Raw genomic sequence first — 82,401 nt, 5'->3', positions numbered from 1 at the left:
GCTTCGCCGGCAACCGCCTGCTGATCCAGGGCGACCGCCACTACACCTACGACGCCTTCGGCAACCTGACCCAGGAACGCCGCGGCAAAGGCCAGCAACTCGTCACCGAATACCGCTATGACAACCAACACCGGCTGATCGAAATCACCCGGCCCAACGGCCAAACCGCCAGCTACCGCTATGACCCGTTTGGCCGACGTATCAGCAAAACCGTCGACGGCCTCACCACCGAATTTTTCTGGCAAGGCGACACACTTATCGCCGAACACCAAGCGGGCCGCCACCGCAGCTACCTCTACGAACCCGACAGCTTCCGGCCGCTAGTCCTACTGGAAGGCTTCGGTCCAGACCACACCCAGCCCTACCACTACCAACTCGACCACCTCGGCACACCCCAGGAACTCACCACCCCCGAGGGCGATATCGCCTGGTCCGCCCACTACCGCGCCTACGGCGAAATCGCCCGCCTCGACGTAGGCAAACTCGACAACCCACTGCGCTTCCAGGGCCAATACTTCGACGAAGAAAGCGGCCTGCACTACAACCGCCATCGCTACTACAATCCGGATATTGGTCGCTACCTGACGCCGGACCCGGTGAAGTTGGCGGGTGGGATCAACTCCTACCAGTACGCTCTAAACCCTACAGGATGGGTAGATCCGTTAGGCTTAAACACCTGCCCCGGGGGAGACGGTTGTAAGCCAGAGGTAGCTGCTAATGAACCGGCCAAAACTGTAAAAGCTGATGAAGGAGATGCTGTATTACCCAAAACAGGAGGAGCTGAGCGATCAGCTAAATACTCAGCGAATTGGAAAACAGCTAGCCTGAGTGAAAACATTGTCAAATTTGCCGGCACCGATCCAACTGTAACCACAACAGACAAAGGCAAAAAAATATATAAGAACCCTCTAAATGGAATTGAAGTTGTAGAGGACATCAATGGAAACTACTTTAGAATCTACGACCCATCATTGCCGGGATCGAGACGATACTTAAGCCTTGAAGGCGTCGTGCCCAACAACAAGACATCTCCTTCAGGAAAGCAAATGGGCAGAACACAAAGTGAATACAATGAAGCAACCCATTTCAATAAGGAACTAAAACAATGAAGATGATTTGTGTCCCACTCACGCTAGAGGCCATGAGGTTATTGGACATAAATGATTGCCCGGACTCTCTGCTTGAAACCATTCACCTCACCGATGAAGATTATAAAAAACTACTGATCTCTGGCGCAGTGGAAACTATAAATAACACCCTGGGAAAAATAATTGACGACTACGAAGATGAGAGTATCAATACCAACGAGGACCTCATCAAGGCGCTAGCGATATTTAAAGACCACCTGACGCCTGAAAACTCATCAGTAATGAAAAAATTGATCCACCTGAACACAATCGCAATCAAGAACCACACAGGGCTATTTTTCTTCTTTTAGCTTGATACATGTACTTGGTAAATGGTCAATTTCTACCATTTCTCCATAGCGCAACTAAAACATTGAGTTTGATGAGCTAATCACTCGCTAATCCAGCTTTTTTCGAAGTGAGATCAACTAACATTTTTCTTTATCCAACAAATATCTGAGCAGAACGTCACCTACGGGCTTGGTATAGAGACACACTCATTCGACTTTGATGTCGGGACGCATCATGGATGACTGCTCCTGAAAAATCGGAGAGTACAGCATCCGTCATTAGATTTCGGCCTAGAAGGTGGACTTTATGGCGTGCTCACGAAAACACCCACCACCAGCCTAGACCCTGAGCCAAATCCGCAGCACAATCGGCTCACCAAATGAGCCGAATAACCCCTTTATTCGGCTCACGCACCCCAGGCATTCCACCATGGCTCATCCGCACTGGATCTGGCAACACGCCGACTGGCCGCACTTCCACTGGCAACCCGGTCGCCTCGCGCCGTTGCTGCGCGATTGCGGACAAGCCCAGGGCAAGTTGCTGGGCATGCTCGGCTCCGTCAGCCAGCCAGTCAGCGCACAGAATGAACTGGATGCGCTGCTGCAAAATATCCTGACGTCCTCGGCGATTGAGGGTGAACAGTTGAATGTCGGCTCGGTGCGCTCGTCCCTGGCAAGGCGGATGGGCCTGGAAGCGATGGAAGACGGTCAGGTAAGCCGCCGCAGCGAAGGCCTCGCCGAGTTGATGATGGATGCCACTCAACAATTCACCCAGCCGTTTACCCTCGCCCGCCTATTGAAATGGCATCACTTATTGTTCCCGGTCCCGGAAGCGGGCTATGCCGCTCGAGCGCTCAATATTGGATCCTTGAGGGGAGATGAGCCAATGCAAGTCGTGTCGGGCCGGCTTGATCGGCCGACCGTGCATTTCGAGGCCCCGCCACGTCTGGGACTGGAGCAGGCACTGGCGGATTTTCTGGAGTGGTTCGAAACCAGCCGCGATCAGCCGGAACTGGACCCATTGGTACGCGCCGGCGTCGCGCACTTCTGGTTTGTCACACTGCATCCTTTCGATGACGGCAATGGTCGCCTGACACGCGCTATCACCGATTTGGCACTGGCCCAGGGTGAACACCAGGCCATCCGTTTCTATGCCATGTCAGCCAGCATCCTCGAAGACCGCACCGGCTACTACAACGCACTGGAATCCCGCCAGAAGGCCTCACTGGATATCACTGACTGGCTGGAGTGGTTCCTTAAAACCCTGTTACGCAGCGTGCAGCAGGCAATGGCGCGGATTGACCGAGTGCTGGGAAAGAGTCGGTTCTGGCAGCAACACTGCGACCTCCCTTTGTCTGCTGAACAGATCAAGGTCCTCAATCGCCTGCTCGACGGTGATGAGAAGGGCTTCGAACACGGCATCAGCGCAGCGCAGTACCAAGCGGTGGCAAAGGTCTCCAAGGCGACAGCGACGCGACACCTGGCTGACCTGCTGGAGAAAAACTGCTTGGTTCGTCTGCCCGGAGGCGGCCGCAGCACGCGTTATCAGGTCAACACAGAAGGCAAGTGAGACCCCGCTCATTTGCCCAGAATCCCCATGTCTGCTAGTGTCGCGCCGGTTTACCGTCTACCGGAATAGCCGCCATGGCCCGCAAAAAAGTTGCACTCGATTTCGAACAATCCCTCGCTGACCTGCAAGCTCTGGTCGAGCGTCTGGAGAACGGCGAGTTGTCGCTGGAGGACTCGCTGACAGCGTTTGAGCAAGGCATCGGCCTGACCCGCGACTGTCAGAGCGCGTTGGCGCAGGCGGAGCAGAAGGTACAGGTGTTGTTGGAGCGTGACGGGGAGTTGGCCGAAGAACCTTTCGACGCGGAACAGCCGGAATGATCGACGCGTATCAGGCCAGTAGCCAAGCCCGGGTGAATGCGGCGCTGGAACCCTTGTTCGTAGCGCCAAGCCCGGAAATGAATCGCCTCTATGAAGCCATGCGTTACAGCGTGATGAATGGCGGCAAGCGCGTGCGTCCTTTGCTGGCGTACGCAGCCTGTGAAGCGCTGGGCGCGCCGGCCGAGCAGGCCAATGGCGCCGCGTGCGCGGTGGAGTTGATTCACGCGTATTCCCTGGTACATGACGATTTGCCGGCCATGGACGACGACGATCTGCGTCGCGGCCAGCCCACCACTCACAAAGCCTTCGATGAAGCCTATGCCATCCTGGCCGGTGATGGCCTGCAAAGCCTGGCGTTCAGCGCATTGCTGGACCCGCGCCTGAGCAGCGTCAACGCCGAGATCCGCCTGCGCATGGTCACCACACTGGCGCAGGCTGCGGGCCCTGCCGGTATGGTCGGCGGGCAGGCCATCGACATGGGCTCGGTCAGTCTCAAGCTGGATCAAAAAGCACTCGAACACATGCATCGCCACAAGACCGGCGCGCTGATAGAGGCCGCCGTGCAGTTGGGCGCGCTGGCCAGCGGCCATGCGCAGCCTGCGCAATTGGCGGCCTTGCAGACCTACTCCCAGGCCATCGGCCTGGCTTTCCAGGTGCAGGACGACATTCTCGACGTGGAAAGTGACACCGCCACCCTGGGCAAACGCCAGGGCGCCGATATCGCCCGGGACAAGCCGACCTATCCTGCGCTGCTCGGGCTCGACGCTGCCAAGGCCTACGCCCTGGAACTGCGTGACCAGGCCCTGGCGGCCCTGCGACCTTTCGACGCGGCGGCCGAACCTCTGCGTAACCTGGCGCGGTATATCGTCGAACGCCGCCACTGATAACCACGGCCATTACGGCCGCATATCGGCCAAGTTCGGCGCTCCGCGTGGGCAGTTTGCGATGCTTGAGGTAAACTGCCGCCTCTTTCTATACCTATAACGATTCGCCTGATGCCCACGACGTTTCAAGAGATTCCCCGCAAGCGCCCGTCCACGCCCCTGCTCGACCGTGCTGCCACGCCGGACGGCCTGCGTCGTCTGGGTGAAGCCGAGCTGGAAACCCTGGCCGATGAATTGCGCCTGGAATTGCTCTACACGGTCGGTCAGACCGGTGGGCATTTCGGTGCCGGCCTGGGCGTCATCGAGCTGACCATCGCCCTGCATTACGTGTTCGACACCCCGGACGACCGGCTGGTGTGGGACGTGGGCCATCAGGCGTATCCGCATAAAATCCTCACCGGCCGTCGCGAGCGCATGAGCACGCTGCGCCAGAAGGACGGCGTCGCCGCCTTCCCGCGTCGTTCGGAGAGCGAGTACGACACCTTTGGCGTCGGCCACTCCAGCACGTCCATCAGTGCGGCACTGGGCATGGCGATTGCCGCCCGCCTGCAAAACAGTGATCGCAAAGCGATTGCCGTGATCGGCGATGGTGCACTGACCGCCGGCATGGCGTTCGAAGCGCTGAACCACGCGCCGGAAGTGGACGCCAACATGCTGGTGATCCTCAACGACAACGACATGTCGATCTCGCGCAATGTCGGCGGCTTGTCCAACTACCTGGCCAAGATCCTTTCCAGCCGTACGTACGCCAGCATGCGCGAAGGCAGCAAAAAGGTACTCTCGCGTCTGCCCGGCGCGTGGGAAATTGCCCGGCGCACCGAAGAATACGCCAAGGGCATGCTGGTGCCCGGCACCTTGTTCGAGGAACTGGGCTGGAACTACATCGGCCCCATCGATGGCCACGACCTGCCGACCCTGATCGCCACGCTGCGCAATATGCGTGACCTCAAGGGCCCGCAGTTCCTGCATATCGTCACCAAAAAAGGCAAAGGCTTCGCCCCGGCGGAAGTCGACCCGATCGGTTATCACGCGATCACCAAGCTCGAACCGCTGGACGCTCCCGCCGCCGCGCCGAAAAAGGCCAGCGGGCCGAAGTATTCCGGGGTGTTCGGCGAGTGGCTGTGCGACATGGCCGCCGCCGACTCGCGCCTGGTGGGCATCACTCCGGCGATGAAGGAAGGCTCGGATCTGGTGGCGTTCAGCGAGCGTTTCCCGCTGCGCTACTTCGACGTGGCGATTGCCGAGCAACACGCGGTGACGTTCGCCGCCGGCATGGCCTGCGAAGGCGCCAAGCCCGTGGTCGCGATCTACTCCACCTTCCTGCAGCGCGGTTACGACCAATTGGTGCATGACGTGGCCGTGCAGAACCTCGACGTGCTGTTCGCCATCGACCGCGCCGGCCTGGTGGGCGAAGACGGCCCGACCCACGCCGGCAGTTTCGACTTGTCCTACCTGCGCTGCATCCCCGGCATGCTGGTGATGACGCCGAGCGACGAAAACGAATTGCGTAAGATGCTCAGTACCGGCCATCTGTACAACGGCCCGGCTGCGGTGCGCTACCCACGCGGCAACGGTCCGAACGCCGTGATCGAAAAAGACCTGGAGCCCATCGAGATCGGTAAGGGCGTAGTGCGTCGCCAGGGCAGCCAGGTGGCGTTCCTGGTATTCGGCGTGCAATTGGCCGAAGCCTTGAAAGTCGCCGAGAAGATCGACGCCACGGTGGTCGACATGCGCTTCGTCAAACCTCTGGATGAAGCGCTGGTGCGCGAGATCGCCGGCAGTCACGAGTTGCTGGTCACGGTGGAAGAAAACGCCATCATGGGCGGCGCCGGTGCAGCGGTCAGCGAGTACCTGGCGCGGGAGAATATCCTCAAGTCGGTGCTGCACCTGGGCTTGCCGGATGTGTACGTCGAACATGCCAAGCCGGCGCAGATGCTGGCCGAATGCGGGCTGGATGAGGCCGGGATTGAAGCCTCTGTGCGCAACCGCATGGCGCTGCTGGGCCTGTAGAAAACGGGACCAAAGGAATGTGGGAGGGGGCAAGCCCCCTTCCACATTTGATTTGTGCCCTCCTCAACGCCATGGACAGCCCATGAAACACCTGTACTTTGCCTTGCTGCTCCTGCCCTCCCCGCAATTGCTCGCCGACACCCGCGACGATGCGCTGAAACTCCCCGATATCGTCATCAGCTCCAACCGCCAGGTCCAGGCGCGCAATGACAGCAGCGCCGCCAACACGGTGTTCACCCGCGACGATATCGACCGCCTGCAACCGACCAGCCTTACCGACCTGCTCAACCGCGTGCCTGGCGTGCAAGTGGCGCCCACCGGCGGGCGTGGCAGTTTGCCGGGGATCTACCTGCGCGGCACCAAGTCCGCTCAAAGCCTGGTGCTGGTGGACGGCCAGCGCATCGCCAATACCACCTCCGGCGATAGCGGCCTGCAATACATCAGTGTCGATCAGATCGAGCGCGTGGAAGTGCTGCGCGGCTCGCGCTCGGTGATCTACGGCAGCGATGCAATTGGCGGGGTAATTCAAGTCTTCACCCGACGCAACGCCGAGCAAGGCTTACAGCCACGTCTGACCTTGGGCTTCGGCAGCCTTCAGACCTGGCAGCGCAGCCTCGGTCTGTCAGGCGGGGATGAACACACGCGGTTCAACCTGGGCGCAAGCCTGGATGAAACCGCTGGCATCAACTCGACCCACGCGTCCTTTCCCACTGACGGCGACCACGATGCTTACCGTAACCAGTCCCTCAGTCTTAACCTCAGCCATTCATTCAGCGAGGCGCTGGAGGCGGGTTTCAACCTGCTCGATAGTCGGGGCAAGTCGGAGTACGACAACAGTTTCGGCCGCTACGACGCCGCCAGCGGCCAGACGCTGGGGCAAAAGCCCTACACCGATTACACCGTCAGCAGTGCCAGCGGTTACCTCGAGGCCATGTTCAACCCGCGCTGGCAGTCACGCCTGGAACTGGGCCACAGCGAGAACCGCGACACCAAGCGTGACACCCTCAGCGACGACTTCAGTGTGTTCAACACCTACCGCGACTCGGTCAACTGGCAGAACGACCTGACCCTGGACGAACACAACAGCCTGATCCTAGGCGGTGACTGGTATGAAGACCGCTTCCACGGCTCCGCCGCGTTCAGTGAAAACAGCCGCTGGAACCGCGCGGCCTTTGTGCAGCATCGGTTTCACAGCGAGTGGTTTTCCACGGAACTGGGCCTGCGCCGTGACCAGAATCAACAGTTCGGCGCGCAGAACAGTTGGAGCGGCACGCTGACCTTGCCGATCAACCCCGACAATGATGTGCTGCTGAGCTACAGCGAAGGCTTTCGCGCCCCCACCTTCAACGACCTGTATTACCCCAAGTACGGCAATCCTAACGTGCAGCCCGAAACTTCCAAGAGCTACGAATTGCAGTGGCGCAGCCAGCTCAGTGACAGCACTCACCTGGAAGCCTCGCTTTACCGTACCGACTTGAGCGACGCAATCATCGTCGATAGCACGGATATGCCGCAGAATGTGGCGGCGGCGCGTATCAACGGCATGGAAGCGGCGCTCAAGCAGGACCTGTTCGGCTGGCAGGGCAATCTGGGGTTGTCGATCATCGACCCGCGCGACCGTAGCACCGGCCATACCCTGGCCCGGCGCGCACGGCGAACGTTGAGCCTGGACCTGGACCGGCAATTCGATCAGCTCGGCCTCGGCGCCAGCTGGCAGGCAATCAGCAGCAGCTATGACGATGCCGACAATGCACAACGCCTGGGCGGTTATGCATTACTTGGGCTACGCAGCCGTTGGGCGATCAATCGAGAAGTGGCGCTGTCGCTGAAGGTCGATAACGTGCTGGACAAGTCCTACACCCGGGCGCGCTATAGCTATAACGATCCGGCGTTTATAAACAATCAGGATTACCGCGAAGAAGGTCGGGTATGGCTGTTCGGTGTGACCTGGACTCCGGAAATCTGAGGCTCCAGTCACAGGTCCGGCGCAATTACCTGGCACAACCGCCCCACCGCCTCCAGCATCTGCCCACTGGGCCGCTCCAGGCCTTTATCGGGCACCTGCCGTACGCGATCGGCCATGGTTGGCCAGGCTTTCCAGGCGTCCATTTGCGCTTGATCGCTGACCAGAATCAGCTCGGGATTGCGCTGCAACACCGACTCGATACTGACTTGCGGCGCCGGCAGTTTGAGGTCGTCGAACACATTGCGTGCGCCGCAGACCGTCAACGCGTCGCTGATGATCTGCCCACCGCCCACGGTGTACAGCGGCGAGTTCCACACCTGGTAAAACACTCGTAAAGGTTCGGCACGTCGGTAGCGCTGACGCAGTTCGGCCAGGCGCTGGCGCAACTGCTCGGCCAATTGCCGGCCGGCGTCGGCACGCCCAAGCCGCTCGGCGATGGCCTGAACCTGGGTGGTGAGTTGTTCGAGATTGTGGGGTTCGGCGACGTACACCGGGATATTCAAACGCTGCAACTGCGCGCGCTGGGCCGGGCCGACGCTGCCGGGCCACAGTAGGATCAGGTCCGGCTTGAGGCTGAGCAGGCGTTCCATGTCCAACTGCCCGTAACGCCCCACGGAAGGCACCTGCGCCAATGCCGCTGGGCGCTCGCCACCGTCGAGCAGGCCCACCAGCAGGTCGGCAGCCCCCAGTTCCATCACGATTTCCGACAGCGACGGCGCCAGGCTGACCACCCGCTCAGCCGCCAGGGCCTGGGCACTCAGCGCCAACACCAGCAGCGCCAGCCAGCGGCGCATCATCCCAACTGACGCGGGATGCGGTAGAGGTAAAACAGCACCATCGTCGACAGCGCCAATAGAAACAACGGCACCGCCTCCAGGCCGACGAACACCGCCAGCGCACCGATCCACGCGGGCAGCGCGGCCACCAGCAGCGCCGTACGGCGACGGGCCGCCAAGGTGATCCAGGCGCCGGGTTCTTCGGCGGTGTCGAGGGCTTTGGAGGTGGCGATCAACGCGTGTTTATAGCCGTTGAAGTAGCGCAGGCTGAGGAACATCGAGGCCACACCCGCGATAAAGAACGGCATGGCCAACACCGGCAGCAAGGATTCAGCCTGGCCAAACACCAGGTTGATCACAAACAAGGGCAACAGCGCCAGGGCCAGATACTGCCACCAGTTGACGGACAGCCGACGCTTGACCTGGCCCCGAGTCACGCGCGGTCTACCTCACCCTGATGCTCGTTGCCCATCATGTGGTCGAGCTTGCTGGCCTTGGTCGCCAGGTAGAGCTTGTTGTGCGGGTTTTGCCCCGTGTGCAGCGGCACGCGCTCGGCCACGGTGATGCCCATGTCGGTCAAGGCCTTGACCTTGCGCGGATTGTTGGTCATCAGGCGCAGGGATTTGACCCCCAGGTGCTCAAGCATCGGCAGGCAGATCGCGTAGTCACGCTGATCGGCCGCGAAACCCAGACGTTCGTTGGCTTCCACAGTATCGGCGCCGCCATCCTGCAATTCGTAGGCGCGGATTTTGTTCAGCAGGCCAATGCCGCGGCCTTCCTGACGCAAATACAGCAACACGCCACGACCTTCCCGGGCGATGGCCTGCAGCGCGGCTTCGAGCTGCGAGCCGCAGTCGCAGCGCTGGCTGAACAACGCATCGCCGGTCAGGCACTCAGAGTGCAGACGGCCAAGCACGGGTTCGCCATCGGCGATGTCGCCCAGGCTGAGCACAACGTGCTCGCGCCCGGTGGCTTCTTCAAGAAAGCCGCTCATGGTGAACGTGGCAAAAGGGGTAGGCAGCTTGGAAGCGGCGACGAAAACGACGGGCACCGTGTGCTCCTGATTTCAGATTTCACAGAGGCGGCATTGTAACAGCAGGTTCTGACAGACGCTTAAGCTGAATGATCGCTGATAAAGATCAATCGGTTCGATTGGCCTTCAACTCGGTTCTATGCAGGTCAGAATGGATAGGGCTGTTTCCAATGCTGGAAAATCGGTTTGAGTTCGCCGCTTTTCACCAGCACATCCATACGCCGATCAAACACGTTCCGCAGGCCCCGCCCCTGCTCGGTATCGGCAAAACCCACGTAAAGCGGTAGTTGGGTCAGATGGGTCAACTGAAAGATCGACGGGTCTTGCGCCTGATTGAGGACTTCCTGTGCCTCGGTAAAGGCATCGATGTAGAAGTCAGCTCGTCCGTGCTGCAGCATCGGCAAAATACCGTCGCGCCGACGTATCTGGTTAAAACGTCGTACATTCGGCAAGTAGGCCTCGTATTTGTAGCCATGCACCCAGGCCAGGCGATACTCCCCCAGCGTGGCCAGGCTCGGCGCCTTGGACGTGGCCAGGCCGAGGGCGTAAATGGGATCGGAATCGTAGTGCCAGCGGGGATACAGCACATCCTCGACTTCGTCACGGTACGAACCGACCCAGCCGTCCACCTCGCCGCGCTGGGCCAAGCCAACCGCTCGGGTGTAGGGCTCGGTGCGGGTTTGAACAGTGAATCCCGCCGGCTCGAATACCTTGCGCATCACGTCCCAAGCCAGGCCGCTGCCGTCGGCATTGGTGTAGCCGTCCCACGCCTCACTGGCCAGCGTAACCTTGGCAGGTGACACGGGAGTCTCCTGCGCCTGCAACAGCGTCGCGGCGGAGCACAGCAGTGTCAGCAACCAGCGGCGTACACCCATGGGGGCGACCTCCTACAGAGCCTTGCATCAGGGATTACGCTATTGAGGGTAGCCCAGGCCGCCGCTTCAGGGTGCATCGCGAAAATGTTGGTAGCCGCGCACGGCGGGTGTGATGTCCTGGCCATTGGCGTCAAGCAGTGTCACGCCCTGGCCTGCCTCGACCCGGCCGATCACATGAATCGGCCAGCCGTCGCCCAGCAACGGCGCCAGCTGCGCGGGCGGCAGGGTAAAGGCCAGCACATAGTCGTCGCCACCGCTCAGGGCGGCCACCCGCGCCTGCTCGTCACCAACGAATGCCAAAAGAGCTTTGGACAATGGCAGCGCCTGCCGCTCAATGACCAGGCTGACAGCCGAGGCTTTGGCGATATGCCCACAATCGGCCAATAGCCCATCGGAAATATCCATCGCCGCTGTGGCCTTGCCGCGCAGCGCCAATCCCAGTGCCAGTTGCGGTTGCGGCGACCAGTAATGGGCCAATAACGGCTCGGCGACGGCCGCCTCGGCGCTGCGCTGGCCTAGCACCAGCGGCAAGGCGCCGGCGGCGTTGCCCAGTTCGCCGCCCACGCATAGCCAATCACCTGGCTGCGCGCCGCTACGGGTCAGGGCCTGCCCCGCCGGGACACGGCCGAACACGGTCATGGTCAGGCTCAGCGGCCCGCGCGTGGTATCGCCCCCCACCAAGCCCACGCCGCAGCGTTGCGCCATGGCGTTCAAACCCTGGGCATAGCGTTGCAGCCAATCGGCGTCGACGCTCGGCGTAGTGAGTGCAAGGGTAAATGCGAGGGGGTGGGCGCCCATGGCGGCCAGATCACTCACCGCCACGGCCAACGAGCGCTGGCCGAGCAGGAACGGATCGCAGGGGTCGGCAAAATGCACGCCGGCCACCAGGGTATCGGTGGAGATTGCCAGTTGCTCCCCTGGGGGCAGCGCCAGCAAGGCGCAGTCGTCGCCGATCCCCAGGGCAATACCTTCACCGCCCTGCGCACAAGGCGCGGCGGCGAAGTATTTGCGGATCAGCTCAAACTCACCCATCGAGAACTCAAGCGCGGATCAGCGCTTGTGTTCCTTCACTTCGGCTTCGCGCAGGCGCGGAGCCAGCTTATCGAGCACGCCGTTGACGAACTTGTGGCCGTCGGTCGAACCGTAGACTTTCGCCAGCTCGATGCCTTCGTTGATCACCACGCGGTACGGTACGTCGACGCGCTTGAGCAGTTCCCAGGTGGACAGGCGCATTACGCACAGTTCTACCGGGTCCAGTTCCTCGATGGTCAGGTCCAGGCAAGGTGCCAGGGCCGTGTCGATCTCGGTCAAGCTGGCGTGAACGCCGTGCAGGATGTCGTGGAAATAGCTTTGATCGGCGAAGGTAAAGTCGTTATCGACGCGAAACTGCGCTTCGATTTCGTTCAGCGAAGCACCTGCCAGATGACGCTGATACAGCGCCTGGGTCGCAAGTTGACGCGCCTTGCGACGCTTCTCGCTCTTGGACGGCTTGCCGGCATCCGCAGGGCGTGGGTCCTGAGGGTTGAACTGATCGCTCTCGTCGGAAATCACTTGGCCTCCAACTGCGACAGCAGGCTGACCATTTCCAGGGCGGACAGGGCAGCTTCGGCACCTTTGTTACCGGCCTTGGTGCCGGAACGCTCGATGGCTTGTTCGATGGAATCCACGGTCAGCACGCCGAACGCAACCGGCACGCCGAACTCCATGGACACCTGGGCCAGGCCCTTGGTGCATTCGCCGGCCACGTATTCGAAGTGCGGCGTGCCGCCCCGAATGACCGCGCCCAGGGCGATGATTGCAGCGTATTCGGCCTGTTGGGCCACTTTTTGCGCAACCAGCGGAATTTCGAAGGCGCCAGGGGCGCGGATGATCGTGATATCGCTCTCGCTCACACCGTGGCGAACCAGGGCGTCCACGGCACCGCTTACCAGGCTTTCAACCACGAAGCTGTTGAAGCGGCCAACCACCAGGGCATAGCGGCCTTTGGGGGCGATGAAGGTACCTTCGATGGTCTTCAGGGTCATTCGACAAATCTCTTAAAGAGCCGGGACGCGAAAAGTGCGTCCCTCAGTGATGATTTAACCGCGAACAAGGGGCAGAAATCGCCGGCCTTTATTCGGAGGGCACGTATTCTACAACTTCCAGATCGAAACCGGATATCGCATTAAATTTCATCGGTGCGCTCATCAGGCGCATTTTGCGCACACCGAGGTCACGCAGGATCTGCGAACCGGCACCGACAATGCTGTAGGTGGTCGGGGTTTTCACCTGGGTCTGCTCGGCGGTTTCACGGATATGCGCGAGCAAAACGTCGCCATCCACCGGGTTGCCCAACAACAGCACCACGCCGCTGCCAGCCTCGGAAACCGCGGCCATGGCGGCGCGCAGGCTCCAGCGGCCGGGTTGCTTGACCATCAGCAGGTCGCGCAGCGGGTCCATGTTATGCACGCGGACCAGCGTCGGTTCATCGGCGCAAATATTGCCCAGTGTCAGGGCCATGTGCACGTCGCCTTCCACCGAATCACGGTAGGTCACCAGGTTGAATTGGCCCAGTTCGCTGTCCAGTGGCTGCTCGGCAATCCGCTGAACGGTACGTTCGTGGATCATCCGATAGTGAATCAGGTCGGCGATGGTGCCGATCTTGATGCCGTGTTCGGCGGCAAACGCTTCGAGTTCGGCGCGACGGGCCATGGTGCCGTCATCGTTCATCACTTCGCAGATCACGCCGCTGGGTTCGAAACCGGCCATGCGCGCCAGGTCGCAGGCGGCTTCGGTGTGGCCGGCACGGGCCAGGGTACCGCCGGGCTGGGCCATCAACGGGAAGATATGGCCGGGGCTGACGATGTCTTCAGCCTTGGCGTCCTTGGCGGCGGCGGCCTGCACGGTGCGCGCGCGGTCGGCGGCGGAGATGCCGGTGGTGACGCCGGTGGTGGCTTCAATCGATACGGTGAACTTGGTGCCGAAACCCGAGCCGTTACGCGGCGCCATCAACGGCAGCTTGAGCAGTTCGCAGCGCTCGCGGCTCATGGGCATACAGATCAGGCCGCGGGCGTGCTTGGCCATGAAGTTGATGTGCTCGGCCTTGCAGGCTTCGGCGGCCATGATGATGTCGCCTTCGTTCTCGCGGTCTTCGTCATCCATCAGGATGACCATCTTGCCTTGGCGGATGTCTTCAACCAGTTCTTCGATGCTATTGAGCGCCACGTGGCACCCCCTTGGTCAGGATTTCAGGTAGCCATTAGCGGCTAGAAAACTTTCGGTGATGTTCCCGGCAGTCGGCTCTGCGGCCTTATCGCCCAGCAACAGGCGCTCCAGGTAACGGGCAAGCAAGTCCACTTCCAGATTCACCCGGCGACCCGGCTGGTACGAGGCCATGATGGTTTCGCTCAGGGTGTGCGGGATGATGGTCAATTCGAATTCGGCGCCGTTGACGGCGTTCACGGTCAGGCTGGTGCCGTCGACGGTGATCGAGCCTTTGTGGGCGATGTACTTGGCCAAGTCTTTTGGCGCACGGATGCGGAATTCCACCGCCCGCGCGTTTTCGCTGCGCGACACCACTTCGCCAACGCCGTCGACGTGGCCGCTGACCAGGTGACCGCCCAGGCGGGTGGTCGGAGTCAGGGCTTTTTCCAGGTTGACCGGGCTGCCGGCCTTGAGATCGTTCATCGCCGTGCAGTCCAGGGTTTCGCGGCTGACGTCGGCGGCAAAGCCATTGCCCGGCAGTTCGATGACTGTCAGGCACACGCCGTTGACGGCGATGCTGTCGCCCAGTTTGACGTCGCCCAGGTCGAGCTTGCCGGTTTCAACCAGCAGGCGAACGTCGCCGCCCTTGGGGGTCATGGCGCGAATGCTGCCGATGGATTCGATAATGCCGGTGAACATGGCCTTCTCCTGGAAAACGGGGCCGCGCGGCGCGCAGGCCGAAAATTATACGCTGGCTGATGGCACAGGGATGGCGGTGACTCGCCAGTCGTCGCCTACAGCGCGCATGTCAGTGATCTTGAGTTGGGGAGCGTCGGCCAGTTTCTCAAGCGGCCAGTCCAGCAAAGGGCGGGCGGCGGAGCCGAGGAACTTGCCGGCGACGAATATCACGTATTCGTCCACCAGGCCCTGCTGCGCAAACGCGCCGGCCAGACTTGGCCCTGCCTCCACCAGCACTTCGTTGACGCCCCTCGCAGCCAGCGCCACCAGCGCCGAACGCAGGTCGACCTGGCCGTCGACGCCCGGTACTACCAGGCATTCAGGGCCACGGGGAAACTGGTTTTCCGGGGTCACGCAGGTGATGACCAGTGCCGGGCCGGCCTTGAAGAACGGCGCATTGAGCGGCACCCGCAGGCGGCCGTCGATCAACACGCGCAACGGCGGGCGCGACATGGCCAAGGCGGTTGTGGCTTCATCGAGGCCCAGTTCGGCGGCACGCACGGTCAGCCGCGCGCCGTCGGCCAGCACCGTGTCGGCACCGGTCAAGACCACACTGGCCTCGGCACGCAGGCGCTGCACAGCGGCACGGGCGGCGGGGCCGGTGATCCATTGGCTTTCGCCGCTGGCCATCGCGGTGCGACCGTCCAGGCTCATCGCCAACTTGACCCGCACAAAAGGCAGACCGTGTTCCATACGCTTGAGAAAGCCGGGGTTCAGCGCTCGCGCCTGGCTCTCCAGCACGCCGCTGCGCACTTCGATCCCAGCCTGGGCCAGACGCTGCATGCCGCGCCCGGCGACTTCCGGATTGGGGTCCTGCATCCCGGCCACCACCCGTGCCACGCCAGCACTCACCAGCGCATCGGCGCATGGCGGCGTGCGGCCATGGTGGCTGCAAGGTTCGAGGGTCACGTACACCGTGGCGCCGCGCGCTTTATCGCCGGCGGCGCGCAGGGCATTGGGCTCTGCGTGGGGCTCGCCGGTGCGCTCATGCCAGCCTTCGCCGACAATCTGCCCATCGCGCACGATCACGCAGCCGACCCGTGGGTTGGGATGGGTGGTGTACACGCCCTTGCGCGCAAGCTCCAGGGCACGGGCCATGTAGTGGGCGTCGAGCACGGCCTGTTCGGCGGAAGGCGGGTTCATTGTTTGGCCGGCTCGCGGGCAAGGCGATCAATCTCTTCGCGGAACTCGTTGAGGTCCTGGAAGCGTCGGTACACCGAGGCGAAACGGATATAGGCGACTTCGTCGAGCTTTTGCAGCTCGCCCATCACCAGCTCGCCCACGACCAGGCTCTTAACCTCGCGCTCGCCGGTGGCACGCAATTTGTGCTTGATATGCGCCAGGGCCGCTTCCAGCCGCTCGACGCTCACCGGGCGTTTTTCCAGGGCACGCTGCATACCGGCGCGCAGTTTTTCTTCGTCGAAGGGTTGGCGGCTGCCGTCGGACTTGATCAGCCGTGGCAACACCAGTTCGGCGGTTTCGAAGGTGGTGAAACGTTCACCGCAGCCAGAGGCCAGGCATTCGCGCCGGCGACGTACTTGATCGCCCTCGGCGACCAGTCGCGAGTCGATGACCTTGGTGTCGTTGGCACCGCAGAAGGGACAGTGCATGGTGGCAGGCAACAAAAAATGGGAGGGCCATGGTAGCGCATCCCCGTGGCAAGACAAGCCATAGCCTTTACGGTATATAGGCTGACAATTATGTTTCTTCTCTTTTAAGCCACGGATTTTGTCCCTTCTGGAGCCGTACATGCAGTTACGACCTGTTGTTTTACTCGCGTTGTTCAGTGTTCTGGTCGCCTGCAGCAGCGAAGCCCCCAAGCCGAGCGCGCCCCAACCGACGCCCGCGCAGGAGAAAAAAGTCCCAGGGGTCGAAGACCTCGGCCCCCTGCCGGCCTACCAGCGTGAAATCAACGGCAGCCTGACCAACGTGCCCGCCGGCGCCGAGGTCGAGATGGCATTGCTGGTGATCGACGACCGCTCGCGCCCGCAACAATTACTGGCCAGCAGTGTGCTGACCGGCAACGGCAAACCCCTGGCCTTCCGCCTGCGATTCAACCCTGAAGCGTTCCCGGCCGGTGCGCGGGTCGAGTTGCGCGGTCGCGCCAGCCAATCCGGCCAGTTGATCCTGCACCTGCCCGCCGTGCGCATTACCCAGGCGATCACCCAGACCACCGGCCCCCTGCAACTCGTCAAAGCACCATGACGCCACCGCTGCACCTGCAGCGCGCCCTGAGTGCGCTGATCGGCGACGCGCACCTGGTGCCCTGCGCGCTGCCGGGCACCGACCTGTGGTTATGGCTGCTGGACGCGGACAACATGGACCGCGCCTTCAGCCAGGAAGAAACCCGGCGCATCCTGCATGAACCGCCCTACTGGAGTTTTTGCTGGGCCAGCGGCCTGGCGTTGGCCCGCTATCTGGCGGCGCACCCTGATTGGGTTGCGGGCAAGCGCGTGCTGGACTTCGGCGCTGGCTCCGGGGTGGCTGGCATCGCCGCCGTCAAAGCTGGCGCCCTGGAAGTGGTGGCCTGCGACCTTGACCCGCTGGCACTCGCGTCTTGTCGGGCGAATGCCGAACTCAACGGCGTCGAACTGGCTTATTCCGCCGATTTTTTCGCCGAAGCCGACCGCTTCGACCTGATCCTGGTGGCCGACGTGCTCTACGACCGCGCCAACCTGCCACTGCTGGATCACTTCCTCAGCCGTGGACGCGAAGCGTTGGTGGCCGATTCGCGCGTGCGGGACTTCCAACACCCCGCCTATCGACGCCTGGACATACTGGATGCCCTGACCCTGCCGGACCTGGCCGAGCCTTGGGAGTTTCGCAAGGTGAGCCTGTACCATTCGAAGCGTTAAACCCGCACGTTACAGATTTTCAGCAATAGATTGGTTAAGACAGCAAAAGCGGGTGCATGGAAAATGCCCTCCTTCGCAAGCGGCCTGGACCATCGATCTGCATGCTTTTCCAAACAGTTTCAATCATTGCTGAGCGCTCAACGCCCTTGCAAAAAATCGGGCGGCTACCTAACCTTTGCAGCAATACACCCGCCATGCCTCTGGTTGCCTTAGCAACCAAGCACAAATTGTGCGGGTTTTTTTTGCCCGGTATTTTTTGAGCATGAGGACATTCAGCAAACCCGCCATTGACGTTCGCGCCCAGCTTGAGCTGCTCAAGCACCGCGGGTTGAATGTTCAGGATGAGGTTCACGCAGAGTCTTTTTTGCAATCGGTCAGCTTCTTTAGGCTCAGCCCCTATATGCGACCGTTTCAGCAACCGGAGGATATCGATCATCGCTTTCGTGATGGCAGCCAGTTTCGTCAGTTAACGCGTCTCTACGACTTTGATCGACGGCTTCGCTTACTGACCATGGATGCCATCGAGAGAGTCGAAATCGCATCTCGTGCAGTCATCAGCAACCATATGGGGCCCGCCCATGGCAGTCATTGGTATATAGACCCACGAATGTTCCATCAGATGTTCGATCATCAGCGGCTGCTTACGACGCTGTCCTTCAAACAATCCACAGCCATGCGTGATTTTCAGCGCGAATGCGAGCGCATCGATAGATCCCGTGCGGACGACAGGAGAAAAGGCCTACTTAAACGCCAAAGAGCTAAAGAAAGCTACGCCCGCCACTACCCCGCCACCTACGCCCACCCACCTCTTATGCCTGGCTGGGCGATGTTGGAGGAACTGACACTGGGCGATTTATCCCATTTATATAAAGGCTTGGCGAAAGACGCGGACAAAAAGGCGATTGCCAGGCGTCTGGGAATTGCGGCTCCCCTGATGCAGTCTTGGCTGCACACCCTGACCACCATTCGAAACATATGCGCCCATCATTCACGGCTGTGGAACCGAGAATTAGGCATTCGTCCCGAACTGCCAAAGAAAGCCAACTTTTTATGGCCCAAACATCTCTTTCAGCCCGGGCCGCACACCCGCATTTTTGCAGCGCTATGCATTTTGAATCATCTGACACATCGAGTGAGCCCCGACAGCCACTGGGATCAACGCTTGCATCAACTGATTTGCGAATTTCCCGACGTTAGCCTTAATGCGATGGGCTTCCCTCTCAATTGGTATCAGGACCCTTTTTGGCATGCGCTTGAAAACTGAGCACCCTGCTGCTTCCGGTAGCTTTCGCCAGCCCTTATAGTTGCCCCCATTCCCGCTTTCTTCGAGACGCCCCATGAGTGAGCCCACCCCGTATATCTTCGACGCCACCACTGCCACCTTCGACCAGGCGGTAATCGAAAACTCATTCCACAAACCTGTACTCGTGGATTTCTGGGCCGAGTGGTGCGCGCCGTGCAAGGCGTTGATGCCGATGCTGGCGCAGATTGCCGAGAGTTATCAGGGCGAGTTGTTGTTGGCCAAGGTCGATTGCGATGCCGAGCAGGATATCGTCGCGCGCTTTGGTATCCGCAGCCTGCCGACCGTTGTGCTGTTCAAGGACGGTCAACCGGTGGACGGGTTTGCCGGGGCGCAGCCGGAATCGGCGGTGCGTGCGATGCTGGAGCCCCATGTGCAGATGCCACCGCCGGCCGCGGCGGACCCGTTGGAGCAGGCCCAGGCGTTGTTTGCCGAAGGGCGTATCAGCGATGCCGAAGCCGTATTGGTGGCGCTGCTGGGCGAGGACAACACCAACGCCGGTGCGCTGATCCTCTACGCGCGCTGCCTGGCCGAACGCGGTGAGTTAGGCGAAGCCCAGACCGTGCTGGATGCGGTGAAAAGCGACGATCACAAAGCCGCCCTCGCCGGCGCCAAGGCGCAAATCACCTTTCTGCGCCAGGCCGCCGACCTGCCGGACGCCGCCGAGCTGAAAAGCCGTCTGGCCCAGAACCCGCAGGATGATGAAGCGGCGTATCAACTGACGATCCAGCAATTGGCCCGCCAGCAATACGAGGCGGCGCTGGAAGGTCTACTCAAATTGTTCATCCGCAACCGCAGCTACAACGAAGGCTTGCCGCACAAGACCTTGCTGCAAGTGTTCGAACTGCTGGGCAACGATCACCCGCTGGTGACGGCGTACCGCCGCAAGCTGTTTGCCGCGCTGTACTAATCGCCGACCCAACGGTACAGCGGCGTATCCCCGCCGCTGGCCACTTTGACCTTGGCGCTGTGGCGCAGGCGCACCAGCAGACGCTTGCCCGCCGCCGCGTCGCCGGCCAGCCCTTCCAACTGATCGAGCAGTTCCAGGCCGCTGAGTTGGCCCGCATTGCGCAATAGGTCCTGGGCGCCCTGCCATAGGTCATCGTTGGGCTTCGCCGCGGCTGCCGGTGCAGCGCTGGCTGGCGCCACTGGCGCGGTCTGAAATTGCGCGCCCAGGCGGGCCCAATCGCCGTCGTCCATCTCTACCGTCAAGTCCACCGGCAGGTCGCCGATGGTTCCACGAATTCGCAACATCGTCCCTACTCCCGCAGTTTTTCCGACCGGCATGCTCCCATGTGGCTTGCACAACGCCAAGCGGGCGGTCAAACTCTTGCCACTATTGTTATAAGATCACATAACAAAACTTTCATCTCCGGGAGCTTTTCCATGCGCCGTCTGTTGCTTGCCCTGCCGTTTGCCCTGCTGCCACTGGCCGTTGCTCAGGCTCATGAGGACCATGACCACGAACACGGTAGCCTCGGCGCCCACGAACACGGCGTCGCTCGTCTCAACGCGGTGCTCGACGGCCAAGCCTTGGAGCTTGAGCTGGACAGCCCGGCGATGAACCTGGTGGGGTTCGAGCACATGGCCAGCAGCGCCGCCGATAAAGCCAAAGTCGCCGCCGCGCGCAAGCAACTGGAAAACCCTGTTGCCCTCTTCAACCTGCCCACGGCCGCCGGTTGCAAAGTCAGCTCCCAGGAACTCAACAGCCCGTTGTTCGGTGACAAGCCCGAAGCCGATCACGACGACGATGATGACGCCACCGACGGCAAAGGCGCAGCCGCCCATGAGCATCATCACGACCACAGCGAAATCCACGCTCACTATCAATTCACCTGCGCCACACCGAGCGCCCTGAGCAATCTGGACCTGACCCAAGTGTTCAAGACCTTTCCCGCCACCCAGAAAATTCAGGTACAACTGATCGGCCCGAGCGGCCAGCAAGGCGTTGATGCGACGGCCACCGCAGCCACTTTGAAGTTCTGAGTGCCCATGACCCACCCATTGATCGAACTGTCCGACCTGGGCTTTAGCTGGCCCGGTCATCCTCAGTTGCTGGATATCCCCGCCTTTCGTCTGGAGCGCGGGGAAACCCTGTTTCTCAAAGGCCCCAGCGGCAGCGGTAAAACCACGTTGCTGGGCTTACTGGGTGGCGTGCAGAAGCCCGGCCGAGGCAGCATCCGCCTGCTCGGCCAGGAACTCACCGCGCTGTCGGCGGGTGCCCGGGATCGCTTCCGTGTTGATCACACTGGCTATATCTTCCAGCAGTTCAACCTGTTGCCGTTCCTGTCGGTGCGCGAGAACGTCGAGCTGCCTTGCCACTTTTCCAAGCTGCGCGCGCAACGCGCGGTCCAGCGTCACGGCAGCGTCGACCAGGCAGCCGCTACTCTGCTCGCGCACTTGGGGTTGAAAGACAAGGATCTGCTGGAGCGCCGCGCCGACTCGCTGTCCATCGGCCAGCAACAACGGGTGGCCGCCGCCCGTGCGCTGATCGGTCAACCGGAACTGGTGATCGCCGACGAACCCACCTCGGCCCTGGACTACGACGCCCGCGAAGCCTTTATCCAACTGCTGTTCGCCGAGTGCCGCGACGCCGGTGCCAGCCTGTTGTTCGTCAGCCATGACCAGAGCCTGGCGCCGCTGTTCGACCGTCATTTGTCGCTGGCCGAACTCAATCGCGCCGCCACGCCCGCAGAGGTTTGAGATGTATCTGTTCCGTCTAGCCATGGCCAGCCTGGCGAACCGCCGCTTCACCGCGATCCTCACCGCCTTCGCCATCGCTTTGTCGGTGTGCCTGTTGTTGGCCGTGGAGCGGGTGCGCGTCGAGGCCCGCAATAGTTTCGCCAGCACCATCAGCGGCACCGACCTGATCGTCGGCGCGCGCTCGGGCTCGGTGAACCTGCTGCTGTACTCGGTGTTCCGCATTGGCAACGCCACCAACAACATCCGCTGGGACAGCTTCGAGCATTTCGCCGCCAGCCCTCAGGTGAAATGGGCGATTCCGATTTCCCTCGGTGACTCCCACCGCGGCTACCGCGTGATGGGCACCAACGCCTCTTACTTCGAGCACTACCAGTACGGCCGCAAGCAGAACCTCGAACTGGCCAGCGGCCGCGCCTTTGCCAGCGACCCGTTCGAAGTGGTGCTCGGCGCCGAAGTGGCCGATGCGCTGCACTATAAACTCGGCGACAAACTGGTGCTGGCCCACGGCGTAGCGGTGGTCAGCCTGGTGAAGCACGATGACAAGCCGTTCACCGTGGTCGGTATTCTTAAGCGCACTGGCACGCCGGTGGACCGTACGCTGCATATCAGCCTCGGCGGCATGGAAGCGATCCACATCGACTGGCACAACGGCGTCCCCGCCCAAGGCAAAGGCCGGATCAGCGCGGACCAGGCGCGCAACATGGACCTTACGCCGCAGGCCATCACCGCTTTTATGCTGGGCCTGAACAACAAGATCTCCACCTTCGCCCTGCAACGGGAGATCAACGAATTTCGCGGCGAGCCGATGCTGGCGATCCTGCCGGGCGTGGCGTTGCAAGAGCTGTGGAGCATGATGGGCACCGCCGAAAAAGCGCTGTTTGTAATCTCGCTGTTCGTGGTGCTGACCGGCCTGATCGGCATGCTCACGGCGATCCTCACCAGCCTCAACGAGCGCCGCCGCGAGATGGCGATTTTGCGCTCGGTGGGTGCGCGACCGTGGCACATCGCGACGCTGCTGATCTTCGAAGCCTTCGCCCTGGCGCTGTCAGGAGTAACCGCGGGCGTTGGTTTGCTCTATGTGTGCATCGCCGCCTCGCGCGGTTACTTGCAGGCCAATTACGGCCTGGACCTGCCGATGTCATGGCCGAGCGAATATGAATGGACCCTGCTCGCCGGTATCCTGGCCGCCGCGCTGTTGATGGGCAGCGTGCCCGCGTGGCGCGCCTATCGACAATCCCTGGCCGACGGCCTGTCCATTCGTTTATGAGGAAGGTTTCGATGCGCCGTGCCCTGTTTGCCCTGTTGCTCGTGCTGGCCGTGCCGACCTGGGCCGATGAGCCGCCCAGGGATCTGTCCTGGCAGGAAATGATTCCGCCGGACGCGCCGCCGGAAGTGCCCAATATGAAGCCGCTGCACGACCTGTCGAAAATGGCCGATGCCTTGTCCGTGGAAGCGGCGCCAGCGGCCAAGCAGGACTTGCCCAATGCGCCGGTGGTCAAGAGCCTAGACGGCCAGCATATTCGTCTGCCGGGTTATATCGTGCCGTTGGAAGTCAGCGAGGAAGGCCGCACCACAGAGTTTCTGCTGGTGCCGTACTTTGGCGCGTGCATCCATGTGCCGCCGCCGCCGTCGAACCAGATCGTGCATGTCAAAAGCGAAATCGGTGTGAAGCTCGATGAGCTGTACCAGCCGTACTGGATCGAGGGCGCGATGCAGGTCAAGCCGTCCACCAGTGAGCTGGCCGACGCCGGTTACCAGATGGACGCCGAGAAAATTTATATGTACGAACTACCCGAATAGCGCTTATTGCCCTTTCATTGAGCTGAGTCAAAAGACCGAACGGAACGATCTTTACCATTGGACCTACAACTTTTTTAACGTCCTTTGGAGCTCCCATGAACAAGTCTCTGCTCGGCGCGTCCCTCTTCGCGCTCGCCCTCGTCGCCCCTGCCGCCCACGCTCACGAAGCTGGTGACATTCTGGTTCGCGCCGGTGCAATCACCGTGAACCCGAAAGCCGACAGCGGCAGCGTCAAGGTTGACCAGGGCCCTCTGGCCGGCGCCAACCTCGGCGGCAAAGCGACCATGAGCAGCGACACTCAACTGGGCTTGAACTTCGCCTACATGGTCACCGACCACGTCGGTATCGAACTGCTGGCTGCTACCCCGTTCGAGCACGATGTGAAGATCAAGAACACCGCCCTCGGCGCCGCGAACGGCAAGCTCGGTACCCTTAAGCACCTGCCGCCGACCCTGAGCGTCGTGTACTACCCGCTGGATAAAAAATCCGCGTTCCAACCGTACGTCGGTGCCGGTATCAACTACACCTGGATCTACGACGAACACGTCGGCAGCCGTGCCGAGAGCGCAGGCTTCAGCAACTTCAAAGCAGAAAACTCCTGGGGCTGGGCCGCGCAGATCGGTGCGGACTACATGATCAACGACAAGTGGATGATCAACGCTCAGGCGCGCTACATCGACATCAGCACCAAAGCCACCGTGGACAACAACGCTGTGGCCGCCGGCACTCGCGCCAAGGTCAATGTGGACGTGGACCCAATGGTCTACATGGTGGGTATCGGCTACAAGTTCTAAGCCTGCTCTAACCAGCACTGCATAACCCATGTGGAAGGGGGCTTGCCCCCGATAGCAAAGTGTCAGTCAACAGGTTCATTGACTGGCCCAGCGCTATCGGGGGCAAGCCCCCTCTCACATTCAGCTGCGGCGGTAGAAACGGTCCAGCAAGGCCGGCAACGCCGCCCGCCATGCCCGTGGCTTGATGCCGAAGGTGTGCAGGATTTTCTTGCAGGCGAGCACGCCGTGCTGCGGTTCTTCGTTGGCGTCCGGCCGGGCGGCGTGGGCCTGGGCGGTGGGTGATTCGATGGCCAGCGGATGATAGCCGCGGGCTTCGGTGAGGATCGCCTGGCCCAGCGCCAACGGCGTGGTCGCCTCCTGGCCGGCATAGTGATAGGTGCCCCACAGCGGCGCGGCGCAATCGAGTTGCTTGAGCACCGAAATGATCACCCGTGCGGCATCGTCCACCGGCGTCGGGTTGCCGCGCCGGTCATCGGCCATCAGCAATGGCTCCGCTCGTTCGGCCCGTTCCAGAAAACGCCCGAGGGTGCCGTCGACGCTGTCATCCAGCAACCAGCCAAACCGCAGCAACACATGTTGCGGGCACGCCGCACGCACACTCTGTTCGATACGCCACAACGCCTGGCCACGTAGGCCCAGAGGCACCGGCTCATCTTTTTCGCTGTAGGCGGTGGCGCGGGAGCCATCGAATACACGGTAGCTGGACGGTTGCAGCAAGGTGATCGAATGGTGCTGGCACAGTTCGGCCAGGCGTTCGATGGCGAACTCCTGGGCGGCCAGGCGCGTTTCGCTGACCGCTTCGGCCTGGAACCAGTCGAAATAGTAGGCGAGGTTGATCAACGCATCGGGACGGGTGTCGTCGAGCAGTTGGGTGAGGCTCGCGGCATCCCAGCCGTCTTGGGGCGGTTTGGGGGCGAGGAAACCGATATCTTCCTCCGCACCGAGGCGAATCAGCGCCTGCCCGAGGGCATTCCCGCCGCCCAGTAACATAAGGCGCATTCGCATAGATTGAGCAGGCCCGGTCTGTTTGGAACGATGGTGGTTGTCGACAAGGCTGTGGGCCGTGCCGTGGATAGTTGCCAGAATCGTTGCATTTTGCGGGTTTGTAGCGCAACCGTCACGGATAAAGTACGGGTTTGCAACTTGTTGGAACTGCCAGTATCAATCACTCCATGAACGTATCTGATTCAACCGACACGGTCCTGAACGGTTTCCACCCCGCCGTCAGCGCTTGGTTCCGCAGCAGCTTCCCCTCGGTGACCGCTGCCCAGGCCCAGGCGTGGCCGCTGATCGGCCAGCGCCGCTCGACGTTGATCGCCGCGCCCACCGGTTCGGGCAAGACCCTGACGGCGTTTCTGGCGGTGCTCGATGACTTGGTCCACCAGGGGCTGGCCAACGGCGGCGAACTGCCGGATGAAACCCTGGTGGTGTATGTGTCGCCCCTCAAGGCGCTGTCCAACGACATCCAGATCAACCTGCAAACCCCGCTGGCGGGCATCACCCACCATTTGCAGCAACAGGGCTTGCCACCGCTGGCGATCCGCACCGCCGTGCGCACCGGCGACACGCCGCAAAAAGACCGCGCGCAGATGCGCAAACGCCCGCCGCATATCCTGGTGACCACCCCGGAATCACTCTACGTGCTGCTGGGCTCGGACTCCGGCCGGCAGATGCTCGCCACCACGCGCACGGTGATCGTCGATGAAATCCACGCCATCGCCGCCGGCAAGCGCGGCAGCCACCTGGCCTTGAGCCTGGAGCGTCTGCAAGGCTTGTGCGGCGAACCGCTGATGCGCATCGGCTTGTCGGCCACGCAAAAGCCCATCGAGGCGGTGTCGCGCTTTTTGGTGGGCACGGGCCGGCCCTGCGCCATTGTCGACATCGGCCACGCGCGCCCCCGCGACCTGGACATCGAAGTGCCGCCGGTGCCGCTGTCAGCGGTGATGGCCAACGATGTCTGGGAGCTGGTCTACAACCGCCTCGCCGATCTAGCGCGCGAGCACCGCACCACGCTGATCTTCGTCAACACCCGGCGTCTGGCCGAGCGCCTGGCCCGGCATCTGAGCGAGCGCCTGGGCAAAACCGCAGTGGCCGCCCACCACGGCAGCCTGGCCAAGGAGATGCGCCTGGACGCCGAGCAACGCCTCAAGGCCGGCGAGCTGCAAGTGCTGATCGCCACCGCCTCCCTGGAGCTGGGAATCGATATCGGCGACGTCGACCTGGTGTGCCAGATCGGCTCGCCCGGGTCCATCAACGGGTTTCTGCAACGGGTCGGGCGCTCCGGCCACCACGTGGGTGGCACACCCAAAGGCCGTTTGTTCGCACTCACCCGCGATGATTTGATTGAGTGCGCCGCCCTGCTCGACTGCGTGCGCCGAGGTGAGCTGGACACGCTGCACATCCCCGTTGCACCGCTGGATGTGCTGGCGCAACAGATCATCGCCGAGGTCAGCGCCCAGGAGTGGTCGGAACACGCCTTGCTGGCGCTGATCCACCGCGCCGCGCCTTATGCCGAGCTGGATGAGCGTCACTACCAGGCGCTGCTGCACATGCTCGCCGACGGCTATAACGGGAGCCAGGGCATCCGCAGCGCCTACCTGCACCGCGATGCCGTGACCCACACCCTGCGCGGCCGACGTGGCGCACGGCTGACCGCTGTGACCAGCGGCGGCACGATCCCGGATAACGCCGACTACAGCGTCTTGCTCGAACCCCAGGGCTTGAACATTGGCAGCGTCAACGAGGATTTCGCGGTGGAAAGCATCGCCGGGGATATCTTCCAACTGGGCAATACCTCCTACCGAATTCTGCGGGTCGACGCCGGCAAGGTGCGGGTGGAAGACGCCCACGGCCAACCGCCGACCATTCCGTTCTGGCTGGGCGAAGCGCCGGGGCGCAGCCATGAGTTGTCGGCCGCTGTGGCGCGTTTGCAGGGGCATTTGGACAGCCTGCTCGGCGCCACTCCCGGCGACTTGAGCACGGCCTCGACCTGGCTCACCCAGACCTTGGGCCTGAACCGCGCCAGCGCCGAGCAGATCCTCGATTACCTGGCCCGCGCGCGCCAGGCCCTGAGCGCGCTACCGTCCCAGGACACGCTGATCATGGAGCGGTTTTTCGACGCCTCCGGCGGCACCCAATTGATCATCCACACGCCCTTCGGCAGCCGCATCAACCGCGCCTGGGGCTTGGCCCTGCGCAAACGCTTTTGCCGCACGTTCAACTTCGAATTGCAGGCGGCGGCCAGTGAAAATGCGATCGTGCTGTCGCTGTCCACCAGCCACAGTTTCCCGCTAGACGAAGTATGGCGTTACCTCAACAGCCAGACTGCCGAACACCTGCTGATCCAGGCCGTGCTCGACGCGCCGCTGTTCGGCGTGCGCTGGCGCTGGAACGCCGGCGTGGCCCTGGCGTTACCGCGCTACACCGGCGGGCGCAAGGTGGCGCCGCAGATCCAGCGCATGAAAAGCGAAGACCTGATCGCCAGCGTGTTCCCCGACCAGATCGCCTGCCTGGAAAACCTCGCCGGCGAGCGTGAAGTGCCGGAACACCCGCTGGTGGAACAAACCCTCGATGATTGCCTGCACGACGCCATGGACAGCGCCGGTTGGCTTGCCCTGTTGCGGCGTATGGAAAGCGGCCAAGTGCGCTTGATCAGCCGCGATCTGCCGGCGCCTTCGCCCATGGCCGCTGAAATTCTCAGCGCACGCCCCTACACCTTTCTGGATGACGCGCCGCTGGAGGAGCGACGTACCCAAGCCGTGCTGAACCGCCGCTGGAGCGATCCGCAGAGCACCGACGACCTGGGTGCTCTGGATGCAGAAGCCATCGCTGGCGTACGCGAAGAAGCCTGGCCGGCGCCTCAAGGCATGGATGAGATGCACGAAGCGCTGATGAGCCTGGGCGGCATCGCCCCCAGCGAAATCACACCAGCCTGGGCCACGTGGCTGCAAGCACTGGCCAAAACCGGGCGCGCCCATTGTTTGCCCAACGGCCTGTGGGTGGCGGTGGAGCGCCTGAATATCTGGCAGGCGATCATTCCCCACCACCTGGCGCTGCTGCCCGGTTTCGATGAGCCCTGGATTCATGAGGACGCCCTCGCGGAAATACTGCGCGCACGGCTCAGTGGGTTCGGCCCGCAGACCCTGGCCGAGATCGCCGCGCCCCTGGCCTTGCCGGCCACCGACATCGCTCAGGCCCTGGCTCGGCTGGAACAGGAAGGCTACGTGCTGCGCGGCCACTTCAGCCCCGGGGCCGACGGCGAACAATGGTGCGAACGGCACCTGCTGGCGCGCATCCATCGCTACACCGTCAAGCGTCTGCGCCGGGAAATCGAACCGGTGGCGCTGCAAGACTTCATGCGGTTTCTGTTCGATTGGCAGCACTTGTCCGATGAAACCCGTGGCCAAGGCAGCGCCATGCTGGCGCAGATCGTCGGGCAATTCGAAGGCTATGCCGCCGCCGCGTCAGCGTGGGACAGCGATCTACTCAGCGTTCGACTCAAGGATTACTCGCCGACTTGGCTCGATGAGCTATGCCGCAGCGGCAAATGGGTCTGGATGCGCCTGACCGACAAACACAGCGCCAGCGCCCAACGCAGCACGCCGGTGGTGGTACTGCCGCGCAGCCAGGTGGGCATGTGGAGCGGCCTGACCGATGCGGCCGACAGCAGCACGCTGTCGCCCAAGGCGCAGAAAGTCCACGGAGTGTTGCGTGAACACGGCGCGCTGTTTTTCGACGAGCTCGTCCACGAAGCCCATCTATTGCGCAGCGAGCTGGAAACCGCGCTGCTGGAGCTGGTCGGTGCCGGTTTGGTGAATGCCGACAGTTTTGCCGGCCTGCGCGCACTGACCACCCCCGCCAGCAAACGCCAGGCGCGCAGCAGCCGACGCGGACGCGGGGCGTTTATCGGCGGCATGGACGATGCGGGGCGCTGGGCGCTGATCCGTCGCCCTCCGAGCGCCGCCGGCCCGCACTCGGCCGAAACCCTGGAGCATGTGGCAATGACCCTGCTGCGTCGCTACGGCGTGGTGTTCTGGCGTTTGCTGGAACGCGAGGCCGATTGGCTGCCAAGCTGGCGCGAACTGCTGCGCACCTTCCACCGCCTGGAGGCCCGAGGGGAGATTCGCGGCGGACGGTTTGTCAGCGGTCTGGCAGGTGAACAATTTGCCTTGCCGGAAGCCATCCCATTACTGCGCGAAGTGCGGCGTCGGCCCCATGATGGGCGCCTGGTGGCCGTGTGCGGTGCGGACCCGTTGAACCTGGTGGGGACGTTATTGCCGGGCAATAAAGTGCCGGCGGTGAGTGGCAATCGCATCGTGTATCGCGACGGGCTGCCGGCAGCGGTGAGGGTCGGCAGCAAGCAGCAATTGCTGGTGGAGGAAGATCAGCTGGCGGTGCAGGAGAAGTTGATCAGGCTGTGAGTGTTAGGGCCCTATCGGGGGCAAGCCCCCTCCCACATTTTGGCCGCCATTGTGGGAGGGGCTTGCCCCTGATGAGGGCCCTAACACACACCATCAAGCAACCGGCGCCTCAGCATCTGGTTCATCCAACAAACAACCGGCGCCTCAGCATCCAGCGCATCCAGTGAGGGGCGGCAGCAAGCAGCAATTGCTGGTGGAGGAAGATCAGCTGGCGGTGCAGGAGAAGTTGATCAGGCTGTGAGTGTTAGGGCCCTATCGGGGGCAAGCCCCCTCCCACAGTGGCGGCCAAAATGTGGGAGGGGGCTTGCCCCCGATGAGGCCCTAACAAACACCATCAAACAACCGGCGCCTCAGCATCCGGCGCATCCAGTTGCACCCTACGATTGGGCAGCAACACCTGCTGTGGATAAGTCTGCGCAAAGTGCACCTCATCACAGTTATCCACAAGCTTTTTCAAGCGCTGGTTGAACGCGCGGCTCACCGCATACTGCCCGCCCGAGACGGTGCGAAATTGCGCGGTCAGCACCACGCCGTTGAGGTCCATTTTGTCGACACCGAATACTTCCAGCGGGCCTTGCAGGTTGTATTTTAGGAACACGTCGTCGCGGATCGACTGCCCCGCCTCGCGGATCAGCTCCACGGCCTTGTCCACATCGGTGTCGTAGGTGAACTGCACCGAGAAAAACGCATAGGCAAATTGCCGCGATTGGTTGGTCACCGCCTTGATCTGCCCGAACGGCACCGAATGCACAAAGCCCTTGCCGTCGCGCAGGCGCAGGGTGCGGATGGTCAGGCCCTCGACGGTGCCGGCATGGCCGGAGTCGAGCACCACCCAATCGCCGATCGACAGCGTGTCTTCGATGATGATGAACAGGCCGGTGATCACATCCTGCACCAACTGCTGGGAACCAAAACCAATCGCCAGACCGACCACACCGGCACCCGCCAGCAGCGGCGCGACGTTGATGCCAAGGTTGGCCATAGTGGTGATCGCGCAGATCACCACCAGGATGATCTTCACCGCATTGCGCAGCAGCGGCAGGATGGTTTTCACCCGTGTGCTGGGTTGGCGGCTGGAGCGTTTGTTTACCGGCGGCTTGAGCGCTTCCTGGATCGCCGTGTCGAGCACCACCCAAAACAGCCATGTCACCAGCAGGATCAGGCCGATGCTGCTTAGGGAGTCACTGATCGCCCGGCCCACCGAATTGCGTTGGGCGAATTCAAACAGCGACACGCCCCAGATGCGCCCAAGAATCTCGATAAAGGCAATCGCCATGACGATGCGCAGGACCGCGTGCAGCAGGCTGAGGAAACGCTCCTTGTAGGCGCTGCTGCGCTGGATTGCCACCTGGCTGCGGGACTTGAACAGGTGTTGCAGCACCGTGCTGAGAAACACCGTGCCGATCAACAAAATGGTGGTGAACAGCGCGCACCGCAGGGCTTTCTGGTTATCGTCGCCGGCACCGATCAGGTTGATCGCCGAGACCAACACCATCAACAGGATTGGCCAGTACCACAACCCGGAAAACACCCGCAGCGACTGCTGCAACGCCGGATGCTTGAGGCGCTGGGCCAGCGGCCGATTCCGGATTAAATGCGCCACTGGCCGACGCAGGCGCACCACCAGCACGCCAAAAATCACCGCCGCGAACAGGCCGGTGAACACCGCGATACTGCTGGTGATATTGCCGCCGAACTGCCGTGCGATCTGTGGGCTGGTCAGTGCATCGCTGAGCGCGGCGAGAAAACCGATCAGGAACAGCGGCTTTGGGCAGTACTCGCGAATAATCCGCACCGCGCGCCGTTTATGCCCGAGGTTGAACATGACAATCACGCACAGCAGCACCGAGGTAGAGAAGATGCCGCTGCTGGTCGCGTAGGCAAAACACAGCGCCAGCGCGCGACCAATAGACGGGGAAAGAAAATGGCTGACGTAGAGGGTCAGCGGCAGACAGATCAGTGCCGGAATCGTATAGGGCACGACATAACTGAGCACGCCCAACAGGCGCTCACGCCGCTCGAAGAAAGAACGCTGGCCAAGACGCCGCACGATCAGCCGACCGAGTAAGGTCAACAGGGTAAAGGCGCCGATCCACACACCGGACAGCAGCAGAAAGTCCCCGGCGACGCTCCACGGCGAACGTTGCGCGGTCTGGTTGACCAGGCGCCCGACTTCATCGGCAGCGCGGTCCGCGCGCAAGCGCCAGGCATCGATAAGGTTCTGATTGAGATCGAGCTTGTCCTGCACCTCATCGAGGCTGGAGCTGATCGCGCCGAGAAGGCCGCCCTCCACCAGCAATTCCGGCTTGGCCGGGGCTTCGGGTTCAGGCGCGGTAGCCGCGGCGTGCAATGCGCCGCTGCCACACAACAGCAGCGCACCAAGCAGTAATGCAGTCTTTGAATTCAGCAAAACACCGGGCTCCTTCGCGTAGGTCTGTAAGGAACTGACGGGTTTGCTTCCTGATCGTTCCCGAGAATGTGCCGTCTGTAGGAATCGCGAAACTTTCCGCCAAATCCGGCAGTCATCCAACAACGCAGGCAAACCGGCCTGGCATTGACAGGAGCAACCATGGCGGCGATTCACATCGGCATATCCGGCTGGCGCTATACGCCCTGGCGCGGGGACTTCTACCCCGAAGGGCTGCCCCAGAAACGCGAATTGCAATTTGCGTCACGCGCCGTCAACAGCATCGAGATCAACGGCTCGTTCTATGCGCTGCAAACGCCCAAGCGCTATGCCGAGTGGTACGCCGATACGCCTGAAGGTTTTATGTTCAGCGTCAAGGCCCCGCGCTACATCACCCACATCCTGCGCTTGCGGGATGTGCATAAGCCAATGGCGAATTTTTTTGCCTCCGGGGTACTGGAGCTGAAAGAAAAACTCGGTCCGGTGCTCTGGCAGTTTCCACCCAGTTTCAAGTTCGATGCGCCGCTGTTCGAGGTGTTTCTAAAGGAGCTGCCCACCGACACCCAGCAAGCCGCCACCCTCGCCCGCCAGCATGAGGCGCGCCTGAACGGCAAGGCGAGCATGCAGGCCCACGGCAAGCGTGCGCTGCGCCATGCGGTGGAGATCCGGCATAAAAGCTTTGTCACCCCCGAGTTTGTAAAGCTGCTGGCACAGCACAACGTAGCGCTGGTGGTGGCCGACACCGCCGGCAAGTGGCCGTATGCCGAGGACGTGACTGCCGACTTTGTGTACCTGCGCCTGCACGGCGACAAGCAGTTGTACGCCAGCGGTTATACCGATGCAGCACTCAAACGCTGGGGCGAGCGCATCGACTGCTGGCGCCACGGCAAACAGTCTGCCGATGCTCACCTGATCGACCCGCACCACACGCCACCGGCACGTAAGCAACGCGACGTGTTCTGTTTTTTCGACAATGACATCAAGGTGCGCGCGCCTTTCGATGCCCGCCAGTTGCTACAGCGTTTCGCGCTGGACAAGCACTTGGCCACCGCACCCGGACAACTGCCGGAACCGGGAGTGTTGCCATGACCCACCCTGAATTGATCCCCATCACCCCCACGGCGCCGATCACGCGCTTTACCGTGCTGACGGTGAATATCCACAAGGGCTTCACCGCACTCAACCGCCGCTTCATCCTGCCCGAGCTGCGCGAAGCGGTGCGCAGCATCGGCGCCGACATGGTGTTTTTGCAGGAGATCCACGGTACCCACGAGCAACACCCGCAGCGCTACAGCAACTGGCCGAACATGCCGCAGTACGAGTTCCTCGCCGACAGCATCTGGCCGCAGTTCGCCTATGGGCGTAACGCGGTCTACCCCCACGGCGACCACGGCAATGCGCTGCTGTCGAAATTCCAGATCGTGCGCTACGACAACCTCGACATCTCCCAGAGCGGCCACGAAAACCGTGGCCTGCTGCATTGCGTGCTGCGCTTGCAGGGCACGGGCCAGGAGGTGCACGCGATCTGCATCCATCTGGGCCTGCGTGAGGTGCATCGTCAGCAGCAATTGCGCCTGCTGGAGCAACGCATCGCGGAAATTCCGGCGGATGCACCGTTGCTGGTGGCGGGGGATTTCAACGATTGGCGGCAAAAAGCCGACTTGAGCCGCAGCGGTCTGACCGAAGTGTTCGTTGGCGCCCACGGCAAACCGGCGCGGACCTTCCCAGCGCGCCTGCCGTTGTTGGCGCTGGACCGCATCTACGTGCGCAACCTCACCGCCCATAACCCCCGGGTGCTGACTACACGGCCCTGGTCCCATCTGTCAGATCATGTGCCGCTGTCGGTGGAGATCGAACTATGAACATTGCGGTAGAACACATTTCCACCGATCAGCCGCCGGACGAAGCCAAGGCCCGCGACCTCGATTACGGCTGGCAGAGCGGCAACCAAGTCGAGCTGCTGGAGAATGGCGAAACGTACTTCCCCAGGGTGTTCGAGGCCATGCGCCAAGCCCAGCGCGAGATCCTGCTGGAGACCTTCATTCTGTTCGAAGACAAGGTGGGCAATGAGCTGCAGAGTATTTTGATCGAGGCGGCGCAACGGGGCGTCAAGGTGGTCGCCAGCCTCGACGGTTTTGGCAGCGGCGAGTTGAGCCCGGCGTTCCTCGGTGCGTTGGCGGATGCGGGCGTGGCGGTGCAGATGTTCGACCCGGCGTCCAAGACGTTGGGCATTCGCACCAACTGGTTTCGCCGTCTGCACCGCAAGATCGTGGTGGTGGACGCTACCGTGGGGTTTATCGGCGGGATCAATTTTTCCGCCGACCACCTCGGCGATTTCGGCCCGGAAGCCAAACAGGATTACGCGGTGCAAATCACCGGCCCGGCGGTTGCCGACCTGCATCATTTCGCATTAGCGCAAAGCGGCCGCCAAGTGCGCACCCGACGTGGCTGGCGGCGGCGCCAGCAACGGCCCTCGGTATGGCCGACCGAGCAAGGTGACGGTCAGGTGCGCCTGATTTACCGCGACAACCTGCAACACCGAGACGACATCGAAGAGGCGTATATCCATGCGTTGAGCAAGGCGCAAAAACGTGCGGTGATCGCCAACGCTTATTTCTTCCCCGGTTACCGGCTACTGCGTGAGATCCGCAACGCCGCGCGGCGCGGGGTGCATGTGCAATTGATCATGCAGGGCCAACCCGATGTGCTGCTGGCCAAGCTGGCGGCGCGCATGCTCTACGACTACCTGCTCAAGGACGGCGTGGTGATCCACGAATACTGCCAGCGCCCACTGCACGGCAAAGTGGCGCTGGTGGATGACGAATGGAGCACCGTCGGTTCGAGCAACCTGGACCCGCTGAGTCTGGCGCTCAACCTGGAAGCCAACGTGCTGATCCGTGATCGTGCGTTCAACCAGCAGTTGTACGAACGTTTGGAGGCACTGGCGAACAACCACTGCAAGACCATGCCGGAGAACCGCAAGCCACGCCTGTGGCTGTGGCGCCTGACCGTGGGTTTCCTGGTGTTCCATGTGATGCGCCATTTCCCCGTGCTGACGGGTTGGCTGCCGGCCCATAAACCGCGTTTGAAACCTTTCGAGAGCCAGGCCCATGACCACTGAAACCGGCGGTTCACGCTTCAAGCGCTGGAAAAAACCGCTGACCATCGCGTTCTTCCTGCTGCTGATCGTGCTGTTCACGATGCTCGCGCGCCGCATCGACTGGAGCGAAGTGGTGCAGACCTTGGGCGACTTCAAGCTGCGCACCCTGCTGATCGCCAGCGCGTTGACCCTATGCAGTTTCATCGTCTACGCCTGCTTCGACCTGATCGGCCGCACCTACATCCGCCAGCCGTTGCGCTGGAAACAGATTTTGCCGGTGGGCATTATCAGCTACGCGTTCAACCTCAACCTCAGTGCGTGGGTGGGCGGTATCGCCATGCGCTATAGGCTGTATTCGCGGCTGGGGGTGAGCACCAGCAATATCGCCAAGATCCTTGGTCTGAGCCTGGCCACCAACTGGTTCGGTTACATGGCCCTGGCCGGCGTGGTGTTCAGTAGCGGTCTGGTGACTCTGCCGCCGGGCTGGAAGTTGAGCAGCGGCGCCTTGCAGGGTGTGGGGGTGTTGCTGGTATTGGCGAGCCTGGGCTACCTGGCGGCCTGCCGGTTCTCGAAGAAGCGCGCGTGGTCGATCCGCGGTATCGAAATCAACCTGCCGTCGCTGCGCATGGCGTGCCTGCAATTGGCATTGGGTGCACTGAACTGGTCGTTGATGGCGGCGGTGATTTTCACCCTGTTGCCGGGCAAGCTGGACTACCCGCTGGTGCTCGGCGTGCTGCTGATCAGCGCGATTGCCGGGGTGGTTACGCATATCCCGGCCGGGCTCGGGGTGCTGGAGGCGGTGTTTATCGCGCTGCTGCAACACGAGGCATCGCGCGGCAGCCTGCTGGCCGGGCTGATTGCGTACCGGGCGATCTATTTTATCTGCCCGTTGCTGATTGCCTTGGTCATGTACTTGGGCGTTGAAGCCAAGGCCAAGGCGCTGCGGGTGAAGAAAACACCCGCATAGGCTTAGCGCGACTGGATGATGCTTAAGCGCTCGCCCACCACCATCTCGGTGATCCAGTCCACCAGGATCGAGGTATAAGCCTGCTGGGACACCGGATCGCTGAGGGAATGGTCGGCACCGTCGATGATGCGGTGGGTCAGCGAGTGAGTATGCCGGCATGCCGCGCGGTAACTCATGATGGTGGCATGGGGCACGTGGTCGTCGGTTTCCGATTCGACGATCAATACATCCCCGGTAAACACCGAGCACGCGTGCAGGGCACGATTGGTCTCGGCCTGCACCAGGGTGCTGCGGTAATCCATCAAATCAGCCTTATCCAGGTCGCGCTTGGGCTTGAGCCACTCCTGATCGCGGTACAGCGCCGGTACCCGCAACGCCAGCCAACGCACCGGGCGTAACGAGGTGAGGATTGCCGCCAAGTAACCGCCGTAGCTGGTGCCTACCACCGCCACCGCCGAGGTGTCGATGGCCGGGTGCGCGATCAGCCGGTCGTAGGCGGCCAGCAGGTCGCGCAGGTTGTCTTCGCGCGTCACCCGCGACAGCGGAATACCGGTGCCGGCGTGACCTCGCAGGTCGAAGGTCAGGCACACACAACCCAGCCCCGCAATACCTTTGGCCCGCTCCAGGTCACGCTCCTGACTGCCGCCCCAGCCGTGCACAAACAACACGCCGGGCACTTTGGATTTGGGGCTCAGGAACGTGCCGCTCATTTGTTCGTCGTCGATATCGATCGCAATGCTTTCGCTTCTAGCCGTCATAAGAATTGACCGTTACGTACTTGAGAAGAAATTCGCTGTGTTCCGCCGGGCCTCGGTACACCTCGATGGCATCCGCCGGCAGCGCTTGGTCCTCGTAAGTCTCCACCGAGGACACGTAAATAGCCTTCAGGCCCGGATGGTTGATAAAGCTCTGTAGCGCGGCGACTTCCGCGCTGCTGGCACCGCCCATGCGCCAGGACTGTTCGAGTACGCCGCTGCGGCGCTGGCCCTGGCTATCCAGGCCTTGGGCGATATCGTAGTTGCGCCGCGAGGCGTAGAACCCTGGGTAACATTGGTCGGCGGCGGCGTCGAATACCCTGGCCTGCTCGACCGCCAGGCGCACGTCGTCGGGCAGCGCCAGTGCAAGCAGGTCGGCATAATCCCCAGGTACCACGAGCAGGTTAGAGCCCCCGTAGACCTCTTCGCCCTGCCCGTCCCGCGTCAGGTATTGCTGGCCGCAGTAACTGAGCACGTAATCGCCGATAAAGCTCTGGCCCACGCTGTGGGTGACGACGTCGTGCAGGTCCTGCTCCAGCACCACGCCGTTGTTGAACATTACCGCTGCTTCCGGGCGCGCCAGCACGGTATCCAGTTCGTCGAGGCTGCGGATCACTTGTTGACCGCGCCCTGCGCAGGCATGCACGGGTTTCAGGCGGATCGGCCCGCTGTACAGCAGGCGCGTGGCAGCCTCCCGCGCATCGCCTAAGGCAAATACGCTGAGGCCGTCGAGCACCACATCGCGCACTTGCTCGCAGAACTGCGGCGACCAGCCCTCCGGTGCCTTGGCATCCGGGCCGAGCAAGCCATGGCTGATGGCTTTGGTGCAGATGAAAGCGTGATCCACATATCCGCCCCACAGATCGTCCGGACCTTGGATATTCAAAGCGCGAGCCTGTTCTTGGCCGACAATGGTTTGCGTGGGCAATAAGTAGAGATCGCGCTCCGCATGCTGCTGCGGGTCATAGCTGCCAGCGAACTTGAGCCCGAGGATTTGCGCCAGCCAACGGGCCAGGGCGCGATTGGTGTCGACTTCATGCTGGGGCGCGCCATCGCGCGTGGAATGCGCCGCCACAGATTTCTTGCGTTGAATCGGGGTCATGCGTCCCCCCTTGGCCATCCTGCCATGTGTGTAGAAGGACAGTTGCAGGGATCAGGCCAACCCCAAGTTGAGGGGCAGTGCTGGCAAATCAGTCAGTTACGCTCAGAGCGATAGCCATTGGCCTGTTTGATTCTGCACGACCTCTTCTAGCGCCTCCGGCGTTCTGCACGATTCAAACGCCAAAACGACTACGGTAGTCGCTCGGCGCCAAGCCGGTGATCTTCTTGAAGGTGGCGCGAAAGGCACTGGGGTCTTGATAACCCACGGTCCAGGCGATGTGGTCGATGGTGCCATTGGTGAATTCCAGCATTTGCCGCGCCTTGCCAACCCGCAGGTGCTGGCAGTATTCAGTGGGCTTGAGCCCGGTGGCATTGCGAAAACGGCGAAGGAACGTGCGTTCTTCCAGTCCCGCCTGCTGTGCCATGGCTGCAACGGACACATCCACCGCGCCGCTGGCCTGCAACCAATGCTGGACCTTGAGAATCGCCCCATCGCCATGGCTGAGGATCGGCGCAAAGTTGCTGCCGCACTGGCTGGCGCTGTCGCTGTGCTCGATCACCAGGAAACGCGCTGTGTCGGCGGCGATACTCGGCCCCATCAGGCGGTCGACCAGGCGCAAGCCCAATTCGGACCAGACCATCAGCCCGGCGGTGGTGATGAGGTCGCCGTCGTCCACAATCGGCTTATCCGCCTCCAACCGCACCGACGGGTACAGCGCGGCAAACGACTCGGCGGATGACCAATGGGTGGTGGCGCTGCGCCCGTCCAGCAGGCCGCTGCGCGCCAGCATGATCGAACCGATGCACACGCCACCGAGCACCGTACCGTCGGCATGCCTTTTACGCAGCCACGCCAGTAGAGTCGGCGGCGCCTGGTCGTCAGTGAAGCCACAAATCGAGGGCGGCACCAACACAGCCATCAGCGGCAGTTCCGGGCCGGGCTGGCTGTCGAATACCCGCACAGGTTCACCCTCGGCCTGCACTTGCCAATGGCTGATGCGCAGCAACGGTAGCTGGGTGGACGCATGCTCGGCAGCAATGCGATTGGCCACGCCGAACAGATCGGTCAAACCATGCACCGCGGCCAATTGCGCGCCCTGGTAGATCAGCACTCCCAGCTCAACAGTGGAGCGTTCCACGGCCATTGTCAGTTTTCCCCCTGTTATTGTCGGTGCTGCCAATCCTCGGGCGCGACGCCAGCTAAGATACTGGGCCCATCAACCCATCACGAGGCAACCTCCATGGCCAAGCAGGCGCTCATCCTAATCGATATCCAGAACGACTACTTCCCCCAGGGAAAGTGGCCGCTCGACGGCGTGCAAGCCGCTGCCGACAAGGCGGCGCAGGTACTGCAAGCCTTTCGCCAGGCCGGCGATGCGGTGATTCATGTGCGTCATGAGTTTACATCCGAGGATGCACCGTTCTTCACTCCCGGCTCCGAAGGCGCACACCTGCACAGCCAGGTGCTCAATCAAGGCGATGAGCCAGTGGTGCTCAAGCATTTCGTGAACGCGTTTCGCGAAACCAACCTGCGCGCGTTGCTCGAACAACGCAGCATCACCGAACTGGTGGTAGTCGGCAGCATGAGCCATATGTGCATCGACGGCGTGGTGCGGGCTGCGGCAGACATGGGCTACACCGTCACCGTGATCCATGACGCGTGCGCCACCCGCGACCTGGAGTTCAACGGCCAGGTGATTCCCGCAGCGCAGGTGCATGGCGCCTATATGGCGTCACTGGCATTCGGTTATGCGGGCGTGGTGTCGGCGGATGAGTTTCTGACAGCGCAAACGGCGACGGCCTGACCGTCACCGTCAAGGGGCGCTTTAGCGCGTGGCGATGATGAACAGACGTGGAAACGGCAACAGCACGGTGCCGTCAGCCAGAGCCGGATAACCTTGGGTGATCCGCGCCTGGTATTCCTGTAGGAAAGCGACTCTTTCTTCGTCGGTCAACGGCGCAAGAAAAGGTCGCAGCCCTGTGCCCTTGAACCACTCCACCACGGCCCCATGATCGGCCAACGGATGTTGGTAGGTGGTGCGCCATACGTCGACCGTGCTGCAGTGCTTGCTCAGCAGTTCGTAGTAGTAGCCAGGCGCATGCCGCTCGTTGTGTTTGAAGCCACCAATCTTCGCCGCCCACGGGCCATCGGCAGCGACTTCGCGGGCGAGCCGGTGGGCAGGTTCATCAAGGTTGTCCGGCGTCTGCACGGCCAAGGTGCCGCCGGGCGTCAGTTGCTGGATCAGGTGCGGGTACAACGTAGCGTGGTCGGGCAGCCATTGCAGCGAGGCGTTGGCCAGAATCACATCGAAAGACTGGGACGGCTGCCACGCGCCAATATCCGCCAGTTCGAAACTCAAGGCAGGCAAACGCTTACGGGCGTCGATCAACATATCGCCGGAGCTGTCGATGCCAGTGATGTGCGCCTGCGGGAAACGCGCCGCCAATACTTCGGTGGAGTTGCCCGGGCCGCACCCCAGATCAACGGCCGTGCGCACCTCGACGGTGGGGATGGCGGCAACCAGATCACGCACCGGGCGGGTACGTTGCTGTTCGAACATCGTGTATTGCTTGGCTGACCAGGTCATCGCGGCTTTCCTTCGTTTGAGAGGATGGCCACAGCCTAAATCGTGTTAGCTATGAGAACAAACCTAGGATTATTGGCCCTCCCTGCGTGGTAAGGGGGTTGGTACATCAGAAACCCAACGGGGGTTTTCCATCGTGTCGCCCGAGAAACCGATCTAAACTCAGTTCTGCCCCGTGCAGAATCGGCATCAGGGAGGCATTAGTAAAAACTGCCAGCGCAGTGTCCACGGACGATTTTTCTGGCCATCACCGCCAAATTAATCCGCATATCCATGGAGCTATGCCATGTCCTATCTAAAAACTCGCGAAGGCAATGATCTTTATTACAAAGACTGGGGCAGCGGTCAGCCCGTTGTGTTCTGTCATGGGTGGCCACTGAACAGCGACAGTTGGGAATCGCAGATGCTGCATTTCGCTAACAATGGTTTTCGCGCCATTGCACATGACCGCCGGGGGCATGGTCGTTCAAGCCAGCCCTGGGATGGCAATGACATGGACCATTACGCCGATGATTTGGCGGAGCTGATAGAACATCTGGATCTGAAAGAGGTAATTCTTTTCGGGTTTTCTACCGGCGGCGGCGAAGTCGCACGCTACATCGCTCGCCACGGCGTTGCGCGCGTAGCGAAGGCGGGTTTGATTTGCGCGGTCACGCCATTGATGCTTAAAACCGCCAGCAACCCACAAGGAACACCAATCGAAGTTTTCGACGGATTACGTGCCGACTCCATCGCCAATCGCTCGCAGCTTTATCTTGATCTGGCCAGCGGCCCATTTTTTGGATTCAACCGGGCGGGCGTCACACCCTCTCAAGGTTTAATTAATTCATTCTGGGCGCAGGGTGTGATGGGGGGGCATAAAAATACTTTTGATAGCATCAAAGCATTTTCGGAAACCGACTTCCGAGAGGACTTGAAACACTTCAGCATACCCACACTCATCATCCACGGCAGTGACGATCAAATAGTGCCGATACAGGCCTCTGCGTTGCAGACTAACTTCTTGATCCCGCACTCCGAGTTGCTGATCTACTCACGCGCGCCTCATGGTTTGACGGACACTCATAAGCAGCGGGTCAACACAGACATGCTGGCATTCGCCCTGCGTTAGGCGCAGTCCATACAAAAAAACCGCGCGGCTTTGTCAGCGGCGCGGTTTTTTTCAGCTTGCAGTGTTTGCCTTCAAGACGTCCTAGAACGGAATGTCATCATCAAAGCTGTCGAAATCCGCCGCCGGCTGAGGTGCCGCCTGCTGTGGCGCTGGACGCGACTCACGCTGTGGCTGCTGACTTGGCTGTGGGCGCGACTGCTGTGGACGCGGTGCCGAGTTGGACATGCCGCCCTGGCCCTGTTGGTCGCTCTGTGGACGGCCGCCCAGCAGTTGCATGGTGCCTTGCATGTCGACCACGATTTCAGTGGTGTAGCGCTTGATGCCGTCTTTTTCCCACTCGCGGGTCTGCAATTTGCCTTCGATGTAGACCTGCGAACCTTTGCGCAGGTATTCGCCGGCGATTTCCGCGACCTTGCCGAACATCGACACGCGGTGCCATTCGGTCTTCTCGACCTTCTGGCCGGTCTGCTTGTCGGTCCACTGTTCGCTGGTCGCCAGACTCAGGTTGGTCACGGCATTACCGTTAGGCAAGTAGCGAACTTCGGGATCCTGGCCGCATGTACCGACCAATATGACTTTGTTAACCCCACGGGCCATAACGTTCTCCTAAGCTGGGCGCGCTGTCGGCACTGGGTTGACCAGTTGCTCGAGCGTCGCGCGATCCAATAATTCGGTGTCCAATTTGATGTAGATCGCGGCTTCTTCCGCAACCACTACTGCGTCCGTTACTCCAACGACGGCCTTGAGGCGCTCGACCAAGCCAGCCTCGCGCATCGCTTCAGGCGATAACGGCAGGCGCAGGCTCGTCACATACGGAGGTTCGCGCATGGTAACAGCAAAGGCCAGCCAGAGGGCAGCCAGACCTGCGCACCCAAGGAACACAACCGACAAACCGCCATGCTGGAACATCCAGCCACCCATGATGCCGCCCAATGCGGAGCCCAGGAACTGGCTGGTGGAATACACCCCCATCGCCGTGCCCTTGCCGCCGGCCGGTGAAACTTTACTGATCAGCGAAGGCAGCGAAGCCTCCAACAGGTTGAACGCGGTGAAGAACACCACCGTGCCGATTACCAGCGCCCTCAGGCTATCGCCGAACTGCCAGAAGAATAGTTCAGTGAGCATCAATGTCGCGACGGCGCCCAGCAAAACACGTTTCATTTTGCGTCGCTTCTCGCCATAGATGATGAACGGGATCATGGCGAAGAATGAAATCAGCAACGCGGTCAGGTACACCCACCAGTGCTGCTCCTTGGGCAGACCGGCTTTTTGTACCAGGGCCAGGGGCAAGGCGACGAAGCTGCACATCAGCATGGCGTGTAATACGAAGATACCTAAATCCAGGCGCAGTAAGTCCGGGTGCTTGAGCGTCGGCAACAGCGCCTTGCGCGCAACGCCCGACTCGCGATGCTGCAGCGTGCCGGTGGAGCGCGGCACCATGAACGCCACGATCACGATACCGAACAATGCCATACCACCAGTGGCCAGAAACAAACCATGCAGACCAAAAGCGCGCGTCAGCAGCGGACCCACCACCATGGCCACGGCAAACGACAGGCCGATGGTCATGCCGATCATGGCCATGGCCTTGGTTCGATGCTGTTCGCGGGTCAGGTCCGATAGCAACGCCATCACCGCCGCCGAAATCGCCCCGGCGCCCTGTAGGATGCGGCCAGCGATCACGCCCCATATCGAATCGGATTGCGCTGCGAGTACGCTGCCAAGGGCAAATACGACCAGCCCGAGATAAATCACCGGACGACGACCAATGCGGTCGGAAATGATCCCGAACGGAATCTGAAAAATCGCCTGGGTCAGGCCGTAGGCACCAATGGCCAGACCAATCAAAGCGGGGGTCGCGCCTGCGAGATCCATCCCGTAGGTCGCCAGTACCGGCAATACCATGAACATGCCAAGCATACGGAAGGCGAACACCAGGGCCAGACCGCTTGCCGCGCGGGTCTCGCCGCTACTCATGCGTTCGCTGTGGGGATCGTGCATGGAAAAACCTCGTGTGAACCGGCGGCGATTCTACCAGTCCCATCGATTGAGAGGGTATATGCGGCGGTTTGCCGCGCAGCTTTCATGTAAGGCTGCAAGCGGCCTTTTGACAGTGTATATTCATCCAGTCTTTAGCCGTATACTCCGGCATTATTTACGCCCGCCGTGCGAGGCCATCTTGGACAAGATCCTGATTCGTGGGGCTAGAACCCACAACCTGAAGAACATCGACCTGACCCTGCCACGGGACAAACTGATCGTGATCACCGGCCTGTCCGGGTCCGGCAAATCGTCTCTGGCCTTCGATACGCTGTATGCCGAAGGTCAGCGTCGTTATGTGGAGTCGCTGTCGGCCTACGCCCGCCAGTTCCTGTCGATGATGGAAAAGCCTGACGTCGATACCATCGAAGGTCTGTCGCCAGCCATTTCCATCGAACAGAAGTCGACGTCCCATAACCCCCGTTCCACCGTGGGCACCATTACCGAAATCTATGACTATCTGCGCCTGCTGTATGCGCGGGTAGGTATCCCCCGCTGCCCGGACCACGACATTCCTCTGGAAGCCCAGACCGTCAGCCAGATGGTCGACCTGGTGTTGGCGCAGCCCGAAGGGGCTAAGCTGATGCTGCTGGCGCCGGTGATCCGCGAGCGCAAGGGCGAACATCTGTCCGTATTCGAAGAGCTGCGCGCCCAGGGTTTCGTGCGAGCTCGCATCAACGGCAAGCTCTATGAACTCGATGAAGCACCGAAGCTCGACAAGCAGAAGAAGCATTCTATCGATGTTGTAGTCGATCGCTTCAAAGTGCGGGCGGACCTGCAGCAACGCCTGGCTGAATCGTTTGAAACAGCGCTGAAACTGGCGGACGGTATTGCCCTGGTCGCACCAATGGATGACGAACCGGGCGAAGAAATCATCTTCTCCGCACGCTTTGCCTGCCCGATTTGTGGCCACGCCATCAGCGAGCTGGAACCCAAGCTGTTCTCTTTCAACAACCCGGCCGGCGCCTGCCCGACCTGCGATGGTCTGGGGGTCAAGCAATTCTTCGACATCAAGCGCCTGGTCAATGGTGAGTTGACCCTTGCCGAAGGCGCGATACGCGGCTGGGATAGGCGTAACGTCTATTACTTCCAGATGCTCGGTTCGCTGGCCTCCCACTATAAGTTCAGCCTGGAAGTGCCGTTCAACCAACTGCCAGCGGACCAGCAAAAGGTCATCCTAAATGGCAGCGGCTCGCAGAATGTCGACTTCAAGTACTTGAACGACCGAGGCGATATCGTCAAGCGTTCTCACCCGTTTGAAGGCATCGTGCCGAATCTGGAGCGCCGCTATCGCGAGACCGAATCGGCGAGCGTGCGCGAAGAATTGGCGAAGTTCCTCAGCACCCAGCCGTGCCCGGATTGCCGGGGTACGCGCCTGCGACGCGAGGCGCGTCATGTGTGGGTTGGTGAAAAAACCCTGCCGGCGGTGACCAATCTGCCGATTGGCGATGCCTGTGAGTACTTTGGTGAGCTCAAGCTCACCGGGCGTCGCGGGGAAATTGCCGACAAGATTCTCAAAGAGATTCGTGAACGTTTGCAGTTCCTGGTCAACGTCGGCCTGGACTACCTTTCGCTCGATCGCAGCGCGGACACGCTGTCCGGCGGTGAAGCCCAACGGATTCGCCTGGCCAGTCAGATCGGCGCAGGCCTCGTGGGTGTCCTTTATATCCTCGATGAACCTTCGATTGGTTTGCACCAGCGCGACAACGACAGGTTGCTGGGCACCTTGAAACACCTGCGCGATATCGGTAACACGGTGATTGTGGTCGAGCACGATGAAGATGCGATTCGCTTGGCGGATTATGTGGTCGACATCGGGCCGGGTGCAGGTGTGCATGGCGGGCATATTGTCGCCGAGGGCACGCCGGCCGAAGTCATGGCTCACCCGGATTCGCTGACCGGTAAGTACCTCTCGGGTCGAGTGAAGATCGAAGTCCCGGCCAAACGCACACCGCGCAACAAGAAGATGGCCCTGCACCTCAAGGGCGCGCGTGGCAATAACTTGCGCAATGTAGACCTGGAGATTCCACTGGGCCTGCTTACCTGCGTGACGGGTGTTTCCGGGTCAGGCAAGTCGACGCTGATCAACAACACGCTATTCCCTTTGAGTGCCACCGCCTTGAACGGCGCGACCACTCTGGAAGCGGCGGCACACGACAGCATCAAAGGCCTGGAACATCTGGATAAAGTGGTCGATATCGACCAGAGCCCTATTGGTCGCACGCCGCGCTCTAACCCTGCGACTTACACCGGGCTGTTTACCCCGATTCGCGAACTGTTCGCTGGGGTTCCGGAGTCGCGCTCCCGCGGCTACGGGCCGGGCCGGTTCTCGTTCAACGTCAAGGGTGGCCGCTGCGAAGCCTGCCAGGGCGATGGCTTGATCAAGGTAGAAATGCACTTCCTGCCGGACATCTACGTGCCCTGCGATGTATGCAAGAGCAAGCGCTATAACCGCGAGACCCTGGAGATCAAATACAAGGGCAAGAGCATCCACGAAACCCTCGAAATGACGATCGAGGAAGCGCGGGAGTTCTTCGATGCAGTTCCGGCACTGGCGCGCAAGCTGCAGACTTTGATGGATGTAGGCTTGTCGTATATCAAGCTCGGACAGTCGGCTACTACCCTGTCCGGCGGTGAGGCGCAACGGGTGAAGTTGTCTCGTGAACTATCCAAGCGCGATACCGGCAAGACTTTGTACATCCTGGACGAGCCGACCACCGGCCTGCACTTCGCCGATATCCAGCAACTGCTGGATGTGCTGCACCGACTCCGTGACCATGGCAATACCGTGGTAGTGATCGAGCATAACTTGGATGTGATCAAAACGGCCGACTGGCTGGTGGACCTCGGGCCGGAAGGTGGCTCCAAGGGTGGCCAGATCATCGCAGTGGGCACGCCGGAGCAGGTCTCCGAGATGCCCCAATCCCACACGGGTTACTACTTGAAACCTTTGCTGGCACGCGATCGGGCCTGATTTATCCGGCGCAATAAAAAGCCCCTGTCACCTTATTGGGTGACAGGGGCTTTTTCGTACCGGAAATCAGAACTGCGATTGCAGGTAGTTTTCCAGACCAATCAGCTTGATCAGACCCAGCTGTTTTTCCAACCAGTAGGTGTGATCTTCTTCAGTGTCGTTCAACTGCACACGCAGAATTTCGCGGGTGACGTAGTCGTTATGCTGTTCGCATAACTCAATGCCCTTGCAGAGCGCAGCACGAACTTTGTACTCAAGGCGAAGGTCGGCGGCGAGCATGTCAGGTACCGTCGTGCCCACATCCAGATCATCAGGGCGCATACGTGGCGTCCCCTCGAGCATCAAGATGCGGCGCATCAGCGCATCGGCGTGCTGTGCCTCTTCTTCCATTTCATGGTTGATACGCTCGTAGAGCTCGGTAAAGCCCCAGTCTTCGTACATGCGCGAATGGATGAAATATTGGTCACGAGCTGCCAGTTCGCCCGTCAGCAACGTGTTGAGGTAATCGATTACGTCGGGGTGACCTTGCATCGCCCTACATCTCCCTGCTTTAAAGTCTGTAGTTTGAACCATGATGACCTGGAGGTCACGAGACCAACGGCAGAAAAGTGAAGATTTATCGTAAAAAGTAGCTGAAATAACGCAAAAACCGCCCTAATGAGGGCGGTTCTGCTTCTCGTTTAGAGTCAGTTAAGCGATACACCCAGCGCCTTTGCGATTGCTTCTCCGTAAGCTGGGTCTGCTTTGTAGAAGTGTCGCAACTGACGCTCAACGACATCACTCGAAACCCCAGACATCGCACCGGCAATGTTGTTGGTGAGCAGAGCTTTCTGCTCATCGCTCATCAGCCGGAAAAGCGCACCTGCGTGGCTGTAGTAGTCGGTGTCTTCGCGATGATCGTAGCGGTCCGCCGCACCGCTCAATGCCAATGCGGGTTCAGCATATTGAGGCGCTTGTTTCGGCGCGTCGGAATAGCTATTCGGTTCGTAGTTGGGAGCCGCCCCGCCATTACTACCGAATGCCATGGAGCCGTCACGCTGGTAGCTATTCACCGGGCTGCGTGGCGCATTCACTGGCAGCTGCTGGTGGTTGGTACCGACACGGTAGCGGTGCGCATCTGCATAAGCGAATACGCGACCTTGCAGCATACGGTCGGGAGACAACCCTACACCCGGAACCATGTTGCTTGGGCCGAACGCAGCCTGCTCTACTTCAGCGAAGTAGTTTTGCGGGTTACGGTTAAGCTCCAGCTCGCCAACTTCGATCAGCGGGAATTCCTTTTGCGACCATGTTTTGGTCACGTCGAAAGGATTTTCGTAATGAGCATTGGCCTGCGCCTCAGTCATGATCTGGATGCACACCCGCCATTTAGGGAATTCACCGCGCTCAATTGCCCTGAACAGGTCGCGCTGCGCGTAATCGGGATCTGTTCCCGCGAGGCGCGCGGCTTCTTCCGGCGCGAGGTTCTTGATGCCTTGCTTGGTCTTGTAGTGCCACTTGACCCAACGCCGCTCGCCTTGCGCGTTGATCAGGCTGTAGGTGTGGCTACCGAAGCCGTGCATATGACGGTAGCCATCAGGGATACCGCGGTCAGAGAACAAAATCGTGACCTGATGCAGCGCTTCGGGAGAATGCGACCAAAAATCCCACATCATTTGCGCGCTTTTCAGGTTGCTTTGCGGCAGGCGCTTTTGAGTGTGGATAAAGTCAGGGAATTTCAACGGATCGCGAATGAAGAATACCGGTGTGTTGTTACCCACGATGTCCCAGTTACCCTCTTCGGTATAGAACTTCAAAGCGAAACCGCGGGGATCGCGCTCAGTGTCAGCCGAACCACGCTCACCACCGACCGTAGAAAATCGCAAAAAGGTAGGCGTCTGCTTGCCAACCGCTTCGAAAAGCTTAGCACTGGTGTATTGGGTGATGTCGCGGGTCACGGTAAACGTGCCGTATGCGCCCGAGCCTTTGGCGTGTACGCGGCGCTCAGGAATGTTTTCACGGTTGAAGTGAGCAAGCTTCTCGATCAGATGAAAATCATCAAGAAGCAGAGGACCACGCGGGCCGGCCGAACGAGAGTTCTGGTTATCCGCAACGGGAGCACCGCTCGCGGTGGTAAGGATTTTATCCTGGCTCATGTTCAATTTTCCTCAGGTCAGATGTGGCACTGCCGGCTAATCGGCTTGAAGGAAGTATTGATCATCAACATGAAACTGACAAATTCATTAAATCGTCAGCATCAATAGAAAATATCTACCAACAATTCCTATTCCCATGGTGCCAACTGCAATTTGAGGAAGCTTGTACCCATCGCGCTTTTCTTATGCGCACAAAAAACCGGGCACTAGGCCCGGTTTTTCGTTACAGACTGTCGTCTTACTCGGCGCTTACAGCTTCGCCAGCAGTAGCACGATCAACCAACTCGACGTACGCCATTGGCGCGTTGTCGCCAGCGCGGAAACCGCACTTGAGGATGCGCAGGTAGCCACCCTCACGGGTAGCGTAGCGCTTACCCAGGTCGTTGAAGAGCTTACCAACGATAGCTTTCGAACGAGTACGGTCGAAAGCCAGACGGCGGTTAGCCAGGCTGTCTGTCTTAGCCAAAGTAATCAGCGGCTCAGCAACGCGACGCAGTTCTTTAGCTTTCGGCAGTGTAGTTTTGATCAGCTCGTGCTCGAACAGCGACACCGCCATGTTTTGGAACATGGCCTTGCGGTGCGAGCTGGTACGGCTCAGGTGACGACCACTTTTACGATGACGCATGGTTCATTCCTTACCAAACTCACGTTCGGTGATTACGACGATCAGGCAGTCGCCTTGTCGTCCTTCTTAAGACTTGCAGGCGGCCAGTTGTCGAGGCGCATGCCGAGGGACAGACCGCGGGAGGCCAGAACGTCCTTGATTTCGGTCAAGGATTTCTTGCCCAGGTTCGGAGTCTTCAACAGTTCTACTTCGGTACGCTGAATCAGGTCGCCGATGTAGTAAATGTTTTCCGCCTTAAGGCAGTTAGCCGAACGTACAGTCAGTTCCAGATCGTCAACCGGGCGAAGCAGGATCGGATCGATCTCGTCTTCCTGCTCGATTACCACTGGTTCGCTGTCACCTTTGAGGTCCACAAACGCAGCCAACTGCTGTTGCAGAATGGTTGCAGCGCGGCGGATAGCCTCTTCAGGATCCAGGGTACCGTTGGTTTCCAGATCAATAACCAGCTTGTCCAGGTTAGTACGCTGTTCGACACGGGCGTTTTCCACCACGTATGCGATACGGCGAACCGGGCTGAACGAAGAGTCAAGCTGCAAGCGACCAATGCTGCGGCTTTCGTCTTCATCGCTCTGACGCGAGTCGGCCGGTTCATAACCACGACCACGAGCTACGGTGAGCTTCATGTTCAGGGCGCCGTTAGACGCCAGGTTAGCGATTACGTGATCGGGGTTAACGATCTCGACATCATGATCCAGCTGAATATCGGCAGCGGTAACCACCCCCGAACCCTTCTTCGACAAGGTCAGCGTAACTTCGTCACGGCCGTGCAGCTTGATAGCCAGACCTTTAAGGTTCAACAGGATTTCAATTACGTCTTCCTGTACACCTTCGATGGCGCTGTACTCGTGGAGCACACCGTCAATCTCGGCCTCGACTACTGCACAGCCGGGCATTGAGGACAACAGGATGCGGCGCAGCGCGTTGCCCAGGGTGTGGCCAAAACCACGCTCGAGAGGCTCGAGAGTGATCTTAGCGCGGGTTGGACTGACAACCTGCACATCAATGTGGCGGGGTGTCAGGAACTCATTTACCGAAATCTGCATGGATGCACCTATTTTCTAGCCCTTACTTGGAGTAGAGCTCGACAATCAGGCTTTCGTTGATGTCGGCGGACAGATCACTGCGAGCTGGAACGTTCTTGAAAACGCCCGACTTCTTCTCAGTGTCTACTTCTACCCATTCTACGCGGCCACGTTGGGCACACAGATCGAGAGCTTGGACAATGCGAAGTTGGTTTTTAGCTTTCTCGCGAACTGCGACCACGTCACCAGCACGAACCTGGTAAGACGGAACGTTTACGGTCTGACCGTTAACGCTGATCGACTTGTGCGATACCAGCTGACGGGATTCGGCACGAGTCGAACCAAAGCCCATACGGTATACAACGTTGTCCAGACGGCATTCGAGCAGTTGCAGCAGGTTTTCACCGGTTGCACCTTTCTTGCCAGCAGCTTCTTTGTAGTAGCCGCTGAACTGACGCTCGAGAACGCCGTAGATACGACGGACCTTCTGCTTTTCACGCAGTTGGGTGCCGTAATCGGACTGGCGACCGCGGCGTTGGCCGTGGATACCAGGTGCTGCTTCGATGTTGCACTTCGATTCGATCGCGCGCACGCCGCTCTTCAGGAAGAGATCGGTGCCTTCGCGACGAGCGAGTTTGCATTTTGGACCAATGTAACGAGCCATTCTTTACAATCTCCTGGATTACACGCGGCGCTTCTTCGGCGGACGGCACCCGTTGTGCGGGATTGGCGTCACGTCGGTGATGCTGGCGATCTTATAGCCACAGCCGTTCAAAGCACGGACAGCAGACTCACGACCTGGACCTGGACCCTTGACGTTAACGTCGAGGTTTTTCAGGCCGTATTCCAGCGCAGCTTGACCAGCACGCTCAGCAGCTACTTGAGCAGCGAACGGGGTGGACTTGCGGGAACCGCGGAAACCCGAACCACCGGAGGTAGCCCAAGAAAGCGCGTTACCTTGACGGTCGGTGATGGTCACGATGGTGTTGTTAAAAGATGCATGGATGTGGGCGATGCCATCAACCACTGTCTTTTTAACTTTTTTACGAGGACGAGCAGCAGGTTTTGCCATGATAATTTTCCTGTCGATTCGCGGGGGCGATTACTTGCGGATCGGCTTACGCGGACCTTTACGGGTACGCGCGTTAGTCTTGGTACGCTGACCGCGTACTGGAAGACCACGACGATGACGCAGACCGCGATAGCAACCGAGGTCCATCAAACGCTTGATTTTCATGTTGATTTCGCGACGCAGGTCACCTTCAGTGGTGAACTTCGCCACTTCGCCACGCAGCTGTTCAATCTGCTCGTCGCTCAGATCCTTGATCTTAGCGGCTGGGTTTACCCCAGCAACTGCGCAAATTTTCTGCGCAGTAGTGCGACCAACACCATAGATGTAGGTCAGCGAGATAACAGTGTGCTTGTTATCTGGAATGTTAACGCCTGCAATACGGGCCATTCAGTGGGACTCCAATTGACAGCTACCTACGCCCCGGAAGCCAAGAAATAGGGCGCGAGATAATATCGCTGTAATAACAAATAATCAACCCGGCAGCGCACTAGCTGCCGGGCTTCAAGCGGATCACACTCAGCCTTGGCGCTGTTTGTGACGCGGTTCCGCGCTGCAAATTACTCGAACAACACCTTCGCGGCGAATAATCTTGCAGTTACGGCACAGCTTTTTCACCGATGCACGAACTTTCATCACCAACTCCTCGAACCTTATGGGTACTCAGCGCAACATGCCGCTGCCGTAACCCTTCAGGTTGGCTTTCTTCATCAGGGATTCGTACTGGTGCGAAACGAGGTGCGATTGTACTTGGGACATGAAGTCCATCACAACCACGACCACGATCAGCAACGAGGTCCCGCCAAGGTAGAACGGAACGTTTGCCGCAACCACCAGGAACTGGGGCAACAGGCACACGGCCGTCATATATAGAGCACCGAACAGGGTTAAACGAGTCAAAACGCCATCAATGTAGCGTGCAGACTGCTCACCTGGACGGATACCCGGAATAAAGGCACCGGACTTCTTCAGGTTTTCCGCTACGTCTTTCGGATTGAACATCAACGCCGTATAGAAGAAGCAGAAGAAAATAATCCCTGCACTAAACAGCAGAATATTCAACGGCTGACCAGGAGCGATCGACTGAGAGAGGTCCTGCAGCCAGCCCATATTTTCAGACTGACCAAACCAGGTACCCAACGAAGCCGGAAACAGCAAAATGCTGCTCGCGAAAATTGCCGGAATAACACCGGCCATATTCACTTTCAGCGGCAAGTGGCTAGTCTGCGCGGCAAAAACCTTACGGCCCTGCTGACGCTTGGCGTAGTGAACAGCAATACGACGCTGGCCACGCTCAATGAACACCACAAAACCGATAATCGCTACTGCCAGCAAACCGATGGCAACCAAGGCGAAGATATTGATATCACCCTGACGTGCAGACTCAAAAGACTGCCCAATCGCTCTCGGAAGACCGGCGACGATACCTGCGAAAATCAACATCGAGATACCGTTACCAACACCACGCTCAGTAATCTGCTCACCCAGCCACATCATGAACATTGCACCAGCCACAAAAGTGGAAACTGCAACGAAATGGAAGCCAAAGTCACCAGTGAACGCAACACCCTGCCCGGCCAGGCCAACGGACATGCCGATAGCTTGAACCAGTGCGAGGATGACAGTGCCGTAGCGGGTGTACTGGCTAATCTTGCGACGGCCAGCTTCACCTTCCTTCTTCAACTGCTCCAGCTGCGGGCTGACGGCGGTCATCAGTTGCATGATGATCGATGCCGAAATATACGGCATGATCCCCAGCGCAAAGATGCTCATCCGCTCCAGCGCGCCGCCGGAAAACATGTTGAACAAGCTAAGAATGGTCCCCTCATTCTGTCGAAACAGGTCTGCGAGTCGGTCCGGGTTGATACCTGGAACCGGGATGTGTGCGCCTATTCGGTAGACGATAATCGCCAGGAACAGAAAACGCAGACGAGCCCAGAGTTCAGACATACCGCCTTTGCCGAGCGCAGAGAGAGCACCTTGCTTAGCCATTTATTCCTCGAACTTGCCGCCAGCTGCTTCGATAGCCGAACGCGCACCTTTGGTGGCGCCGATTCCCTTGCCGATAGTGACAGCGCGTGTCACTTCACCGGACAGCATGATTTTCACACGCTGTACGTTGACGTTGATCACGTTGGCATCTTTCAGGGTCTGCAGAGTAACGATGTCGCCTTCCACTTTAGCCAGCTCGGACAGACGCACTTCTGCGCGATCCATGGCTTTCAGGGATACGAAACCGAACTTAGGCAGGCGACGATGCAACGGCTGTTGACCGCCTTCAAAGCCTGGAGCGATGGTACCACCGGAGCGGGAGGTCTGACCTTTGTGGCCACGGCCACCAGTCTTACCCAAACCGCTACCGATACCACGGCCCGGACGATGCTTTTCGCGACGGGAACCCGGCGCTGGACTCAGATCATTGAGTTTCATCGATTAACCCTCGACACGCAGCATGTAGTAAGCCTTGTTGATCATCCCGCGATTCTCGGGAGTATCCTGGACTTCTACAGTGTGACCGATGCGACGCAGACCCAGACCCTTAACACACAGTTTGTGGTTAGGGATGCGGCCGGTCATGCTTTTGATCAGCGTTACTTTAACGGTAGCCATGATCAGAAAATCTCCTGGACGCTTTTGCCACGCTTGGCGGCAATGGATTCAGGGGACTGCATAGCTTTCAAACCTTTGAAAGTGGCGTGAACCACGTTTACCGGGTTAGTCGAGCCGTAGCACTTGGCCAGAACGTTCTGAACACCAGCAACTTCGAGGACAGCACGCATAGCGCCACCAGCGATGATACCGGTACCTTCAGAAGCAGGCTGCATGTACACCTTCGAAGCGCCATGGGCGGACTTCATTGCGTACTGCAGGGTGGTTCCGTTCAGATCAACTTGGATCATGTTGCGACGAGCCGCTTCCATTGCCTTCTGGATCGCAGCAGGCACTTCTCGCGACTTGCCACGGCCGAAGCCAACACGCCCTTTACCATCACCAACCACGGTCAACGCGGTGAAAGTGAAGATACGGCCGCCTTTAACGGTTTTGGCTACGCGGTTAACTTGAACCAGCTTCTCAATGTAGCCTTCGTCGCGCTTTTGGTCGTTATTTGACATAACTTAGAACTCCAGCCCAGCTTCACGAGCAGCATCAGCCAACGCTTTAACGCGGCCGTGGTACTTGAAGCCAGAGCGGTCGAAAGCCACTTGCGAGACGCCAGCGGCCTTAGCACGCGTAGCGACCAGCTGGCCAACCTTTGTGGCCGCGTCGATGTTGCCAGTGGCACCATCACGCAGTTCTTTATCCAAAGTCGAGGCGCTTGCCAGGACTTTGTTGCCGTCGGCCGAGATGACCTGGGCGTAGATGTGCTGCGACGAGCGGAACACGCAGAGACGCACGACTTCGAGTTCGTGCATTTTCAGGCGTGCTTTGCGAGCGCGACGCAGTCGAGTAACTTTTTTGTCGGTCATTTGCTATGCCCTACTTCTTCTTGGCTTCTTTACGACGGACGACTTCGTCCGCGTAGCGCACACCTTTGCCTTTGTACGGCTCTGGTGGACGGAAGTCGCGGATCTCAGCAGCCACTTGACCTACCAGCTGCTTATCGATGCCCTTGATCAGGATATCGGTCTGGCTAGGAGTCTCAGCGGTGATGCCTTCCGGCAGTTCGTAATCCACTGGGTGCGAAAAGCCAAGGGCCAGGTTCAAAACCGTGCCTTTTGCTTGCGCTTTGTAACCAACACCGACCAGCTGGAGCTTACGCTCGAAGCCTTGGCTTACGCCTTGGACCATGTTGTTCACCAACGCACGCGTGGTACCGGCCATTGCGCGAGTCTGTTGATCGCCATTGCGAGCAGCGAAACGCAGCTCACCAGCTTCTTCAACGATCTCAACGGACGAATGGATGTTCAGTTCAAGAGTACCCTTGGCACCCTTCACCGAAAGCTGTTGGCCTGCGAATTTGACTTCGACACCGGCTGGCAGCTTAACGGGGTTCTTAGCGACGCGAGACATGCTTATCCCCCCTTAGAACACAGTGCAAAGAACTTCGCCGCCGACACCGGCAGCGCGCGCAGCACGATCCGTCATCACACCTTTGTTGGTGGAGACGATAGACACGCCCAGACCGCCACGAACTTTCGGCAGATCTTCAGCGGACTTGTACTGACGCAGGCCTGGACGGCTAACGCGCTTCACTTCCTCGATGACCGAACGGCCTTCGAAGTACTTCAGCTCGATGGACAGCAGTGGCTTGGTTTCGCTGCTGATCTGATAACCCGCAATGTAGCCTTCGTCTTTCAGGACTTTGGCAACAGCTACCTTCAACTTGGAAGATGGCATGCTTACGACGGACTTTTCAGCCATCTGGGCATTACGGATACGAGTTAGCATGTCCGCTAACGGGTCCTGCATACTCATGGGCTAGACGCTCCTAATACAAAAAAATTAGCCTTGCGGCTACATATGTCGCCGAGAATCTCCGGGCATAGAAAACACGGGCTCAGGCGAGCCGGGTATTCTAGACACACTCCGGAAATGAAACAAGCCCCAAAAGGGGCTTGTTCCAGATTCAAGGTCACCGGCGGTCAGTATCTTGCGATACCAACCGCCTGGACTCTGAAAGTACTTACCAGCTGGCTTTAACCAGACCTGGGACGTCACCACGCATTGCCGCTTCACGCAATTTGTTACGGCCGAGGCCGAACTTGCGGTAAACGCCGTGTGGGCGACCGGTCAGGCGGCAGCGGTTACGCATGCGCGAAGCGCTTGCGTCACGTGGCTGCTTCTGCAGAGCTACTGTAGCTTCCCAACGCGCTTCTGGACTTGCGTTCAGATCAACGATGATTGCTTTCAGTGCTGCACGCTTCTTGGCGTACTTGGCAACCGTGAGCTGACGCTTCAGCTCGCGGTTTTTCATGCTCATCTTGGCCATGGTCCTACTCCAATCAGTTGCGGAACGGGAATTTGAAAGCACGCAACAGGGCGCGACCTTCATCATCGTTCTTGGCAGTGGTGGTCAGGGTGATGTCCAGACCGCGGAGAGCATCGATCTTGTCGTAGTCGATTTCCGGGAAAATGATCTGCTCTTTCACGCCCATGCTGTAGTTGCCACGACCATCGAAGGACTTGGCATTCAGGCCGCGGAAGTCGCGAACCCGAGGCAGGGAGATCGACAGCAGACGATCCAGGAATTCGTACATACGCTCACGGCGCAGAGTTACCTTGACGCCGATCGGCCAACCTTCACGGACTTTAAAGCCAGCGATGGATTTCCGAGCGTAGGTCACAACGACTTTTTGGCCGGTGATCTTTTCCAGGTCAGCAACAGCATGCTCGATGACTTTTTTGTCGCCGATCGCTTCGCCCAGACCCATGTTCAGGGTGATTTTGGTAACGCGCGGAACTTCCATCACGTTCCCGAGCTTAAGTTCTTCCTTAAGCTTGGGGGCGATTTCCTTCCGGTAAATCTCTTGTAGTCGTGCCATGGTCTTATCTACCTAGCAGTGTTCAAGCATCAACCGCTTTTTGGGTCGACTTGAAGACACGAATTTTCTTACCGTCTTCTACTTTGAAACCAACACGATCAGCCTTGTTGGTTTCGCCGTTGAAGATGGCGACGTTAGAAGCGTGCAGAGGCGCTTCTTTCTCGACGATACCGCCCTGTACGCCCGACATCGGGTTAGGCTTGGTATGACGCTTGACCAGGTTCAGACCACCTACAACCAGACGGTCGTCAGCGAGAACCTTCAGCACCTTACCGCGCTTACCTTTGTCTTTGCCGGCGATCACGATGATCTCGTCGTCACGACGAATCTTTTGCATGTCGGATCTCCTTACAGCACTTCTGGGGCGAGCGAGACGATCTTCATGAACTTCTCAGTACGAAGTTCACGGGTCACTGGCCCAAAGATACGGGTGCCGATCGGCTCTTGCTTGTTGTTCAGAAGAACAGCAGCGTTGCCATCAAAGCGGATAATGGAGCCATCAGCACGGCGTACGCCGTGACGAGTGCGGACTACAACAGCAGTCATCACTTGGCCTTTTTTCACCTTACCGCGAGGAATTGCTTCCTTCACGGTAACTTTGATGATGTCACCGATACCAGCGTAACGACGATGGGAGCCACCCAGCACCTTGATGCACATAACACGGCGAGCGCCGCTGTTATCGGCCACATCGAGCATGGATTGAGTCTGAATCATATAATTTCTCCGACCCCTAGTCCTTAGACTTCCACAGCGCGTTCGAGAACATCAACCAATGCCCAAGACTTGGTCTTGGCAAGCGGACGAGTTTCACGAATAGTGACTTTGTCGCCGATGTGGCACTGATTGGTTTCGTCGTGCGCGTGCAGCTTAGTCGAACGCTTAACATATTTACCGTAGATCGGGTGCTTAACGCGACGCTCGATCAGAACGGTGATGGTTTTGTCCATCTTGTCGCTGACAACACGGCCAGTCAGCGTACGGACAGTCTTTTCGGCTTCAGCCATGATCACTTACCTGCCTGCTGGTTGAGCACAGTCTTCACGCGAGCGATGTCACGCTTAACTTGCGAGAGCAGATGAGACTGCCCCAACTGGCCAGTTGCTTTCTGCATGCGCAGATTGAACTGGTCGCGCAGCAAGCCGAGCAGTTGCTCGTTCAGCTGCTGTGCGGATTTTTCACGAAGTTCATTCGCTTTCATCACATCACCGTCCGTTTAACAAAGGAGGTGGCGAGTGGCAGCTTTGCAGCAGCCAGGGCGAAAGCCTCACGCGCCAGCTCTTCAGAAACACCCTCGATTTCATACAGGACTTTGCCTGGCTGAATCTGGGCTACCCAGTACTCCACGTTACCCTTACCTTTACCCATCCGCACTTCGAGAGGCTTCTTGGAGATCGGCTTGTCCGGGAATACACGGATCCAGATCTTGCCGCCACGTTTTACGTGACGGGTCAGAGCACGACGTGCTGACTCGATCTGACGAGCGGTGAGACGACCACGAGCTACAGACTTCAGCGCGAACTCGCCGAAGCTGACTTTGCTACCGCGCTGAGCCAGACCACGGTTGTGGCCTGTCATCTGCTTGCGGAACTTCGTACGCTTAGGTTGCAACATTTGGCGTACCCCTTACTTAGCAGCTTTTTTACGAGGCGCTGGTGCTTGTGGTTTCAGTTCTTCTTGGCGACCACCAATTACTTCGCCTTTGAAGATCCAAACCTTTACACCGATCACACCGTAAGTGGTGTGAGCTTCGTAGTTGGCATAGTCGATGTCGGCACGCAGGGTGTGCAATGGCACACGACCTTCGCGATACCATTCAGTACGTGCGATTTCAGCACCGCCGAGACGACCGCTCACTTGGATTTTGATGCCTTTGGCACCAATGCGCATGGCGTTCTGTACGGCGCGTTTCATAGCGCGACGGAACATTACGCGACGCTCCAGCTGCTGAGCTACGCTCTGCGCAACCAGCATACCGTCGAGCTCCGGCTTGCGGATCTCTTCGATATTGATGTGCACAGGCACACCCATTTGCTTGGTCAGGTCCTGACGCAGTTTCTCAACATCTTCACCTTTCTTCCCGATAACGATACCTGGACGAGCGGTGTGAATGGTGATACGTGCAGTTTGCGCCGGACGATGGATATCGATACGGCTTACGGACGCGCTTTTTAGTTTGTCTTGGAGATACTCACGCACCTTCAGATCAGCGAACAAATAGTCCGCATAAGTCCGACCGTCTGCGTACCAGACGGAGGTGTGCTCCTTGACGATTCCCAGGCGAATGCCAATGGGATGTACTTTCTGACCCATCTCTTCGACTCCGTTACTTGTCAGCAACCTTGACAGTGATATGGCAAGACCGCTTGACGATGCGATCAGCACGGCCTTTGGCACGTGGCATGATGCGCTTCAGCGAACGCCCTTCGTTGACGAAAACGGTGCTGACTTTAAGGTCATCAACGTCTGCGCCTTCGTTATGCTCGGCGTTGGCTACGGCCGACTCCAGCACTTTCTTCATGATCTCGGCGGCTTTCTTACTGCTGAAAGCCAACAGGTTGAGCGCTTCGCCCACCTTCTTCCCGCGGATCTGGTCGGCGACCAAGCGGGCTTTCTGGGCGGAGATTCGAGCGCCCGACAACTTAGCGGCTACTTCCATTTCCTTACCCCTTAACGCTTGGCTTTCTTGTCTGCCACGTGCCCACGATAAGTGCGGGTACCGGCAAACTCGCCCAGTTTGTGGCCGACCATGTCTTCGTTAACGAGAACGGGGACGTGTTGACGACCGTTGTGTACTGCGATGGTCAAACCGACCATTTGTGGCAGGATCATCGAGCGACGCGACCAGGTCTTAACTGGTTTGCGATCGTTCTTTTCCGCCGCCACTTCGATCTTCTTCAGTAGGTGAAGATCAATAAAAGGACCTTTTTTCAGAGAACGTGGCACTGTCGTATCCCTCTATTTACTTGCGACGACGGACGATCATTTTGTCGGTACGCTTATTACCACGAGTCTTCGCGCCCTTAGTCGGGAAGCCCCATGGCGATACCGGATGACGACCACCAGAGGTACGACCTTCACCACCACCGTGTGGGTGGTCAACCGGGTTCATGGCAACACCACGAACGGTTGGGCGAACGCCACGCCAGCGTTTGGCACCAGCTTTACCCAGCGAACGCAGGCTGTGCTCGGAGTTCGAGACTTCGCCCAGGGTCGCACGGCATTCAGCCAGTACTTTACGCATCTCACCAGAACGCAGACGCAGGGTCACGTAGACACCTTCACGAGCGATCAGCTGTGCAGAAGCACCAGCGGAACGAGCGATTTGCGCGCCTTTACCTGGCTTCAATTCGATGCCGTGTACGGTGCTACCAACTGGAATGTTACGCAGCTGCAGAGCGTTGCCCGGCTTGATCGGTGCCAAAGCACCTGCGATCAGCTGGTCGCCAGCGCTCACGCCTTTAGGGGCGATGATGTAGCGACGCTCGCCATCTGCGTACAGCAGCAGAGCGATGTGAGCAGTACGGTTTGGATCGTATTCGATACGCTCGACAGTGGCAGCGATGCCATCTTTGTCGTTACGACGGAAGTCGACCAGACGATAATGCTGCTTATGGCCACCACCGATGTGACGAGTGGTAATACGACCATTGTTGTTACGACCACCAGACTTCGATTTCTTCTCGAGCAGCGGTGCGTGAGGAGCGCCTTTATGCAGCTCCTGGTTGACCACCTTGACCACAAAACGGCGGCCAGGGGAAGTCGGTTTGCATTTAACGATTGCCATGATGCACCCCTTCCTTACTCAGCACTGCTGCTGAAATCGAGATCTTGGCCTGGCTGAAGGGAGATAACTGCCTTCTTCCAGTCATTACGCTTGCCCAGACCGCGAGCAGTGCGCTTGCTCTTACCCAGAACGTTCAGGGTAGTAACACGCTCTACTTTCACGCTGAACAGGCTTTCGACGGCCTTCTTGATTTCCAGCTTGGTTGCGTCAGTTGCAACCTTGAAAACGAACTGGCCTTTCTTGTCAGCCAGAACCGTAGCCTTTTCGGAAACGTGCGGGCCAAGCAGAACTTTAAATACGCGTTCCTGGTTCATCCCAGCAGCTCCTCGAATTTCTTCACGGCCGACACGGTGATCAACACCTTGTCGTATGCGATCAGACTAACTGGATCGGAACCTTGCACGTCACGTACATCAACGTGTGGCAGGTTACGAGCAGCCAGGTACAGGTTCTGATCAACAGCTTCAGACACGATCAATACGTCGGTCAGGCTCATGTTGTTCAGCTTGCCCAGCAGATCTTTGGTCTTTGGACTTTCAACAGCGAAGTCCTGAACCACGACCAGGCGATCAGTACGCACGAGTTCAGCAAGGATGGAGCGCAGAGCTGCGCGATACATCTTCTTGTTGAGCTTCTGAGAATGATCCTGCGGACGAGCTGCAAAAGTAGTACCGCCGCCGCGCCAGATTGGGCTACGGATAGTACCGGCACGAGCACGGCCAGTACCTTTCTGACGCCAAGGGCGCTTACCGCCACCACGAACGTCGGAACGGGTCTTTTGCTGCTTGCTACCTTGACGGCCGCCGGCCATGTAGGCCACGACTGCTTGGTGAACCAGCGTCTCGTTGAATTCGCCGCCAAATGTCAGTTCGGAAACTTCGATCGCTTGAGCGTCATTTACATTTAATTGCATGTCAGCTTCCCCTTAACCGCGAGCCTTGGCCGCTGGACGTACAACCAGGTTGCCGCCAGTAGCGCCAGGAACAGCACCCTTGACCAACAACAGATTGCGTTCAGCGTCGACGCGCACTACTTCGAGGGACTGCACGGTCACGCGCTCAGCGCCCATATGACCGGACATTTTCTTGCCCTTGAATACACGACCAGGAGTCTGGCACTGGCCAATAGAGCCCGGGACGCGGTGGGAGACGGAGTTACCGTGAGTGTTGTCTTGGCCACGGAAATTCCAACGCTTGATCGTACCCTGGAAGCCTTTACCTTTGGACTGACCGGTTACATCAACCAGTTGACCAGCAGCGAAGATTTCAGCGTTGATCAGATCGCCAGCCTGGTAGTCGCCATCTTCAAGACGGAACTCCATAACAGTACGACCAGCTGCAACGTTCGCTTTAGCGAAGTGACCTGCTTGAGCAGCAGTCACGCGCGAAGCACGACGCTCGCCTACAGTGACTTGCACTGCACGATAGCCATCGGTTTCTTCAGTTTTGAACTGGGTGACGCGATTCGGCTCGATCTCAATGACCGTGACCGGAATGGAGACACCTTCTTCGGTGAAAATACGGGTCATACCGCATTTACGACCGACTACACCAATAGTCATGTTGTAAACCTCATGAGTGTACGGGGCTTTCACCCGCTATGGCCGCCCATTTCAGAGCGTTACACGACTAAGACCCAAGTCTTAGCCGAGGCTGATCTGTACTTCCACACCGGCCGCCAGATCGAGCTTCATAAGAGCATCAACGGTTTTATCCGTTGGCTGGACGATGTCCAGTACGCGCTTATGAGTACGGATCTCGTACTGGTCACGCGCGTCTTTGTTGACGTGCGGAGAGACCAGAACGGTGAACCGCTCTTTACGGGTAGGCAGTGGAATTGGACCACGCACTTGAGCACCAGTACGTTTCGCGGTTTCCACGATTTCCTGGGTGGATTGGTCGATCAGGCGATGGTCAAAAGCCTTCAACCTGATACGGATTTGCTGATTTTGCATTGGATTTCAGACTCCGGCTGCTATTCCCACCGAGCGCAATACGCCCGTTAAAAGGAGGCGCAATTCTATAGACGGCCCCGATAGGTGTCAACCCAATAAAAAAGCCCCCGCTGAGCGGGGGCTTTTTCAAAGCATCAAAGCAAACTCTAAAAGAGCTTACTCGATGATTTTAGCTACAACGCCAGCACCAACGGTACGGCCGCCTTCACGGATAGCGAAGCGCAGACCGTCTTCCATTGCGATGGTTTTGATCAGGGTAACAGTCATCTGAATGTTATCGCCTGGCATTACCATTTCAACGCCTTCTGGCAATTCGCAGTTACCGGTCACGTCAGTAGTACGGAAGTAGAACTGTGGACGGTAGCCTTTGAAGAACGGAGTGTGACGGCCGCCTTCTTCCTTGCTCAGAACGTAAACTTCTGCAGTGAACTTGGTGTGCGGCTTAACCGAACCCGGCTTAACCAGAACCTGACCACGCTCAACGTCGTCACGCTTGGTACCACGCAGCAGAACACCGCAGTTCTCGCCAGCACGACCTTCGTCGAGCAGCTTACGGAACATCTCAACACCGGTGCAGGTGGTGACGGTGGTGTCACGCAGACCAACGATTTCCAGTGGATCCTGAACGCGAACGATACCGCGCTCGATACGACCAGTCACAACGGTACCACGACCGGAGATCGAGAATACGTCTTCGATTGGCATCAGGAACGGCTTGTCGGTCAGACGAACTGGCTCTGGGATGTAGGTATCCAGAGTTTCAACCAGCTTACGAACGGCAGTGGTGCCCATTTCGTTGTCGTCTTTGCCTTCCAGAGCCATACGAGCAGAACCGATGATGATCGGAGTGTCGTCGCCTGGGAAGTCGTAAGTGCTCAGCAGATCGCGCACTTCCATCTCAACCAGTTCCAGCAGCTCAGCGTCGTCTACCAGGTCAGCCTTGTTCAGGAAAACCACGATGTACGGAACGCCTACCTGACGGGACAGCAGGATGTGCTCACGGGTTTGTGGCATCGGACCATCAGCGGCCGAGCAAACCAGGATCGCGCCGTCCATCTGGGCAGCACCGGTGATCATGTTCTTCACATAGTCAGCGTGACCTGGGCAGTCAACGTGAGCGTAGTGACGAATAGTCGAGTTGTACTCAACGTGCGCGGTGTTGATGGTAATACCACGAGCTTTTTCTTCTGGAGCGCTGTCGATCTTGTCGAATTCAACTACGGCCGAACCGAAAACTTCGGAGCAGACGCGAGTCAGAGCAGCGGTCAGAGTGGTTTTACCGTGGTCAACGTGGCCGATGGTGCCAACGTTTACGTGCGGTAGGGAACGATCAAATTTTTCTTTAGCCACGACAATTAACTCCTTGCCTAAAGGACTGAATCAGCCTTGTTTTTTGGATACAGTTTCAGCGATGTGCGCCGGAGCTGTGTTGTATTTTTTGAATTCCATAGAGTAGCTTGCGCGACCCTGAGACATGGAACGAACGTCGGTCGCATAACCGAACATCTCACCCAACGGAACCTCGGCGCGAATCACTTTGCCGGAAACCGTATCTTCCATACCCAAGATCATGCCGCGACGACGGTTAAGGTCGCCCATGACATCACCCATATAGTCTTCAGGTGTAACAACTTCTACCGCCATGATTGGCTCAAGCAACTCACCACCGCCCTTCTGGGCCAGTTGCTTGGTTGCCATGGAAGCAGCCACCTTAAACGCCATCTCGTTGGAGTCGACGTCGTGGTAAGAACCGTCAAAAACGGTTGCTTTCAGGCCGATCAGCGGATAGCCGGCAACAACACCGTTCTTCATCTGCTCCTCGATACCCTTCTGGATAGCAGGGATGTATTCCTTAGGAACAACACCACCTACTACTTCGTTCACGAATTGCAGACCTTCCTGACCTTCGTCAGCAGGTGCAAAACGGATCCAGCAGTGACCGAATTGACCACGACCGCCGGACTGCCGAACGAATTTGCCTTCGATTTCACAGTTCTTCGTGATGCGCTCACGATAGGAAACCTGAGGCTTACCGATGTTGGCTTCGACGTTGAACTCACGGCGCATCCGGTCTACCAGGATGTCCAGGTGCAGCTCGCCCATGCCGGAGATGATCGTTTGACCAGTCTCTTCATCAGTCTTGACGCGGAAAGATGGATCTTCCTGAGCAAGCTTGCCCAGAGCGATACCCATTTTTTCCTGGTCATCCTTGGTCTTAGGCTCTACCGCAACCGAGATAACCGGCTCCGGGAAGTCCATGCGAACCAGGATGATTGGCTTAGCAGCGTCGCACAAAGTTTCACCAGTGGTGACATCCTTCATGCCGATCAGGGCCGCGATGTCGCCAGCGCGAACTTCCTTGATCTCTTCACGGGCGTTTGCGTGCATCTGCACCATACGGCCCACACGCTCTTTCTTGCCTTTAACCGAGTTGATCACGCCGTCGCCGGACGCCAACACGCCCGAGTAAACGCGGACAAAGGTCAAAGTACCCACGAATGGGTCGGTAGCGATCTTGAACGCCAGAGCCGAGAACGGCTCGCTGTCGTCAGCGTGACGCTCCATCTCTTCTTCCTCGTTATCAGGGTTAGTACCCTTGATAGCAGGAATGTCAGTAGGGGCAGGCAAGAAGTCGATAACGGCGTCGAGAACCAGGGGAACACCCTTATTCTTGAAGGAAGAACCACAAACAGCCAAGACGATCTCACCAGCGATAGTACGCTGACGAAGAGCGGCCTTGATTTCCACGTTGGTGAGTTCTTCACCTTCGAGGTACTTGTTCATCAGTTCTTCGCTGGCTTCGGCAGCAGCCTCGACCATGTTGTTGCGCCACTCATCAGCCAGTTCCTGCAATTCAGCAGGGATAGGCTTACGAACAGGAACCATACCCTTGTCGGCATCGTTCCAGTAGACAGCTTCCATGTTGATCAGATCAATCTGACCCTGGAAGTTATCTTCGGAACCGATAGCCAACTGGATCGGCACCGGAGTGTGACCCAAACGCTGCTTGATCTGACCGATCACGCGCAGGAAGTTGGCACCAGCACGGTCCATCTTGTTTACGTAAACAAGACGCGGCACGCCGTATTTGTTGGCTTGACGCCATACAGTTTCCGACTGAGGCTCAACACCCGAAGTACCGCAGAACACAACGACAGCGCCGTCGAGCACACGCAGGGAACGCTCAACTTCAATGGTGAAGTCCACGTGGCCCGGGGTATCGATTACGTTGAAGCGATGCTCGTCTTTGTACTGCTTCTCAGAACCTTTCCAGAAGGCGGTAATAGCAGCAGAAGTAATGGTAATACCACGCTCCTGCTCCTGAACCATCCAGTCTGTGGTCGCGGCGCCGTCATGCACCTCGCCCATTTTGTGACTTTTGCCGGTGTAAAACAGTACGCGCTCAGTGGTGGTGGTTTTACCAGCATCCACGTGTGCGACGATACCGATGTTACGGTAGCGGCTAATCGGAGTAGTACGAGCCATAAAGCCCTCGCAAAATTAGTGAAGCTAAAATTAGAAGCGGTAGTGCGAGAAAGCTTTGTTGGCTTCAGCCATACGGTGCACGTCTTCACGCTTCTTAACAGCAGCACCTTTACCTTCAGCAGCGTCCAACAGTTCGCCGGCCAAACGCAGAGCCATAGACTTCTCGCCACGCTTACGGGCGAAGTCTACCAACCAGCGCATTGCCAGAGCGTTACGACGGGACGGACGAACTTCAACCGGAACCTGGTAAGTAGCACCGCCTACACGGCGCGACTTCACTTCGACCAGCGGAGCGATGGCGTCGAGAGCTTTCTCGAAGATTTCCAGGGGGTCGCTGTTCTTGCGTTCTTTAACCTTTTCCAGCGCGCCATAAACGATACGCTCGGCAACGGCTTTCTTGCCGCTTTCCATTACGTGGTTCATGAACTTGGCCAGAATTTGGCTTCCGTATTTTGGATCGTCAAGCACTTCGCGCTTGGCTGCTACGCGTCTTCTTGGCATGGATAAGCCCTCAAACGGTCTTCAGGTTCGCTCGGAATCGGTGCCCTTTCGGGACGCCTCCGACCTTACTCTTATCGACTCAGAAAATAAGATGATTCAGGTTTGCAAAAAGCCGCTACTACTTAGGCTTCTTGGTACCGTACTTCGAACGACCCTGGTTACGACCCTTAACGCCGGAAGTATCCAAGGAACCGCGTACGGTGTGGTAACGAACACCTGGCAAGTCTTTTACACGACCGCCGCGGATCAGTACCACGCTGTGCTCTTGAAGGTTGTGGCCTTCACCGCCGATGTACGAGGAAACCTCGAAACCGTTGGTCAGACGCACACGGCATACTTTACGCAGTGCCGAGTTAGGTTTTTTCGGCGTAGTGGTATACACACGAGTGCATACGCCACGACGTTGCGGGCAGTTCTGCAGCGCAGGCACGTCGGATTTCTCGACGATACGCTTACGCGGCTGACGTACCAGCTGGTTGATAGTTGCCATCTACTAGCTCCACTGTTGTCTTGCGACGCTATTGTCTTGCAAGAAAAGCAAAATGGCAGGAACGAATTCCCGCCAAATTTAGGGGTACAAGAGTCTAAAGAGGATCTTGCCCCCAGTCAAGGCAAGGCCCCGACCTCCCCACCCATCGAACTGAAGCAAAATTGCCTCAATCCGACGAACGGAGCTGTCAGGGCCTAGACTCATCTATCGCAGAACTCAGTTACCGCTTGAGTTCAGCGCTTCGGTCAGTGCAGCTTCCACTTCACTGGCGCTTACGCGCAACGGCTTGTCGGCATCACGACGACGCTTGCGCTCGCTGTGATAAGCCAAACCGGTACCGGCTGGGATCAAACGACCCACAACCACGTTTTCTTTCAGACCGCGCAGGTAGTCGCGCTTGCCGGTTACCGCTGCTTCGGTCAGTACGCGGGTGGTCTCCTGGAAGGAGGCCGCCGAGATAAACGACTCAGTGGACAACGAGGCCTTGGTGATACCCAGCAGTACGCGAGTGAACTTGGAAACGAACTTATCTTCGTTCGCCAGACGCTCGTTTTCCACCAGCACATGAGTCAGTTCCATCTGGTCGCCCTTGATGAAACTGGAATCGCCGGATTCAGCGATTTCAACTTTACGCAGCATCTGACGCAGGATGGTCTCGATGTGCTTATCGTTGATCTTCACGCCCTGCAGACGGTAAACGTCCTGGATCTCGTTCACGATGTACTTGGCCAGCGCACTTACACCCAGCAGACGCAAGATGTCATGTGGATCGCTTGGACCGTCGGAGATAACTTCGCCGCGGTTTACCTGCTCGCCTTCGAACACGTTCAGGTGACGCCACTTCGGAATCAGCTCCTCATATGGATCACTACCGTCGTTCGGGGTAATGACCAGACGGCGCTTGCCTTTGGTCTCTTTACCGAACGCGATGGTGCCGCTGACTTCAGCCAGAATCGACGCCTCTTTCGGACGACGAGCTTCGAACAAGTCGGCAACACGCGGCAGACCACCGGTGATGTCGCGAGTCTTCGAAGTTTCTTGCGGGATACGCGCGATAACATCACCGATCGCGATCTTAGCGCCGTCAGCCACACCGACGAGGGCGTTTGCTGGCAGGAAATACTGAGCGATTACGTCAGTGCCTGGCAGCAACAGATCCTTGCCGTTGTCATCGACCATCTTCACGGCTGGACGGATATCTTTACCGGCAGCTGGACGGTCTTTCGCGTCAAGTACTTCAATGTTGGTCATACCGGTCAATTCGTCAGTCTGACGCTTGATCGTGATGCCTTCTTCCATACCCACGTAGGTCACGGTACCTTTCATTTCGGTAACGATTGGGTGAGTGTGCGGATCCCACTTGGCCACGATTGCGCCAGCGTCGACCTTGTCACCTTCTTTAACCGAAATCACAGCACCGTACGGCAGCTTGTAACGCTCACGTTCACGACCGTAGTCATCAGCGATTGCCAGCTCACCGGAACGGGACACCGCAACCAGGTGACCATCCACTCGCTCAACGTGCTTGAGGTTATGCAGGCGGACAGTACCGCCATTCTTCACCTGAACACTGTCAGCCGCGGAGGTCCGGCTTGCCGCACCACCAATGTGGAACGTACGCATGGTCAACTGAGTACCCGGCTCACCGATGGACTGGGCAGCGATAACGCCGACCGCTTCACCGATGTTCACCTGGTGACCACGAGCCAAGTCACGGCCATAGCACTTGGCGCAAATGCCGTAGCGGGTTTCGCAGCTGATCGGCGACCGAACAATCACTTCGTCGATGCTGTTGAGCTCGATGAACTCAACCCACTTCTCATCTACCAGAGTGCCGGCAGGAACGATAACTTCCTCGGTACCTGGCTTGAATACGTCACGGGCAATAACACGACCCAATACGCGCTCACCCAACGGTTCTACAACGTCACCGCCTTCAATGTGCGGAGTCATCAGCAGGCCGTGCTCGGTGCCGCAATCGATCTCGGTTACAACAAGATCTTGTGCAACGTCTACCAGACGACGAGTCAGGTAACCGGAGTTAGCGGTTTTCAACGCGGTATCCGCCAGACCTTTACGAGCACCGTGAGTGGAGATGAAGTACTGAAGTACACTCAACCCTTCACGGAAGTTCGCGGTAATCGGCGTTTCGATGATGGAACCGTCCGGCTTGGCCATCAGACCACGCATACCGGCGAGCTGACGGATCTGCGCAGCAGAACCCCGTGCGCCCGAGTCGGCCATCATGTACATCGAGTTGAAGGACTCCTGGTCAACTTCGTCGCCGTGACGGTCGATGACTTTCTCTTTCGAGAGGTTGGCCATCATCGCCTTGGAAACTTCATCGTTGGCCTTGGACCAAAGGTCGATCACCTTGTTGTACTTCTCGCCCTGGGTTACCAGGCCGGAGGCGTACTGGCTTTCGATCTCTTTCACTTCGTCGGTGGCTGCACCGATGATGCGGGCTTTTTCATCCGGGATAACGAAGTCGTTAACACCGATGGAAACGCCGGAAATGGTCGAATAAGCAAAACCGGTGTACATCAACTGGTCAGCGAAGATAACGGTCTCTTTCAAGCCAACCACGCGGTAGCACTGGTTGATCAGCTTGGAGATCGCCTTTTTCTTCATTGGCAGGTTGACGACATCGTACGACAGACCTTTTGGCACAACCTGATACAACAGCGCACGGCCGACAGTGGTGTCGACGATACGGGTATTGGTCACGCTGCCGCCATCACGGTCGTTGACGGTTTCGTTGATCCGCACTTTAACCTTGGCGTGCAGTGCGGCTTCGCCGGCACGGAACACACGGTCAACTTCCTGCAGGTCAGCGAACACACGACCTTCGCCTTTGGCGTTGATCGCTTCACGCGTCATGTAGTACAGACCCAATACAACGTCCTGCGACGGAACGATGATTGGCTCACCGTTGGCTGGCGACAGAATGTTGTTGGTCGACATCATCAACGCACGCGCTTCCAACTGGGCTTCCAGGGTCAGCGGTACGTGCACGGCCATTTGGTCGCCGTCGAAGTCGGCGTTGTACGCAGCACAGACCAGGGGGTGCAGCTGGATAGCCTTACCTTCGATCAGTACCGGTTCAAACGCCTGGATACCCAGACGGTGAAGGGTCGGTGCACGGTTGAGGAGAACCGGGTGTTCGCGAATCACTTCAGCGAGAACGTCCCAAACCTCTGGCAGTTCGCGCTCGACCATTTTCTTGGCCGCTTTGATGGTGGTTGCGAGACCGCGCATTTCCAGCTTGCCGAAGATGAACGGCTTGAATAGTTCAAGCGCCATTTTCTTAGGCAGACCGCACTGGTGCAGACGCAGGGTCGGGCCTACGGTAATTACCGAACGACCGGAGTAGTCAACACGCTTACCGAGCAAGTTCTGACGGAAACGACCTTGCTTACCCTTGATCATGTCAGCCAGGGATTTCAAAGGACGCTTGTTCGAACCGGTGATAGCGCGGCCACGACGACCGTTGTCGAGCAATGCATCGACAGCTTCCTGCAACATACGCTTTTCGTTGCGCACGATGATGTCCGGAGCGGACAAATCGAGCAAGCGTTTCAAGCGGTTGTTACGGTTGATCACGCGACGGTACAGGTCGTTGAGGTCGGACGTTGCGAAACGACCACCATCCAACGGTACCAGCGGACGCAGGTCTGGCGGCAGAACCGGCAGAACGGTCAACACCATCCATTCTGGCAAGTTGCCTGAACCTTGGAAGGCCTCCATCAACTTCAGACGCTTGGACAGCTTCTTGATCTTGGTTTCGGAGTTGGTTTGCGGAATTTCTTCGCGCAGACGGCCAATCTCGTGCTCCAGGTCGATAGCGTGCAGCAGTTCGCGTACAGCTTCGGCACCCATGCGAGCATCGAAATCATCGCCGAACTCTTCCAGCGCTTCGAAGTACTGCTCATCGTTCAGCAACTGACCTTTTTCAAGGGTGGTCATGCCTGGATCGATAACGACATAGCTCTCGAAGTAGAGAACGCGCTCGATATCACGCAGGGTCATGTCCATCAGCAAGCCGATACGGGACGGCAGCGATTTCAGGAACCAGATGTGGGCAACCGGCGAAGCCAGTTCGATGTGCGCCATGCGCTCACGACGAACCTTGGCCAGCGCAACCTCAACGCCGCACTTCTCGCAGATCACACCGCGGTGCTTCAAGCGCTTGTACTTACCGCACAGGCACTCGTAATCTTTTACCGGGCCAAAGATCTTGGCGCAGAACAGACCGTCACGCTCAGGTTTGAACGTACGGTAGTTGATGGTTTCCGGCTTTTTAACTTCACCGAACGACCACGAACGGATCATCTCAGGCGATGCCAATCCAATACGGATGGCGTCGAACTCTTCGACTTGACCCTGGTTTTTCAGCAAATTCAGTAGGTCTTTCAAGGCCTTTCCTCCTGGCGGAGCAGAGAGCGGGCATCACTGCCACGCTCTCGATTCGCGTCACGTGTTATTCGGTTTCCAGATCGATATCGATGCCGAGGGAACGAATTTCTTTGATCAACACGTTGAAAGACTCGGGCATGCCCGGCTCCATACGGTGATCGCCGTCCACGATGTTTTTGTACATCTTGGTCCGACCGTTCACATCGTCCGACTTCACTGTGAGCATTTCTTGCAGAGTGTAAGCAGCACCGTATGCTTCCAGTGCCCAGACCTCCATCTCCCCGAAACGCTGACCACCGAACTGAGCCTTACCACCCAGCGGCTGCTGGGTAACGAGGCTGTACGATCCGGTAGAACGGGCGTGCATCTTGTCGTCTACCAAGTGGTTCAGCTTCAGCATGTACATGTAGCCAACAGTAACCGGGCGCTCGAACTTGTTACCGGTACGGCCGTCGAACAGCTGCATCTGGCCACTTTCCGGCAGGTCAGCCAGTTTCAGCATGGCCTTGATTTCGCTTTCCTTGGCACCGTCGAACACCGGGGTAGCCATTGGAACGCCGCCGCGCAGGTTCTTCGCCAGATCCAGGATTTCCTGATCGGAGAAGGTGTCCAGCTCTTCGTTGCGACCGCCGATCTCGTTGTAGATCTCGTGCAAGAACTTACGCAGGTCAGCAACCTTGCGCTGCTCTTCGATCATACGGTTGATCTTCTCGCCCAGACCTTTAGCCGCGAGGCCCAGGTGAGTTTCGAGGATCTGACCAACGTTCATACGCGAAGGTACGCCCAGCGGGTTGAGGACCACATCGACCGGGGTGCCATTGGCATCGTGCGGCATGTCTTCAACCGGCATGATCACGGAGACCACACCTTTGTTACCGTGACGACCGGCCATCTTGTCGCCCGGCTGGATGCGACGGCGGATTGCCAGGTAAACCTTGACGATTTTCAGCACACCTGGAGCCAGGTCATCGCCCTGCTGCAGTTTGCGCTTCTTATCTTCGAACTTGTCATCCAGCAGACGGCGACGATCAACGATGTAGGCCTGGGCCTTCTCGAGCTGCTCGTTCAAAGCATCTTCAGCCATACGCAGTTTGAACCACTGGCCGTGCTCAAGACCGTCGAGGACTTCATCAGTGATGTCTTGACCTTTCTTCAGACCGGCGCCGCCTTCAGCTTTGTGACCTACCAAAGCGGAGCGCAGACGTTCGAAGGTCGCGCCTTCAACGATACGGAACTCTTCGTTCAGATCCTTACGGATCTCGTCGAGTTGGGTCTTCTCAATGGACAGAGCACGAGCATCACGCTCAACGCCGTCACGGGTGAAGACCTGTACGTCGATGACAGTACCCTTGGTACCGGTAGGCACGCGCAAGGAAGTGTCTTTAACGTCGCTGGCTTTTTCACCGAAGATGGCACGCAGCAGCTTCTCTTCTGGCGTCAGTTGGGTCTCGCCTTTCGGAGTAACCTTACCAACCAGAATGTCGCCTGCACCAACTTCAGCGCCTACGTAAACGATACCGGCTTCGTCCAGCTTGTTCAGTGCAGCCTCACCCACGTTCGGGATGTCTGCAGTGATTTCCTCAGGCCCAAGCTTGGTGTCACGCGCCACACAGGTCAGTTCCTGAATGTGGATCGTGGTGAAGCGATCTTCTTGAACAACACGCTCGGACAGGCAGATGGAGTCTTCGAAGTTGAAGCCGTTCCACGCCATGAAGGCGATGCGCATGTTCTGACCCAGCGCCAGTTCACCCATATCGGTGGACGGGCCGTCGGCCATGATGTCGCTGCGCTGAACACGATCACCCTTGCTCACCAGCGGACGCTGGTTGATGCAGGTGTTCTGGTTCGAGCGGGTGTATTTGGTCAGGTTGTAGATGTCGACACCGGCTTCGCCAGTTTCAACTTCGTCATCGGCAACACGAACCACAATACGGCTAGCATCAACGGAATCGATTACACCGCCACGACGCGCCACGACGCAAACGCCGGAGTCACGCGCTACGTTGCGCTCCATGCCGGTACCTACCAGCGGCTTGTCAGCGCGCAGGGTTGGTACAGCCTGACGCTGCATGTTGGAACCCATCAATGCGCGGTTGGCGTCATCGTGCTCCAGGAACGGAATCAGGGACGCTGCAACCGAAACTACCTGCTTCGGCGAAACGTCCATCAAGGTGACGTCTTCCGGCGCCTTGACGGTGAACTCGTTCAAGTGACGAACAGCTACCAGCTCATCGATCAGGACTTTCTTGTCGTTCATCGTGGCCGAAGCCTGAGCGATCACGTGATCAGCTTCTTCGATGGCGGACAGGAACACGATCTCGTCGGTGACCAGAGCGTCTTTCACCACACGGTACGGGCTCTCGAGGAAACCATATTGGTTGGTGCGCGCATAGGCGGCCAAGGAGTTGATCAGACCGATGTTCGGACCTTCCGGCGTTTCGATCGGACAAACACGACCGTAGTGCGTCGGGTGTACGTCACGAACTTCGAAGCCAGCACGCTCACGAGTCAGACCGCCCGGGCCCAGTGCCGAAACACGGCGCTTGTGGGTGATCTCGGAGAGCGGGTTGTTCTGGTCCATGAACTGGGAAAGCTGGCTGGAGCCGAAGAACTCTTTCACCGCTGCGGCCACTGGCTTAGCGTTGATTAGGTCTTGCGGCATCAGGCCTTCGCTTTCAGCCATCGACAGACGCTCTTTGACCGCACGCTCAACACGTACAAGGCCAACGCGGAACTGGTTCTCGGCCATTTCGCCTACGCAGCGAACACGACGGTTACCCAGGTGGTCGATGTCATCGACGATGCCTTTGCCGTTACGGATGTCGACCAGAGTCTTCAGTACCGCGACGATATCTTCCTTGCACAGCACGCCCGAACCTTCGATCTCGGTACGACCGATACGACGGTTGAACTTCATCCGACCGACCGCAGACAGGTCGTAACGCTCAGGGCTGAAGAACAGGTTGTTGAACAGGGTTTCGGCAGCGTCTTTGGTTGGTGGCTCACCAGGACGCATCATGCGATAGATCTCGACCAGCGCTTCCAATTGGTTGCTGGTGGAGTCGATCTTCAGAGTGTCGGAGATGAACGGACCACAGTCGATATCGTTGGTATACAAGGTCTCGATGCGAACGACCTGAGCCTTGGCGATTTTGGCCAGGATCTCGGTGTTCAGCTCGGTGTTGCACTCGGCCAGGATTTCGCCTGTGGCTGGGTGAACGATAACCTTGGCGGTCGTGCGACCCAGGACGTAGTCCAGAGGCACTTCCAGCTCTGTAATACCGGCTTTTTCGATTTGATTGATATGGCGCGCAGTGATACGACGGCCAGCTTCAACAATAACCTTGCCTTTTTCATCCTGGATATCCAGAACGGCAATTTCACCACGCAGACGCGACGCGATCAGTTCCAGCTTGAGGGTTTCATCCTTCAGACTGAATACGTTGGTGGTGTAGAAGGCATCAAGCACTTGCTCAGTGGTGTAGCCGAGCGCACGCAGCAGTACCGAAGCCGGCAATTTACGACGACGGTCGATACGCACGAACACGCAGTCTTTAGGGTCGAATTCGAAGTCCAACCACGAACCACGGTACGGAATGATCCGCGCGGAGTACAAGAGCTTACCGGAGCTGTGCGTCTTGCCGCGGTCGTGGTCGAAGAACACGCCCGGGGAACGGTGCAGCTGGGAAACGATAACACGCTCGGTACCGTTGATAACGAAGGTACCGTTTTCAGTCATCAATGGGATTTCGCCCATGTAGACTTCTTGCTCTTTGATGTCCTTGATCGCTTTGTTCGACGATTCTTTGTCGAAAATGATCAGACGGACTTTTACCCGCAAAGGTACGGCGTACGTAACGCCACGCAACACACATTCTTTGACATCAAATGCCGGTTCGCCCAGGCGATAACCCACGTACTCCAGCGCAGCATTGCCGGAGTAGCTGATGATCGGGAAAACGGATTTGAAGGCCGCATGCAGGCCCACGTCGCGGAACTGATCTTTGGTCGCTCCCGCCTGCAAGAATTCACGATACGAATCCAGCTGGATAGCCAGAAGGTACGGGACATCCATGACGTCCGGCAACTTGCTAAAGTCCTTGCGGATACGTTTTTTCTCAGTATATGAGTAAGCCATCAGCGTTCCCCAGCTTGGTCACCTGCTTGTTTGGCCCCTCCGACGGGAGCAGCCAGAAAATCTTGCAAACCCCATGGTTTGCACCACCGCATCGGGTGGCTACAGCGCGTTAATGGCGGCGACCGAGTCGACATCCAAGAACGGAAAAAGGCCGGTGGCAAGAGCCACCAGCCATCAGCCTTCAGCTTAACGCTTGGGCTGGAGACGCAAGGTCGATGCTTACTTCAGCTCGACTTTAGCGCCTGCTTCTTCCAGAGTTGCTTTGGCTTTGTCAGCTGCGTCTTTGGCAACAGCTTCCAGAACCATGGCAGGAGCGCCGTCAACTACAGCCTTGGCTTCTTTCAGGCCCAGACCGGTCAGTTCACGTACTGCCTTGATCACGTTAACTTTCTTCTCGCCAGCTTCGGTCAGCATGACGTTGAATTCGGTTTGCTCTTCAACAACGGCAGCAGCAGCAGCTGGGCCAGCGGAAGCAGCAGCAGCAGTAACACCGAATTTTTCTTCGAAAGCTTTGATCAGCTCAACAACTTCCATTACGGACATGCTGCCAACTGCTTCAAGGATATCGTTCTGAGAGATAGACATGAATCTAATTCCTGATATTGGGGACGGCCTACGCGACCATCGAAAAAAACAAAAAACGCGAGAAGTTGAAGAGCCTTAGGCTGCAGCAGCTTCTTTTTGGTCGCGAATTGCCGCCAGAGTACGAGCCAATTTGCTGGTAGCGCCTTGAATCACGCTCATCAGCTGGGAGATTGCTTCGTCACGGGTCGGCAGAGTTGCCAGCACGTCGATTTGGTTAGCTGCGAGGTACTTGCCCTCGAACGCAGCTGCCTTGATCTCGAACTTATCCTGACCTTTAGCAAACTCTTTGAACAAACGGGCAGCAGCGCCTGGATGTTGGGTGGAGAATGCAATCAAGGTCGGGCCGGTGAACACGTCGTTGAGAACACTGTATTCAGTGTCAGCAACAGCGCGCTTGAGCAGTGTGTTACGTACAACACGTACGTATACGCCAGCTTCACGAGCCTCTTTACGGAGTCCGGTCATAGCGCCTACTGTCACACCACGGGCATCAGCCACGACAGCGGACAGAGCAGCTTTGGCAGCCTCGTTGACTTCAGCGACGATGGCCTTCTTGTCTTCGAGATTAATTGCCACGGGTTTAACTCCTGCTTGTTACCGTTTCATCTGGCCGGAGCCGGATGTCGTTTTGGTGTCTGATTCGGTAAGGAACCGGGAGCACCATCTGCGTAGGCTTGTGGTTTAAGACTTACGTCGCCTACGGTCTTGGATAGCCCCCGCCAGGCAGGGACCCCAATTTTTTAATTGGCGCAATTGCGTGCGCCAATTTGTGTCTTATACGTCCAGCGAACCTTGGTCGATGACCAGACCTGGGCCCATAGTGGTGCTCAGGGTAACGCGCTTGACATAGATGCCTTTCGAAGAAGCTGGCTTGATACGCTTCAGATCCGCGATCAGGGCTTCAACGTTTTCCTTCAGCTTGACGGCGTCGAAACCAACCTTGCCTACGGATGTGTGAATGATGCCGTTTTTGTCGGTGCGATAACGAACCTGACCAGCTTTGGCGTTCTTAACCGCGGTAGCTACATCCGGAGTTACGGTGCCGACTTTTGGGTTAGGCATCAGGCCACGTGGACCCAGAATCTGACCCAACTGACCTACAACACGCATTGCATCAGGAGAAGCGATGACTACGTCGTAGTTCAGGTCGCCGCCTTTCATTTCGGCAGCCAGGTCGTCCATGCCAACGCGATCAGCGCCGGCGGCCAGAGCAGCTTCAGCAGCAGGACCCTGGGTGAAGACAGCTACACGTACAGTCTTGCCAGTGCCGTGTGGCAGCACAGTAGCGCTACGAACGACCTGGTCGGATTTACGTGGGTCAACGCCGAGATTCACAGCAACGTCAACGGACTCGCTGAACTTGACAGTCGACAGCTCGGTCAGCAGAGCGGCGGCGTCTACAAAGTTGTAGGACTTGCCTGCTTCGATTTTGCCGGCGATAGCCTTTTGGCGCTTGGTCAGCTTAGCCATTACACACCCTCCACGTTAAGGCCCATGCTACGAGCAGAACCGGCGATGGTACGCACGGCTGCATCCATATCAGCTGCGGTCAGATCAGCGTTTTTGGTTTTCGCGATCTCTTCCAGCTGAGCACGAGTGACGGTGCCAACCTTAACAGTGTTAGGACGAGCGGAGCCGCTGGTCAGGCCAGCAGCTTTCTTCAGCAGAACCGAAGCCGGAGTCGACTTGGTTTCAAAAGTGAAGCTACGGTCGCTGTACACAGTAATGATCACTGGAGTCGGCAGACCTGGTTCAAGACCCTGAGTACGGGCGTTGAAAGCCTTGCAGAATTCCATGATGTTCACGCCGTGCTGACCCAGAGCAGGGCCGACAGGTGGACTAGGATTGGCCTGAGCGGCCTTTACTTGTAGCTTGATGTAAGCGGTAATCTTCTTGGCCATGAGGCACTCCAATTACGGGTTCAGACGCCTCGAAAGGCTCCCCGGTTACTTGCGCGTTTATCCCAGTGACGACAAAACCCCACAGCCTAAGACTGCGGGGTTGGGATTCTTGCTCAGCTAGACCTTCTCGACCTGACTGAACTCCAGCTCTACCGGGGTAGAGCGACCGAAAATGAGCACCGCCACCTGGATCCGGCTCTTTTCGTAGTTAACCTCTTCGACAGTACCGTTAAAATCAGCAAACGGACCATCAGTGACACGAACAACCTCACCCGGCTCGAACAACGTCTTTGGCTTAGGCTTGTCGCTACCATCAGCAACACGACGCAGAATCGCTTCTGCCTCTTTATCAGTAATAGGCGCAGGCTTATCAGCAGTACCGCCGATAAAACCCATGACACGAGGAGTATCCTTGACCAAATGCCAAGTACCCTCATTCATGTCCATCTGAACCAGCACATAGCCAGGGAAGAACTTGCGTTCGCTTTTACGCTTCTGACCATTCCGCATTTCAACCACTTCTTCAGTGGGAACCAGAATTTCGCCGAAGCCATCTTCCATGCCTGCAAGCTTTACGCGCTCCAGCAAAGAGCGCATAACATGCTTCTCGTAACCCGAGTAAGCATGCACAACGTACCAACGCTTAGCCACGGGACACCCTTAGCCAACAATCAAGGAAACAAGCCAACCGAGCAGGGAATCAAGACCCCACAACAGCAACGCCATAACGAGAACGACAGCCACAACAATCAGCGTGGTCTGCGTGGTTTCTTGGCGAGTCGGCCAAACGACTTTACGAATTTCGGTGCGAGCTTCCTTCACCAGGACTGCAAACGACTTACCCTTTGCAGTCTGCAAACCCACAAAGGCAGCAACAGCAGCAAGAGCGAGCAATGCAAGAACTCGATACAGGATCGGCGAAGCAGAATAGTACTGATTGCCAACAACGCCTACGACCACCAGAGCAACTACAGCGAGCCACTTGACTAGATCGAAACGAGAGCTTTGAGCTTCAGCCTTAGGAGTCATCTATGAAGATCCTGTGAAAAGAAAGCCAGACACACCACGCGAATCTGGCAGGTCAGGAGGGAATCGAACCCCCAACCTACGGTTTTGGAGACCGTCGCTCTGCCAATTGAGCTACTGACCTAAAACAAAATCAGGCCGACCATTATGCAGGCCTGAAAAAGACTTTACAACAACCAACCCTACCAAACCTGGAAACACCCGGCAAAACAGCCAAGCAAACACCAGCAAATCAGGGCAGCCGTTAAAACAAAGGCAGATATTTTCATATCTGCCTTGTTATATGGAGCTCTTGAGCGGATTTGAACCGCTGACCTCACCCTTACCAAGGGTGTGCTCTACCAACTGAGCTACAAGAGCAAAACACTTTGCACGACCTACAAACATGGAGCGGGTAGCGGGAATCGAACCCGCATCATCAGCTTGGAAGGCTGAGGTTCTACCACTAAACTATACCCGCGGAGCCTGCAGCTCACGCTAAAAATGGTGGAGGGGGAAGGATTCGAACCTTCGAAGTCGTAGACGTCAGATTTACAGTCTGATCCCTTTGGCCGCTCGGGAACCCCTCCTAAGCGAGCCGGCATTCTACATCATGCCAGCCTTCTGTCAACAACTTTCTCATTTAAAAATATGAGGTTAGCAGCGTCGACCTCCGCTTCACACCGCAAACCTTAAAAGTCTTCACTGCGAAGCGGGCGCCATTCTATTCAAACTATTGGGCAGTTGCAACGCCTTCGCACAACATTATTTTATGTTTTAACTCATTGAATTCCCTAGCAAGGTTTTCAAATGGCAGATCATCAGCCAGGCGCCGGCTTTCAGGGGCAATTCTTAGCCAGTAGCGGGAGGCATCCGCCCCCTTCAACGACTGTACCCGGACCTTTATATCTAAACTAGTGAGGCGCTGCTCCAACGCCAGTGCTTGGCGCTGATCAGCAAATCCACCGATATACAAACAGGCATCCTGCGCCTCAGGCTCCCTGGCCGGATTCCGGCGAACGGCCGCGTCAGAGGACTCGCTGAGCAGTCGAATATCCTGGGCTGAGCCACGATATAGATTAAGAGGCGTAACATCCTTGGCGCGCAACGGCGCCTCTTGCTGATGCCAGATGTAATAGAAGACATTCAGAACAAGCAGAAGCAGAAAAAGCCAACGCATAGACAGGACACCTTAAGGCAAGGGACACGCCATCGCCAAACCAACGAAAACCAAGTCTGGTACAAGCCGAGCGCCAGGGACAGCGTCAGCAACTAACTCTGCATCGCCCCCCGTGAGAAACACAGTGAATTCGTCTCCCCAGTAGCTGCGAGCTAGCTCCAGCTGCGTCGACACGAATCCTCTCAACATCAATGTACAACCACGCTCCACAGCCTCCGCGGTTGTACGCCCTGGCGAGAGGCTTTCGTGAGCTCGCTCAGCAGCAATATCGTCATAACGTATCTTGCGCGTATGAGTGCGTAATTGATTCCGCATCAGCGGCATCCCGGGACAGATAAAGCCTCCTATGTGCTCGCCCCCCTTGGAAATGTAATCTGCTGTCGCCGCCGTGCCGAAGTCGAGCACAAGGCAAGCTCGAGATGCTAACTTGAATGCCCCCAGCATTGCCAACCAACGGTCGAGGCCAAGACGCTCGAACTCCTCATAACCATTTTGCACTCCAGCCATTTCTCGCGCAGACGCCGCCACCGAGACAGTAACGCCAAAGGCATGCTTGAGAGAATCGATGAGCTTATCGGTCTCCTCTACGGCACGGACACTTACTAGTCGGCAATGCGTCAGAATCAAACCAGGAACCGCTGCCAGACCTTCAATTAGAGCCGTGTCCGATCCGACCACCCCCTCAGCGTAGGTTGATATACTTATAGGCTCGAGAACACGCCATTTGATGAAGCTATTCCCACAGTCCAGCTCAAGAATCATCACGCAACCTCAGGCTTAGCTCACCACCACTGTAGGTTTTTTCGACGCCAGCCACGCTCAAGCGCAAGGCCCCTTGACTATCGATACCCAGCACATGCCCGTGAATTTGGTTGACACCCGCAACGAGAGTGACCGAGCGCCCCTGCCAAAGATGATTCAGCTCCCATTCCTCCTGCAAAGCCACAAAACCAAATTCTTGGTGGGATTTAAGGTAGCGCTGTAGCTGCATCCCAAGCTGAGCAATAAGAATATTACGATTGACAGCCCCCCCTGCCTCCAACTGCACGGACGTCCATTGCTGGTCGACACCTGTCACGTCTTGCATATTGACATTGATGCCAATACCCAAGACTACATGACAGATATCCGCGGGATCTCCCACCAGCTCCAGTAAAATGCCAGCAATCTTCTTTCCGTCCACCAGAACGTCGTTCGGCCACTTCAAACCAGCCCTATCCACGCCAAAATCACGCAAAGCCTGCATGACAGCCAAGCCAACCGCGAGGCTAAGCCCCTCTAATTGACGCAGTCCACCCTCCATACGCAGCACTAGGCTGTAATAGATATTTTGTGCGAACGGACTCACCCATTTGCGCCCCCGCCGGCCTCTCCCCGCCGATTGCCGCTCTGCGAGCACCAGAAAAGGCGCTGAATGGCCAGCCGCAATCAAGCGAAGAGCTTCAGCGTTAGTTGAGTCAATAGATTCTGATATATGGATAGGCCAGGCCAAGAGCGGTGCACGCTTAACAATGTCTTCAGCATCAAGCAGGTACAGCGGCACCGCCAACTTATACCCTCGCCCTCGAACCTTGTGTATAGGTAGATTCAACTCCACCTCTAGATTCTGAAGCTGTTTCCACACCGCACTTCGACTCACCCCCAGGGCCGTGCCGAGATCCTCGCCCGAATGAAATCGACCATCTTTAAGAAGCTTCAACAACGTCAACATGCAAGTATCGCCTCACAATGAGGCACGCATGATAGCCATGCGCAAGGTGATTGCATAGAAAGGGAAAAATTTAGCACTGCGATCTACAAGGGAAATGCTCATGGCTTTTCGAGCGCGCAAAACAAAACCCCAATTGCTTTCGCAATTGGGGTTTCGGAATTTAATCTTGACGATGACCTACTCTCACATGGGGAAACCCCACACTACCATCGGCGATGCATCGTTTCACTTC

The 82,401-nt window shown here is 58.3% G+C and carries 90 protein-coding genes and 4 tRNA genes; 24 read left to right on the top strand and 70 right to left on the bottom strand.

The window, feature by feature from the left end; translation table 11 throughout:
- The 7 genes from ABX75_RS28820 to ABX75_RS25365 form a co-directional block, all read left to right on the top strand.
- Positions 1–1,109 (top strand): RHS repeat domain-containing protein (locus ABX75_RS28820; protein ID WP_144419327.1); only part of this gene is annotated, 1,109 nt, incomplete at its 5' end.
- A complete protein-coding gene (locus tag ABX75_RS25390) occupies positions 1,106–1,438 on the top strand; it encodes a hypothetical protein (protein WP_034115239.1) in 333 nt (110 codons plus the stop codon). The genes ABX75_RS28820 and ABX75_RS25390, both read left to right, overlap by 4 nt.
- A gap of 409 nt (positions 1,439–1,847) precedes the next feature.
- Positions 1,848–2,987, top strand: coding sequence for a Fic family protein (locus ABX75_RS25385; RefSeq protein WP_047882874.1), 1,140 nt, complete (start codon positions 1,848–1,850; stop codon positions 2,985–2,987).
- A gap of 74 nt (positions 2,988–3,061) precedes the next feature.
- The gene (locus ABX75_RS25380) at positions 3,062–3,304 is read left to right on the top strand and encodes an exodeoxyribonuclease VII small subunit (protein WP_003194556.1); all 243 of its coding nucleotides are present in this window, start codon (positions 3,062–3,064) and stop codon (positions 3,302–3,304) included.
- Positions 3,301–4,188 carry a (2E,6E)-farnesyl diphosphate synthase gene (gene ispA, locus ABX75_RS25375; RefSeq protein WP_034100956.1) on the top strand — a complete coding sequence of 296 codons (888 nt, stop codon included), beginning with the start codon at positions 3,301–3,303 and terminating at the stop codon, positions 4,186–4,188. The genes ABX75_RS25380 and ispA overlap by 4 nt, the downstream gene beginning before the upstream one ends.
- A 111-nt stretch (positions 4,189–4,299) precedes the next feature.
- Entirely contained in the window at positions 4,300–6,198 is a 1,899-nt protein-coding gene (gene dxs / locus ABX75_RS25370; protein WP_034100957.1) for a 1-deoxy-D-xylulose-5-phosphate synthase, read from the top strand.
- A gap of 82 nt (positions 6,199–6,280) precedes the next feature.
- Entirely contained in the window at positions 6,281–8,164 is a 1,884-nt protein-coding gene (locus ABX75_RS25365) for a TonB-dependent receptor domain-containing protein (protein WP_047882873.1), read from the top strand.
- Positions 8,165–8,172: 8 nt separating this feature from the next.
- Here the strand turns inward: ABX75_RS25365 and ABX75_RS25360 are convergent, their stop codons facing one another.
- The 11 genes from ABX75_RS25360 to nrdR form a co-directional block, all read right to left on the bottom strand.
- Positions 8,173–8,961 carry a cobalamin-binding protein gene (locus ABX75_RS25360; RefSeq protein WP_047882872.1) on the bottom strand — a complete coding sequence of 263 codons (789 nt, stop codon included), beginning with the start codon at positions 8,959–8,961 and terminating at the stop codon, positions 8,173–8,175.
- Positions 8,958–9,377, bottom strand: a complete 420-nt coding sequence (locus ABX75_RS25355; RefSeq protein ID WP_034100960.1) for a hypothetical protein — start codon at positions 9,375–9,377, stop codon at positions 8,958–8,960. Before ABX75_RS25355 ends, ABX75_RS25360 begins: the two co-directional genes overlap by 4 nt.
- Positions 9,374–9,991, bottom strand: a complete 618-nt coding sequence (ribA, locus tag ABX75_RS25350; protein WP_034100961.1) for a GTP cyclohydrolase II — start codon at positions 9,989–9,991, stop codon at positions 9,374–9,376. Before ribA ends, ABX75_RS25355 begins: the two co-directional genes overlap by 4 nt.
- Before the next feature lie 128 nt (positions 9,992–10,119).
- On the bottom strand, positions 10,120–10,848 hold the full coding sequence (locus ABX75_RS25345) for an ABC transporter substrate-binding protein (protein ID WP_034100962.1): 729 nt from the start codon (positions 10,846–10,848) through the stop codon (positions 10,120–10,122).
- 66 nt (positions 10,849–10,914) lie between these two features.
- Positions 10,915–11,880 carry a thiamine-phosphate kinase gene (thiL, locus tag ABX75_RS25340; RefSeq protein ID WP_047882871.1) on the bottom strand — a complete coding sequence of 322 codons (966 nt, stop codon included), beginning with the start codon at positions 11,878–11,880 and terminating at the stop codon, positions 10,915–10,917.
- Positions 11,881–11,898: 18 nt separating this feature from the next.
- Positions 11,899–12,399: a transcription antitermination factor NusB gene (nusB, locus tag ABX75_RS25335; protein ID WP_034100964.1), complete on the bottom strand. Its 501-nt coding sequence runs from the start codon at positions 12,397–12,399 to the stop codon at positions 11,899–11,901.
- On the bottom strand, positions 12,396–12,872 hold the full coding sequence (gene ribE / locus ABX75_RS25330) for a 6,7-dimethyl-8-ribityllumazine synthase (protein WP_034100965.1): 477 nt from the start codon (positions 12,870–12,872) through the stop codon (positions 12,396–12,398). Before ribE ends, nusB begins: the two co-directional genes overlap by 4 nt.
- 88 nt (positions 12,873–12,960) lie before the next feature.
- The gene (gene ribBA / locus ABX75_RS25325; protein WP_034100966.1) at positions 12,961–14,052 is read right to left on the bottom strand and encodes a bifunctional 3,4-dihydroxy-2-butanone-4-phosphate synthase/GTP cyclohydrolase II; all 1,092 of its coding nucleotides are present in this window, start codon (positions 14,050–14,052) and stop codon (positions 12,961–12,963) included.
- Positions 14,053–14,067: 15 nt separating this feature from the next.
- Positions 14,068–14,730, bottom strand: coding sequence for a riboflavin synthase (locus tag ABX75_RS25320; RefSeq protein ID WP_034100967.1), 663 nt, complete (start codon positions 14,728–14,730; stop codon positions 14,068–14,070).
- A 45-nt stretch (positions 14,731–14,775) separates the two neighbouring features.
- Positions 14,776–15,912, bottom strand: a complete 1,137-nt coding sequence (ribD, locus tag ABX75_RS25315) for a bifunctional diaminohydroxyphosphoribosylaminopyrimidine deaminase/5-amino-6-(5-phosphoribosylamino)uracil reductase RibD (RefSeq protein ID WP_034115244.1) — start codon at positions 15,910–15,912, stop codon at positions 14,776–14,778.
- Positions 15,909–16,379: a transcriptional regulator NrdR gene (gene nrdR / locus ABX75_RS25310; protein ID WP_034100969.1), complete on the bottom strand. Its 471-nt coding sequence runs from the start codon at positions 16,377–16,379 to the stop codon at positions 15,909–15,911. Before nrdR ends, ribD begins: the two co-directional genes overlap by 4 nt.
- A 139-nt stretch (positions 16,380–16,518) precedes the next feature.
- Between nrdR and ABX75_RS25305 the strand changes: the two genes are divergently transcribed.
- Positions 16,519–16,974 (top strand): YbaY family lipoprotein, encoded by a 456-nt coding sequence (locus tag ABX75_RS25305; protein ID WP_034100970.1) that lies wholly within the window; start codon positions 16,519–16,521, stop codon positions 16,972–16,974.
- Positions 16,971–17,624, top strand: a complete 654-nt coding sequence (locus ABX75_RS25300) for a methyltransferase (RefSeq protein WP_034100971.1) — start codon at positions 16,971–16,973, stop codon at positions 17,622–17,624. Before ABX75_RS25305 ends, ABX75_RS25300 begins: the two co-directional genes overlap by 4 nt.
- Positions 17,625–17,658: 34 nt before the next feature.
- On the opposite strand, the gene ABX75_RS29530 is transcribed toward ABX75_RS25300, so the two are convergent.
- On the bottom strand, positions 17,659–17,976 hold the full coding sequence (locus ABX75_RS29530; RefSeq protein WP_177329713.1) for a hypothetical protein: 318 nt from the start codon (positions 17,974–17,976) through the stop codon (positions 17,659–17,661).
- Positions 17,977–17,988: 12 nt separating this feature from the next.
- Between ABX75_RS29530 and ABX75_RS25295 the strand changes: the two genes are divergently transcribed.
- Positions 17,989–18,888 (top strand): Abi family protein, encoded by a 900-nt coding sequence (locus ABX75_RS25295; RefSeq protein WP_309295759.1) that lies wholly within the window; start codon positions 17,989–17,991, stop codon positions 18,886–18,888.
- A 73-nt stretch (positions 18,889–18,961) separates the two neighbouring features.
- Positions 18,962–19,834, top strand: coding sequence for a thioredoxin (trxA, locus tag ABX75_RS25290; RefSeq protein WP_034115246.1), 873 nt, complete (start codon positions 18,962–18,964; stop codon positions 19,832–19,834).
- Here trxA and ABX75_RS25285 read toward each other — a convergent pair.
- On the bottom strand, positions 19,831–20,178 hold the full coding sequence (locus ABX75_RS25285; RefSeq protein ID WP_034100973.1) for a hypothetical protein: 348 nt from the start codon (positions 20,176–20,178) through the stop codon (positions 19,831–19,833). The two genes, trxA and ABX75_RS25285, sit on opposite strands and share 4 nt — an antisense overlap.
- Positions 20,179–20,310: 132 nt before the next feature.
- On the opposite strand from ABX75_RS25285, the gene ABX75_RS25280 reads away from it, so the two are divergent.
- The 5 genes from ABX75_RS25280 (at position 20,311) to ABX75_RS25260 (ending at position 24,221) form a co-directional block, all read left to right on the top strand.
- Entirely contained in the window at positions 20,311–20,910 is a 600-nt protein-coding gene (locus ABX75_RS25280) for a DUF2796 domain-containing protein (protein ID WP_034115247.1), read from the top strand.
- Positions 20,911–20,916: 6 nt separating this feature from the next.
- Positions 20,917–21,627 carry an ABC transporter ATP-binding protein gene (locus ABX75_RS25275; RefSeq protein WP_034100975.1) on the top strand — a complete coding sequence of 237 codons (711 nt, stop codon included), beginning with the start codon at positions 20,917–20,919 and terminating at the stop codon, positions 21,625–21,627.
- 1 nt (position 21,628) lies between these two features.
- Positions 21,629–22,894, top strand: a complete 1,266-nt coding sequence (locus ABX75_RS25270; RefSeq protein WP_034100976.1) for an ABC transporter permease — start codon at positions 21,629–21,631, stop codon at positions 22,892–22,894.
- Between the two features lie 11 nt (positions 22,895–22,905).
- Positions 22,906–23,427: a DUF3299 domain-containing protein gene (locus ABX75_RS25265; RefSeq protein WP_034100977.1), complete on the top strand. Its 522-nt coding sequence runs from the start codon at positions 22,906–22,908 to the stop codon at positions 23,425–23,427.
- 95 nt (positions 23,428–23,522) lie between these two features.
- Positions 23,523–24,221, top strand: a complete 699-nt coding sequence (locus tag ABX75_RS25260) for an OmpW family protein (protein WP_034100978.1) — start codon at positions 23,523–23,525, stop codon at positions 24,219–24,221.
- A gap of 120 nt (positions 24,222–24,341) precedes the next feature.
- Here ABX75_RS25260 and ABX75_RS25255 read toward each other — a convergent pair whose 3' ends face one another.
- Positions 24,342–25,226, bottom strand: a complete 885-nt coding sequence (locus ABX75_RS25255) for a sugar nucleotide-binding protein (RefSeq protein ID WP_040265596.1) — start codon at positions 25,224–25,226, stop codon at positions 24,342–24,344.
- Positions 25,227–25,393: 167 nt separating this feature from the next.
- Between ABX75_RS25255 and ABX75_RS25250 the strand changes: the two genes are divergently transcribed.
- On the top strand, positions 25,394–29,641 hold the full coding sequence (locus tag ABX75_RS25250; protein WP_047882869.1) for a DEAD/DEAH box helicase: 4,248 nt from the start codon (positions 25,394–25,396) through the stop codon (positions 29,639–29,641).
- Between the two features lie 334 nt (positions 29,642–29,975).
- Here the strand turns inward: ABX75_RS25250 and ABX75_RS25245 are convergent, their stop codons facing one another.
- Positions 29,976–32,051, bottom strand: a complete 2,076-nt coding sequence (locus tag ABX75_RS25245) for a mechanosensitive ion channel family protein (protein ID WP_047882868.1) — start codon at positions 32,049–32,051, stop codon at positions 29,976–29,978.
- 159 nt (positions 32,052–32,210) lie between these two features.
- Here ABX75_RS25245 and ABX75_RS25240 point away from each other — a divergent pair, with 159 nt between their 5' ends.
- The 4 genes from ABX75_RS25240 to ABX75_RS25225 are packed head-to-tail and all read left to right on the top strand — an operon-like array spanning position 32,211 to position 36,115.
- Positions 32,211–33,137 carry a DUF72 domain-containing protein gene (locus ABX75_RS25240; protein WP_047882867.1) on the top strand — a complete coding sequence of 309 codons (927 nt, stop codon included), beginning with the start codon at positions 32,211–32,213 and terminating at the stop codon, positions 33,135–33,137.
- On the top strand, positions 33,134–33,910 hold the full coding sequence (locus ABX75_RS25235) for an endonuclease/exonuclease/phosphatase family protein (protein ID WP_047882866.1): 777 nt from the start codon (positions 33,134–33,136) through the stop codon (positions 33,908–33,910). Before ABX75_RS25240 ends, ABX75_RS25235 begins: the two co-directional genes overlap by 4 nt.
- The gene (gene clsB, locus ABX75_RS25230; protein ID WP_047882865.1) at positions 33,907–35,169 is read left to right on the top strand and encodes a cardiolipin synthase ClsB; all 1,263 of its coding nucleotides are present in this window, start codon (positions 33,907–33,909) and stop codon (positions 35,167–35,169) included. Before ABX75_RS25235 ends, clsB begins: the two co-directional genes overlap by 4 nt.
- Positions 35,159–36,115 (top strand): lysylphosphatidylglycerol synthase domain-containing protein, encoded by a 957-nt coding sequence (locus ABX75_RS25225; protein WP_034100985.1) that lies wholly within the window; start codon positions 35,159–35,161, stop codon positions 36,113–36,115. Before clsB ends, ABX75_RS25225 begins: the two co-directional genes overlap by 11 nt.
- A gap of 2 nt (positions 36,116–36,117) precedes the next feature.
- Here ABX75_RS25225 and ABX75_RS25220 read toward each other — a convergent pair whose 3' ends face one another.
- The 3 genes from ABX75_RS25220 to ABX75_RS25210 form a co-directional block, all read right to left on the bottom strand.
- On the bottom strand, positions 36,118–36,873 hold the full coding sequence (locus ABX75_RS25220) for a S9 family peptidase (protein WP_034100986.1): 756 nt from the start codon (positions 36,871–36,873) through the stop codon (positions 36,118–36,120).
- Entirely contained in the window at positions 36,863–37,972 is a 1,110-nt protein-coding gene (locus ABX75_RS25215; RefSeq protein WP_047882864.1) for a DUF3182 family protein, read from the bottom strand. The genes ABX75_RS25220 and ABX75_RS25215 overlap by 11 nt, the downstream gene beginning before the upstream one ends.
- A 172-nt stretch (positions 37,973–38,144) precedes the next feature.
- A complete protein-coding gene (locus ABX75_RS25210) occupies positions 38,145–39,116 on the bottom strand; it encodes a GlxA family transcriptional regulator (protein WP_047882863.1) in 972 nt (323 codons plus the stop codon).
- A gap of 96 nt (positions 39,117–39,212) precedes the next feature.
- Between ABX75_RS25210 and ABX75_RS25205 the strand changes: the two genes are divergently transcribed.
- Positions 39,213–39,776: a cysteine hydrolase family protein gene (locus tag ABX75_RS25205; RefSeq protein ID WP_034100989.1), complete on the top strand. Its 564-nt coding sequence runs from the start codon at positions 39,213–39,215 to the stop codon at positions 39,774–39,776.
- 21 nt (positions 39,777–39,797) lie between these two features.
- Here the strand turns inward: ABX75_RS25205 and tam are convergent, their stop codons facing one another.
- Positions 39,798–40,559, bottom strand: a complete 762-nt coding sequence (tam, locus tag ABX75_RS25200) for a trans-aconitate 2-methyltransferase (protein WP_040265610.1) — start codon at positions 40,557–40,559, stop codon at positions 39,798–39,800.
- 283 nt (positions 40,560–40,842) lie between these two features.
- Here tam and ABX75_RS25195 point away from each other — a divergent pair, with 283 nt between their 5' ends.
- Positions 40,843–41,667 carry an alpha/beta fold hydrolase gene (locus tag ABX75_RS25195; RefSeq protein WP_034100991.1) on the top strand — a complete coding sequence of 275 codons (825 nt, stop codon included), beginning with the start codon at positions 40,843–40,845 and terminating at the stop codon, positions 41,665–41,667.
- 81 nt (positions 41,668–41,748) lie between these two features.
- Here ABX75_RS25195 and ABX75_RS25190 read toward each other — a convergent pair whose 3' ends face one another.
- Together ABX75_RS25190 and ABX75_RS25185 are read right to left on the bottom strand one after the other, a co-directional pair.
- Positions 41,749–42,264, bottom strand: coding sequence for a single-stranded DNA-binding protein (locus ABX75_RS25190; protein WP_047882862.1), 516 nt, complete (start codon positions 42,262–42,264; stop codon positions 41,749–41,751).
- Positions 42,265–42,273: 9 nt separating this feature from the next.
- Positions 42,274–43,668 (bottom strand): MFS transporter, encoded by a 1,395-nt coding sequence (locus ABX75_RS25185; protein ID WP_034100992.1) that lies wholly within the window; start codon positions 43,666–43,668, stop codon positions 42,274–42,276.
- Between the two features lie 178 nt (positions 43,669–43,846).
- Here ABX75_RS25185 and uvrA point away from each other — a divergent pair, with 178 nt between their 5' ends.
- Entirely contained in the window at positions 43,847–46,681 is a 2,835-nt protein-coding gene (gene uvrA, locus ABX75_RS25180; RefSeq protein WP_034100993.1) for an excinuclease ABC subunit UvrA, read from the top strand.
- Positions 46,682–46,747: 66 nt separating this feature from the next.
- Here the strand turns inward: uvrA and bfr are convergent, their stop codons facing one another.
- The 49 genes from bfr to birA form a co-directional block, all read right to left on the bottom strand.
- Positions 46,748–47,212, bottom strand: coding sequence for a bacterioferritin (bfr, locus tag ABX75_RS25175; RefSeq protein ID WP_003176400.1), 465 nt, complete (start codon positions 47,210–47,212; stop codon positions 46,748–46,750).
- 155 nt (positions 47,213–47,367) lie between these two features.
- Complete coding sequence (locus ABX75_RS25170) at positions 47,368–48,816, bottom strand: catalase (protein WP_034100994.1); 1,449 nt, start codon at positions 48,814–48,816, stop codon at positions 47,368–47,370.
- A 238-nt stretch (positions 48,817–49,054) separates the two neighbouring features.
- Positions 49,055–49,441, bottom strand: a complete 387-nt coding sequence (gene rplQ / locus ABX75_RS25165) for a 50S ribosomal protein L17 (RefSeq protein ID WP_003176402.1) — start codon at positions 49,439–49,441, stop codon at positions 49,055–49,057.
- Between the two features lie 41 nt (positions 49,442–49,482).
- A complete protein-coding gene (rpoA, locus tag ABX75_RS25160) occupies positions 49,483–50,484 on the bottom strand; it encodes a DNA-directed RNA polymerase subunit alpha (protein ID WP_003176403.1) in 1,002 nt (333 codons plus the stop codon).
- A 22-nt stretch (positions 50,485–50,506) separates the two neighbouring features.
- Positions 50,507–51,127: a 30S ribosomal protein S4 gene (gene rpsD, locus ABX75_RS25155; RefSeq protein WP_003176404.1), complete on the bottom strand. Its 621-nt coding sequence runs from the start codon at positions 51,125–51,127 to the stop codon at positions 50,507–50,509.
- An 18-nt stretch (positions 51,128–51,145) separates the two neighbouring features.
- Positions 51,146–51,535: a 30S ribosomal protein S11 gene (rpsK, locus tag ABX75_RS25150; protein ID WP_002555466.1), complete on the bottom strand. Its 390-nt coding sequence runs from the start codon at positions 51,533–51,535 to the stop codon at positions 51,146–51,148.
- Positions 51,536–51,565: 30 nt separating this feature from the next.
- Entirely contained in the window at positions 51,566–51,922 is a 357-nt protein-coding gene (gene rpsM, locus ABX75_RS25145; RefSeq protein WP_003194635.1) for a 30S ribosomal protein S13, read from the bottom strand.
- 129 nt (positions 51,923–52,051) lie between these two features.
- On the bottom strand, positions 52,052–52,168 hold the full coding sequence (gene rpmJ / locus ABX75_RS28815) for a 50S ribosomal protein L36 (protein ID WP_002555468.1): 117 nt from the start codon (positions 52,166–52,168) through the stop codon (positions 52,052–52,054).
- A gap of 27 nt (positions 52,169–52,195) precedes the next feature.
- On the bottom strand, positions 52,196–53,524 hold the full coding sequence (secY, locus tag ABX75_RS25140; RefSeq protein WP_003176406.1) for a preprotein translocase subunit SecY: 1,329 nt from the start codon (positions 53,522–53,524) through the stop codon (positions 52,196–52,198).
- A complete protein-coding gene (rplO, locus tag ABX75_RS25135; RefSeq protein WP_016969471.1) occupies positions 53,525–53,962 on the bottom strand; it encodes a 50S ribosomal protein L15 in 438 nt (145 codons plus the stop codon). It abuts the gene before it with no gap.
- Positions 53,963–53,965: 3 nt separating this feature from the next.
- On the bottom strand, positions 53,966–54,142 hold the full coding sequence (gene rpmD, locus ABX75_RS25130; RefSeq protein ID WP_003176408.1) for a 50S ribosomal protein L30: 177 nt from the start codon (positions 54,140–54,142) through the stop codon (positions 53,966–53,968).
- Positions 54,143–54,144: 2 nt separating this feature from the next.
- Positions 54,145–54,645 carry a 30S ribosomal protein S5 gene (gene rpsE, locus ABX75_RS25125; RefSeq protein ID WP_010566852.1) on the bottom strand — a complete coding sequence of 167 codons (501 nt, stop codon included), beginning with the start codon at positions 54,643–54,645 and terminating at the stop codon, positions 54,145–54,147.
- Positions 54,646–54,648: 3 nt separating this feature from the next.
- Positions 54,649–54,999 (bottom strand): 50S ribosomal protein L18, encoded by a 351-nt coding sequence (gene rplR, locus ABX75_RS25120; protein ID WP_003186037.1) that lies wholly within the window; start codon positions 54,997–54,999, stop codon positions 54,649–54,651.
- A 10-nt stretch (positions 55,000–55,009) separates the two neighbouring features.
- Positions 55,010–55,543, bottom strand: a complete 534-nt coding sequence (gene rplF / locus ABX75_RS25115) for a 50S ribosomal protein L6 (protein ID WP_003176412.1) — start codon at positions 55,541–55,543, stop codon at positions 55,010–55,012.
- A 12-nt stretch (positions 55,544–55,555) separates the two neighbouring features.
- Positions 55,556–55,948: a 30S ribosomal protein S8 gene (gene rpsH / locus ABX75_RS25110; RefSeq protein WP_010566853.1), complete on the bottom strand. Its 393-nt coding sequence runs from the start codon at positions 55,946–55,948 to the stop codon at positions 55,556–55,558.
- A 208-nt stretch (positions 55,949–56,156) separates the two neighbouring features.
- Entirely contained in the window at positions 56,157–56,462 is a 306-nt protein-coding gene (gene rpsN, locus ABX75_RS25105; protein WP_003176414.1) for a 30S ribosomal protein S14, read from the bottom strand.
- 13 nt (positions 56,463–56,475) lie between these two features.
- A complete protein-coding gene (gene rplE, locus ABX75_RS25100; RefSeq protein ID WP_003194642.1) occupies positions 56,476–57,015 on the bottom strand; it encodes a 50S ribosomal protein L5 in 540 nt (179 codons plus the stop codon).
- A 22-nt stretch (positions 57,016–57,037) separates the two neighbouring features.
- The gene (gene rplX, locus ABX75_RS25095) at positions 57,038–57,352 is read right to left on the bottom strand and encodes a 50S ribosomal protein L24 (RefSeq protein ID WP_007896770.1); all 315 of its coding nucleotides are present in this window, start codon (positions 57,350–57,352) and stop codon (positions 57,038–57,040) included.
- A gap of 11 nt (positions 57,353–57,363) precedes the next feature.
- Complete coding sequence (rplN, locus tag ABX75_RS25090) at positions 57,364–57,732, bottom strand: 50S ribosomal protein L14 (RefSeq protein WP_002555479.1); 369 nt, start codon at positions 57,730–57,732, stop codon at positions 57,364–57,366.
- Positions 57,733–57,755: 23 nt separating this feature from the next.
- Positions 57,756–58,022: a 30S ribosomal protein S17 gene (gene rpsQ, locus ABX75_RS25085; RefSeq protein ID WP_003176419.1), complete on the bottom strand. Its 267-nt coding sequence runs from the start codon at positions 58,020–58,022 to the stop codon at positions 57,756–57,758.
- A gap of 2 nt (positions 58,023–58,024) precedes the next feature.
- On the bottom strand, positions 58,025–58,216 hold the full coding sequence (gene rpmC, locus ABX75_RS25080) for a 50S ribosomal protein L29 (RefSeq protein WP_002555481.1): 192 nt from the start codon (positions 58,214–58,216) through the stop codon (positions 58,025–58,027).
- Positions 58,216–58,629 (bottom strand): 50S ribosomal protein L16, encoded by a 414-nt coding sequence (gene rplP / locus ABX75_RS25075; RefSeq protein ID WP_003176421.1) that lies wholly within the window; start codon positions 58,627–58,629, stop codon positions 58,216–58,218. The genes rpmC and rplP overlap by 1 nt, the downstream gene beginning before the upstream one ends.
- A gap of 12 nt (positions 58,630–58,641) precedes the next feature.
- Positions 58,642–59,328: a 30S ribosomal protein S3 gene (gene rpsC, locus ABX75_RS25070; RefSeq protein WP_003176422.1), complete on the bottom strand. Its 687-nt coding sequence runs from the start codon at positions 59,326–59,328 to the stop codon at positions 58,642–58,644.
- 13 nt (positions 59,329–59,341) lie between these two features.
- Entirely contained in the window at positions 59,342–59,674 is a 333-nt protein-coding gene (gene rplV, locus ABX75_RS25065; RefSeq protein WP_003103908.1) for a 50S ribosomal protein L22, read from the bottom strand.
- Between the two features lie 11 nt (positions 59,675–59,685).
- Positions 59,686–59,961, bottom strand: coding sequence for a 30S ribosomal protein S19 (gene rpsS / locus ABX75_RS25060; protein WP_002555486.1), 276 nt, complete (start codon positions 59,959–59,961; stop codon positions 59,686–59,688).
- A gap of 16 nt (positions 59,962–59,977) precedes the next feature.
- The gene (gene rplB / locus ABX75_RS25055) at positions 59,978–60,802 is read right to left on the bottom strand and encodes a 50S ribosomal protein L2 (protein ID WP_003186055.1); all 825 of its coding nucleotides are present in this window, start codon (positions 60,800–60,802) and stop codon (positions 59,978–59,980) included.
- A 14-nt stretch (positions 60,803–60,816) separates the two neighbouring features.
- Positions 60,817–61,116 carry a 50S ribosomal protein L23 gene (rplW, locus tag ABX75_RS25050; protein WP_002555488.1) on the bottom strand — a complete coding sequence of 100 codons (300 nt, stop codon included), beginning with the start codon at positions 61,114–61,116 and terminating at the stop codon, positions 60,817–60,819.
- The gene (gene rplD, locus ABX75_RS25045) at positions 61,113–61,715 is read right to left on the bottom strand and encodes a 50S ribosomal protein L4 (RefSeq protein ID WP_003176424.1); all 603 of its coding nucleotides are present in this window, start codon (positions 61,713–61,715) and stop codon (positions 61,113–61,115) included. The genes rplW and rplD overlap by 4 nt, the downstream gene beginning before the upstream one ends.
- A 12-nt stretch (positions 61,716–61,727) precedes the next feature.
- The gene (rplC, locus tag ABX75_RS25040) at positions 61,728–62,363 is read right to left on the bottom strand and encodes a 50S ribosomal protein L3 (protein WP_003194649.1); all 636 of its coding nucleotides are present in this window, start codon (positions 62,361–62,363) and stop codon (positions 61,728–61,730) included.
- Positions 62,364–62,444: 81 nt separating this feature from the next.
- Positions 62,445–62,756 (bottom strand): 30S ribosomal protein S10, encoded by a 312-nt coding sequence (rpsJ, locus tag ABX75_RS25035; RefSeq protein ID WP_003186070.1) that lies wholly within the window; start codon positions 62,754–62,756, stop codon positions 62,445–62,447.
- A gap of 156 nt (positions 62,757–62,912) precedes the next feature.
- Entirely contained in the window at positions 62,913–64,106 is a 1,194-nt protein-coding gene (gene tuf / locus ABX75_RS25030) for an elongation factor Tu (protein WP_008374172.1), read from the bottom strand.
- 30 nt (positions 64,107–64,136) lie between these two features.
- Entirely contained in the window at positions 64,137–66,242 is a 2,106-nt protein-coding gene (fusA, locus tag ABX75_RS25025) for an elongation factor G (protein WP_034100998.1), read from the bottom strand.
- A 30-nt stretch (positions 66,243–66,272) separates the two neighbouring features.
- Positions 66,273–66,743, bottom strand: a complete 471-nt coding sequence (gene rpsG, locus ABX75_RS25020) for a 30S ribosomal protein S7 (protein WP_002555493.1) — start codon at positions 66,741–66,743, stop codon at positions 66,273–66,275.
- Positions 66,744–66,861: 118 nt separating this feature from the next.
- Positions 66,862–67,233: a 30S ribosomal protein S12 gene (rpsL, locus tag ABX75_RS25015; RefSeq protein WP_002555494.1), complete on the bottom strand. Its 372-nt coding sequence runs from the start codon at positions 67,231–67,233 to the stop codon at positions 66,862–66,864.
- 216 nt (positions 67,234–67,449) lie between these two features.
- Complete coding sequence (rpoC, locus tag ABX75_RS25010; RefSeq protein WP_034100999.1) at positions 67,450–71,649, bottom strand: DNA-directed RNA polymerase subunit beta'; 4,200 nt, start codon at positions 71,647–71,649, stop codon at positions 67,450–67,452.
- A 64-nt stretch (positions 71,650–71,713) separates the two neighbouring features.
- A complete protein-coding gene (gene rpoB / locus ABX75_RS25005; protein ID WP_034101000.1) occupies positions 71,714–75,787 on the bottom strand; it encodes a DNA-directed RNA polymerase subunit beta in 4,074 nt (1,357 codons plus the stop codon).
- 219 nt (positions 75,788–76,006) lie between these two features.
- Positions 76,007–76,372 carry a 50S ribosomal protein L7/L12 gene (gene rplL / locus ABX75_RS25000; RefSeq protein ID WP_034101001.1) on the bottom strand — a complete coding sequence of 122 codons (366 nt, stop codon included), beginning with the start codon at positions 76,370–76,372 and terminating at the stop codon, positions 76,007–76,009.
- Between the two features lie 75 nt (positions 76,373–76,447).
- Positions 76,448–76,948 carry a 50S ribosomal protein L10 gene (gene rplJ, locus ABX75_RS24995; protein ID WP_034101003.1) on the bottom strand — a complete coding sequence of 167 codons (501 nt, stop codon included), beginning with the start codon at positions 76,946–76,948 and terminating at the stop codon, positions 76,448–76,450.
- 198 nt (positions 76,949–77,146) lie between these two features.
- Entirely contained in the window at positions 77,147–77,842 is a 696-nt protein-coding gene (gene rplA / locus ABX75_RS24990; protein WP_003176434.1) for a 50S ribosomal protein L1, read from the bottom strand.
- Positions 77,842–78,273: a 50S ribosomal protein L11 gene (rplK, locus tag ABX75_RS24985; protein ID WP_003176435.1), complete on the bottom strand. Its 432-nt coding sequence runs from the start codon at positions 78,271–78,273 to the stop codon at positions 77,842–77,844. The genes rplA and rplK overlap by 1 nt, the downstream gene beginning before the upstream one ends.
- 117 nt (positions 78,274–78,390) lie before the next feature.
- Positions 78,391–78,924 carry a transcription termination/antitermination protein NusG gene (nusG, locus tag ABX75_RS24980; RefSeq protein ID WP_003176436.1) on the bottom strand — a complete coding sequence of 178 codons (534 nt, stop codon included), beginning with the start codon at positions 78,922–78,924 and terminating at the stop codon, positions 78,391–78,393.
- Positions 78,925–78,933: 9 nt separating this feature from the next.
- A complete protein-coding gene (secE, locus tag ABX75_RS24975) occupies positions 78,934–79,302 on the bottom strand; it encodes a preprotein translocase subunit SecE (RefSeq protein ID WP_003194658.1) in 369 nt (122 codons plus the stop codon).
- A 45-nt stretch (positions 79,303–79,347) separates the two neighbouring features.
- A tRNA-Trp gene (locus tag ABX75_RS24970) sits at positions 79,348–79,423 on the bottom strand.
- A gap of 160 nt (positions 79,424–79,583) precedes the next feature.
- Positions 79,584–79,659, bottom strand: a tRNA-Thr gene (locus ABX75_RS24965).
- A 26-nt stretch (positions 79,660–79,685) separates the two neighbouring features.
- Positions 79,686–79,759 (bottom strand) — tRNA-Gly (locus tag ABX75_RS24960).
- Positions 79,760–79,783: 24 nt separating this feature from the next.
- Positions 79,784–79,868 (bottom strand) — tRNA-Tyr (locus ABX75_RS24955).
- Positions 79,869–80,011: 143 nt separating this feature from the next.
- Positions 80,012–80,458: a hypothetical protein gene (locus tag ABX75_RS24950; RefSeq protein ID WP_034101004.1), complete on the bottom strand. Its 447-nt coding sequence runs from the start codon at positions 80,456–80,458 to the stop codon at positions 80,012–80,014.
- Between the two features lie 12 nt (positions 80,459–80,470).
- Positions 80,471–81,220, bottom strand: coding sequence for a pantothenate kinase (locus tag ABX75_RS24945; protein WP_034101005.1), 750 nt, complete (start codon positions 81,218–81,220; stop codon positions 80,471–80,473).
- On the bottom strand, positions 81,210–82,169 hold the full coding sequence (birA, locus tag ABX75_RS24940) for a bifunctional biotin--[acetyl-CoA-carboxylase] ligase/biotin operon repressor BirA (RefSeq protein WP_034115260.1): 960 nt from the start codon (positions 82,167–82,169) through the stop codon (positions 81,210–81,212). Before birA ends, ABX75_RS24945 begins: the two co-directional genes overlap by 11 nt.
- Positions 82,170–82,401 lie beyond the last annotated feature (232 nt).

Source organism: Pseudomonas sp. ARP3 (assembly GCF_001029595.1).
Classification (GTDB): domain Bacteria; phylum Pseudomonadota; class Gammaproteobacteria; order Pseudomonadales; family Pseudomonadaceae; genus Aquipseudomonas; species Aquipseudomonas rhodesiae.
Note: the sequence above shows the minus strand (reverse complement) of the source record. Positions and strands in the feature narration are given on the sequence as shown.

Bases quoted from the DNA above. Each gene is read 5' to 3' on its own strand.
- ABX75_RS25390 (WP_034115239.1), top strand. From the start codon at position 1,106: ATGAAGATGATTTGTGTCCCACTCACGCTAGAGGCCATGAGGTTATTG.
- ABX75_RS25385 (WP_047882874.1), top strand. From the start codon at position 1,848: ATGGCTCATCCGCACTGGATCTGGCAACACGCCGACTGGCCGCACTTC.
- ABX75_RS25380 (WP_003194556.1), top strand. From the start codon at position 3,062: ATGGCCCGCAAAAAAGTTGCACTCGATTTCGAACAATCCCTCGCTGAC.
- ispA (WP_034100956.1), top strand. From the start codon at position 3,301: ATGATCGACGCGTATCAGGCCAGTAGCCAAGCCCGGGTGAATGCGGCG.
- dxs (WP_034100957.1), top strand. From the start codon at position 4,300: ATGCCCACGACGTTTCAAGAGATTCCCCGCAAGCGCCCGTCCACGCCC.
- ABX75_RS25365 (WP_047882873.1), top strand. From the start codon at position 6,281: ATGAAACACCTGTACTTTGCCTTGCTGCTCCTGCCCTCCCCGCAATTG.
- ABX75_RS25360 (WP_047882872.1), bottom strand. From the start codon at position 8,961: ATGATGCGCCGCTGGCTGGCGCTGCTGGTGTTGGCGCTGAGTGCCCAG.
- ABX75_RS25345 (WP_034100962.1), bottom strand. From the start codon at position 10,848: ATGGGTGTACGCCGCTGGTTGCTGACACTGCTGTGCTCCGCCGCGACG.
- thiL (WP_047882871.1), bottom strand. From the start codon at position 11,880: ATGGGTGAGTTTGAGCTGATCCGCAAATACTTCGCCGCCGCGCCTTGT.
- ribE (WP_034100965.1), bottom strand. From the start codon at position 12,872: ATGACCCTGAAGACCATCGAAGGTACCTTCATCGCCCCCAAAGGCCGC.
- ABX75_RS25320 (WP_034100967.1), bottom strand. From the start codon at position 14,730: ATGTTCACCGGCATTATCGAATCCATCGGCAGCATTCGCGCCATGACC.
- ribD (WP_034115244.1), bottom strand. From the start codon at position 15,912: ATGAACCCGCCTTCCGCCGAACAGGCCGTGCTCGACGCCCACTACATG.
- nrdR (WP_034100969.1), bottom strand. From the start codon at position 16,379: ATGCACTGTCCCTTCTGCGGTGCCAACGACACCAAGGTCATCGACTCG.
- ABX75_RS25305 (WP_034100970.1), top strand. From the start codon at position 16,519: ATGCAGTTACGACCTGTTGTTTTACTCGCGTTGTTCAGTGTTCTGGTC.
- ABX75_RS25300 (WP_034100971.1), top strand. From the start codon at position 16,971: ATGACGCCACCGCTGCACCTGCAGCGCGCCCTGAGTGCGCTGATCGGC.
- trxA (WP_034115246.1), top strand. From the start codon at position 18,962: ATGAGTGAGCCCACCCCGTATATCTTCGACGCCACCACTGCCACCTTC.
- ABX75_RS25285 (WP_034100973.1), bottom strand. From the start codon at position 20,178: ATGTTGCGAATTCGTGGAACCATCGGCGACCTGCCGGTGGACTTGACG.
- ABX75_RS25280 (WP_034115247.1), top strand. From the start codon at position 20,311: ATGCGCCGTCTGTTGCTTGCCCTGCCGTTTGCCCTGCTGCCACTGGCC.
- ABX75_RS25275 (WP_034100975.1), top strand. From the start codon at position 20,917: ATGACCCACCCATTGATCGAACTGTCCGACCTGGGCTTTAGCTGGCCC.
- ABX75_RS25270 (WP_034100976.1), top strand. From the start codon at position 21,629: ATGTATCTGTTCCGTCTAGCCATGGCCAGCCTGGCGAACCGCCGCTTC.
- ABX75_RS25265 (WP_034100977.1), top strand. From the start codon at position 22,906: ATGCGCCGTGCCCTGTTTGCCCTGTTGCTCGTGCTGGCCGTGCCGACC.
- ABX75_RS25260 (WP_034100978.1), top strand. From the start codon at position 23,523: ATGAACAAGTCTCTGCTCGGCGCGTCCCTCTTCGCGCTCGCCCTCGTC.
- ABX75_RS25255 (WP_040265596.1), bottom strand. From the start codon at position 25,226: ATGCGAATGCGCCTTATGTTACTGGGCGGCGGGAATGCCCTCGGGCAG.
- ABX75_RS25250 (WP_047882869.1), top strand. From the start codon at position 25,394: ATGAACGTATCTGATTCAACCGACACGGTCCTGAACGGTTTCCACCCC.
- ABX75_RS25240 (WP_047882867.1), top strand. From the start codon at position 32,211: ATGGCGGCGATTCACATCGGCATATCCGGCTGGCGCTATACGCCCTGG.
- ABX75_RS25235 (WP_047882866.1), top strand. From the start codon at position 33,134: ATGACCCACCCTGAATTGATCCCCATCACCCCCACGGCGCCGATCACG.
- clsB (WP_047882865.1), top strand. From the start codon at position 33,907: ATGAACATTGCGGTAGAACACATTTCCACCGATCAGCCGCCGGACGAA.
- ABX75_RS25225 (WP_034100985.1), top strand. From the start codon at position 35,159: ATGACCACTGAAACCGGCGGTTCACGCTTCAAGCGCTGGAAAAAACCG.
- ABX75_RS25220 (WP_034100986.1), bottom strand. From the start codon at position 36,873: ATGACGGCTAGAAGCGAAAGCATTGCGATCGATATCGACGACGAACAA.
- ABX75_RS25215 (WP_047882864.1), bottom strand. From the start codon at position 37,972: ATGACCCCGATTCAACGCAAGAAATCTGTGGCGGCGCATTCCACGCGC.
- ABX75_RS25210 (WP_047882863.1), bottom strand. From the start codon at position 39,116: ATGGCCGTGGAACGCTCCACTGTTGAGCTGGGAGTGCTGATCTACCAG.
- ABX75_RS25205 (WP_034100989.1), top strand. From the start codon at position 39,213: ATGGCCAAGCAGGCGCTCATCCTAATCGATATCCAGAACGACTACTTC.
- tam (WP_040265610.1), bottom strand. From the start codon at position 40,559: ATGACCTGGTCAGCCAAGCAATACACGATGTTCGAACAGCAACGTACC.
- ABX75_RS25195 (WP_034100991.1), top strand. From the start codon at position 40,843: ATGTCCTATCTAAAAACTCGCGAAGGCAATGATCTTTATTACAAAGAC.
- ABX75_RS25190 (WP_047882862.1), bottom strand. From the start codon at position 42,264: ATGGCCCGTGGGGTTAACAAAGTCATATTGGTCGGTACATGCGGCCAG.
- ABX75_RS25185 (WP_034100992.1), bottom strand. From the start codon at position 43,668: ATGCACGATCCCCACAGCGAACGCATGAGTAGCGGCGAGACCCGCGCG.
- bfr (WP_003176400.1), bottom strand. From the start codon at position 47,212: ATGCAAGGTCACCCCGACGTAATCGATTACCTCAACACGTTGCTGACG.
- ABX75_RS25170 (WP_034100994.1), bottom strand. From the start codon at position 48,816: ATGAGCCAGGATAAAATCCTTACCACCGCGAGCGGTGCTCCCGTTGCG.
- rplQ (WP_003176402.1), bottom strand. From the start codon at position 49,441: ATGCGTCATCGTAAAAGTGGTCGTCACCTGAGCCGTACCAGCTCGCAC.
- rpoA (WP_003176403.1), bottom strand. From the start codon at position 50,484: ATGCAGATTTCGGTAAATGAGTTCCTGACACCCCGCCACATTGATGTG.
- rpsD (WP_003176404.1), bottom strand. From the start codon at position 51,127: ATGGCTCGTTACATTGGTCCAAAATGCAAACTCGCTCGTCGCGAAGGC.
- rpsK (WP_002555466.1), bottom strand. From the start codon at position 51,535: ATGGCAAAACCTGCTGCTCGTCCTCGTAAAAAAGTTAAAAAGACAGTG.
- rpsM (WP_003194635.1), bottom strand. From the start codon at position 51,922: ATGGCCCGTATTGCAGGCGTTAACATTCCAGATAACAAGCACACTGTT.
- rpmJ (WP_002555468.1), bottom strand. From the start codon at position 52,168: ATGAAAGTTCGTGCATCGGTGAAAAAGCTGTGCCGTAACTGCAAGATT.
- secY (WP_003176406.1), bottom strand. From the start codon at position 53,524: ATGGCTAAGCAAGGTGCTCTCTCTGCGCTCGGCAAAGGCGGTATGTCT.
- rplO (WP_016969471.1), bottom strand. From the start codon at position 53,962: ATGAAACTCAATGATCTGAGTCCAGCGCCGGGTTCCCGTCGCGAAAAG.
- rpmD (WP_003176408.1), bottom strand. From the start codon at position 54,142: ATGGCTACCGTTAAAGTAACGCTGATCAAAAGCATGACCGGCCGCATC.
- rpsE (WP_010566852.1), bottom strand. From the start codon at position 54,645: ATGTCAAATAACGACCAAAAGCGCGACGAAGGCTACATTGAGAAGCTG.
- rplR (WP_003186037.1), bottom strand. From the start codon at position 54,999: ATGACCGACAAAAAAGTTACTCGACTGCGTCGCGCTCGCAAAGCACGC.
- rplF (WP_003176412.1), bottom strand. From the start codon at position 55,543: ATGTCTCGCGTCGCTAAGAACCCCGTTAAGCTGCCAGCCGGTGTCGAA.
- rpsH (WP_010566853.1), bottom strand. From the start codon at position 55,948: ATGAGTATGCAGGACCCGTTAGCGGACATGCTAACTCGTATCCGTAAT.
- rpsN (WP_003176414.1), bottom strand. From the start codon at position 56,462: ATGGCCAAGATGAGCATGAAAAACCGCGAGCTGAAGCGTCAGCTCACG.
- rplE (WP_003194642.1), bottom strand. From the start codon at position 57,015: ATGGCACGACTACAAGAGATTTACCGGAAGGAAATCGCCCCCAAGCTT.
- rplX (WP_007896770.1), bottom strand. From the start codon at position 57,352: ATGCAAAAGATTCGTCGTGACGACGAGATCATCGTGATCGCCGGCAAA.
- rplN (WP_002555479.1), bottom strand. From the start codon at position 57,732: ATGATTCAGACTCAATCCATGCTCGATGTGGCCGATAACAGCGGCGCT.
- rpsQ (WP_003176419.1), bottom strand. From the start codon at position 58,022: ATGGCTGAAGCCGAAAAGACTGTCCGTACGCTGACTGGCCGTGTTGTC.
- rpmC (WP_002555481.1), bottom strand. From the start codon at position 58,216: ATGAAAGCGAATGAACTTCGTGAAAAATCCGCACAGCAGCTGAACGAG.
- rplP (WP_003176421.1), bottom strand. From the start codon at position 58,629: ATGTTGCAACCTAAGCGTACGAAGTTCCGCAAGCAGATGACAGGCCAC.
- rpsC (WP_003176422.1), bottom strand. From the start codon at position 59,328: ATGGGTCAGAAAGTACATCCCATTGGCATTCGCCTGGGAATCGTCAAG.
- rplV (WP_003103908.1), bottom strand. From the start codon at position 59,674: ATGGAAGTAGCCGCTAAGTTGTCGGGCGCTCGAATCTCCGCCCAGAAA.
- rplB (WP_003186055.1), bottom strand. From the start codon at position 60,802: ATGGCAATCGTTAAATGCAAACCGACTTCCCCTGGCCGCCGTTTTGTG.
- rplW (WP_002555488.1), bottom strand. From the start codon at position 61,116: ATGAACCAGGAACGCGTATTTAAAGTTCTGCTTGGCCCGCACGTTTCC.
- rplD (WP_003176424.1), bottom strand. From the start codon at position 61,715: ATGCAATTAAATGTAAATGACGCTCAAGCGATCGAAGTTTCCGAACTG.
- rplC (WP_003194649.1), bottom strand. From the start codon at position 62,363: ATGACTATTGGTGTAGTCGGTCGTAAATGCGGTATGACCCGTATTTTC.
- rpsJ (WP_003186070.1), bottom strand. From the start codon at position 62,756: ATGCAAAATCAGCAAATCCGTATCAGGTTGAAGGCTTTTGACCATCGC.
- fusA (WP_034100998.1), bottom strand. From the start codon at position 66,242: ATGGCTCGTACTACTCCGATTAGCCGCTACCGTAACATCGGTATCGTC.
- rpsG (WP_002555493.1), bottom strand. From the start codon at position 66,743: ATGCCAAGAAGACGCGTAGCAGCCAAGCGCGAAGTGCTTGACGATCCA.
- rpsL (WP_002555494.1), bottom strand. From the start codon at position 67,233: ATGGCAACTATCAACCAGCTGGTACGTCAGCCGCGTAAGCGTATCGTC.
- rpoB (WP_034101000.1), bottom strand. From the start codon at position 75,787: ATGGCTTACTCATATACTGAGAAAAAACGTATCCGCAAGGACTTTAGC.
- rplL (WP_034101001.1), bottom strand. From the start codon at position 76,372: ATGTCTATCTCTCAGAACGATATCCTTGAAGCAGTTGGCAGCATGTCC.
- rplA (WP_003176434.1), bottom strand. From the start codon at position 77,842: ATGGCTAAGCTGACCAAGCGCCAAAAGGCTATCGCCGGCAAAATCGAA.
- rplK (WP_003176435.1), bottom strand. From the start codon at position 78,273: ATGGCCAAGAAGATTACCGCTTACATCAAGCTACAAGTAAAGGCCGCT.
- secE (WP_003194658.1), bottom strand. From the start codon at position 79,302: ATGACTCCTAAGGCTGAAGCTCAAAGCTCTCGTTTCGATCTAGTCAAG.
- ABX75_RS24950 (WP_034101004.1), bottom strand. From the start codon at position 80,458: ATGCGTTGGCTTTTTCTGCTTCTGCTTGTTCTGAATGTCTTCTATTAC.
- ABX75_RS24945 (WP_034101005.1), bottom strand. From the start codon at position 81,220: ATGATTCTTGAGCTGGACTGTGGGAATAGCTTCATCAAATGGCGTGTT.
- birA (WP_034115260.1), bottom strand. From the start codon at position 82,169: ATGTTGACGTTGTTGAAGCTTCTTAAAGATGGTCGATTTCATTCGGGC.